A 96,527-nucleotide genomic window follows, 5' to 3' on the forward strand; every position below is an offset into this window, starting at 1 on the left:
GCGCCAGCGCCGCGCCCGGCGCCGCCCTTGCGCCCCACGCCGGCCCCGCATGTGCGCGAGGCGGGCGCGCCTGCGCTGTCCTGGCCGGTATCGGGCGCGGTGCTGAGCCGCTTCGGCACGCCGGTTCCATCGGGGTCGGTCGCTTCCGGCCAGCGCAACCGGGGCATCGATCTGGCCGCCTACGCCGGGCTGACGGTGCGCGCCGCCGGTGCCGGCACCGTCATCTTCGCCGGCAACGAGCCCGAACGCTTCGGTCAGTTGATCGTCATCGATCACGGGCAGGGCTGGGCCACCGCCTATGCCTATCTCGGCCAGGTGCGGGTGAAGGAGGGCGATGTGGTGAAGGCGCGGCAAGCGATCGCCAGCGTCGGCAAGAGTGGCGAGGCGAAGCGGCCGACGCTGCACTTCGAGCTGCGCCGCGACAACGATCCGCGCGATCCGGTCGTGTACCTGCCAGTCCGGTTGTGAGGCCGGTCGGGCACCAGGCACTGCGCCGGCTGATCCGGGTTCCGGTGTGGGCCGATATCGCGTTGCGGCTATCGGCCGCCTTCGCGCTGCTGGCGCTGGTGGTGCTGATCCACTGGATCGACCGCGAAGGGCTGGCCGACAACCACGACGGGCACGTCAGTTTCCTCGACGTGGTCTATTTCACCATGATTTCCATCACCACGACCGGATTCGGTGACATTGCGCCGGTCAGCGATCGGGCACGACTGATCGAAACGGTGATCGTCACGCCGATCCGCCTGGCGGTGATCTTCATCTTCGTGGGCACAGCCTACAACTTCATCATCAAGCGCAGCTGGGAGAGGTGGCGCATGGCGCAGATCCAGAATGCCCTGTCGGGTCACGTCGTGGTGCTGGGCTTTGGCATATCGGGTTCCGAGGCGGTCGCCGAACTGATCGCGCGCGGAACCGATCCCGCGACGATCGTGGTGGTCGACGGGGCGGAAGGGCGGCTGGCGGAAGCAGAACGCATGGGGTGCAACGTGCTGCCCGGCGATGCCACCCGCGACACCACGCTGATCGACGTGCGCATCGCCAGAGCCAGCGCGATCCTGATTTCCGCCGGGCGCGACGATACCTCGATCCTCATCACGCTGACGGCGCGCCACCTGGCGCCGGGCGTGCCGATCAGCACCGTGGTTCGCGCCGCCGACAACGAAGTGCTGGCGCAGCAGGCGGGTGCCACCAACGTCATCAATCCGGTGCGCTTTACCGGGCAACTGCTCGCCGGCACCGCGCACGGGCAGCACACGGCCGGCTACCTCTCCGATCTCGCGTCGATTTCCGGGCGCGTCCACCTTGTCGAGCGGCCGGTGCGCGATGAGGAAGTGGGCCAGCCGCTGACTCGCCTGGCATCCGGTGGGCAGGGCTTGCGCATTTATCGCGGGGGCAAGGCCTATGGCTTCTGGGAAGCGGAAAGCAGGCAACTGGCGCCCGGCGACATGATCGTGGAAATCGTGCCGACCGCGCCGACCGATGGCGCCGCCGGCGGGGCTGCGGCCTGACGGTCGCCGGCGATCAGCGGATCACGAAGAACACAAGCCCCATCGCCAGGTAGGCGACCATCCAGAATCCGGCGTCGATGAGCGCGAGGCGGGTGGAAATCCGCTGCTGGGTATAGCTGATCCACAGCGACGGGATCACGAAGGCACCGGCAAGGCCGCCCGACATCATGAAATAGAGCCAGGGCTTCACCGCCAGCGTTTCGGGGCCGACGCGCGCGAACATGTGCCCCATCATCGATGCCGTCACCAGCAGCAGCGCGGCCGTGATCGCCAGCGTGCGCGCGGGTGCGGTGCGGGTGCCGAGGCCGCCAGGGCCGACCTCCTCCAGCTTGGCGCGGCCGAACAGCGGCCCATACCACACTGCGGTCACCGTCAGCGCGGCGAGCATAGCGAGAAACACCGCCAGCCAGTTCACCGGACCCATTCTGCTCTTTCCTCGCTTCCCGCCTCGCGAGACGGTAGCGAGATGACGTCACATTGGCAATTCGCGGGCGCTGCGATGATGGCTGATGACGCCGAATGATGATGCCGCATGATGACGGGCGGCGCGAATCCGCGTAAGGCGCGGTCGCCATGACATCCCAGGATTCCCCGCTCACGCTTCCCGAACCGCCGCGCGTCGGCATGGTCAGCCTTGGCTGCCCCAAGGCGCTGGTCGATTCCGAACGCATTCTCACGCGCCTGCGCGCCGATGGCTATGCCATGAGCGCGGACTATGCCGGGGCCGACGTGGTGCTGGTCAATACGTGCGGCTTCCTCGATTCGGCCAAGGAAGAAAGCCTGGCCGCGATCGGTGAGGCGATCGCCGAGAACGGCCGCGTGATCGTGACCGGGTGCATGGGCAACGAGGCGGAGCTGATCCGGGCGAAGTTCCCCGACGTGCTGGCGGTGACCGGCGCGCACCAGTACGAGGCGGTGGTGGAAGCGGTGCACGAAGCCGCGCCGCCCAGCATGGGGCCGTATTTCGACCTGATCCCGCAGGCGCTGGACGACCAGGGCGGGATCAAGCTGACCCCGCGGCATTACAGCTATCTCAAGATTTCCGAAGGCTGCAACCACGCCTGCGCGTTCTGCATCATCCCGTCGCTGCGCGGCAAGCTGGCCAGCCGGCGCATCGATGCCGTGCTGCGCGAGGCGGAGAAGCTGGTGGCGGCGGGGACCAAGGAACTGCTGGTCATCAGCCAGGATACCTCGGCCTACGGCGTGGACGTGCGGCACGAGGAGCGCGCGTGGAAGGGGCATCCCGTGCGCACCCACATGACCGACCTGGCGCGCGAGCTGGGCCAGCTGCGCACGCCGCAGGGCGAGGTACCGTGGGTGCGGCTGCACTACGTGTACCCCTATCCCCACGTCGACGCGGTGATTCCGCTGATGGCCGAAGGGCTGGTGACGCCCTATCTCGACATTCCGTTCCAGCATGCCGCGCCCAGTGTGCTCAAGGCGATGAAGCGCCCCGCCAACGAAGCGAAGGTGCTCGAGCGCATCAGGGCATGGCGTGACATCGCGCCCGATCTTGCCATCCGGTCGAGCTTCGTGGTCGGCTTCCCCGGCGAGACCGAGGCGGACTTCCAGTACCTGCTCGACTGGCTGGACGAGGCGCAGCTCGACCGCGTGGGCGGCTTCCGCTTCGAACCGGTGGACGGCGCCAGCGCCAACCACCTGCCCGATCCGGTGCCGGAGGAGGTCAAGGAAGAGCGCTACGCCCGGCTGATGGAAAAGACCGAGGCGATCAGCGCGGCCAGGCTCGCCGCCAAGGTCGGCCGCACGATCCAGGTGATCGTGGACGAGGTGGGCGAGCCGGACGAGGACGGCGATCTGGGCGCGACCGCGCGCAGCCAGGCGGATGCCCCGGAAATCGACGGCGCGGTCTATCTGCGCAACGTGCCCGCCACGCTGAAGCCGGGGGATTTCGCGCAGGTGCGGATCGAGGATGCCGACGCGCACGACCTCTATGGTGTGATCGCCTGAAGCGATCTCCCGCTCCTACTGGTTCGGGTCCGCCACCTTGAACGGATCGGTCGGCGCGGGCTGCGTGGGCAGCGGGCTGCGCGGCAGTTCCTTGTCGCTGTTGGCCGCCTGCCACAGCATCCCTGCCAGGATCACCGAGGCTTGCCGCATGTCGTCCGCGCGCATGTGGTCCAGCGTGTCGATGCTGGAATGGTGGACGCGGCTGTCGTAATCGAGCGGGTCCTGGATGAACTGATAGCCGGGCAGGCCGATCGACTGGAGATAGACGTGGTCGGTTCCGCCGGTCTTCTCCGCGACAACGCGGCCCGCGCCCATCGCCTTGAACGGGGCCAGCCAGTCGCCCAGGATCGCGCCTGCGCCCAGGTTGCCTTCGGCATAGATGCCGCGGAACCGGCCCGATCCGTTGTCCATGTTGAAGTAGGCTTTCAGCGCCGTGTATTCGGCCTTCGGCGTGATCGGGAAGGCATTGCGCCACGCCACGTAGGATTCAATGCCCGTCAGCGCGGGATCGACCGGGCGCGAGGCAAGGTGCTGTTCGATATAGGCGCGCGAGCCGAGCAGGCCCTGCTCCTCTCCGCTCCACAGCGCGAAGCGGATCGTGCGCTTCGGCCGGACGCCCAGCTTGGCGATCAGCCGCGCGGCCTCGATCACCGCCACGCTGCCGGCACCGTTGTCGTTGGCGCCATCGCCCGCGATCCAGCTGTCGAAATGCGCGCCGGCCATGACATAGCCCGCCTTGGGATCGGTGCCGGGGATTTCGGCGATGACGTTCTCCGCCATCAGGTTCTTGTCGTCGAAGCGCGCCTCGATGTTCAGTTCGATCTCGGGCGCGGCGCCGGTCTTCGCCAGGCGGACGAGGCGGCGGTAATCCTCCTGCGCCAGTTCCATCGCCGGCACGGCCAGCGTCTTGCCGGGCACGAAGTCATAGCCTTCGCCATGGACCAGCTTGCCATCGCGATAGCTCATGCGCACCAGCGCGAGCGCGCCTTCGGCCTTGAGGAATTCGGTCAGCTTGCGCAGGAAGCTGCGGTTGCGGATCTGCAGCGCGGCGGCTTCGGGATCGAAGCGCGGCTGGTCGAACTTGTCGAATTCGCCGATCTCGGCATCGCTGTAGCGCTTGAACACCGGGTCCTTGGATTCGCTGGTCGCGCCCGGAAGCGAGACGAGCACGATGCGGCCGGCGAGCTTGCCCTTCCATTCGGCGAAGTTCTCTTCCCGGCTCATCGGCGCGACGATCACCGGCGCGCGCACCGCGCCCGTGGTCGCCGGCGACCATGCCACCGGAATCGCGGTGAGCGCGAGCGGGCGGGGCGAGACCATCGCGGCGGACCAGCCGTCGGCGTTCCAGCCCAGCCCGAAGTTGAACGGTTCGGCGTGGATGTTGGCCAGGCCATAGCCGCGCAGCACGTCCATCGCCCAGCGTTCGGCCTTGCGGTGGTTTTCCGAATTGGTGAGGCGCGGGCCGATGCCGTCCATCAGCTGGCTGGCGGTGGTCATCACCGCGCTGCGGTTCATGCCTTCATCGATGATCCGCGCGACGGCGGCGTCCTCGGCCGGCCCGGCCAGCGCGGGCGCGGGCAGCAGCGGCGCGAGCAGGACAGAGAGCGCGGCGGCGGCGCGAAGGGCACCACGAAAGGCAGGACGGCTGGACATGGAAAAGGTTCTCCCCGGAAGGGTTCGGGCCGGAATGGACAAGGCTGCATCCTGCCATCGCCGCGCGCTTTGCCAAGGGGCAATGCCCGGAAATCCCACGCCCTTTTTGGCCACTTCCCGCGCGCGATCGCGTCGTCAGCGCCGCGCGGGGCGCAGGTCTTCCGGAAGATCGCGGCCTGCGCGATCGTAGGCGGCGCGCAGATCGGCGTCGGCGTCCATGAGTTCGCGTGCGCGGGGCAAGGTCCTGGCCGGATCGGGTACGAGGTCCGTGTCTTCTGGCTGGAGCAGTGTCAGCACGTCGGTCCGCATCTTCGGATCGGTGAGGCCGTCCTTCAGAAACTGCCGCGCGGCCGTCTCGTCCCCAAGGCATTGGGCCGCCCGCACCGACGCTGTCACCGCATCCCGCCAGTGGGCATAGACCGCCTCGCGCAGCAGGCGCTGGTCCTGGCCGGGCTGGGCGTGGTGCGTCGCGCAGAGGCGCAACGCCGACGCGGAAAGCCGGGCATAGGGGGAACCCTGCTCGTTGGCGACCTCGGTTGCGAGCGCGGCGGCCAGCATCGCCCGGTCCCACGCCCCGTGGCGCACCAGCCGTCCGGCGTTGTTGATGACGAAATTGACCATCCAGCCGCGCTCGCGCCACGGCAGGGCGGTGAGCCGGTCGAACAGGGCGTCCGCTTCGGCCGTGCGGCCCAGCGCGTCGAGCGCGCGCACCTCGGCATTGATGATCCAGCCGTCGTACTCGCCCGCCTTGCGCAGTCCCTTGTCGGTATGATCGATCCGCTGCGCCGCCGCGATCGCCTCGTCGAACCGTCCGGCATCGACCAGCGCATCCACCAGGCGCGACAGCACCAGGCGGTCCTCTGGCGCCTTGGAGAGATCGGCGGTGGCGGTCTCCACGCCCTGCAGCAGCATCGTTTGAGCATGGGGGCCGACGCGGCGAGCGAGCATGGGCCAGCCGCTTTCGTAGTCACGATCCACCAGCATATCGAGCGTGGGCTCGGCGTCGCGCAGTTGACCCACCAGCATCTCCGCCACGGCGGTATCGCCCGCCGCCAGCGCCGGGCGCAGAGCCTCGGCCGCCACGGAGCCGCGCATCTCGGGGGTGAGAGACGGAAACGCCGGCGACCGGGCAAGCGCCAGCACCGCGCGATCCTGGTTGCCGATGGCGGCCGTGCGCAGGCCGACGAAGATGGCGGGCCGCTGCAGGCCGGCGAACTCCGCCGCGTTGCCGCGCGCCGCGACATGGCCAAGGTGCTCGGCATAGGCATCGCCGTTGCCCGCGCGCAGGGCGGCCTGCATGGCGAGGAAATCGACCAGCACGCGCAGTTCGTCCCCGTCGCGGCCGAAACCCAACCCTTCGGCCTCCTCCCCCTCGCGCAGCGCATCGGGATAGCGGTCCTGGAACAGCGCGCAGTTGGAACGGAGCAGCGCGGCAATGGCCATCAGCCGCTGCGCCGGGCGCCGCCGCGCCATCTCGTCGGTATAGGGCACGGCCTCGCAGACGGCGGGCTTGCCCAGCTTGACCACTTCCTTGCCGAACCGGTCGAACAGTGCGGCATCGTCCATCGCCGCGATCTTTTCCGCCGGGGTCGCCGCGCGGGCGGGGGTGGCAAGCGGGGCAAGGGGCAGGGCCGTGGCCGCCAGCCCCGCGCCTGCCATCAGTGCGCGAAAACCTGCGCGAACCGCCATATGCTCCGTGCCCCTGTTGCCGCGCGCCAAACCCCGCACCGACGCAGAGTGTCGCGCGGGAAGCCCGCTGTCAAAGCCCGAACGGGCCTATGCTCAGAACAGCCCGCCGTTCAGAACAGGCGGGTGAGCAGGTAGAACGCGGCGCCCACGGCGGCGCTGGCGGGAATGGTGATGAACCACGCCACGACCACGCGCGTCGCCACGCCCCAGCGCACCGCGCTGGCGCGGCGGGCCGCGCCGGTGCCGACGACGGAGCCGGTGATGGCGTGCGTGGTCGAGACCGGAATGCCCATGGCACTGGCGCCGAACACCACGATCGAGCCGGCGGTGGAGGCGCAGAAGCCGGTGTGATGATTGAGCTGGGTCAGTTTGCTGCCCATCGTCTGGATGATCTTCCAGCCGCCCGAGAGCGTGCCCAGCGAAATCGCGGCGTAGCAGGCGATCACGACCCATTCGGGCACGTGGAATTCGCCTTTCAGCGTGCCCGTGGAATAGAGCAGCACCGCGATGATCCCCATCGTCTTCTGCGCGTCGTTGCCGCCGTGGCTGATCGAATAGGCCGCGCTGCTGACCAGGTGGAGCGACTTGAACACGCGCTCCGCCCGGCGCGGCTGGTATCCGCGGAACAGCCAGCTGGTGATCAGCACCATCAGCATGGCCAGCGCGAAGCCGATCATCGGCGACAGGAAGATCGCGACGATCGTCTTGCTGGTGCCCGAGCTTTCCACTGCGCCGAACCCGCCGTGCATGATGCCCGCGCCCAGCAGGCCGCCGATCAGCGCGTGGCTGGACGAGGAGGGAATGCCCTTCACCCAGGTCAGCACGTTCCAGAACATCGCGCCGATCAGCGCGCCGAACACCACCGCCGGCGTCACCACGTCCTTGTCGATGATGCCCTTGCCCACCGTTTCGGCGACGTGCAGGCCCACCATCCAGTAGGCCACGAAATTGCCGACGGCGGCGAACAGCACCGCCTGTACCGGCGAAAGCAGCCGCGTGGAAACCACCGTGGCGATGGAGTTGGCCGCGTCATGCAACCCGTTGAGGAAATCGAAGGCCAGCGCCAGCGCGATGAGGCCGACCAGCAGCGGAAAGGCGATTTCGTGCATGGTGCGCGTTCCCGGCCGGCCGATCAGGCGTGGTCGATGACGAGGGCGTCGATCTCGTTCGCGACATCCTCGAACGCGTCGGCGATCTTTTCGAGGTGCTTGTAGATTTCGCGCGAGACGATGAAGGCGACCAGATCGCCATCGCCGCGCCGGGTGATGAAGTTGGCCTTCAGCCCCGCCTGGTGAACAAGGTCCACTGCGCCTTCCAGCTTGACGATGCGCTCCGTCAACTGGTGCAGGCGCGCACCGTTGCGTTCCACGTCGCGCAGCAGGGGCATCGCTTCCGCGATGAGGTCGCAGGCTTCGACGATCTTGTCGGCCATGGCCTGCATTTCCGGCTCGAACTTCGCGACTTCGTAAAGCTCGATGGCCGATGCGGCGGCCTGCATTTCGTCGATCGTATCGTCCATGGCGGCGATCAGCGAGGTGATCGCGCCGCGATCGAACGGCGTCAGGAACGTGCGGCGCACGGTGTAGAGCACTTCGCGGATGATATCGTCCGCCTCGTGCTCGCGCTTGCGGATCGTGGCGATGTATTCCGCCGCATTGCCTTCCGAACGGGTCAGGCGCGAGAGCGCCTCGGCGGCGGCCACGAGCGTTGCGGCGTGGCGTTCGAACATGTCGAAGAAATCGCCGGACTTGGGCAGGAGGCGCTGGAACCAGCCGAACATCGCTATCGCTTCCGTAAAAAGTTCTGTCCCTGGAGCGAATCGCGGTCTGCGCGCGGTGCTCGTCGGGCGCACTAGGAGAGTTGCCCGCCTCTCTCAATATGAACGTGCCATATTGTCCACCGGCGCGGCGGCGCGCGATCCAGCAACGTTTCCTTACACAAAGGCAAAATGGGGGCAAAAATGGCTGCCTATCCCAACGTTTCCGGCGTGAAGCGGCCCCACACCAGACAGAGTGGCAGCGAGCGGCGGACGCAGGCGGAACGTTCCCAAGACAAGTCCAGGGAGGACGTTCCAATGTTCTATCGTGTCGCGGCGGCGGTTGCCGCGCTTGCTTTCTCGGTCCCCGCGCTGGCCCAGGAAGCCCCCAAGCCCATTACCGTTTCCGGGTCTGCCGCCATCGTTTCGGACTATCGCTTCCGTGGCGTGTCGCAGAGTGACCGCGCGCTGGCCGTGCAGGCCGGTCTGACCGTGTCGCACGAAAGCGGCCTCTATGTCGGCACCTGGGCTTCCAACCTTTCGGGCTGGGGCACCTTCGGCGGTTCCAACACCGAACTGGACATCTACGGCGGCTACAAGATGCCGATCGGTGGCGTCACGGTGGACGTGGGCCTGACCTGGTACATGTATCCGGGCGGCGCGGACAAGACCGACTTCGCCGAGCCTTACGTCAAGCTTTCGGGCACCGTCGGCCCGGTCAGCCTGCTGGCGGGCGTTGCCTATGCGCCCAAGCAGGAATCGCTGGGCCGCTGGTATCTGAGCGGGGCGTCCTACGCCACCGGCGTGCCCGATGCGCCGGGCGCCAAGTCGGACAACCTCTATGTCTGGACCGACGCCAGCGCGGCGATCCCCAACACCCCGGTCATGCTGAAGGCGCATGTCGGCTATTCGGACGGCAACGCCGGCCTTGGCCCCAACGGCACCTCGGTCGCGCCCACGGGCAAGTATGCCGACTGGATGCTGGGCGCCGATGTGGCGGTCGGCCCGGTGGTGCTGGGCGTGGCCTATGTCGATACCGACATCAGCAACAAGGAAGCGCTCTACCTCCAGCCGAACTTCTCGCAGACCAAGAACGGCTCCTCGATCGCCGGCGCGGCGGTGGTGGTTTCGGGCACCGTTGCCTTCTGATCGCCTGACGATCGGCCTTTTTCCGCATGCATGAGCCTGCCGCCTGCCCCCTCATCGGGGCGGGCGGCCTTTTTTATGGTACGCCAGCACATGCGGCGCATGGGAAGCCCACCCCGCTGCGACTAACGCCGCCTGCGGCTGCGCAAGTCTCGCTCCCCTCCCGCTTGCGGGAGGGGCTGGAGGTGGGACCACCCTCTCGGTAGCAGCGCGCTGATCGTCTTTCCCTGATCGATATTTTCAGAATAGTGAAAAAGAATGCATCATTCTGAAAATCACAGCCAGCCGATCCGCTTGAAACGATACCATAGCCCGCCGCAGACGGAGAGGATCACGCTCCACACCAGGAAATAGCCGAAGCGCCATTTCAGCTCGGGGATATATTCGAAGTTCATGCCATAGATGCCGGCAATCGCGGTGGGCACCGCCAGGATCGCGGCCCAGGCGGCGAGCTGGCGGGTCATCTCGCCCTGGCGGTGCTGTTCCAGCAGGCTGGCGGTCTCGACGATCGCTGCCAGCGTTTCCTTGACGCCGCGCACCCGCGTCAGCGCACGGTGCACATGGTCCAGCACATCGCGGAACCAGATGCGCGCCGCCGGATCGATCGTCGGCAGGTCCGCCTCGACCAGCCGCGCGCACATTTCCTGCATCGGCCCGATCACCCGTTCGAACCGGCGCAACTGGCGGCGCAGGCGGAAAATGCGGCGGATCGTGGCCGGCCCGGGGAAGGTTTCGATCGCCGCCTCCTCCATGTCCTGCGCCACGTCTTCCAGCCCATCGGTGATCGGCTGGTAGCCATCGACGATGAAATCGAGAATGGCGTGCAGCACGTAGTCCGGCCCTTCGGCGAGCCGTTCGGCGCTGGCCTCCAGTTCCTGGCGCAGCGTCAGGTGCGCACGCGTGCTGCCGAAGCGCACCGAGATGATGAAGTCGGCCCCCAGGAAGAACGCGGTCTGGCCATAGGAGATGATCTCGCCATCGTGCAGGCTGGCCGTGCGCGCCACTGCGAACAGCTGCTTTCCGTAGGCCTCCACCTTGGGCAGCTGGCGCGGATTGAGCGCATCTTCCACCGCCAGCGGATGCAGCCCGTATTGCCGGCGCACCCGCTCCATCTCCTCCACGGTCGGTTCGCACAGGCCGATCCAGTCGAACGTCTGGGGCGGCAGCGGCGCGCGCGGTACGCCATCGAGCACGATGTCGACTTCGTGGGCCTGGCCCTGGCTGTAGCGGCGGGACGCAATGATCGGCATGGGCCTGCTTGTGGCAAAGCCCGCAGTCGCGCGCAATCGCCCCTGGCTGGTCCATCGCGGCGGGCCGAGTCGGCAAGCCGCTGAAGGCGCGAATCGGGCTGGCAATTCGCGGGGATTGCGATAGGTTCGGTTGCAATCAGAAACTGGAGGGGTTTGGAATCATGGGTGCAGCCGCGTTGAAGCCGGAAGGGCAGACGGAAAGACCGGCGACCAGCGCGACGCCGGACGTCGACGTGGCGATCGTCGGTGCCGGCCTTTCGGGCATCGGCATGGCCGCGCACATGCAGATGATGTGCCCCGGCAGCAGCTATGTCATCCTCGAGCGGCGCGAACAGATCGGCGGCACCTGGGATCTGTTCCGCTACCCCGGCATCCGTTCGGACAGCGACATGCACACGCTGGGCTTCATCTTCGAACCGTGGAAGCACGAGAAATCGATCGCGGACGGCCCGGCCATTCTCGAATATCTGAACCGCATCGCCGACGAGCGCGGCATCCGCCCGCATATCCGCTTCGGCACCAAGGTGCTGTCCGCCGACTGGGACAGCGCGCGGGCGCTGTGGACGGTGAAGACCGAGGACGAGGCGGGCACCCGCCGGAGCGTGACCGCGCGGCTGCTGTACCTGGGTTCGGGCTATTACGATTACGACACTCCGCATGATGCGCAGTTCGCCGGCCGCGAGGATTTCAGGGGCACGATCATCCATCCGCAGTTCTGGCCGAGCCATCTGGACTATGCGGGCAAGCGCGTGGTGGTGATCGGTTCGGGCGCGACGGCGGTGACGATCGTGCCGTCGATGACGCACAAGGCCGCGCACGTCACCATGCTCCAGCGCACGCCGACGTGGTACGCGATCCGCCCTGCGCGCGATGCCCTGGCCAACGCGTTGCGCCGCATCCTGCCGGAAAAGGTCGCCTATGCGATCACCCGCTTCAAGAACGTGCGGCTGCAGAACCTGGTGTTCAAGCGCGCCCGCAGCCAGCCGGAAAAGGTCAAGGACTACCTGACCAAGAAGATCAAGGCGGCGCTCGGCGACAAGTACGATGCCAAGACCTTCACCCCGCCCTACGATCCGTGGGACCAGCGCCTGTGCCTGGTGCCCGATGCCGACATGTTCGAGGCGATCAAGGCGGGCAAGGCCGATATCGTGACCGATCACATCGACCGCTTCGACGCCACCGGCATCCAGCTCAAGTCCGGCCGCCATCTCGATGCCGACGTGATCATCACGGCCACCGGCCTGCGCCTGACCATGGGCGGCAAGATCGCGCTGAGCCTCGATGGCGTGCCGATGAACTTCGCCGACCACTTCTACTACAAGGGCTGCATGTTCTCGAACGTGCCCAACCTGGTGGCGGTGTTCGGCTATCTCAACGCCTCGTGGACGCTGCGCGCGGACCTCATTTCCGATTACGCCTGCCGTTTGCTCAACACGATGAAGGCAAAGGGTGCGCACGTGGCGACGCCGGTGCTGGCGGCCGATCACGGGCTGGTCGAGGACAACGTGTTCGATTTCTCGTCGGGCTATCTCCAGCGCGCGCTGACTATCATGCCCAAGAGCGCGGCCGCGCTGCCCTGGCGGCTCAACCAGGATTACGTTTACGACAAGGCGTGGATGAAGGCCTCGCCGATCGAGGACGGCATCCTGGCGCTCGGCCGCGCGCAGCCGGCGGCGCAGGCGCAGCCCCAGCTCGAAGCGGCCGAATAGCGATCGTCCGCTCCGGACCCGCGCGGCCTTTGGGGCATCGCGGCCGGGGCACGCTTGCACTGGCGCGGGTTTGCGGTATCGGTTCTTCCCGATGACCAACGAAACCCGCATCTGGACCGCCGCGCTGATCGTGATCGGCGACGAAATCCTGTCTGGCCGCACGCAGGACAAGAACATCGCGCAGATCGCCACCTGGCTGGGCGTGCAGGGCATTCGCCTGCGCGAAGTGCGCGTGGTGCCCGATGTGATGGATGCTATCGTGGAGGCGGTGAACACGCTGCGCGCGCGCAACGACTATCTGTTCACCACCGGCGGCATCGGCCCCACGCACGACGACATCACCGTGGACGCGGTGGCGCAGGCGCTGGGCGTGGACGTGGAAATCCACCCCGATGCGCGCAAGGTGCTGGAGGATTACTACGCCACGCGCGGCGGGCTGAACGAGGGCCGGCTGCGCATGGCGCGCGTGCCGGCGGGGGCGAACCTGATCGAGAACCGCATGTCGGGCGCGCCGGGCATCCGCATCGGCAACGTGTTCCTGATGGCCGGGGTGCCGCACATCACCGCGCAGATGCTCGACGGGCTGACGGGCACGCTGGAAGGCGGGCTGCCGCTGCAATCGGCAACGATCGGCTGCTGGGTTCCCGAAAGCGAGATTGCCGAGCTTCTCAGCAAGACCGAGAGAGCGTTCGACGGGTGCCAGATCGGCAGCTATCCGTTCTTCCGCGAAGGCCGGGTGGGCGCGAACTTCGTGATCCGGTCGACCGATACCGCGCAGCTCGAAGCCTGCGCGGCGGCGCTGATCGCCGGGCTGGAAGCGACCGGGCGGGAAGCGGTGGCAGGCGGCATTTGACCGTTCGCCGCGCGGGCGCCGTGGCCGTGCTGGCGGCGGCGTCGATGGCGGGATGCTCCCCCACGCTGCACCGTTTCGAAGCCACGCTGGCCGCGCACGACAGCGCGACGCAGGCGCTGGGCGAATGGTGCGCGGCGCGCGGTATCGCGCAACCGGCGACGATCCGCGCCATGGCGGACCGGGATGCGCGCGATGCGCCATCGCCCGCCGTGCGCAAGGCGCTGGGGGTGACGGCGGACGAGCCGGTCGCCTATCGCCATGTCCGCCTGGCCTGTGGTGGAACCGTGCTGTCCGATGCGCGCAACTGGTACGTGCCGGCGCGGCTGACGCCCGCGATGAACCGCACGCTGGAGACGACCGACATGCCGTTCGGCAAAGTCGTCATGCCGCTCGGGTTCCGGCGCGAACGGCTGGAGGCGCGGCGTGGGCGGGCGGCGGAATGCCCTGCCGGTACGGTCCTGTCGCACCGCGCGGTCTTGCGTCTGGGTGGGGGAACCGCGATCAGCCTGGTCGTGGAATGCTACACCCGCGCCAATCTGGCGCCGGTCAGAACAGCGCGCTGAGGTTGAACGAGACGTAGCGCGTGGTCCGCCCCGGCGGCGCGTTGGGCGCGTCGGTCAGAAAGCGGCCCTTGGCCAGCAGCACGCCATCCAGTTCCAGCCGCAGATGGCGCGGCAGCAGCCAGTAGCGCAGCCGCGCGTCGAACTGGTGCCCGGCGAAGGAGCCCGACCGGCCGCTGGCATCGCGCACGCCAGTGGTGGCGAAACTGTCGCGCGAGTCGGCCAGCCACATCGGATGATAGGTCGCCAGCAGGTCCAGCCGCCGGTCGGACGCGGTTTCCAGCCGGATTCCGGGCGTCATGATATTGGCGCGCGTGACCGCGTTGTAGATGCCCGAAGGCGCGAAATCGCCGCGCCGCATACCGAACAGCGTATCGAAACGGCCATAGCGGCCACCACTGCCCGCGCCGCTGGCATAGTCGAACTCGATCGACAGGCGCGGGCGCCACGGGCCGGCGAACGTGTAACCCGCATCGGCATGGAAGAACGTGGCGCGCACCGGCAATTCGGGCGCGGTGGCGGCCAGCGAGGTGCGGGTGTGCCCCCACTGGACCATCACCTCCGCCTCGCCATCGGCATGGCCGGGGCGCGGATCGGCGATCACGCGCGCGCTCGCCGTGCTCAGCGACCGGTCGCGGGTAGGACGGCCGGGGGCGTCGCGTTCGCCGAAATGGAAGAAGCCCAGCTCAGCCGTGACCGGGACCGCCGCGCCCGCGCGCGAGACGGAGCGGCTGACGATCCCGCCCCACAGCACCGCGTCGAAGCTTTCGCGATCCAGCTCCACCTTGCCGCTGCGTAGCGATGCCGCATCGTCGGGCAGGCGCATCGCCGGCAGGGCATAGATCAGCGTGGCCTGCAAGCCGCGCCGCCCGGCGATGTCCACGCGCACGCCGGTATTGCTGTTGACCGTGTTGCGGTATTCGTCGGCCGCGATCAGCCGGCGCGATCCCAGCGCCAGGGTGAAGCGCCCGCCCTGCACCGAAACCTTGGTGCCCGGCCCCAGTACAGGCCCCAGATCATAGCCGACGAAGGCCTGCACCGGTTCCAGCGTGTTCACTTCGCTGGTGGTCACGGGGGTGCCCGGATCGGCGTTCCACACGCGGCTGTCGTGGATTTCGGCGACCACGCGAAACGGCCCGCTGCGATATTGCGCCAGCACCTGCGTGCGCAGGTTGACCAGCGTATCTCTGCTGTCGAAGCCGGGGCGCGCCTGTCCGTCGATCGCCTCCACGCGCAAGCGCACGTTGCCGGTTACGCGCAGGCCGTCATCCGCTTCCGCCGCGCGTGCCGTCACGGACGCCGTCATCGCGATAGCCATGGAGGCGGTGGACGCTCGCCGCCACAGCGGCCTGGTCCTTCCGGACAGTGTGATCCCCAACGCGCGGCCCCTTCCGCATCGCGCGATTCGCGATAGCGCGCGTTAGAGCGGGGGCGGTCAGCCGGTCAATCTGCCGAAAGATCAATCGTCCCGGGCGAACGGATCTTCCCCGGCGCCGGCGCCGGTCCAGACGCCCGCCTGCGCCTCGACATAGGCTTCCAGTTCGCGCCAGTGCCGGTCCCAGCCGGGGCCGCGCCGGGCAGGGGGCACTTCGGCCTCCACCATGGCGCGGGCGCGCCGCACGGGATTGCCGGCCGGGTCGGAAGGCGGATTGCTGCGAAGCGGATCGTCGGCCATGCGCGCGTCCTGCACCAGCGTCGCCGGCAAGGATAGCGCGCTTGCGAAAAAAGCCGTGGCATCGTTTGCCAAAGTAACGCGCAGGCGGCCCACCCCGCTGCGACTAACGCCGCCTGCGGCGACGCAAGTCTCGCTCCCCTCCCGCTTGCGGGAGGGGTTGGGGGTGGGCAGCGCGCCATCGGTGGCGGATACTATGATCGCCACGAAAAAGGGCCGGGGAGACATGCCCCCCGGCCCTTTTTCGCGATTGGTCAGGATCGGCCGGAAATCAGCCGCCGTGCACCTGCGCGACGTCGATCTTGAGGCCCGGGCCCATCGACGAGGACAGGCCGACCTTGCGGACGTACTTGCCCTTGGCGCCAGCCGGCTTCGCCTTGACGATCGCATCGACGAACGCGTCGAAGTTGGCGCGCAGCGCTTCGTTCGAGAACGAGAGCTTGCCGATGCCGCCATGGATGATGCCGGCCTTTTCGACGCGGAATTCGATCTGGCCGCCCTTGGCAGCCTTGACCGCTTCGGCAACGTTCGGCGTGACGGTGCCGAGCTTCGGGTTCGGCATCAGGCCCTTGGGGCCGAGCACCTTGCCGAGGCGGCCGACGATGCCCATCATGTCGGGCGTGGCGATGACGCGACCGTAGTCGAGGTTGCCGGCCTGCATGTCTTCGAGCAGGTCTTCCGCACCCACCTTGTCGGCGCCGGCGGCGAGAGCGGCTTCGGCCTTGTCGCCACGGGCGAACACGGCGACCTTCACGTCCTTGCCGGTGCCCGAGGGCAGCGTGACCATGCCACGAACCATCTGGTCGGCGTGGCGCGGATCGACGCCGAGGTTCAGCGCGACTTCGAGCGTCTGGTCGAACTTGGCGCTCTGGAGGTCCTTGAGAAGCTGGATCGCTTCGTCAACGCCATAGAGCTTCTGGTTGTCGCCCAGCTTTTCCGTGAGCGACTTCTGCTTCTTGGTCAGGTTCACCATGGGATCAGCCCTCCACAACCTGCAGGCCCATCGCGCGCGCGGAGCCTTCGATGATCTTCGTCGCCGCGTCGATGTCGTTCGCGTTCAGGTCCTGCATCTTGGCCTGGGCGATTTCGGCGAGCTGCGAGCGCTTGATCGTGCCGGCCGATTCCTTGCCCGGCGTCTTCGAGCCGGACTTGAGACCGATGGCCTTCTTGATCAGGTAGGTTGCCGGCGGCGTCTTGGTGACGAACGTGAACGAGCGATCCGCATAGACCGTAATGATGGTCGGAAGCGGCATGCCCTTTTCCAGTTCCTGCGTGGCAGCGTTGAACTGCTTGCAGAATTCCATGATGTTCACGCCGCGCTGGCCCAGGGCCGGGCCGATCGGCGGTGCAGGCTTGGCATCGCCGGCGGCGACCTGCAGCTTGATGTAACCTTCGATTTTCTTGGCCATTGCTGGCCTCCTTTCTTCCTGTCGGAGACCGGAAGTTCCGGCTCCTCAGAGTGAGCGGTCAGACGAGGGCGAACCCTCTTCCGCACGGATTTCCGGTTGCCCGGAAGCGCGCGCACCTAGCGCAAATGGCGCGAAATGCAAGGGGATTCGGGGTGGGGACGCGGCATGCCGCGCTTCACGGCAGCGCGTTGGCGGCCCCCAGCACCGTCGCCATGGCAGCCGCCGCGCCGCGCACGCTGGCGTCTTCGGCCACGTCGATCCATTCGCTCGGCGCGTGCGCACCGCCGCCATCACCGCCCGCGCCAATGGCGATGGCCGGAATCCCGAGGTTCATCGGCACGTTGGCATCGGTCGACAGGGGCTCGAAGTGCGGCGCGAACCCCGCCGCACGCGCCGCCGTCGCCGCGATCACCGCAAGCGGCGCGGTTTCGGGCGTGGTGCCGGCGGGGCGATTGCCGATCGGCTTGAAGGTCACGGCGATCCGGCCGCCGTCGGTCGATCGGGCGCGGTTCTCCTCGTCCACCGCCGCCGTGGCGATGGCATGGAGCGCAGTATCGATGCGGTCGATTTCCGCCGGCGATTCGGAGCGGATGTCGACATCGAGGAAGACTTGCGCCGGGATCGTGTTGACCGAGGTGCCGCCACCCACCACGCTGGCGGAATAGGTGGTGCGCGGCTGCGCGGGCACGGGAATGCCGTAAAGCCCGGTCACGGTGCGCGCCAGCGCCGCCAGCGGGTTGACGATGCCGAACTTGTCGAAGCTGTGCCCGCCCGGTCCGTCGAACACCAGGCGCCAGCGCCGCGATCCCACTCCGCGCGTGGTGATCCAGCCCGCGCCCGCGCCATCGATGGTGATGAACCCGGCCGCCTGTTTCGCGCGCGGGTCCTGCGCGAAGAAATGGCGCATCCCGCGCAGATCGCCCGGCCCTTCCTCGCCCACGTTGGCGATGAACACGATATCGCGTTCGGTGCGGATGCCGGCCTTGTCCATGGCGCGGACCATCGCCAGCATCACCGCCAGGCCCAGAGTATCGTCGCCGATGCCGGGCGCCATCAGGCGGGTGCCTTCGCGGCGGACTTTCACGTCGGTGCCGGCCGGGAACACGGTATCGAGATGCGCGGCCACGATCAGCGGCGCAAGCGCGGGCGTCGTGCCCCGGCGCGTGGCGATGACGTTGCCGATGCCGTCGATTGCCGCATCGGGCAGGCCGCCCGCGCGCATCATTGCGGCCATGGCGTGGCCGCGCACCTCCTCGCCGAACGGTGGCGCGGGAATTTCGGTCAGGGTGACGATATCGTCGACCAGCCGGGCATGATCCGCGCGCAACGCCTCCCGCGCGGCGGCGAACCGGGGCGAGGCCAGCAGGCGTTCAAGTTCTCTGGCCAGTTCCCCGGGCGCTTTGGCGGCGGAAGCGGGAACGGGGGCAGGCGGGCGTGGCGCGGCGCTTTCCGCGACCGGCGCGGATGCTGCCGCCAGCGCGAGGATCAGGGTGGTCAGCAACGGACTCTCCGGTCAGCGGCCAGCGCGCGGCGAAAGCGCGCCGGTCCGGCCTGCCGGCGCGTCCGTGGAATTACTTGACCAGTTCGACTTCCTCGAACGCCAGTTCGACCGGCGTGGCGCGGCCGAAGATCGACACGGCGACCTTCACGCGCTGCTTTTCGAAATCGAGTTCTTCCACCGTGCCGTTGAACGAGGCGAACGGGCCGGCGTTGACCTTGACCGAATCGCCGATCTCGTAATCGACCGCCACGTTCTTGCGCGGTTCGGCGGCGGCCTGTTCGCGCGCGCCGAAGTAGCGGGCGGCTTCCTTGTCGGAAATCGGCTGCGGCTTGTTGTTGGTGCCGAGGAAACCGGTGACCTTGGGCGTGTTCTTGACGAGGTGGTAGATGTCGTCGTTCATCGCCAGCTTGGCCAGCACGTAGCCGGGCATGAACTTACGTTCGACCTGCACCTTCTTGCCGCGCTTCACCTCGGTCACGGTTTCGGTCGGCACTTCCACCGCCTCGACCAGTTGCGACAGGCCGATCCGTTCCGCTTCGGCGAGGATCGAATCGCGCACCTTGTTTTCGAAACCGGAATAGGCGTGGATGATGTACCAGCGAGCCATGGAAAATCCTTGAAGTCTTGTCAGGTGCCGAAGGGAGGCGGCAGGCTTCAGGCCTGCGAGAGCAGCCAGCGCACGACGAAGCCGAACAGGCTGTCGATGCCGAGGAAGAACACCGCCAGGATCAGCATCATGATGCCGACGAAGATCGCGGTGGTGGTGGTTTCCTGCCGCGTCGGCCAGACCACCTTGCGCGCTTCCGCGCGTACCTGGTTGATGAATTCGCCGGGGCTGGTCTTCGCCATGATCCTTGCCGCTTTCGCTACCTGATGAAATCCTGTCTTCCGCCTAGGGGACATCGCCGCCCCGGACAGGTCCGGGAGGGGCAGGCGATGTTTCCGATGTCGGAAGATGGCCGATATCTAGGCGCAAGCCGGCGGATTGGCAAGAGCGGCGAGAGCGGTGACGGATCGCGACGATTCGCGGAGCGGCGGGCGGCGGTTGCCGGCGGCGCGATTGCGTCCGTTCCGGACTCTTCGCCGCCGTGCCGCGGGACCGGTCGGGAACGGGTCGCGCGCGTCGCCCAAGCGGACGCACAAACCTGAAAGGAAACGAAAACCTCTCTACGCCGGGGCGGAGAGGATGGCAGGAGTGGCAGGATTCGAACCCGCGGCCCTCGGTTTTGGAGACCGATGCTCTACCAACTGAGCTACACTCCTGTGCTCGGAAAAGCGCCCTTAGTGGGTTGACGGCGCGAGTGCAACCGACTCAAAGACATTTCGACGACGATGACGCCGCCCGACGAACCGATCATCCCGCCCGAGCTGTTGCTCAAGGCCTATCGCGCGGGAATTTTCCCGATGGCGGACAGTCGCGACGATCCCGAGGTGTTTTGGGTGGAGCCGCGGATGCGGGCGATCCTGCCGCTCGACGGGTTCCACCTGTCCCGCTCGCTGGCGCGCACGCTGCGGCGCGGGCGGTTCACGGTGACGTGCAACGCCGCGTTCGATTCGGTGATCGACGCCTGCGCCGCGCCGCGCCCGGATGCGGAGGAAAGCTGGATCAGCCGGCGCATCCGCGAAAGCTACCGCAAGCTGCACGCGGTCGGACACGCCCATTCGATCGAGACCTGGGCCGACGGACGGCTGGTTGGCGGGCTCTATGGCGTGGGCTTCGCCCGCGTGTTCTGCGGCGAAAGCATGTTCAGCCGGATGAACGACGCGTCCAAGGTGGCGCTGGCCTGGCTGGTGGCGGCCCTGCGGCGATCGGGCGCGGAATTGCTCGATTGCCAGTTCACCACGCCGCACCTGGCCTCGCTGGGCGCGGTCGAAATTCCGCAGGAACGATACCTCGACATGCTGCGCCACGCTCAGCGGCCTCAATCGTCGGTGCTGGCGCCAGACGGTTTCGGAGTGGCCGGCTTCGGGGTGGCGGGCTTGGGGGCGGCAGGCTTGGGAGCGGCCGGCGTTGCGGCCGAGGATGGTGCCGTGGCCGGCGCCGGCGCGGTGCTCGGCTTGCCCGCAGGTTTCGCCGCGCTGCTGGCGGAGGCGGGATCGTCTTCCTCGCCGGGGAACTTCATCGCGCAGTCCTTGACCCACACGTCATAGGCCGGGTGCTCGACGACGTTGAGCGAGGGCGAGTTCTTGAACAGCCAGCCCGAAAAGATCTTGTGCCACGCCAGCTTTTCCTGGGTGGTCGCGCGCTCTTCCACGAACAGCTGGACGAAGGCACCGGTTTCCTGCGGGTCTTCCCACGGCGCGGTGCGCTCGCAGGTGGCCAGCTTGACGATCGCGTTGCCGATGCGGCGCGATTCGCCCGTCTTCATCACCAGCACCTGCGTGATGTTGTTGCGTTTGTTGAGGAAGCCCAGCGTGGCCACGCGGTCCTTGACCGGCGTGCCGTATTCGCTTTCGACCACGCCGCCCGATCCAGCCGCCGCCGGCGCGCCGGTTTCGGTCGCTTCGGGCGGGGGCGCGGCTTCGGGCTGGCGCTGGCACCCGCCAAGACCCGCCAGCGCCGCGCAGGCGGCAAGCGGAAGCAGCGGCCGGGAAAGACGGTTCATCGGGGCCGGACGGCGCTTATTCCGGAGACCAGGCTTCGTAGTCGCCGGTCGCGGGCGCGCGCTTGCCGCCGCGTTCCAGCGCGCCCTGCGGCCGATAGGCCAGCGCGGTGCCGGTGGCGTTGGGCGTGTAGTCCGCTTCCCAGATGCGCGGCGGCGGCAGATTGCTTTCGGGCACGCCGTCGAAGCCGCCGTGGAGCCAGCCATGCCATTCGGCGGGCACGCGGCTGGCATCGTTGGCGCCATCGTAGATCACCCAGCGGCGTTCCTCGCCCGCGCGCGGATGGCCGGCGGGATAGGGCTTGCGCGAGCGATAGTACTTGTTGCCCTGCGCGTCGGTGCCCACCAGCTCGCCCTTCAGCGAACTGTCGAGCAGGGTGCCGATGGTGGCGCCGTCCCACCAGGTGAAGATCTTGCCGAGAAAGCTCATGGTGCCGTCATCTTTCGCGAGGGTGGGGGCCGCTTAGCCCCTGAGGGGGGGATTCCGCAAGCCGGGATAGGCCCCTTTTCACGGCTTGCCCCCACGGCAAATGGTCGAAACGGCCATCGTCGGAACCGGGCGGCGGCCTGACCCTACCACTCCACCTTGTCGCCCGGTTTGATTCCCAGTTCCGCCGCGCGGCCGCCGTTCAGTTCGAGCACGCCCGCGGCGATGCCGTCCGAGGGCAGCGAGGTCAGGTCATAAGGCACCGCATTGGCGGCGATATTCAGAATGCGCCGGTCCGGGCCGATGAAGATGATGTCGAGCGGGATGACCGTGTTCTTCATCCAGAACGCGGCGTCGCGCGGCGGGTCCATCGGGAAGATCATGCCTTCGTCCGCGCCCATCGCGGTGCGGAACATCAGGCCCTGCGCCTGTTCCTCACTGGTGCGGGCCACTTCGACGCGGAAGGTGTGCGGTCCTTTGGCCCCGTTGACCGTGAGCGTGACGACCGGCAGGCCGGAAACCGGATGCGTCGCCGGCGCCGAAGCGGCGGGCCGCGCGGCGCTTTTTCCGCCCGTATCCGCCGCAACGGGGGAGCAGCCGATCACGGCCACGGTGCACGCCAGTGCGGCGGTCTTAATCCAGAATTTCATCGACCCATTCTTCCGCTGCCTCGATGCTAGGCTCATCGACCAGTCGGCGCGCGTATGCAAGGGGGTGCCCGGCGCGCAGCAGCGCGGCGACCTGCCGTTCGCGCCGGGCCGGATCGATCTTCGGTCCGTCCGTTCCCCGATCCTCGCCCCACGGGCCGAAGCGCCGCTTGCGCGCCATGACCAGCGCGGCGTGGCGGCGATCGCGCTCCGATCCGCGCGCCTCCGCGCGCACGTCCTCGGCAATGCCCGCGTGCCCCAGCGCCTGGTCGATCCGCCGCGCGCCATAGCCGCGCCGCAGCAGGCCCTGCGCCTTCGCCCGCGCATAGCCGGCATCGTCGACATAGCCCGCGCGCACGAACCGCGCGACCAGCCCGTCCACGTCGGGCGGAGCGGCGCCATCCCAGCCGCGTTCGCGCAGCTTGCGCGCCAGATAGGCGGCGAGCTTGCCCGCGCTGGTGGCGAAGCGCGCGACATAGGCGAGCGCCATCTCCTCCATCCGCGCCGGATCGAGCGGTTTGGGCGGCCGTTTGCGCCGGTCTGGAACACCTTGCGGATTCATCGCGCCACATTCGTGCCACAGTCAGGATTAAATGAGAACGTCCGCACCCGTACCCCGCGCAGGGGAACCGGGACACAGTCATGGGCCGTTCACCTGCCGGAGCAGAAACGCCCGGCAGGAAAAAGACAGAGAAACCGGGGTATCGCATGACCGTTACGGACGCCGTTGTGGAGAAGGCGGCTCTCGTTCCCACGCCGAACGACGATGCATTGCCGCGCCGCTATTCCGATTTCGACACCTTCTGCGATGCGCTGGACTATGTCGCGCAGGGCGAGAAGGGCCTCAATTTCCACGATCCGCGTGGCACGCTGACCCGCCCCTACCCTTACGCCGAACTGCGCGCCGACGCGCTGGCGGCGGCCGGCCGGCTGCTGGCCATGGGCGTGAAACCGGGCGACCGGATCGCGCTGGTCGCCGAAACCGGCCCCGATTTCGCGGCGCTGTTCTGCGGCACGATCTATGCCGGCGCCTGGCCGGTGCCGCTGCCGCTGCCGACCAGCTTCGGCGGCAAGGACAGCTATATCGACCAGCTCGCGGTCCAGCTCGCCAGCTCGGACCCGCTGATGCTGCTGTTCCCGGGCGAAATCGCGGCCATGGCCGGCGAGGCCGCCGCGCGGCAGGGCTGCAAGGGCCTGTCGTGGGACGAATTCCACGCCGGCCCGGTTTCGGACCAGCCGCTGCCGCCGGCCGATCCCGACGCGATCTGCTATCTCCAGTATTCGAGCGGCTCGACGCGTTTCCCGCACGGCGTGGCGGTGACGCACCGCGCGCTGCTGGCGAACCTGGCCGGCCACGCGCACGGCATGGGCATCACCACGCCCGACCGCTGCATCTCGTGGCTGCCGTGGTATCACGACATGGGGCTGGTCGGCTGCTTCCTGTCGCCGATCGCCAACCAGGTTTCGGTGGACTACCTCAAGACCGAGGACTTCGCGCGGCGCCCGCTCGCCTGGCTCGATCTCATCAGCCGCAATCCGGGCACCACGCTCTCCTATTCGCCCACCTTCGGCTATGACATCTGCGCCCGCCGCATTTCCAGCCAGAGCCACGTGTCCGAACGCTTTGACCTGTCGCGCTGGCGCGTGGCGGGCAACGGCGCGGACATGATCCGGCCCGACGTGATGCAGAACTTCGTCAACGCCTTCGCCGAGGCCGGGTTCAAGGCCAGCGCCTTCCTGCCCAGCTATGGCCTCGCCGAAGCGACGCTGGCGGTGACGATCATGCCGCCGGGCGAAGGCATCCGCGTGGAACTGGTCGAGGAAGAGCGCCTGTCCGGCTGCCCGCGCGACCTGTCGCGCCCCGCGCGCTACCGCGCCATCGTCAACTGCGGCGTGCCGGTGAAGGGCATGGACCTCGCGATTCGCGGCGAAAACGGCGGCGCGCTGGCCCACCATCACATCGGCAAGGTGTGGTGCCGCGGCTCGTCGGTGATGCACAGCTATTTCCGCGATCCCGAATCGACCGATGCCTGCCTGGTCGATGGCTGGCTCGATACCGGTGACATGGGCTACCTCAATGCCGAGGGCTACCTGTTCATCGTCGGCCGCGCCAAGGACATGATCATCATCAACGGCAAGAACCACTGGCCGCAGGACATCGAATGGGCGGTGGAACAGCTGCCGGGCTTCCACCAGGGCGATATCGCCGCCTTCTCGGTGGAAACCGAGAACGGTGAGGAAGCGCCGGCGGTGCTGGTCCACTGCCGCGTCTCCGACCCGGTGGAGCGGGTGAAGCTGCGCGACCAGATCCGCGAGAAGGTCCGCTCGATCACCGGCATGAACTGCGTGGTGGAACTCGTCCCCCCGCGCACCCTGCCGCGCACCAGCTCTGGCAAGCTCAGCCGCGCCAAGGCCAAGAAGCTCTATCTGGCGGGCGAGATCGAACCCTACCGGCTGGCGGCCTGAGGGCTGGAAGCGAGGGGTTCCCACCCCCGACCCCTCCCGCAAGCGGGAGGGGAGCGAGGCTTGCGCCGCCGCAGGCGGTGTTAGCCGCAGCGGGGTGGGCTTTCCGCGCTCCGGGTCTGCAAGCGATACGTTCCTATTCTTCCACCCCCGCGAACCCAGGTAAATACGCCGCCTCGTGCGAGTGCACCGCGTCCAGCGCCTTGGCCAGCGCGCGGGGGTAGTGGCGGGCGATCTGCCTGGTCGACACGCGGCTGCGCAGGAAATCGGCCCAGAGGAATTCGGCATAGGGCGTGGGCGACTTGGCGTAGCCGCCGGCGCGGCGGACTTCGCCGGCCAGCGAGCGGTAAGGGTCGTCGGCCAGATCGTCGAGCCGCTTGGGCAGGGCCTTCAGCGGCTGCCGCTGTCCCTTGGCGTCATAGGGATGCAGCCAGTTGCGGTTGTCGAGGAAGGTCAGGAACCGGTCGCGCGGGAGGTGATCGAGCTTGGCGACGACGCTGACCAGCACGTGCTCCACCCCTTCGCGCAGCAGCGCCAGCGCCAGGTGGTGGTGATCGATCAGCCACGGCACCTGCTTCGGCCCGATTACCACCGGGATCATGTGCCGGCCCAGGTATTCGCCGCCCGCTTCCGCCACCTGCTGCCGCCAGGCGTGCTGCTTGCGCTCGACCTCGATGAAGCCGACCGTCATCTGCGTGGGCCGCAGCCGCCGCAGTTCGACCGGATGGAGCAGCGGTTCTATCCTCTGGGCCATCGCCATCGTCATTGCTCCCGCATTGCTTGCGCCACCGCGTCGGCGACGCTGAACGTACCCGTGGCGGCCACGCCGTCCAGCCCGCTGGCCGTCAGCACGGCGCGGGCGCGATCGTGCAGCCGGGCGAGGATCACGCGGCGGCCCGCCTTGCCCTCGGCGCCCACGAATTCACCCAGCGCCTCGACCGCGGTGCTGTCGAGGTCGGCGCTCTGTTCCAGGCTGAGCACGACGGTATGGGGGCCGTCGCGCGCCGCCATCCGCGCCACTTCCGCCAGCGCACCTTCGGCGTTGGCGAAGAACAGCGGCGCGTTGGGGCGGTAGATGCCCACGCCGGGCAGGCCGCGCGCATCGGCGTGCTGGCGCATGTCGACGAAATCGTGCCCGTCGCCCACGCGCCCCAGCGCGCTGATGCGCGGGCGCGCATACGTGTGGAGCAGCGCGGCGACCGAGAGCGCCACCGCCGCCAGCATCCCGTTGAGCACGCCCAGCGTCAGCACGCCCAGCGCCGCACCCACCGCGATCCACTGGTCGCGGTCCAGCCGGAACAGGCGCACGAGCGGCCCTGGCGACAGCGCGTGGGCCAGCGCGGCGATCACTACGGCCGCCAGCACCGGTTCGGGAATCGCCGCGATCAGGCCGGTGGCGAACAGCGCCAGCAGCAGCACCGCCAGCGCCGCCGTCAGCGCGGTGAGGCGCGAGTGCGCGCCCGCCGCCTCGCTCGCCGCGCCGGCGGAAAAGCCCGCGCCCACGGGCATCCCGCGCACCAGCGCCGAGGCCATGTTGGCCACCCCCAGCGCGACGAGTTCGCGGTTTGATTCGATCGCATCGCCGTGGCGCAGGGCCATGGTGCGGATCGTGCCCCAGCTTTCGGCGAAGAGGATCAGCGCGATCGGCACCGCCAGCTGCGCCATCCGCGCCCAGTCGCCCGGCGCCAGCACGGGCACGTCGAAGGCGGGCGCGCTCAGCCGGATCGTGCCCGCCAGCGCGACGCCGTGCGCCGAGAGGTCCAGCCCCACGCTGGCGAGAATGCCCGCCGCCAGCACCGCCAGCGTCACCGGCACGCGCGGCCAGCGCGCCCGCACCAGGACCAGCAGCGTCAGCGCGGCCAGGCCGATCAAGGCGCTGGCGGGATTGGCCCGGCGCAGCCCGCCCGCGATCTCCGCCGCCATGGCCGCGATGTTGCCCGCCGCGATACCGGCGATGCCCAGCAGCTTGGGCAATTGCCGGATGACGATGGTGATGGCGAGGCCGAAGGCGAAGCCGCGCAGCACCGCGCGCGAGACGAAGGCGGACAGGCTGCCCAGCCGGAACAGCGCCGCGCCCAGGAAGATCAGCCCGGTCATGCCCACCAGCACCGTCGCCAGCACCGCGCGCGTGGCGGCATCGCCTGGCAGGCTGGCCAGCGCGGCGGCCAGGATCGCGGCGGACGAGGACGTGGGCGAAACCACGGCGAAGCGGCTGCGCCCGACCAGCGCATAGGCGAACCCGCCGGCGATTCCGGCGGCCAGCGCCCGCGCCGGGTCCAGCCCGGCGATGCCGGCATAGGCCACGCCTTCGGGAATCATCAGCCCCGCCACGGCCAGCCCGGCGACAAGGTCTTTCGGATCGAAGCTGATCGCTGTTCCCTCCTTGGCCGCCGGTGCGCTTCATCGCTACGCCCGTTCGGGCGCAAGGTCGATACGGCTTCGCAGCCGGTGAGGCTGTGTTATTTGCATAATACAGCTTGCGTGACGGAACGGCTTTCCCCATCTATCGTGGCATAACCGCCCTCAACGAGCGAAACGACCATGGCCACGACACCCACCGAAACCATCAGCCCGATCACCCTGACCCCGCCCGATCCGGTGCCGGTCGTCGCGCCCGCGCAGGCGGCGGGCCTGGTGCCCGTGTCCGACGAGAACCGCGGCAAGCTGGAAGCCAAGGTCGATGCCTTCGTCGCCGATCTGGTCGCGCAGGACGCGGCCAGCCCCGAATTCGGCAAGCGGGTGGATCAGCTTACCAACATGGGCCGCAAGGAAATCGTGGCGGCCGCGGGCATGTCGAACCGCTTTCTCGACCGGCCGATTCGGGCGATGGACAAGGACAGCGGCGTCGGCGCCGATCTCGCCCAGTTGCGCCGGACGGTGGAGGACCTCGATCCCGGCCGGCAGGGCAATCTCTCCTCGCCGCGCAAGTTCCTCGGCATCATCCCGTTCGGCAACAAGCTGAAGAACTACTTCGACGGCTACACCTCGGCGCAGGGGCACATCAAGTCGATCCTCGACCGGCTCGCCTCGGGCAAGGACGAGCTGCTGATGGACAATGCCGCGATCGACGTGGAGCGGCAGAAGCTGTGGGAAGCCATGGGCAACCTGGAGCAGATGATCCACATCTCGAAGACACTGGACCAGAAGCTGGAGGACGCCGCCAACGACCTCGACGCGACCGATCCGGCCAAGGCCAAGGCGATCCGCGAATCCGCGCTGTTCTATACCCGCCAGCGCACGCAGGACCTGCTGACGCAGATGGCGGTGACGGTGCAGGGCTATCTCGCGCTCGATCTGGTCAAGAAGAACAACGTCGAACTGGTCAAGGGCGTCGATCGCGCCAGCACCACCACGGTCGCCGCGCTGCGCACCGCCGTTACCGTGGCGCAGGCGATGACCAACCAGCGGCTGGTGCTGCAGCAGATCACCGCGCTGAACACGACGACCGCCAACATCATCGATTCCACCGGCAAGCTGCTGCGCGAACAGACCGGCAAGATTCACGAGATGGCCGCTTCCAGCACGATCCCGCTGGAAACGCTGCAGCGTGCGTTCCAGAACATCTACGACACGATGGACACCATCGACACGTTCAAGCTGAAAGCGCTCGACGCGATGAAGCAGACGGTGACGACACTTTCGGGCGAGGTCGAGAAATCCAAGGGCTATATCGCGCGGGCCGAAGGCGCTTCGCAGGCCAAGCTCGCCGGCCCCGAAACCTCGCCGCTGCTGAGCCTTGAAGGCTGATGGACCGGACGATGGCCGGCGAATCGCATGACAGTCAGCGCATTCTGACCGAAGCACGGGCTTCGCTGGTCCGCCAGCAGGCCGGCGGGCGGCGCGTGGGCGGGCGCTCGATCGGGCAGCGTTCGGCCGAGATGAAGCGCCAGCATGTCGCGCGCAAGGCGGCGCGCATGGCCATGGCGGTGGGCGTGATCCTGGTCGCGGCGATGGGCGTGGGCCTGGCCATCGACGGGATCGGCGTGACCGGCCTGATGCTGATGGTGCTGACGATCGCGGCGGCGCTGTTCTTCTTCGGCCGCTATCCGCGCCTGAAAGTGCCCGATCTGGCCGCGCTGAACACCGGCAACGTCCGTTCGATGGTGGGGCGCACCGAACTGTGGCTGGAAGCGCAGCGCCCGGCCCTGCCCGCGCCGGCCGTGCTGCTTGTCGACCAGATCGGCGTGCAGCTGGACGGGCTGGGGGTGCAACTGGAAGGGATCGACCCGGCCGAACCCGCCGTCGCCGAAGTGCGCAAGCTGGTGGGCGAACACCTGCCGGGCATGGTCGAAAGCTATCGCCGCATTCCCGCGCACCTGAAGCGGGAGGAACGCGGCGGGCGCAACGCCGATCAGCAGCTGGCCGATGGTCTGGGCAAGATCAGCCGCGAGATCGACGAGATCACGCGCAAGCTGGCCGCCGGCGACATCGACGATCTGGCCGTGCGGGGACGCTACCTTGACTACCGCTATGGCGAAGGGCTGGGAGAGGCCGATGCGGCGCCCCAATTGGCCGCGCCTGTTACCCCCGCCGCCCCGCCGGAGAACACCTGATGCGCGTCGCCATTCCCCATTCGCTCGGCAAGGACGAAGTGCGGCGCCGGATGCAGGAAAAGGCCGGCAAGGCTTCGGCCAAGGCCAGCGATCTGCTGGGCAGCCTGGCCTCTGTCGACATGGCCTGGCGCGACGAGGACCATCTGGCGATGGACGTCTCGGCCATGGGCTTCACCGTCCCCTGCGCGGTCACGCTGGAAGAGGCGGAACTGGTGATCGACGTGACCATGCCCGATGGCCTCGGCTTCGCGCGGCGGATGATCGAGGGTGTGATCCGCGAAAAGGGCGAGAAGCTGCTGGCGTAGAAAGACCGCGATCAGGCCGCGTCATCGCCGCTCACAGATCGCGGCGTTCCAGTTCCAGCAGTTCCTGCGGCAGCCGCAGCGTCTGCGCCACCAGCCGGGTTTCGAGCAGCAGGTAGATCAGCGCCACCATCAGCAGGGCGATGGCAAGGAAGAACGTGACGCTGGTAACGTGGCGCAGCTCGAACCCGTTGATATCGCCGATGAACAGCGTGCCGACGGTGACCCCGATGGCCAGCCCCGAGCAGACCAGCAGCAGCAGGGCGTGGCCGATCAGCTGGATGCGCCGGTCGACATAGCGCAGTTCCACCACGACGCGATCGTGCTCCGCCCCGTGCGTTTCGGCGTGCAGCTTCTGCAGCGCGCGCGAACGGTCGACGATCCGGCCCAGCCGCGTGGTCAGGATGTTCATGATGTTGCCGATCGCCACCAGCACGAAGACCGGGGCGAGCGCGAGCTGGATGGTCTGGGCGATCATGGACCCAGTTTCGCGGCAAGCGCGCCGCGCCGCAAGGGGTGGGGATACGAATTACCGGGCCCCCGCCCCGCCCGGCGCCGGGATAATCCGGGGATCAGGGCGCGAAGAAGCGCTGCTCCCAGCCGTAGACCGATTCCAGCGGATCGCCATTCTGGTCCAGCGCCGGGCGGAACCGGAAGCGGTCGATGGCAAGGCGGCAGGTGATGCCATCCGCCTCGGGATCGCCGCTGCGCTTGCGCACCGTGCAGCCTTTCACCCGGCCATCGGTTCCGACGACCAGCGCGACGATCACGCTGGTGCCCAGCCGGCTGGCGCGCGAGGCGGCGGGGTAATCGCGCGTGGAGGTGATGTCACCGGCGATCTTGACCGCCTTCTGCGCCACAAAGCGCCCGCCCGCGCCGTCGCCGTTGCCACCGCTGCCCGTGCCGCCGCCCGCCGTTCCCCCGCCGGTGCCAGCGCCCGCCGCGGTGGCGCCGGAGCGGGTATCGTTGCCCGTCGACGCGGCCGGCGCGGCCGGCGGCGCCGTGTTGGGGATTCTGGCGGGGGCGGCCACGATCTCGCGCGGTTTCGCCTTGCGGCCCGATGCCCCTTCCGCCCCTTCGGGCTCGGTGGTCGTGGCGGTCGCCGATGGTGGCGGGTTGTCGAGAGGAACGTCGTAAGCGGCCACGACAGATTCGAGCCCCGCCTCGCGCAGCACGGCGGGAAGGCCGCCGAACGCCCGCACCACCGCCCAGATCGCCACCGCGTGCAGCACGGCCACGCCCAGAGCCACGCCCAGCCGCGCCCGGCCATCCAGCCCCGGTGCCGTGTCGAAACGGGCCGGAGCGGAAGGGGCCGAGGCCGTCGGCGGGGTTGCGGGCGGACTCATGTTAATGCTGTGGACCCTCATATGTTAGTCACCCAATGGGATTGTATCCGTTTTCATCGCAATGCAGTATCCCTCCGGAACGGGGACGCGGCGACGACCGCCAGGGGAACAGACATGCGCGTGCTGGTGGTCGAAGATGAGCCGTTGCTCGCCATGATGCTGGAAGAAAGCCTGATCGATCTGGGGCATCAGGTGGTCGGGCCGGCCGCCAGCGCCGAACACGCGCTGAGGCTGCTGACGAACAACCCGGTGGAGGCGGCGCTGCTGGACTTCTCGCTGGGCAGCGACGGCAATTCGGTTCCCGTCGCGCTGCAGTTGCGCGACGCCGGCATTCCGTTCTGCTATCTCAGCGGCCATGCCACGCTGGATGCCGGCACGGGAGCGCCCGATGCGCCGCTGCTGTCCAAGCCGGTTTCGATGGCGGCTCTGGAAGACGCGCTGGCGCGCATGGCCTGAAGAGGCGGCCGGCCAGGATGTGGCCGGTCAGGATTCGAGCAGGCTGTCTCCGCGCGCAAGGCTGTACAGCCGCAGCCCGTGCGACGCGGCGCGCTCCGCCGCCATGGTCGATGCGGCCGAGACGGTGACCAGCAGCGGAACATTGGCGATCACCGCCTTCTGCACCAGTTCATAGCTGCACCGCGCGGTCAGCACGACGAAGCCCGTGGCGGGGGATAGCCCCTGGCGCGCCAGCGCGCCGATCAGCTTGTCGAAGGCGTTGTGGCGGCCGACATCCTCGCGCGCGGCCAGGATCGTGCCATCGGGCGCGCAGAACGCGGCGGCGTGGGCGGCGCGCGTCGCCTGGCCCAGCGGCTGATGGTCCGGCAGCGCGGCCAGCGCGGCGAACAGCGCCGTGTCCGCCACGTCGAGCCGGGCCGTAACCTGCGGCAGCGGGCGCAGCACCTGTTCCAGGCTTTCGATCCCGCACAGGCCGCAACTGCCCTCGGCCAGCCGCAGCCGTGCGCGATCGATCAGCGGCGCGGCGCGGGACGGCGCGATCTGCACGCGCAGCATCCAGCCGCCACCGTCGATGGCGTGCGCGTCCGCCGACTCGAACTCGTCCGGCGCAGTGATGAGCTGTTCGGACAGGCAGAAGCCCAGCGCATAGTCTTCCAGATCGGTGGGCGTGGCCATCATCACCGCATAGCCGATGCCGTTGATCTCGATCGCGACCGGCGCTTCCACCGCCAGCGCGCGCTCGATGGCGCGCGGGGGCCGGCCATCGGCGAAATGTTCGCGAAACGGAAACGCGCGCGCGCCGTCCGGGCTGGACATCAGGACGCGGCGGCGGCGCCGTACTGCCCGGCCAGCCGGGCGAGGGCTTCGCGGGCGACCGGGTCCAGCCCCGCGCCATCAAGGGCGAAGGCCATGTGCTTCATGCGCGGCGTCCAGAAATCCTGGATGTGCTGCGCCACCGTGCCGACGGGATCGGGATCGAGCGCGAGGTTGCGGGCGATCTGGTTGACCATGTAGGCGAGCTTTTCCGGCGTGTGGCTGCTCATTCGGCAGCCTCCATCGCGCCGCCCTCGATCCGGCGCGAGCGGCGGGTCAGTTCCTCGTAGCCCTCCTGCCAGTCGGTGGGGCCGTTGCTGGGGGTGACCTGCACCGCCGTCACCTTGTATTCGGGGCAGTTGGTGGCCCAGTCGGAATAGTCGGTGGTGACGACGTTGGCCTGCGTCGCCGGGTGGTGGAACGTGGTATAGACGACGCCGGGCGCGACGCGGTCGGTTACCGTCACGCGCAGGGTGGTCTCGCCCGCGCGGCTGGCGAGGCGGACCCAGTCGCCCGACTTGACGCCCCGGTTCTCGGCGTCGGTCGGGTGCATTTCCAAGAGGTCCTCGGGATGCCAGGCGACGTTGGCGGTGCGCCGCGTCTGCGCGCCGACGTTGTAGTGCGAGAGGATGCGGCCGGTGGTCAGCAGCAGCGGAAAGCGCGGGCCGGTGCGTTCGTCGGTGGGCACGTAGTCGGTCACCACGAACTTGCCCTTGCCGCGCACGAAGCCATCGACGTGCATGATCGGCGATCCATCGGGCGCGGCGGCGTTGACCGGCCATTGCAGCGATCCCTCGGCATCGAGCCGGGCATAGTTGACGCCGGAGAACGTCGGCGTCAGCCGCGCGATCTCGTCCATGATCTCGGACGGGTGGGTGTAGTTCCAGTCCAGCCCGATCGCGCGCGCCAGTTCCTGCGTGACCTGCCAGTCCTCGTATCCGTTAAGGGGTTCCATCACCTTGCGCACCGGCTGGATGCGGCGTTCGGCGTTGGTGAAGGTGCCGTTCTTTTCGAGGAAGCTCGATCCCGGCAGGAACACGTGGGCGTAGTTGGCGGTCTCGTTGAGGAACAGGTCGTGGACGATCACGCATTCCATCGCGGCGAGGCCGGCCGAAACGTGCTTCGTGTCCGGGTCCGACTGGAGGATGTCCTCGCCCTGGATATAGAGCGCCTTGAACACGCCGTCGGTGGCGGCATCGAGCATGTTGGGGATGCGCAGGCCCGGTTCGGGATCGATCTTCACGCCCCATTCGGCCTCGAACAGCGCGCGTGCGCCGGCATCGGAGACATGGCGATAGCCGGGCAGTTCGTGCGGGAAGCTGCCCATGTCGCAGGCGCCCTGCACGTTGTTCTGCCCGCGCAGGGGGTTCACGCCCACGCCGCGCCGGCCGATGTTGCCCGTCGCCATGGCGAGGTTGGCGATGGCCATGACGGTGGACGAACCCTGCGAATGCTCGGTCACGCCCAGGCCGTAATAAATGGCCCCGTTGCCGCCCGTGGCGAAGAGCCGCGCCGCGCCGCGCAAGGCGTCGGCGGGAACGCCGGTGACGGGTTCGAGGAATTCGGGGCTGTGCCGCGCGTCGGACACGAAATCGGCCCAGTGGCGGTATTCGTCCCAGTCGCAGCGTTCGCGCACGAAGGCTTCGTCGGCGAGGCCTTCGGTGACGATCACGTGGGCCAGCGCGGTCAGCACCGCCACGTTGGTGCCGGGGCGCAGCGGCAGGTGGTAGTCCGCCGCGACATGGGGGCTGCGCACCAGATCGGTGCGGCGCGGATCGATCACGATCAGCTTCGCCCCCTGGCGCAGCCGCTTTTTCATGCGGCTGCCGAACACGGGGTGCCCGTCGGTGGGGTTGGCGCCGATCACCAGGATGACGTCCGAATCCTCGACCGAATCGAAGTCCTGCGTGCCGGCCGAGGTGCCGAACGTGGTCTTCAGGCCATAGCCGGTGGGCGAATGGCAGACGCGCGCGCAGGTATCGACGTTGTTGTTGCCGAACCCGGCGCGGATCAGCTTCTGGACGAGGAACGTCTCCTCGTTGGTGCAGCGGCTGGAAGTGATGCCGCCCAGCGCCTGCCGGCCGTACTTTTCCGAAATTCGCTTCAGTTCGCGCGCGGTGTGGCCCAGCGCCTCTTCCCAGCTCACTTCCCGCCAGGGTTCGTCGATGCTGGAGCGGATCATCGGCTTGAGGATGCGGTCCTGGTGCTGGGCATAGCCCCAGGCGAAGCGGCCCTTGACGCAGGAGTGGCCGCGGTTGGCCTTGCCGTCCTTCCACGGCACCATGCGCACGAGCTGTTCGCCGCGCATCTCGGCGCGGAAGGTGCAGCCCACCCCGCAATAGGCGCAGGTGGTGACGACGGCGCGTTCGGGCTTGCCGATCTCCTTCACCGCCTTTTCCTGCAAGGTAGCGGTGGGGCAGGCCTGGACGCAGGCCCCGCACGAGACGCATTCGGACGAAAGGAAGCTGTCCGAGGCGAGGCCGGCCGAGACTTTCGAGCCGAAGCCGCGCCCGTCGATGGTCAGCGCGAACGTGCCCTGCACTTCCTCGCACGCGCGCACGCAGCGTGAACAGACGATGCACTTCGACGGATCGAAATCGAAATAGGGGTTGGACGTATCGGCCGGCTGGTCGAGGTGGTTCTCGCCCGCATAGCCATAGCGCACGTCGCGCAGGCCGACTTGCGCGGCGGTATCCTGCAACTCGCAATCGTTGTTGGCGCTGCAGGTCAGGCAATCGAGCGGGTGGTCGGAAATATAGAGTTCCATCACCCCCTTGCGCAGCTTCTGCAGGCGCGGCGTCTGGGTGTGGACCGTCATCCCCTCGGCCACGGGCGTGGTGCAGGAGGCGGGCGTGCCGCGCATCCCGTCGATCTCGATCAGGCACATCCGGCACGAACCGAACTGCTTGACGTTGTCGGTGGCGCAGAGCTTGGGGATCGCGCCGCCGGTCAGCGCCGCCGCGCGCATCACGGTGGTGCCGGCAGGAACCGTGACCGCGCGCCCGTCTATGGTGCAGGTGACCTGCGTGTCGGAACGGACTTCCGGGGTGCCGAAATCGGCCTGACGCTCATAACCCATGGGATCGCCTCTCCGCGGACTCGAGATCCGCCGGTGTATTGATATTAGCAGGAAGGACAGGGAGTTGCACGGCCCGCGCGCCGATCCGCCCGGCAAAGGCGCGCATCGAATGCGTGCCGGTGCCCGCCAGCATCGCGTCGAGCGGCAAGCGGGCGCTGACCGGCCACAGCCCGATCACCGGCTGGTCCGCGCAATAGGCGGGCGAAGGGGCGAGATCGGCGGCCACGGTGCCGGCCAGCCCCGCCGCATCGACCGGGCAGGTCAGCACCGCGTCGTAGCCGGCCTCGGCCGCGTGGTGCAGCGCCGCCGCGATGCCGCCGAGCGGCCCCATGCCGGGGCGCGGGCGGTCGGGCAGGGTCGGCACCGGGGCATCCTCGCGCCCCACCACCACCACCGCGTCGCACTGCGCCTGCAGGGCTTCCACCGCGCGGGCCAGCAGGGTGCGGCCATCGAGTTCGGCCAGCGCCTTGTCGCTGCCGAAGCGCGAGGACTGCCCGCCGGCCAGGACGGCGCCCAGGATCATGGCGTGCGAGACCGGGGTTGGCGCGCATGCTTCGACAAGCTCAGCATGAACGGAGCTGGGAATGAAATTATACCCCAAACCCGCTCGCCCTGAGCCTGTCGAAGGGCGCGCGCGACGTCGCTGCTCATTCCGCCGCGTCCGCCGAAGCCACCGCCCCAAAATCCGCTCCAAAGTCTTCCGGCCAGTGCCGTAGCGCGGACAGCACGGGATAGGGCGTGAACCCGCCCAGCGCGCAGAGCGAGCCGAACTTCATCGTTTCGCACAGGTCTTCGAGCAGGGTGATCTCCTCGGCCAGCGTGCGGGCGCCCTTACGCGCGTTGTGCGTCTGGGGCAGCCGCTCCACCGCGTCGGCGGTGCGCGGGGCGCGGGCGCGGATGCGGTCGATCAGTTCCACCCCGCGCGTGCTGCCGATGCGGCAGGGCGTGCACTTGCCGCAGCTTTCCGCCGCGCAAAACTGCATGGCGAAGCGGGCCTGCGCGCTCATGTCCGCCGTGTCGTCGAACACGGTGAGGCCGGCGTGGCCGATCAGCCCGTCGGCGGCGGCGAAGCTTTCGTAATCGAACGGCAGGTGGAAATCCGACGGCGGGTGATAGGCGCCCAGCGGGCCGCCCACCTGCACCGCGCGCACCGGCCGGCCGCTGGCGGTGCCGCCGCCGACAGCGTGGACCAGTTCGCCCAGGGTGATGCCGAAGCCCACTTCGAACAGGCCGCCGTGCTTCACATTGCCGGCCAGCTGGATCGGCATCGTGCCTTTGGAGCGACCGAAGCCGACCGCCGCATAGGCCGTGCCGCCGTGCGCCAGGATCCATGGCACCGCCGCCAGCGTCAGCACGTTGTTGACCACGGTGGGCTTGCCGAACAGCCCTTCCAGCGCGGGCAGCGGCGGCTTGGCGCGCACTTCGCCGCGCTTGCCTTCCAGGCTGTTGAGCAGCGAGGTCTCCTCGCCGCAGACATAGGCGCCGGCGCCGGTGCGCACTTCCAGCACGAAGGGCGCGATGATGTGCGCGCAGGCGCGCACCGCCGCTTCCATCTTGGCGATGGCGTGCGGATATTCGCTGCGGATATAGACGTAGCCCCGGGTCGCGCCGACGGCATAGGCGGCGATCGCCATGCCCTCGATCAGCATGAAGGGATCGCCTTCCATCACCATGCGGTCGGCAAAGGTCGCGCTGTCGCCCTCGTCGGCATTGCAGACCACGTACTTCTGCGCCGCCTTCGCCTTGGCCACGGTGGTCCACTTGATCCCCGCCGGAAACCCCGCGCCGCCGCGTCCGCGCAGGCCCGATGCGGTGACTTCGGTGATCGTCGCCTCGGCGCCGATGTCGTGCGCCTTGCGCAGGCCCGCCCAGCCGCCGCTGGCGGCGTAGTCGCCCAGGTTCAGCGGCCGGGTCTTGCCGGCGCGCGCGAAGGTGAAGCGCTGCTGGCGGGCGATGAAGGGATGGTCGGCGATCGGTCCGATGCCCAGCGGGCTGGTGCCTGTGAGCACGGCCGGCACGTCGTCCACCGTCAACGGGCCGAAGCCTTCCCCGTCGATCTCGGCGAGCGGTTCCAGCCAGTGCATCCCCCAGCTCGACACCCGTTCGACGGTGCAGCCGGCCTTCGCGAACGCGGCGGCGACTTCGTCGGCCCCGCAGGCCAGCGCCAGCGCGTCATCGGAAATGCGGACCGTAACTGTCATGCCAGCGACTCCACCAGCGCGGCGAGCTTCGCGCCATCGAGCCGCGCGTGGACCTTGTCGCCCACCATCGCGTTCGGCCCCACGCTGCACAGGCCCAGGCAATAGACCGTTTCGACCTTCACGCGGTTCTGCTCGGGCAGCGCCGCCGCCAGCGCTTCCACACCGCGCGCCTGGCAGGCCTCGGCCCGGCACAGCTTCAGCACCGGCCGCGCATCCGCCTCGGCATGGAAATCATGATAGAAGCTCACCACCCCGTGCACTTCGGCGCGGCTCAGGTTCAGCGCCGCCGCAATCGCGCGCTCCGCTTCTTCCGGAACGTGCCCGAACGCTGCCTGCACATCGTGCAGGATCGGGAGCAACGCCCCCTCACGCCCCGCGTGCGCCGCGATGATCTCTGCGAACCTCTCCATACGTCGTACCCTAATGCGCGGCGTTATTGTATGCAACACATACAAATGGGGGCAAGCGTGTCGCTCGCTGGCGGTCGCCTTAGCGCGATTTTCGCCATTTTGCACAGCCGATCGGAACGATACGATCTTCGAGCCATTTCGAAATGGTAACCGGTCTGCGGCATTGCGATAGCCGTCAAGCCGGTCCATGCGGACCTGCCGCAAGTCCTTCTTTCCAGTATCAGGGCACGATGAACCAGCCAGCATCCCCTTCCGTCCAGGATCTCATGACGCAATCGGGCGTCGCCTTCGGCACCAGCGGCGCGCGCGGGCTGGTCTCCGCGATGACCGACCGGGTCTGCTACGGCTATACCCAGGGCTTCCTGCTCTATCTGGCCGGGCTGGGCGAATTCGCGCCCGGCACGCAAGTGGCGCTGGCGGGCGACCTGCGCCCCAGCACGCCGCGCATCCTGGCCGCCTGCGCCGAAGCGGTGCGCGATCTGGGGGCGGAGCCGGTGTTCTGCGGCTATGTGCCCACGCCCGCGCTGGCGCTCCACGCCTTTGCCGAGGGCATCCCCTCGCTGATGGTGACGGGCAGCCACATCCCGGCCGACCGCAACGGCATCAAGTTCTACCGCCCCGCCGGCGAAGTGCTGAAGGACGACGAGGCCGGGATGAAGGAGCAGGCGGTGACGCTGCCCGATGGCAAGTTCACCGATGACGGGATGCTCGCCGTGCCCGCGCCGCTGCCGGAGCCGGTCGATGTCGAGACCGCCTATCTCGCGCGTTATCGCGATTTCTTCGGCGCCGACGCGCTCGCCGGCCTGCGCATCGGGGTCTATCAGCATTCCGCCGTGGGGCGCGATATCGTGACCCGGATCGTCGAGGCGCTGGGCGCGGAGGCCGTGCCGCTGGGCCGCGCCGACAGCTTCATCCCGGTCGATACCGAGGCCGTGCGCCCCGAGGATATCGCGCTGGCGAAGGCCTGGGCCGCCGAACAGCCGCTCGACGCGATCGTGTCCACCGATGGCGATTCGGACCGGCCGTTGCTGGCCGACCATACCGGCACCTGGCTGCGTGGAGACGTGCTGGGCGTGCTCTGCGCGCGGGCGCTGGGGGCGGACCGCGTGGTCACCCCGGTCAGCAGCAACACCGTGCTGGAACGGTCGGGCAGCTTCGCCCACACGCTGCGCACGCGCATCGGTTCGCCCTATGTGATCGCGGCGATGAACCAGGCGCGCGCGGACGGCGGCACACGCGTCTGCGGGTACGAGGCGAACGGCGGCTTCCTGCTGGGCGATGCCATCGCGAACGACGGCGCGACGCTGACCGCGCTGCCCACGCGCGATGCGGTGCTGCCGATGCTGGCGGTGATCCACGCGGCGCGGCCGGGCAAGCTGACCGACCTGCTTGCCACCCTGCCGCCGCGCGTGACCTATTCGGACCGGTTGCAGGACTTCCCGGTCGAACACAGCAAGGCGCTGATCGCCATGCTGACCGCGGGCGACGATGCCGCGCAGAAGGCGCGGGCCGAAGCCCTGTTCGCTCCCATCGCCGGCCCGATCGCCACGATCGACCGGACCGACGGGTTCCGCATGACCTTTACCGGCGGCGCGGTGATCCACCTGCGCCCTTCGGGCAACGCGCCGGAACTGCGCTGCTATACCGAGGCCGACAGCGAGGCCGAGGCCACGGCGCTCAACCGCGCCGCGCTCGCGCTCCTGCTCGAACGGCGACCCTGGGAGACGACAGGAGCGCCGGCACGCGCCTGAAAATCCGCGCGCTTTCCACGCTGGACAACGCCCCGCTTTTTTTGAGGGCACCCCGGCCGCTTTTGGGTTAAGGGCGCGGGAATCAATCGCGTAAGGGAACCGCAGTATGCAGGACACCGCCATTCGCCCCGCAACCCGGCCGGCACCGCGCACCGACTGGACGCGCGAGGAGATCGCGGCGCTGTTCGACCTGCCGTTCACCGACCTGCTGTTCCGCGCGGCGGAAGCGCACCGGGCGCACCACCGGGCGGACGAGGTGCAGCTCTGCACGCTGCTGTCGATCAAGACCGGCGGCTGCCCCGAGGACTGCGGCTACTGCTCGCAATCGGCCTCGGCCGAAAGCGGCGTGAAGGCGACCAAGCTGATGGACGTGCAGGCCGTGCTGCAATCGGCGGCGCAGGCCAAGGATGCGGGATCGCAGCGCTTCTGCATGGGCGCGGCCTGGCGCAACCCCAAGGACCGCGACATGCCGGCGATCATCGAGATGATCAAGGGCGTGCGCCAGATGGGCATGGAAACCTGCATGACGCTGGGGATGCTCACCCCGGCGCAGACCGCGCAGCTGGCGGACGCCGGCCTCGATTACTACAACCACAACATCGATACCTCGCCCGAACGGTACGAGGAGATCACCACCACCCGCACTTTCGCCGACCGTATCGACACGCTGGCGAACGTGCGCAACGCCGGGATCAACGTCTGTTCGGGTGGTATCGTGGGCATGGGCGAGACGCGGGCCGACCGCGTGGGCTTCATCCACGCGCTGGCCACGCTGCCCGCGCATCCGGAAAGCGTGCCGGTGAACGCGCTGGTGCCGATCAAGGGCACCGTGCTGGGCGACATGCTGGCCGATACGCCGCTGGCCAAGATCGACGACATCGAGTTCGTGCGCACCGTGGCGGTGGCGCGGATCACCATGCCGCTGAGCATGGTGCGCCTGTCCGCCGGGCGCGAAAGCATGTCGGACGCGACGCAGGCGCTGTGCTTCCTGGCCGGGGCCAATTCGATCTTCACCGGTGACCGCCTGCTGACCGCGGCCAACGCCGGCGACGATGCCGACGCGGCGCTGTTCGCGCGGCTGGGCCTGAAGCCGATGGAAGGCGAGGAACCGGCCCGCGCCGCGAAAGCCGAACGCACCTGCGCCGGAGCCTGCGCCGCCTGAACCGGAGCGCGGGATGGAGAGGGAAGCCAGGATCGATGCGGAGGGCGGCGGCACGCTGAGCGCGGCGTCGCTGTGGCGCGTGCATTCGGCGGACCTTGCCGCGCTGGGCGAACGCGCCCGGCTGCGCGCGCTGGCGCCGCGCCGGGGCGTGGACTTCGCCTCGAACGATTACCTCGGCATGGCCCGCGCGCCGCGCCTGGCGCAGGCGGTGGAACGCGCCGTCGCGCGCGGGGTGCCGCTGGGATCGGGCGGATCGCGCCTGCTGCGCGGCAACGATCCCGAGCACGAGGCGCTGGAGGCCGAGGCCGCCGCCTTCTTCGGCAGCGAAGCCGCGCTGTTCTTCTCCGCCGGCTATGCCGCCAACGCCGCGCTGCTGTCCACGCTGCCCCAGCGCGGCGATCTGATCGTCCATGACGAACTGGTCCACGCCTCGATGCACGAAGGCCTGCGGCTGACGCGCGCGACGGCCGTGGCGGCGGCGCACAACGATCCGCAGGCGTTCGACGACGCGGCGCGCGAATGGCGCGCGCGAGGCCACACCGGGCGCATCTGGCTCGCCTTCGAAACGCTCTATTCGATGGACGGCGATATCGCCCCGGTCGATGCCTTCGCCGCGGTGGCGCGGCGGCACGAGGCGATCATGTTCATTGACGAGGCCCACGCCACCGGCGTGTTCGGCCCCGACGGGCGCGGCCTTGCCGCCCATCTCGAAGGCCGGCCCGATACGATCGTGCTGCGCACCTGCGGTAAGGCGATGGGGTGCGAGGGCGCACTGGTGCTGGGGCCGCGGATCGTGCGCGAGTTCCTGGTCAACCGGGGCCGCGCCTTCATCTTCTCCACCGCGCCATCGCCGCTGGTCTGCGCCGCCGTGCGCGAGGCGATCCGGATGCTGGCGGACGAACCGCGCCGGCGCGACGACCTGACCGCGCTGGTCCGCCACGCCGAGCGCGCGCTGGCGCCGTTCGGCGTGGAACCCACCGGATCGCAGATCCTGCCGCTGATCCTGCACGAGGATGCGCGGACCATGCGCGTGGCGGAAGCCTTGCAGCAGGCCGGGTTCGACGTGCGCGGCATCCGCCCGCCCACCGTGCCGCAGGGCACCAGCCGCCTGCGCATCTCGCTGACGCTCAACGTTACCTGCGCGGACATCGACGCGCTCGCGCAGACACTAGGACGCGTGCTGGCATGACCCGCATCGTCGTCACCGGCACTGATACCGGCATCGGCAAGACGGTGTTTTCCGCCGCGCTCGCCGGGGCGCTGGGCGCGCATTACTGGAAGCCGGTGCAGTCCGGCCTGGAGGATGGCGCCGACCGCGATCACGTCGCCCGGCTGGGCGGGTTGCCCGCCGACCGGGTGCTGCCCGAAGCCTATCGCCTGACCACGCCCTGTTCCCCCCACCGCGCGGCCGAGATCGACGGGGTGGTGATCGATCCCGCGCGGCTGGCGGTGCCCGCCGTGGACCCGCTGGTGATCGAGGGCGCGGGCGGCGCGCTGGTGCCGGTCACGCGCGGCACGACTTATGCCGATGTGTTTGCGTGGTGGAACCTGCCGACGGTGATCGTCGCGCGGACCGAACTGGGCACGATCAACCACAGCCTGATGACGATCGAGGTGCTGCGCGGGCGGGGCGTGCCGGTGCTGGGCGTGGCCTTCGTGGGCGATGGCAACGAGGACAGCGAGGCGACGATCGCGGCGATGGGGCAAGTGCGGCGGCTGGGGCGGCTGCCGCGCCTGGCCGAACTGACGGCGCAGACGGTGGCCGCCGCCTTCGCCACGCATTTCCGCATCGAGGACTTCCGGTGAGCGAATCGCCCGTCTGGCATCCGTTCTGGCAGCACGGGCTGGGCCAACCAGTCACCCGCGTCACCCGCGCGGAAGGCGCGGCGCTTTATACCGCCGAGGGCCGCCGCGTGATCGACGCGGTATCGAGCTGGTGGGTGACCACGCACGGCCACTGCCACCCGCGCATCGTCGAGGCGATCCGCGATCAGGCGGGGCAGATCGACCAGCTGATCTTCGCCGGCTGGACGCACGATCCGGCCGAAGACGTGGCGCGGGGCCTCACCGAAATCCTGCCGCCCGAACTGACCCGCGTGTTCTTTTCCGACAGCGGCTCCACCTCGGTCGAAGTCGCGCTGAAGATGGCGCTGGGCTTCTGGGCGCACAGTGGCGAACCGCGCCACCGCATCCTGGTGATGGAGCACAGCTACCACGGCGACACCATCGGCGCGATGTCGGTGGGGGAGCGCGGGGTCTATAACGCGCCTTACGATCCGCTGCTGTTCGACGTGGGCCGCATTCCGTTCCCGGTGGGCGACGGGGCGAACACGGTCGAAGCGCTGGAAGCCGCCTGCCGCGAAAGGCCGGCCGCCTTCATCGTCGAACCGCTGGTGCTCGGCGCCGGGGGCATGATGATGTACGGCGCGGGCGTGCTGGCGGCGATGGCCGAGGTCTGCCGCCGCCATGGCGTGCTGTTCATCGCCGACGAGGTGATGACCGGCTGGGGCCGCACCGGCACGCTGCTGGCCTGCGAACAGGCGGGCGTGGTGCCCGACATCCTGTGCCTGGCCAAGGGGCTGACCGGCGGATCGATGCCGCTGGCGGTGACGCTGGCGCGCGAGCCGATCTTCCAGGCGCACTGGTCCACCGACCGCGCGAAGACGTTCTACCATTCGTCGAGCTACACCGCGAACCCGATCGCTTGCGCCGCCGCGCGCGCCAACCTGGCGATCTGGCGCGAGGAGCCGGTGCTGGAGCGCATCGCCACGCTGGGCGCGCGCCAGCAGGCGGGGCTGGACCGGCTGGCCGCGCTGCCCGGCATTCGCAACCCGCGCCGCTGCGGCACGATCATCGCGCTGGACGTGGAAGACCCCGCCGGCGGCTATCTTTCCGCACTGGCGCCGCGCCTGATGGCGCTGTTCCGCGAAGCCGGCGTGCTGCTGCGCCCGCTGGGCAACACCATTTACGTGATGCCGCCCTACTGCATTTCCGCCGAAGACCTGACGCTGGTCCACGATGCGATCGCCGACGCGGTGGCGGTGGTGCTGCGGGGCTGAGCGGTTCCGCGCCGCCGAGCGCGGCCAGCCCACCCCGCTGCGACTAAGCCGGCCTGTGGGCCGGCAAGTCTCGCTCCCCTCCCGCTCGCGGGAGGGGCTGGGGGTGGGCATTCCACGCGCCCCAAGCGCCGCCGCCAAGAAGGCCATTGCATTGTGCGCCGCACGCGGCACTCTGGCGGTACGAGCCACGGGGCCACAGGGGAAAGCCATGACCGACGATCTTGCAGGCACCGTTTCGCGCCGGATGCTGATGCGCGGCGCGCTGGGCGCGGCGGCCGCGCTGCCGCTTTCGGCGCACCTGTCCCCCGCGCGGGCGCAACCGGCGATGCCGCTGCCGCCACAGGACCCGGCGGGGATGATCGCCTCGCTGACCGACGGCGTGTTCATCAACGCCAACGAGAACCCGCTCGGCCCCGGCGAAAGCGCGTTGCGGGCGCTGGCCGGGCTGGAAAAGCTGGGCGGGCGCTATGGCTTTCCGCTGTCCGCGCGGCTGGCCACGCTGTTCGCCGCGCAGAACGGGCTCAAGGCTGAGAATATTGCCATCCACCCCGGATCGTTCGCGCCGCTGCGCAACGCGATGCTGGCCTTTTCCAGCAAAGACCGGCCGATCGCCTATGCCGAGCCGACCTTTTCGGACGGTTTCTACGGCGCCAATGGCCAGCCGGTGACGCGCGCCGTCACCGTGCCGCTGGCCGGCGATTTCGCGCTCGATGTGCGCGCGCTGCTGGCCGCCGCGCCCGATGCGGGTCTGTTCTACATCTGCAATCCCAACAACCCCACCGGCCTCGTCACTCCGCGCGCGGACATCGAATGGCTGCTGGCCAACAAGCCCGCCGGATCGCTGCTGCTGATCGACGAGGCCTATATCCATTACAGCGAAAGCGCCCAGTCGTGCCTCGATCTGGTGGCCAAGGGCGCGGACGTGCTGGTGCTGCGCACGTTCTCCAAGATCTACGGCCTCGCCGGGCTGCGCCTGGGCCTCGTCGCCGCGCGGCGCGATCTGCTCGACCGGCTGATGGACTATGGCGTGAACATCCCGCCGATGCCGGCCGTGATCGCGGCGGAAGCGAGCCTGCTCGATCCCGCGCTGGTCCCCGCGCGCAAGGCCTATACCGCCGCCGTGCGCAACGACGTGTTCGCCTGGCTGAAGGAACGCGGCATCCGCACCCTGCCGTCGGAAACCAGCTTCGCCATGCTCCACGTCGGCCGGCCGGGCGAGGAGGTGCAGGCGGCGCTGGCGCGCGAGCGCGTGTTCACCTCGGGATCGCGCAAGCACATGCCCGACTGGATGCGGATCAGCTTCGGCACGCCGGCGGAAATGGCCGCGTTCAAGACGGCCTTTGCGAAGGTGATGGGGCTGAAGGCGTAGGGTGAGCGGATGGGGTTTGGCGGTTGCGGAGGTGCCCGCTGCGGGCCTTGCGTGTACAAACCCTCGCTCGTCCTGAGCCTGTCGAGGGACGTGCGATACGGTTGGACCTTGAAGCGGTTGGCCACGTGAAGGCCGGCATTCGCGCTAGTTCAAGTGCAGGCCGAAATCACTTTCCGAACGGCCGAATTGCTAGCTCGGGCTTTCATGAATGTGCCTGTTTCCATCGTAAAGACGTTAACCGCCTGCGGCTCAGCGGTGCCAAGATTGGCCGACAACAATTGCAACTGAGACGGAGAAAGGCGCTCAGAAATCAACGTGTCGACTACTCCTGTTTCCGTGAGCGTCATCGGCACCACCAATTCGTGCGCGATGTCTCCGATGACAATCGTTGCCTCGTCTGTATTGTCTTTCTGGAAGACCCATCGCGGTCCCGGCAGCCGAGAGCGAAGGACAAGGCGAAGCTGGCGATCGGAGCCGCAACTCAACCCCAACGCGCTTATCTTCCAAGGCGCGAAGCGGGATGCCAACTCGATGTACGAAATCGTCCCGAGAGGGGGTGACCAATCCGTCAGGACTACTCGGGGATCTCCCGTCAACGGCAACGCGCAAACTGCCCCGAATAGAGAGATTGCAATCAGCCAGGCCTTTTTCATCAGACCGAGCGTAACCCTAGCAATCTCTGGCCGCAATGCCGAAGCCGGACGATATGATACCCCGCGTCCTTCGACAGGCTTAGGGCGAACGGATGGGGAGTGGTGGCCTATTGCGCAGGAGCTGGCGCCACCGCCGGCAACGGCACGCGCCGCACGGTGAGGATCTTCACCGGCTTTTCCAGCATCTGCCCGCGCATCGCGCCTTCGCCCAGCGTTTGCGAAAGCGGCGCATCCCAGATCTTGCGCACCACGTCCATGCCCGAAACGACGTTGCCGAACGCGGCATAGCCCGCCTGCGCTTCGGGGTTGGCGGAGGCGGGATCGGCGTCCAGCCCGGCGATGTCGGACAGCATGATCGAGAAATCGCCCGTCGCCGTGCCCGGCGCGCCGCGCGCCATGGAGATCGCCCCGGCCTTGTGCAGGATGCCGGTGACGTTCGTCGGCTCGTGCGCGATCGGCTTCAGCACGCGCTTGGGATCGCCGCGCACGCCGGCCTGGATCAGCCCGTTGGGCTGTTCGCCCCAGGCAAGGTGCATCGCGCGGTAGAACACCACGCCATCGAACCGCTTCTGATCGACATAGCGCAGGAAATTGGCGGTGGTGACGGGCGCGTGCTTGCCATCCAGATCGAGCACGATCGCGCCGAGTTCGGTGTTGATCGCCACGCGCACCGTATCGGCCAGCGGGATTTCCGCCGGCGGGCGGGTCGGGCGCGCGGGCGCCCTGGCGCGGTGCGGCGTGGCGGCGGTGAGCGCGAGGAACACGGGCAGGGCGGCAAGCACGAATCGGCGGTTCATGAACCGAACCTAACGCCATGGCGGGCAGCGACGCCAGTCTCCCCGTTGCCTGCACCGCCCGTCTGGCGCTAGGGTGGACGCATGGTGCCAGACGCGATGATAGAGAACAGTGCGACCGCCGCGGTGCTGACCGATCCACGCCAGCCGGACAACCCGATCGTTTCCTGCAACGCGGCGTTCATCCGCCTGACGGGCTATGCGCGCGAGGAGATCATCGGCCGCAATTGCCGGTTCCTGCGCGGCGCGGGAACGGAAGTGGAGCTGACCGACACGCTGCGCGCGGCGGTCGTCGCCCGCCAGCCCGCGCTCGTGGAAATCCGCAACTACCGCAAGGACGGCACGCCGTTCCGCAACGCCGTGATGATCGCGCCGATCTTCAACGCGGATGGCGAGGTCGAATACTTCCTCGGCTCGCAGATGGAAGTGCCGGACGATGGCGCGAAAGCCGCTCCGCGCGAGGTTGCCCTCACCGCCGCGCGCCAGCGGATCGACGCGCTGACCGATCGCCAGCGCGAAATCCTGCTGGAAATGGCGCGGGGCAAGCTCAACAAGCAGATCGCGTGGGACCTTGGCCTGTCGGAACGCACGATCAAGATGCACCGCGCGGCGATGTTCCGCGCGCTGGGCGTGAAGACCAGCGCCGACGCCATCCGCGTGGCGGTGGAGGCGGGGTACTAGGCGGCGCCCGCGTCGCCTGGAGCGGGAGCACATCGCCCTCCCTCGTCATTGCGAGGGGCACCGCCCCGAAGCAATCCAGAGCGGCTAGCGGGGCACTGGATTGCTTCGCTGCGCTCGCAATGACGAAAGCGGGCTAAACGGAAGTCCGGCTGCCCGCTTGGCCCGCGTCCTTCTCCGCCGCGGCGGCGAGGCGCGGGGCGATCATCGCGCAGGCGATCAGCTGGAACTGGTGGAACAGCATCACCGGCAGCAGCACGATGCCGACTTGCGCCGGCGCGAACAGCACGCCGGCCATCGGCACGCCGCTGGCCAGGCTTTTCTTGGAGCCGCAGAACAGCAGCACCGCCGCATCCGCGCGTGAGAGCTTCATCGCGCGGCCGAGCAGCGTGGTGAGCAGCAGCGCGATCCCCAGCAGCACGACGCACAGTATCGACAGCACCACGAGGCTTTCCGGCGAGACGCGCTGCCACAGCCCTTCGACCACCGCCGCGCCGAACGCCGAATAGACCACCAGCAGGATGGAGCCGCGATCGACCCGGCCCACCAGCGCCTTGTGCCGGGCAACGAAGGCGCCGACCCACGGGCGCAGCAGGTGCCCGACCACGAAGGGCAGCAGCAGTTGCAACAGGATCGTTTCGACCGACTGCCACGAAATGCCGCCGGTGGTCCCCCCCATCAGCAGCGCGACCAGCGCCGGGGTGGCGAAGATGCCCACGAAGTTCGAAAACGAGGCGGCGCAGACCGCCGCCGCCACGTTGCCGCGCGCGATCGCGGTGAAGGCGATCGAGGACTGCACCGTGGAGGGCAGCAGCGTCAGGAACAGGAGGCCCGTGGCAAAGGCGGGCGGCACGAAGGGCAGCTTGCCGAAGGCCAGCCCCAGCGCGGGAAACAGCGCGAACGTTACCCCCAGCGTGGCGAGGTGCAGCTTCCAGTTGCGCATCCCGTCCCAGATCGCCTCGCGCGAGAGCTTGGCCCCGTGGAGGAAGAACAGCAGGACGATGCCGGCATCGGCCGCCCTTTCCGCGACCGTGGCCCACTGCCCCCGCGCCGGCAGCACGCTGGCGAGAAGCACGGTGCCAAGAAGCGCGAGGATGAACGGTTCGACAAGGGCGGCGAGCTTGCGGATCATGGCGGCCAGATGCGCGCGGGCGCGGTCCCTGTCCAGTCCCAACCGGCGGCCAGTCCGTGCCTGCTTGCTGTCACGCCCGTTTCAAACTTCGCGCCTAGCGCGGCATTCCGGCATAGCATGCGAATCGGGACTGGAGACAAGGCATGAAAATCAACCGTCGTTCCGCGCTGGGCATGTTTGGGTCCGGCGCGATTCTGCCCGCGTTCGCCGCCGAAGCCGCCGCGCCGAAAGCGGCGTTCCTGCACGGTGTGGCCAGCGGCGATCCCACGACCTCAGGCGCGATCCTGTGGACGCGCGTCACGCCGGACGATGCCGGCACCGGAGCGTCCATCCCGGTGCGCTGGCACGTGGCGGCGAGCGAGGGCGGCACGCCGGTGGAAAGCGGCGCGGCCGACGCGCGCGGGGCGCGCGATTTCACGGTGAAGGTGGAGCCGGCCACGCTGCAGGCGGGCACCGATTACTGGTACTGGTTCGAACTGGCCGATGGCACCCGCTCGCCCACCGGCCGCTTCCGCACACTGCCCCGGGGCGCGACGGCGGACGTGGTCTTCGCGGTGGTGACTTGCCAACTCTATCCCGGCGGGTTCTTCAACGCCTATGACGCGCTGGCCCGGCGCGACCGGCTCGACGCGGTGATCCACCTGGGCGATTACATCTACGAATACGGCGCGGACGGCTACGGCGCGGCGATCGGGCGGAAAATCGGCCGGATCGTGGAGCCGGCGCACGAAGTGGTGACGCTGGCCGACTACCGCGCGCGCCACGCCTTCTACAAGCGCGATCCGATGCTGCAGGCCGCCCACGCCCGCGCCGCGTTCATCTGCGTGTGGGACGATCACGAAACCGCGAACGACAGCTGGATCGGCGGCGCGGAAAACCACCAGCCGGCCACCGAGGGCGACTGGGGCAAGCGCAAGGCGGCGGCGATGCAGGCCTATTTCGAATGGCTGCCGATCCGCGATCCCCGGCCGGGCCAGCCGTGGGAAGCGATCAACCGCAGCTTCGCCTTCGGCGATCTGGCCACGCTGCTGATGGTGGAAACGCGGCTGCTGGCGCGCAGTCATCAGGCGGAACATAAGGACGGGGTGCCGGCCGCCGAGGACATCGCCGCCGTGCTGGCAGAGCGCAACCGCCCGGACCGCGAGATGCTGGGCGAACCGCAGCGCGCCTGGGTGGAGCGCGAACTGGCCGGGTCGGTCAAGGCGGGCACGCCCTGGCAGGTGATCGGCAACCAGGTGAACATGGGCCGGATCAACGGCCCCGATCTGGACAAGCAGTTCGGGCCGGACAAGGCGGCGGCGATGCTGGCGGCGATGTCGCCCCGCGCGCGGCGGCGGGCGGAAGCCGCGCAGGCCGGCTACCGCGCCGGGGTGCCGTTCAACCTCGATGCGTGGGACGGCTATCCGGCGGCGCGCGAGCGGCTCTATGCCAGCTTCCGCCGCGCCGGCAGCGAACCGCTGGTGCTGGCGGGCGACAGCCACGCCTTCTGGGCCACCAATCTGGCGGACGACGCCGGCACCGCGGTGGCCGTGGAATTCGGCACCTCGTCGATCACCAGCCCCTCGATCGGCGACGAGATGCCGGCGGTGCCGCTGGGCGAGATGCTGCGCGAAGCCAGCCCCGAAGTGGTGTTCTGCGACCAGCGTGCCAAGGGCTATGTCCTGCTGACGCTGACGCCCGCGCAGGCCGTGGCCGATTACCTGGCCGTCTCCACCGTGCTGGAGCCGCGCTATACCGAAAGCCGGCTGGCGCGCTTCACCGTGGCGGCCGGGGCGAAAGGGCGCAAGCTGGCGGCGGGATAGAGGCGGACGGCATCCGCATCGTCATTGCGAGCGTAAGCGAAGCAATCCAGTGCCCCGCGTGCCGCTTTGGCCCGCATACCGCTCTGGATTGCCGCGGGGCTTCGCCCCTCGCAATGACGAAAGGCGGGAGAGCTAAAGCCGGGCCGGGCCGTTCAGGCCAGCCGCGTGTCGATCGCGATGCCGCCCTTCAGCGTGAGCGTGACGGGGGTGCGTTCGGCCACATCGGCCAGGCGCGCCTGCTGGTCCGCGTCCAGCCCGGCGATGGTCAGGACGCGTTCGATCCGGCGATCGTCCTTGCCGCCGGTGAGGCGCAGCGCCACGTCGAGCGATTCGAGTGGCCACTGCTTGCGATCGGCGTACATGCGCAGCGTGATCGCGGTGCAGGCGCCGAGCCCCGCCAGGATCAGATCATAGGGTGCGGGGCCGGCGTTGGCGCCGCCGAGCGCGGGCGGTTCGTCGGCCACGATGCGGTGGCCGTCGACCTCGATCTCGGTGCGGTAGCGGTCCTTGCCGATATGGGCGGTGCCGTGAACCATCGGGATTCTCCTGAAAACGGGCGGGCGGTCAGGCCGGCAGGGGGATGAATTCGCTTTCGCCGGGAACGCGGGCGAAGCGGCCGGCCTTCCAGTCTTCCTTGGCCTGCTCGATCCGTTCGGCCGAGGACGAGACGAAGTTCCAGAAGATGTTGCGCTTTTCGGGCAGCGGTTCGCCGCCCAGCAGCATGATGCGGGTCTGCCCCCGGGCGCGCAGGATCACTTCGGCACCGGGCTTGAACACCACCAGTTCGTCCTTGGCGAAAGTGCCGGTCTGGCCGACCACTTCCACTTCGCCGCCGACCACGTAGATCGCGCGCTCGATGTGTTCGGCCTTCACCTGATAGCGCGCGCCATCGGCCAGGGCGATATCGGCATAGACCATGTCGGAGAAGGTCTTCACCGGCGAGACCAGCCCGTCCGACGTGCCGGCGATCAGCGTCAGGCGCGTGCCGGCGTCCTCGATCACCGGAATCTCCGTGGCCTTGTGGTGGACGAAGGCGGGATCGACTTCCTCGGCCTGGGTGGGCAGCGCCACCCAGGTCTGCAGGCCGAACAGCGCGTTGGCGTGGCTGCGCTGCTCCTGCGCGGTGCGTTCGGAATGGACGATGCCGCTGCCGGCGGTCATCCAGTTGACCTCGCCGGGGCGGATCGGCTGGACCGAGCCCAGCGAATCCCGGTGCAGGATCTCGCCTTCGAGCAGGTAGGTGATCGTGGCGAGGCCGATGTGCGGGTGCGGGCGCACGTCCAGCCCTTCGCCGGTGTCGAACGTGGCCGGCCCCATCTCGTCGAAGAAGATGAACGGGCCGACCATGCGGCGGTGCGCCGAAGGCAGCGCGCGGCGAACCTGGAAGCCGTCTCCCAGATCGCGGACGGGCGGAAGGATGACGAGATCGACGCCGTCGACGGTGGAAGTGCGGGTGGTCATGGCGGGATTCCTTGGTTTGGAGAGAGATCAGGCGCCGAGCAGCGCCATCGCTTCGATCTGGGCGGGTGAATAGCCCTGCGCGGCGAGCGCCGGGATATGCTGGTGGGCCAGGGCGCGGGTGCGGTGGCTTTCGCACAGGAAATCGCGCACCGGGCGCAGGTGGGCGGGAATGGTGTCGGCCGCGGCGCGCGGACGCGGCTTGACGACGTGGCCGGTGATCGCGCCAACTGCACGGCCCACGCGGTCGCGCAGCGATCCGGCGAGCGGGGGCTGGCCGCAGGGGCAATCGGCCACGGCGTTGAGCGCGGCCTTCACATCCTGCCATTCGGCCGGGCTGAGGCGCGGGGTGGCGGTGTCGAGCAGGGCTTTGAGCATGGCGTCGTCTCCATCGTGCGATGTGGTCACTATGCCGCAAAGCCCGAGTCGGAATGATCCGGATAATGTGGGCCAAAGTGTTCGAGATTATCGAAAGGTGGTGCGGGGCCTTCCTTACCGGACCTTAATTTGACGGTCACTTTGCAGTCGATAGCCCGCATCTATTGCTGGAAAATCGCGGATTGTATCGGCATGGCGCCCCGCTCCGGCGGAGCGCGTCATGCGGGGCACCCGCGGGCCGCTTCGGGCCGGAAGCAGGGGACCATATGAATTTCGAGGACAGCGCAATTCTGGCGCGCGGCGCGGCGGACGAGACCGGCCGCCTGCTGCACGCCTTTCTGGCGGATACCGTCGCGCGCGTGCCGGGGCAGATGGCGCTGGACATCCCGCCGGGCCGCGACCGCGCCGTGCGCGCGACGATGACCTATGCCGAACTGGCGGACGCTTCGGACCGGCTGGCGCGTCACCTTGCGCCGATGATCGCCGGGGAAGCGATCGTCGCGCTGCTGCTGCCGCGCACCGCGCCACTGCTCTATGTCGCGCAACTGGCGGTGCTGAAGGCCGGGGCGGCGTTCACCTGCCTGGACCCGTCGTTCCCCGAGGAGCGGATGCGCGAAATCCTGGAGGATGCGGAGCCCGTGGCCGTGCTGGCCGACGCCGTGGGCTTGGCGCGGCTGGCGCCGCTGGTGGCCGATCCCGCGCGGCTGTTCGACGCGGACGCGCTGCTGGCGCGCGACCCCCCGGCGGGCGATCTGCCGGAGGGCTTCGCCGCCGACCGGCTGGCCTATGTGATCTACACCTCGGGCACCACGGGCCGCCCCAAGGGGGTGATGATCGAGCATCGCAACATCGCCAGCCTCGTCGCGTCCGACATCGCCGAATTCGGCCTGACCACGGCGGACCGCGTGGTGCAGGGATCGTCCTCCGCCTACGATTCCTCGCTGGAGGAGACCTGGCTCGCCTTCGCCACCGGCGCCACGCTGCTGGTGATGGACGATGCGGCGGCGCGGCTGGGGCCGGACATCGTCGGCTGGCTGCGCGATGAGCGCGCCACCGTGTTCTGCCCGCCGCCGACGCTGCTGCGTTCCAGCGGCTGCGCCGATCCCGAACGCGCGCTGCCCGACCTCAAGCTGCTTTACGTGGGTGGCGAGGCGCTGCCGCGCGACATCGCCGACCTGTGGCAGAAGGGCCGGCGGCTGGTTAACGGCTATGGCCCTACCGAATGCGCGGTGACCTGCCTGCGCGGCGATATCGTGCCGGGCAAGCCGATCACCATCGGCGCGCCGGTGCCGGGAATGCAGGCCTGGGTGCTGGATGAAGCGCTGGATGAAGTGGCCGAGGGAATGCGCGGGGAACTGTGCATGGGCGGCGCGGGCGTGGCGCGCGGATACCGCAACCGGCCGGACCTGACCGCCGAGAAGTTCTGCGATCATCCGGTGCTGGGCCGCATCTATCGCACCGGTGACCTCGTGCACCGCGAGGCGGACGGGAATTTCTATTACCACGGGCGGATCGACGCGCAGGTCAAGCTGCGCGGATACCGCGTGGAACTGGGCGAGATCGAGGCGCGGCTGGCCGAACTGCCGGGCGTGCGCGCCGCCGGCTGCCGGATGCAGGACCATCGCGGCGTGCCCGAACTCGTCGCCTTCGTGGTGGCCGACGATCCGCGCCAGCCGCTCGACCTCGACGCGCTGCGCGGCGATCTGCTCGCCACCCTGCCGCGCTACATGGTCCCGCGCGAGATTGCGCTGATCGACGACCTGCCGACGACGGTGGGCGGCAAGCTCAACCGTGCGGCGCTGCCGCTGATCGACATCGCCGCGCCCGCCACCGGCGCCGCCACGGGCAGCGGGCGCCGGGCGGAACCCGCCAGCGAGATGGAGCGCCTGCTCGCCGCCGGGATGGCCGACATCCTCAAGCGCGGCGACGGCGTTTCGGTGGAGGACGATTTCTTCGAGGATCTGGGCGGCGATTCGCTGAGCGCGGCGCTGCTGGTGACGCTGCTGCGCGACGATCCGCGCACCGACTGGATCACCGTGTCCGACATCTACGAGGCGCGGACGGTGCGCGCGCTGGCGCTGCTGGCCGACCGGGCGATGCCGGCGGCGGACGCGGCCGACGAGGCGCCGCTGGTGCGCGAAGGCGTGGCGCGGCCGCGGCTGGCGCAAGCGGTGCAGACCGGCTGGCTGCTGGGCGAACTGGCGGCGGGCGGCTGGCTGACGTGGTTCGCGGCGTTCCAGGTCATCCCCCGCCTGTTCGGGCACATGAGCATGACCGCCTTCGTCCTGCTTGCCCCGCTGGCGGCGGTGGGCGCGCTGGCGCTCTATGTGCCGGCGGCGATCCTGTTCGCGGTGCTGGTCAAGCGGCTGGCGGTCGGGCGCTATCGCGCGGTGCGCGCACCGGTGTGGAGCACGCTCTACCTGCGCCACTGGGTGGTGTTCCAGGCGGTGCGGCTGATTCCCTGGCCGCTGATCCAGGGCACGGTGGTGCAACAGGCGGCGCTGCGCGCGCTGGGCGCGCGGATCGGCCGCAACGTCCACATCGCGCGCGGGGTGGACCTGCGGCGCGGCGGGTGGGACCTGCTGACGATCGGCGACAACGTCTCCTTGGGGCAGGACGCGCACATCGGCCTGTCCGAACTCGACCGGGGCGACATCGTGTTCGGCGCGGTGACGATCGGCGAAGGCGCCACGCTGGGCGTGCGCGCGGGCGTGGAGGGCGATTGCCACGTGGGCGCGGGCAGCGTGCTGACGGCGCTGTCGATCCTCAACGCCGGGGGCACGATCCCGCCGGGCGAACTGTGGGGCGGCGTGCCGGCGAGCCGCGTCGGCCCCGCGCCCGAAGCGCCGGCACCGGCCCAGGGCACGGCGCTTTCGCCCGCACTGCACAGCGCGCTGCTGCTGGCAGCGGAAGGGCTGGCGGCGCTGGTCGCGGCGCTGCCCGCCGAACTGCTGTCGCTGGCGGTGATGCGCCGGGCCGGCGTGACCTATGACGCGATGTGGGCGTGGATGGCGCATCCCGCGCCGCTTTCGCGCACCGGGCTGGTGCTGATCGGCCTGACCGTGGCGGCGGTGCCGCTGACGCTGGTGTGGAGCGCGCTGATGCTGCGCGCGATGGGCCGCGTGAAGCCGGGCACGATCGGGCGGTTCAGCCCCGCCTATGTGCGGGTGTGGATCAAGACCGGGATGCTCCACGCCGCCGGCGAATGGCTGAGCGGCACGGTATTCTGGTCCAAGTGGCTGCGCCTGGCCGGAATGCGCGTGGGCGCCAGCTGCGAGATCAGCACGATCATCGACGTGGTGCCCGAACTGGTGGAAATCGGCGCGGAGACGTTCTTCGCCGATGGCATTTACCTCGGCGGCGCGGACGTGCGCGCGGGCACGGTCACGCTCGGCACGGTGGAGCTGGGGCGCAACACGTTCCTGGGCAACCACGCGGTGATCCCGGCGAACACGCGCCTGCCCGACGACATCCTGATCGGCATCGCCACCGTGGCGCGGCCCGACCTTATCGCCGCCGGCCAATCGCGCTTTGGCCACCCCTGCTTCGACCTGCCCCGGCGCGAGGTGGTGGACATGGACCGCAGCCTCACCCACGATCCCTCGCCCGTGCGCTACTGGAACCGCGTGTTCTGGGAAGTGGCGCGCTTCGCCCTGCCGGTGCTGCCGCTGCTGCTCTCCGCGCTGTGGTACGCGATGGTGGCGCGCGGCCGGGGCGTGACGGGCGATGCCGCCTTCGCGCTGCTGGTGCTGCCGGGGGCCATGCTCGCGCCGATCATGGCGCTGCTGGCGGCGGTGTGGGCGCTGAAGTGGACGCTGATCGGGCGGGTGAAGCCGGGCCAGCACGCGCTGTGGTCGTGCTGGTGCAGCCGGTGGGACTATGTCTATGTCGCCTGGGCCAAGTATGCCAACCTGATCCTGCAGCGGCTGGAAGGCACGTTCCTGCTGCTCGGCTTCCTGCGCGCGATGGGCCTCACCATCGGCAAGCGCGCGGTGCTGGGGCCGCAGTTCGCGCAAGTGGTGGACCCGGACATGATCCACATCGGCGATGGCGCGACGGTGACCGCGATGTTCCAGGCGCACACCTTCGAGGACCGCGTGCTGAAGGTGGACAAGGTGTTCATCGGCAAGGGCGCGACGATCGGCGCGGGCACGGTGCCGCTCTATGGCGCGGACGTGGGCGATGGCGCGCGCGTGGGCGGGCACAGCGTGATCATGAAGCAGGAACGCCTGCTGCCGGGCCTGCGCTATCAGGGCGTGCCGACGCGGGTGATGGGGCGCGAGCGGGGCTGAACCGCAGATAAGCGCCCGCATCCGGCGGCGAACCCGGACTCTGGCCTGAAAGGACGATACGGAAACGCGCGACCGGTGCGGCACCCGGAAGGTGCGCGGGAAGGGCGTGTCGAAGGCTGCGGTCGCGAACGGCCGGTGGGGCAGCAGGCCCGGTCCGGCTCGGCCATGAGGGAAGGGGCTTCGGCAGGGGCGGCGGCTCGCAGGTACGGCCCCGTGCCGGCAGCGGTTGAATCACCGCGCCACATCCACGCTTCCCGTCCGGTGCTGGTGTGCCTGGGCCAGGGACTTGGCAAACGCCCCGCCTTGAACCCGCGCCCCACACCGGTCGCGCCGGGCCGGAACGCGCGTGGCGCCAGGCCCGAAGGAGCGTGGGCAAGGCCGGCCAAGCCCTGCTCCCGATCCGTGGGGAGGGCGGGCAGGCTCACCCCCGGCCCCTCCCGCAGGCGGGAGGGGAGGATAAATGCCAAATCGGTCGTATCTTCTTCTCCCCTCCCGCTTGCGGGAGGGGTTGGGGGTGGGTCATTTTCCACCGATGGCCTTCCAGCCGCGCGATACTTCAAGGGCGCGTGAACTGCGCCATGCGGCTTCTCCCGCCGAACGGCTGCTCTGGCGCTACCTTTCGCGGGCGCAGACGGGTGCGAAGTTCAGCCGGCAAATGCCGGTCGGGCCGTTCTTCGCCGATTTCCTGTGCCGGGAGATGCGGCTGGTGGTGGAACTCGACGGCTTCAGCCACGAGGCGCGGCTGGAGCAAGACGCCGCGCGGGACCGCTGGTTCGCGGCGAATGGCTATCGCGTGCTGCGCTTTACCAATGCCGCGGTGCTGGGGAATATCGAGGGCGTGGTTACGGCCATTCGCAGCGCGGTGATGGAGGGGAGGGAGCAGACCCACCCCTGACCCCTCCCGCAAGCGGGAGGGGGATGTCCTTGCGCTGCTTACTCCGCCGCGATTCCGGCCGCCTTGAACATGTCTTCCTCGCTTTCGAGGCTCACGTCGGCGTTGGCGGCCGACTTGGCCTTGCGGCGGGCGTCGAAGCTGGACCAGACGTCGTTCCAGTTGCCGCGCGTGGCGGCCTTGGAATATTCGGTGGCGCGCGCTTCGAAGAAGTTGGCGTGCTCCACGCCATTGAGCAGCGGGGCGAGCCAGGGCAGCGGGTGATCGTCGATCATGTAGATCGGCTGGAAGCCGAGCTGACCCAGGCGCCAGTCCGCGATGTAGCGGATGTACTTCTTGATTTCCTTGGCGCTCATGCCCGGCACCGGGCCTTGTTCGAAGGCCAGGTCGATGAAGGCGTCTTCCAGCCGCACCGTCTTCTGGCAGCAATCGATGATGTCTTCCTTCACCGCCTTGGTCAGGCAGCCGCGTTCGGCAACGAAGGCGTGGAACAGGCGGGTGATGCCTTCGCAGTGCAGGCTTTCGTCGCGCACCGACCAGCTGACGATCTGGCCCATGCCCTTCATCTTGTTGAAGCGCGGGAAGTTCATCAGCATGGCGAAGCTGGCGAACAGCTGCAGCCCTTCGGTGAAACCGCCGAACATGGCGAGCGTGCGCGCGATGTCCTCGTCCGTCTCCACGCCGAAGGTCGAGAGGTAATCGTGCTTGGCCTTCATTTCCTCGTATTCGAGGAACATGCCGTATTCGGTCTCGGGCATCCCGATGGTGTCGAGCAGGTGCGAATAGGCGGCGATGTGGATCGTCTCCATGTTGGAGAACGCGGCCAGCATCATCTTGACCTCGGTGGGCTTGAACACGCGGCCGTACTTTTCGTGGTAGCAATCCTGCACTTCCACGTCGGCCTGGGTGAAGAAGCGGAAGATCTGCGTGAGCAGGTTGCGCTCGTGATCGCTGATCTTCTGCGCCCAATCGCGGCAGTCCTCGCCCAGCGGCACTTCTTCCGGCAGCCAGTGGACCTGCTGCTGGCGCTTCCAGTATTCGTAGGCCCACGGATACTCGAAGGGCTTGTAGGTCTTGCGGGCTTCAAGAAGCGGCATGGGCGTGAGTCCTGTCAGTGAGTCTGCGAGAGATAGGCACGATAAGGCGCGCGCGGAAGCGAAGTCGCCGCGCGCGCCGGGTAGGAAGGGCGGTTATCCCCCGTCCGAAGCGTTACGGCCAGAACCAGCCGGGCTTGAGGCCGCGCTGCTTCCGGTTGCGCCACATCTGGAGGTACATCCACAGGCCCGAGATGCTGAAGAACAGCAGCGCGCAGCCGGTCAGCAGCGAGATCGCGGTGCCGAGCGGCCCGAACGTCTCGCCCGAGTGCAGGTGATGGAACATGCCCACCCAGGCGCGCATCCCGCCCTTGGGCGCCTTGGGCTTGCACGTCATCGTTTCGGGGCAGTGGAAGCCGGCGGGCGCGGCCATTTGCGCGGAGGCTGGCGGCGCTTCGCCCGCCGGCCACAGAGCGGTGACGTGGCTGGCGATGCCCGTCACCGCCATCCACAGCATGAAAATCCCGAAGAACACCGTGGTCCAGCGGTGCCACTTGCGCATTGCCCGATACTCCCGAATGCAAACGATCCGGGGCCTCCAGACACGCCGCCGCGCCTGCGGGCAAGCCGCAAAATGTCGCGGAATGTAAGGAGGATGGCGCGGTCATCGATCCGGTGCTGGCGGGAGGAGAAACGGGGCCGCCCGGCACGGCCGGACCCATGCGCCCCGCCGCGCCCCGAGGGGCGGGAAGCGTGGCGATGGCAGGTCCGGTGCCCATGGCGGCGGTTTCCTGAAATGCGGGGTGCCGGCTGGGGAAAGTCCGTTACCGGCAGGCCCCTATTGGCAGGCCTTTATTGGCAGGCGAGGCATTCCTCGTAGTCGGTCTGGTCGCCAGCGCTGAGTTCGATCTTCGGCGCTTCGGCGGTGTTGTCCGCCTCCACCCCGCCGGCGAACCCGGCGCGCTGCACCGACTTCGAGCGCAGGTAGTAGAGCGACTTGATGCCCTTCTCCCACGCCTGGAAGTGGAGCATCATCAGGTCCCACTTGTCGACGTCCGCCGGGATATAGAGGTTGAGCGACTGCGCCTGATCGATGAACGGGGTGCGGTCCGCCGCGAATTCGAGCAGCCAGCGCTGGTCGATCTCGAAGCTGGTCTTGTACACCGCCTTTTCCTCGGGGCTGAGGAAATCGAGGTGCTGGACCGATCCGCCGTTCTCGAGGATCGAATTCCACACGTTGGCGGAATCCTTGCTCTTCTGCTGGAGCAGCGCCTTGAGATAGGGGTTTTCGACCACGAACGAGCCGGACAGGGTCTTGTGCGTGTAGATGTTGGCCGGGATCGGCTCGATGCAGGCGGAGGTGCCGCCGCAGATGATCGAGATCGACGCGGTGGGCGCGATCGCCATCTTGCACGAAAAGCGCTGCATCACGCCCATGTCCGCCGCATCGGGGCAGGGGCCGCGTTCCTGCGCGAGCAGCAGGCTGGCCTCGTCCGCCTTGGCGGCGATGTGGCGGAACATCTTGAGGTTCCACGCCTTGGCCATCGCGGATTCGAAGGCGATGCCCTTCTGCTGCAGGAACGAGTGGAAGCCCATCACGCCCATGCCGACCGAACGTTCGCGCATCGCCGAATACTTGGCGCGGGCCATTTCGGTGGGGGCGCGGTCGATATAGTCCTGCAGCACGTTGTCGAGGAAACGCAGCACGTCTTCGACGAAGTGCTTGTCGCCGTGCCACTGGTCCCAGGTTTCGAGGTTGAGCGAGGACAGGCAGCAGACGGCGGTGCGATCGTTGCCGAGGTGATCGCGGCCGGTCGGCAGCGTGATTTCCGAACAGAGGTTCGAGGTCGAGACCTTGAGGCCGAGATCGCGGTGATGCTTGGGCATCATGCGGTTCACGGTGTCGGAGAACACCAGATAGGGCTCGCCCGTGGCGAGGCGCACCTCGACCAGCTTCTGGAACAGGCTGCGCGCGTCCACCTTGCCGCGCACCGAACCGTCCTTGGGGCTGCGCAGCGGGAATTCGGCGCCATCGCGCACGGCTTCCATGAAGTCGTCGGTCAGCAGCACGCCGTGGTGCAGGTTCAGCGCCTTGCGGTTGAAATCGCCGCTGGTCTTGCGGATTTCGAGGAACTCCTCGATTTCCGGGTGCGAGACGTCGAGATAGGCGGCGGCCGACCCGCGCCGCAGCGAGCCTTGCGAGATCGCGAGCGTGAGGCTGTCCATCACCCGCACGAACGGAATGATGCCGCTGGTCTTGCCGTTCAGGCCCACACTTTCGCCGATGCCGCGCACCTGGCCCCAGTAGGTGCCGATGCCGCCGCCCCGGCTGGCCAGCCAGACGTTCTCGTTCCAGGTGGCGACGATGCCTTCCAGGCTGTCGTCCACCGAATTGAGGTAGCACGAGATCGGCAACCCGCGCCCGGTGCCCCCGTTCGAGAGGACCGGCGTGGCGGGCATGAACCACAGCTTCGAGATGTAGTCGTAGAGCCGCTGGGCGTGCGCCTCGTCATCGGCATAGGCATCGGCCACGCGGGCGAACAGGTCCTGGTACTTTTCGCCGGGCAGCAGGTAGCGGTCGTCGAGCGTGTCCTTGCCGAACGCGGTGAGCAGCGCATCGCGCGATTCATCGGTGACGATGCCGAAGCGGCGGGCGCGGACGGTGCGCGAGTTTTCCTTCTCGGGCGCGGGAACGCTGGCGGCCGCGGCCGCCGCCACGGCGGCGACCAGCGCCTCGGTCCCGGAATCCTGCGTATTCAAACTCATCGCCGTTCTGCCTTCTGCCGGCGACGCGCCTTCGAGAGTCGCGCCATCAAGGCCCAATTCGTCCTGCGCCGCCACGGAGCCGTCCCCAGTCCTGAAATCCACGTCTAACCCCCGGTTTCACCACCGCCCGACCGAAACCCGGCCGGCCGTCCAAATCTGCTGGCCGGACACCCGCCGGCCTGTTCCGGCCGGTCCGAATGTTCCGCTTCCGTTCGAATCGGGAGCAAGACCCCAATCCTACCACAAGATGGCCCGCGCGGGTCATGAAATCGGGTCTCGCGCCCCTTGCGCAGGCACGGAAGCGGGCGCCGGCACGAAGCCGGCAGCCGCCACGCGCCCAAGGGCGCGCTTCCGTTCTCAACAAGGTCTAGAGGCCCCCACACGGTCCGACCACTATCCATAGTGCCTCAACGGGATTCAGACACAAGAGGGTAAACCATCAGTTGACGATTCGGTTCGTCGTAATCCCGATTCGCTTCGTCGCAGCGAAAGCCATTGTGCAGTGCAGCGACGCGCGGGGAAAACGGCACTTCAAGACCAAATCGTGACGGGTCCAAAAATTTTCGCTCCGAACCACCATCCTGTGGACAATCGCGCCGGATCGGGCACACCCCGCGAAGCAGGAAAAAAGCTGTGGAAGGCGGAGGCGAAAAGCGTGTTCAACCTGATCTCGATCGTGATCACCGGCTTCTTCGTGGGGCTGCTGGCGGAAATCCTCTATCCCGGCCCGGTGGACCTGGGGTTCGTGAAGACGGTGCTGCTGGGAATCGGCGGATCGATCGTGGCCGGGGTGTTCGCCAGCTGGCGTTCGGGCAGCACGTTCGGCGAAGGGGTGAATCGCGCCGGCTGCCTCGCCTCGGTGCTGGGCGCGCTGCTGCTGATCTGGCTGGGGCGGCACTGGTAGGGCGGAGTCAGCCCACCCCCAACCCCTCCCGCAAGCGGGAGGGGAGCGCGACTGCCAAAAAAAAGACGGTTATGTCGCTTGCAAACTCTTGCCCTACGCTCGCAATGACGATGGTGAGTTTGCAAAAAACATAAACGCCAAAAAAAGAGGCCACGGCGCTCGGGGGGGAGGCACCGTGGCCTGGACGGCCCGGTCGTCGACGTGAGGCGCCGCGGGGGCGCGGGACGGGCCTTCGGGTATCGGGCGAAGCCCCGGGGCGGTCCGCGTGCAATCCGCGCCCGGAGACCGTTTTCGCCGGTTCCGTCGGGGCACTATTGCCGCTGTCCGCGCTTGCGCAAAGCGGGGAACGGCCCGTTCCGGACTGTCCCGCCGCGCGCGCCTGATTCCGCTAGAGAAAGTTGTTGGGCCAGATCATCGTGCGCCACATGTGCGCGGTGGGGCTGGCGTCGAAGCCGAGTCCTTCCTCCGGCTCGCGGAAATGGCGGCCGATCACGTCGGTCAGTTCGTCGGGATCGACCGGCGGGAAATCGTCGAAGAAATAGGTGTCGTAAAGCGTGACCTGCCGCGCGGTGCCGTACCATTTGTGGCCGCGCGCATAGTCGGCATCGCGCTGGAGGTATTCGGGCATCGCGTAATCCGGGCCGAAGAACCGATCGTAGCTTTCGGGGTAGGTATAGCCCACGCTTTCGTCCGACACGTAGCGCAGCGCCTGATGATATTTCACGGCGAAAGCCACTTCCTCGCTGACATAGGGCGCGACGAGCTGCGCGCTCCAGTAGCCGTGATCGGCGCGGATCAGGCAGCCGTTGGAAATGTCGTGCAGCAGGCAGGCGATCACGACCTTTTCGTCCTGCCCGTCGTCCAGCGCGCGCTTGGCGCTGACCAGCAGGTGCCGCACGGTGATGTCGCCAAAGCGGCAGCGGAAGAAATCGAGCAGGCGCGGGCGTTCGGGCATCCGTGGCAGCGCGGGGTTGTCGCCCATCATGAACACCGTCTTCGGGTTGAGCCGCTTGAGCAGCTCGGCCTCGTTGTCGACGAAGTCGGTGCCTTTCCAGCCCACCGGCGAGGGATAGATCATCCGTTCGCGCCCTTCCTGCGGCCAGGGGCGGGGATCGGTGAAATCGGCATCGGCCATCGCGGCAATCTCCTGCTGGCACTGGGGGGCACGGTTCCTCTATGCTGGCCTCTATGCTGGTTCGCCATCCATGGCGATGCCGAAGGACACGCGATGCTGACGATCATCCCCCAGGTTCTGCCCCGTGACGAGGCGCTGGCGCTGGGCCGGACGCTCGCCGCGGCCGACTGGGTGGACGGCAGCGTGACCAGCGGCCCGGCGGCGGCACGGGTCAAGCGCAACCGCCAGTTGCCCGAGGATGGCGAGGCCGCCCGAACCGCGCGCCAGCGCGTGCAGCAGGCGCTGTCGGCCTCCGCGCTGTTCCTGTCGGCGGCCTTGCCCAAGGCGATCTACCCGCCGCTGTTCAACCGCTATGGCCCCGGCGAGCAGTATGGCGACCATGTCGACAACGCGCTGCGGATCGATCCCGCCACCGGCGCGCGGCTGCGCACCGATCTTTCGGCGACGCTGTTCCTGTCCGAGGACTACGACGGCGGCGAGCTGGCCATCGCCGGCGATTTCGGCCGCATGGCCTACAAGCTCGCCGCCGGCGACATGGTGCTCTACCCGGCGACCAGCCTGCACCGGGTGAACGAAGTGACGCGCGGCGAGCGCCTCTGCGCCTTCTTCTGGGTGGAATCGCTGGTGCGCGATGGTGCCGCGCGCGAGGCGCTGTTCGATCTCGACCAGACCATCCAGGCGCTCAACGCGCGCCAGAGTGCGAGTGGGGGCGGGGGTGGCGGCGATCCGCAGGCGCTGCGGCTGACCAGGGTCTATCACAACCTGGTGCGCCGCTGGGCGGGGTAGAAAGTCCTGAAATCGTTGGGACATGGATGGAGGCAAACGCGTCTCCCCTCCCCTTCAGGGGAGGGGCCGGGGGTGGGGTCTTTCCTCCCGTTCAACGTTTCGCGTAAGGCGAGACCCCACCCCAACCCCTCCCCTGAAGGGGAGGGGCTTCTCTCGCCTCCATCAACATCGGAACGGCTCTACAGCCCCGCCTTGATCAGCCAGTCGTGGAACAGCCGCACGGGCCGCGATTGCAGCGCGCGGGGGCGGCAGACGAACCAGTAGCTGTAGGGGCTGTCCACCTCGATATTGTAGAGCTGGGCGAGGCGCGGATCGTGCGACCGGTTGTAGTGGTCGTCGTGCATGATCGCGATGCCAAGGCCCTGCGCCGCGGCTTCGAGGATCAGCTGGCCCGAATCGAAGTGATCCACCGCCGCCGGCTCCAGCCGTTCGAGATGGAGCGCGCGCTTCCACGCCTCGAAGCTGGCGGGCAGATCGTTGTGGACCAGGAAGGTCTGCTTCGAAAGCTTGGCGATGTCGGGCCGTTCGCCCAGCTCCGCCGCCAGTTCCTTCGAGGTGATGGCGTGGACGCGGTTGTGATCGAGCCGCACCGAATGGAGCGTGCCGTCCGGCCCCTCGCTCAGCACGATGGCCGCGTCGATGGTATCGCCCAGCTTGGTTTCGGCGGCGTGCGAGCTGTCGATGTCGATATGCAGCTGCGGGTGCAGTTTGCGCAACTCGCCCAGGCGCGGGAACAGGCGCTGGCTGCCGAACAGCGGCAGCACGCCGAGCCGCAACCGCATGACCTTGCCGGTATCGACCAGCCGGTCGATGCGGTCGGTCATCTCGTCCATCAGCGGGGCGACCGCGTCGTAGAGATGCTGGCCTTCCTCGGTCAGCTTGAGCATCTGGTGCTTGCGTTCGAACAGCGCCTTGCCGACGAAATCCTCCAGCGCGCCCAGCCGGCGCGAGAGGGCCGACGGGCTGAGCGCCAGTTCGGCGGCGGCGGTCTTGGCCGAGCCGGCGCGCACGACGCGAATGAACGCTTCGAGCGAACGCAGCGGAGGCAGGCGGCGGATCATCGGTATCTTCGTTCCCGGACTTCAGTTGCGTTGCATTCCGTGCGGGCCGGACGCGATCCGCATCCTCCCACAGTGCCATTCCCGTCAGAGCGGAGCAATCCGCCGGGTGGCGTATTCCCTTCCGGACAGGTGCCGGCCCGTGCCGGACCCGATCCGACCTAGTCCTCTTCCCCGTCCTCTTGCGTGCGCGGCGCGTGGAGCCGCAGGCGCGTGAGGCGGCGCTCGTCTCCGCCGGTCACCTCGATCCGCCAGCCGCTGCCGTGTTCCAGCACGCGCCCGACGGGCGGGACTTCCCCGGCGAGGACGACCGCGAGGCCGCCCAGCGTATCGACGTCTTCTTCCACTTCGGCAAGCCGGGGATCGACGATTTCCGCTACGTCATCCAGTTCCGCGCGGGCATCGGCGTCCCAGGTATCGGGATCGAGCCGCTTGAGCAGTTCCTCCGGCGCATCGTCGTGCTCGTCCTCGATCTCGCCGACGATTTCTTCGACCAGATCCTCGATCGTGATGATGCCGTCGGTGCCGGAATATTCGTCGATCACCACGGCCAGGTGCGTGCGGCTGGCGCGCATGTCGGCCAGCACGTCGAGCGCGCCGCGCGCCTGCGGCACGAACAGCGGCTGGCGCATCAGGCCGGCCCAGTCCTTGGGCGCGGGCTTGCCGGAAAGGGCGATGCCGGCGACGATGCCGAACACGTCCTTCACGTGGACCATGCCCACGATCTCGTCGAGCGAATCGCCATAGACCGGCAGGCGGCTGTGGCCGTGTTCGGCGAAGGCGCCGACCAGCTCCTCGAACGTGGCAGAGGCGGGCACGGCGATGATCTGGCCGCGCGGAATGGCGACGTCATCGGCATCGTGTTCGCTGAAATGGAGCAGGTTCTTCAGCATCTGGCGTTCGAGCGCCACCAGATCGCCGTCCGAACCGCCGGGCGAGCCATGTTCGCCCTCGTGCTCCTCGATCGCTTCCTCGATCTGCGCACGCAGCGACTGGTCCTGGTCCGGCCCCTTGAAGAAAGCCCTGATCGCGCGCCACAGCGCGCCGTTACTGTCCCCTTCGCCCGAGCGACTGTCGCCGCCGGACCCGTTGCCCTCGGGCACTGGTCTGCACTCCCCTGTTACGCGAACCGTTCGCTGTCAGCGGTCCGCATATGGGTCCGCGATACCCAGCATGGCAAGCGCCTTCCGTTCCAGATTCTCCATTTCCTCCGCCTCGCCCTCGCCCAGCTCGTGATCGTGGCCCGCCAGATGGAGCAGGCCGTGGATGACGAGGTGGGTGGCGTGGTGCTCCACCGGCACGCCCTTTTCCGCCGCTTCGCGCCGGCACACGCCATGCGCCAGGATCAGATCGCCCAGCATTTCGGGCGCGTCGGCGCTGGCCGCCAGCACTTCGGCGCGGGCGAGCATCGGGAACGACAGGACGTTGGTGGGCTTGTCCTTGGCGCGCCATTGCTTGTTGAGCGCATGGACCTCGTCGTCGTCCGCCAGGACCAGGCTGACGATCAGGTTGTCGCGCGCGAGCTCCGGCGCGGCGCGCGCCGCGGCCTCGGCCGCGCGGTTGGCCAGCGCTTCCCAGTCGGTGTCCTGCCCCCAGACCGGATCGATATCGATTTCGAGCGTGGGGGCGCTCACGCGTCCTTCCCTTCGTAGGCCTCGACGATGCGGCCCACGATCGGATGGCGGACCACGTCGGCGCTGCTGAAGCGGACCACGCCGATGCCGTCCACGCCTTCCAGCCGCTGCACCGCGTCCGCCAGCCCGCTGGCGTTGGTGCCGCCGGGCAGGTCGACCTGCTTCGGATCGCCGCAGATCACCATGCGGCTGTTCTGGCCGAAGCGGGTGAGGAACATCTTCATCTGCGCCGGCGTGGTATTCTGCGCCTCGTCCAGGATGACGAAGGCATCGGCCAGCGTGCGGCCGCGCATGAAGGCGATCGGCGCGATCTCGATCTCGCCCGAGGCCATGCGGCGTTCGACCTGTTCGGGCGGCATGCAGTCGTAGAGCGCGTCGTAGAGCGGGCGGAGATAGGGATCGACCTTCTCCTTCATGTCGCCGGGCAGGAAGCCCAGCCGCTCGCCCGCCTCGACCGCCGGGCGCGACAGGATCAGCCGCTGGACGCTGCCCGAAATGAGCTGCGCCACCGCCTGCGCCACCGCGAGGTAGGTCTTGCCGGTGCCCGCCGGGCCGAGCGCGAAGATCACATCGTCGCGCACCAGCGCCTTCATGTATTCGATCTGGGTGACCGAGCGCGGCGCGATGGTTTTCTTGCGGGTGCGGATCAGGATCGGCGGCGGCGCGCCGGGCGTGCCGGTGATGATCCCGTCCAGCGTCGGCTCGTTGCTCATCGCGATCAGCGCCTCGACCGCGCCGGCGTCCATGTCCTGCCCGGTGAGCAGGCGCTGGTGCATCGCCTTCAGCACATCGCGCGCGCGGGCCACCGCATCTTCCGGCCCTTCGATCAGCACGCGGTTGCCGCGCGCCGAAATATAGACGCCGAGCCGATTTTCGATCTGGACGAGATTGGTGTCGAACTGGCCGAACAGGGCGCCAAGCACGGTCTGTTCGTCGAATTCGACTTCCACCCGGGCGCGCCTGTTGTGGTCGGGCCGGCTGGCTTCGGGGCGATGCTGCGCCTCATCATGGGCACGATGCAGTTTGCGGGCCATGCGCTCCTTTCATGCGGGCCGCGTCTGCGGCCGTGGATTCAAGATAGATCGCCCGGGGCGCGGCGCAAGCGGGACGGGGCGCTATCACACGGCTTTTGTCGGGGAAAACCGGGCGCTCGTCGCAGGGTGCTGAAACAAAGGGATTCCTTTCGCGTTGCTGACAGCAGGGTTCCGCACCGGTTCACCCGAATCGGACAATAAGCGGTGCAGATGTCCGGCCCCGGTCCTTCGCGGAAATCCCGGCCGGACCATCCGTTGAAGGAGACGAACGATGCGCAAGATCATGATGGCCGCGCTGGCCGCCAGCGCCCTGGCTTCCGCCGTGGCCCCCACCGCCGCCAGCGCGCAGAGCGCGCGCGAACTGCATCACGATCGCCGCGAAATGCAGCGCGACCGCGCCGAGATCCGCCACGACATGCGCCGGGGCGATCACCGCGAGGCGCGCGAGGATCGCCGCGAATATCGCGAAGACCGCCGCGAATACCGCGAGGACTGGCGCGATTATCGCCGCGCCCATGGCGACGTCTATCGCCGGGGCGGGTACTACGGTCCGCGCGGCTATGCCTATCGCCCGGTCCGTCCCGGCTACCGCTTCGCCGCGCCCTATTACGCGCAGCGCTACTGGATCAACGACCCCTGGGCCTATCGCCTTACCCCGCCGCGCTACGGCTACCAGCGCTGGGTGCGTTACGGTAACGACGTGGTGCTGATCGACACGCGCAGCGGCGTAACGTTACAGGTGATCGGCAGCTTCTTCCTGTAAGAAAAACAGTGGTTTACGGGGGTTTGTCCTGTAGAGGGCGGCCCCCGGATGTCCTGTATTTTCCCGGGCGCTAGCCCGCGAACGCGGCGGTTGTCCGCAACCTCAGGTCTAGAGTAGGCTCTCCGGAAACGCCCCGTTAGCGGAAGTAGTCCAGTAGCCACAACGCTACGCCGCAGACCGTCAAAAATGCGCCCTTGATACGCCATCTGCTGTCAGTGGGAGGCAAGGGATAGGCATCGATTGATCTTCCCTCTTCGAAATATCGTTCGGGAGCCCCTGCCGCGAGTTCCTGCTTTCTTGATCTGATTTTAGCTTCGGCAGCCAAGCGCTTCTTTCGAGGGAAGATGAGCATCTGTATCCCGGAGAACAGGCAAAAGCCGCCGACAATCAGAAATTGCAAATGCACAGCTTCCTCCGCCTCTGAAGAGTAGCTTAGCACGCGGCTTTCGATCTGCGAAACCCGCTCGTCCTGAGCCGGTCGAAGGACGCGCGCGGTGCTGGCCTCGCACGGAAAGCCACTCCAAGATCTGACCAAATCGCGCGTCCTTCGACAGGCTCAGGACGAACGGGTATGGGTTTGGCGCTCCCCTTTACCCTACCGGCTGCCCCGCCAGCGAGTTCGGCCCCGCCTCCACCAGATCGACCTCCACCAGATCGCCGATCGCGGCATCGCCGGTGAAGTGGACCGACTGGAGCCAGGGCGACTTGCCCAGCCATTGCCCCGGATGCTTGCCCCGGCGTTCGACCAGCACCGTGCAGCGCCGGCCGACGCTGGCCCGGTTGAACGCGAGTTGATCGCGGTTGAGCGCGGCCTGGAGGCGCTGGAGCCTCTCGTCCATTACCTCGGCCGGGACATGATCCTCCATCGTCGCGGCGGGCGTGCCGGGGCGGGGGGAATACTTGAAGCTGAACGCCTGAGCATAGCCGACGGCATCGACGATGCGCAGCGTGTCTTCGAACTCGGCGTCGGTCTCGCCGGGGAAACCGACGATGAAATCGCCCGAGAGCGCGATGTCCGGCCGCGCCGCGCGCACGCGTTCGAGCAGGCGCAGGTAGCTTTCGGCGGTATGGCTGCGATTCATTGCCTTCAGCACGCGGTCGTTGCCCGATTGCACGGGCAGGTGCAGGAACGGCATCAGCTTGGCGTTGGTGCCGTGCGCTGCGATCAGCGCCTCGTCCATGTCGGCCGGGTGGCTGGTGGTGTAGCGGATGCGCGCCAGATCGGGGATCGCGGCGAGTTCGGCGGCAAGGCCGGCCAGCCCCGTGGCGCGGCCTTTCGCGTCCTCGCCCGCCCAGGCGTTGACGTTCTGGCCCAGCAGCGTGATTTCGCGCGCGCCGCCTTCGACCAGCAGCTTCGCTTCTTCGACCAGATCGGCGAAGGGCCGGCTGATTTCCGCGCCGCGCGTATAGGGCACCACGCAATAGGTGCAGAACTTGTCGCAGCCTTCCTGCACGGTCAGGAACGCGCTGGGGCCGGAGCGGCGGCGGCGCGGCAGCGCGGCGAACTTGGCTTCGGCCGGCATGTCGGTTTCGGTGGCGCGCTTGCCGGCGGCGGCTTCGGCGACCATTTCGGGCAGGCGGTGGTAGGCCTGCGGGCCGACCACGACCCGGACCGAGGGCGCGCGCGCCATGATCTCCTCGCCCTCCGCCTGGGCGACGCAGCCGGCCACCGCGATCAGCGGCGAGGAACCGTCCTCGCGCCGCAGGCGGCCGATGTCCGAATAGACCTTTTCGGTAGCCTTTTCGCGGATGTGGCAGGTGTTGAGCACGACGAGATCGGCATCGTCGCGCGCGTCGGCGGGCGTCATGCCCTGCGCCGCGAGCAGTTCGGCCATGCGTTCGCCGTCATAGACGTTCATCTGGCAGCCGAAGCTCTTGACGTGGAAGGTCCGGGGGGAGGTGGGGGAAGCCATGGCGCCGGCCGATACGGGAATTTCGGGCTTTTGGAAACCGTGCCGCGTCTATTCAGTGGGCCATGGCCGCGGCGATGGCTGTGGCGATGCGCGCGCGTGCCTGCGCCGCGATGGTCTTGCGCGAGGCGGTTTCGGCTTCGGTCAGCACCGGCAGGAAATGCAGCGTGACCGGGATCGGCTGCCGCCGCGCGAGAATCTTCAGGAAATTGTCGACGCCATGTTCGTCGCCCACCCAGGCGATCGCGGCGGCTTCGGGGCCGTAATCGATCCACACCGGCTGGACCACGATGCCCGGCGGCACCGGATCGATCGCGGAGAGCAGCGAGGACTTGAACGGCAGCATCCCGGTGCCGTCGCTGGTGGTGCCTTCGGGAAAGATCGCCAGCGCGCCGGTATCGCTCAGCGCCGCCCGCACATGCGCGACCTGCGCCTGCACGCTGGTGCGGTCATGCCGGGCGACGAAGACCGTATCGTTCATCTCGCACAGCCACTTGAGCAGCCCGTGCCCGGCCAGCCCGCTGTGCGCCACGAAGGCGGTGCCGGTGGCGCCCGACAGCACCGGGATGTCGAGCCAGCTGACGTGGTTGGCGACGAGGAACGCGCCGCGCCGCGCCGGCGTTCCCGCCAGCCGCCGCCGCACCCCGGCGATCCGCGCGATTCCGCCCAGGAACCGGCGCGGCCAGGGATTGTCGCGCCGCCGCGCGATGCGCCAGGCATAGTAGAGCGGCACGCAGGCGAGCAGCAGCGCCACCATGGCGAGCAGGCGCGCGAGGATGCGCAGACGGCCGCCCAGCGGAATGCCCGCCGGGTGCGGCAGTTCAAGCGTCGCGTTCAAGCCGCACGCCGTAGAGCTCCATGCGGTGATCGACCAGGCGATAGCCCAGCTTTTCGGCGATCTGCCGCTGGAGCGCTTCGAGTTCGGGATCGACGAATTCGATGACCTTGCCGGTCTCCACGTCGATCAGGTGATCGTGGTGCGCTTCGGGCGTGGCCTCGTAGCGCGCGCGGCCGTCGCCGAAATCGTGCCGGTCGAGAATGCCGGCCTCCTCGAACAGCCGCACGGTGCGATAGACCGTGGCGATCGAGATGCGGGAATCGATGGCGGCGGCGCGTTCGTGCAGTTTTTCGACGTCGGGGTGATCCTCGCTTTCCGACAGGACGCGCGCGATCACGCGCCGCTGGTCGGTGATGCGCAGGCCCCGTTCCGCGCAGAGAGCTTCGATGTCGATCGGTTGGTGCACGTGTTACCCGGATAAGAATGCAATTGGCCCGCCGATCATAGACCGGCGGGCCAATTCTTCAACCTGCGAAGACGCGGCGGGTTCAGGACGCCGCGGCGGCCTTGGCGCGGCCACGCTTGGGCGCGGCAGGGGCCGGCGTGGCGGGCTTGCGGCCCAGGCCGATCTTCTTGGCCAGTTCGCGGCGCTTTTCGGCATAGGCCGGCGCGACCATGGGATAGTCGGCGGGCAGGTTCCAGCGCGCGCGGTACTGTTCCGGCGTCATGTTGTAGCGCGTGGCGAGGTGGCGCTTGAGCATTTTCAGCTTCTTGCCGTCTTCCAGGCAGACGATGTGATCGTTCTTGACCGACGCGCGGATCGAAACCGCCGGCTCGGGCGCGGGTTCGGGAGCGGGTTCGCCGGGGTTCAGGCCCGCGAGCGCCGAATAGACGTTCGAGATCAGCGTGGGCAGATCGCCAACCGAGACACTGTTGTTGCTGACGTGCGCGGCAACAATGTCCGATGTGAGCGTGATCAGCGTTTCACGCATGTCGTTTTCGATTTCACTCATTTCTATGTCGACCTTCTGAGTTTTCTGGTTTTGCGTATTTTGATATGGTTGTCCCAGGGACCATATAGGATCAATTCCTATAGAACCATTCGTTTTCAAGACAACGCATTGTTACATGAAAGGCCGCAATATGAATGATTTTTCATGCCGGCCGTATTGCCTCAGTCCAATACGAGTTCCTGACTGATCGCATCGAGCCGTTCGCCGCCCGGCGTCCGGTAATAGGCGCGCCGGATGCCCACCGGGGTAAATCCATGCGCGGTGTAGAGATGCATCGCGGGATTGCCATGCCGCATCTCGAGAAAGACGCGTTTGATCCCGTTCGCGCGTGCTTCGTCGATGAACCGCGACAAAAGGCGGTGGCCAAGTCCCCGTCGGCGGTATTCGGGAGCGATCGCGAAAAGCAGAAGTTCTTCTTCGTCCAGAATACTGCGGCCGAGGAAGAAGCCGGCGGTTTCGTCACCCGGTTCGACGGCGGAACCGCCGTCGGCTGCGATCAGGCCGTAGCGGCAGCGGCCGAGCAGCAGCGCGTCGGCCACCTGCCGGCGGTTCCAGGCTTCGCCGTATTCGGGCGGAAACGCCCGCTCCATGACGCTGATGATCCGGTCGAGATCGTCTTCGGGCGCGATCATCGCGGTTGGGGCAGCTTCGCGTCGGGCGCGCGGCCATAGCGGGGGGCGGGATCGGCGGCGATCGCCTGTTCGGGGAGCAGCGCGAAGGCGCGCGCATCCGGCCGCAGCACCAGGGCGAGAGGCGCCGCGCCGGTTTCCCCACGCCGCGCCGCCACCGCTTCGGCCTGGCTGCCCGCGACCAGCGGCGCGGCCGAGCGGGCCACGGCGTCCTCGGGCGCGAGCGAGAGCACCGGTTCGGTCGGCCGGCCGGCCGCGTCGAAGGACTGGAAGAACCATTCGCCGTGCCCGCCGGTCATCACCACATCGATGGCGGCCTGCGGATGATCGCGCCGCGCCATGGCGGCGACCAGCGCCAGGCTTTCGAAGCCTTCGATCCGCGCGCCCCACGCCAGCGCCAGCGCGCGCGCGGCGGCAAGACCGACGCGGATTCCGGTGAAGCTGCCGGGGCCGCAATCCACCGCGATCGCATCGGCGCGGCCCTTCCCGGGCAGCGCGGCGATCATCGGCACCAGCCGTTCGGCGTGGCCGCGCCCCAGCGCGAGGCATTCGCCCGCGATCAGGTCATCCCCGTCGAACAGCGCGACCGAGCAATCTTCCGTCGCGCTGTCGATGACGAGACGTCTCATAGGGTTGGTCCGCCGGTCAGGCGCCGGTCAGGCGATCGTGTTGAACGTCCCGAAATCCGGGCGCGGGCTGCGCTCGAAGATCGTGGCGGGATCGCCATAGCCCAGCGTGGAGATGAAGTTGGACTTCACGCGCGGCGTATCGGCGAAGAACGCGGCGTCGACGGCGGCGTTGTCGAAGCCCGACATCGGCCCGGTATCCAGGCCCAGCGCGCGCGCGGCAAGGATGAAATAGCCGCCCTGCAGCGTGGAATTGCGCATCGCCGAAATCTGGCGCAGCGGCTCGTTGCCGTCGAACCAGCTTTTCGCGTCGGTGTGGGGGAACAGCCAGGGCAACTGTTCATGGAAATCGAGGTCCATGCCGATGATCACGGTGGCCGGGGCCTGCCGGATCTTGTCGGGATTGGCGCCGCCGGCCAGCGCCGCGAGCTTTTCCTTGGCTTCCGGCGTGACGCACCAGACCAGCCGCGCGGGCATCTGGTTGGCCGAGGTCGGCCCCATCTTCATCAGGTCCCAGATCGCGTGAAGCTGCGCTTCGGTCACCGGCTTGTCGAGATACCCGTTATAGGTGCGCGCGGTACGGAAAAGCTGATCGAGCGCGGCATCGGCAAGCGGCTGGGACATGAGAACTCCTGGGCGTTGTTCGGGCAGTGGCGGGGTCCAGCCCTGGGGCCGGCAGCCCCCGAAATCAGGCGGCGCGGACTTCGCTGACTTCGGGCACGTAGTGCTTCAGCAGGCTTTCGATGCCGTGCTTGAGCGTGGCCGTGGACGACGGACAGCCCGAGCACGCGCCCTGCATCTGCAAAAAGACCACGCCTTCGCGGAAACCGCGATAGACGATGTCGCCCCCGTCGTTCGCCACCGCCGGGCGGATGCGGGTTTCGATCAGTTCGCGGATCTGCGCCACGACATCGGCGTCGGCCGGATCGTCACCCATGTCCGCTTCCGCCTCCTCGCCGGGAACGACGATGCCGGCGGCGGTGCCGGGCGCGAACAGCGGGGCCTGGCTGACGAAGTGATCGAGCAGCACCGAAAGCACCTGCGGCTTGGCATCCGACCACTGCGATCCCGGCGCGATCGTGACCGAGACGAAATCGCGGCCGAAGAACACGCCGGTCACATCGCCCAGCGTGAACAGCGCCTCGGCCAGCGGCGAAGCGGCGGCTTCCTCTTCGGAGAGGAATTCGCGCGTGCCCGATGGCATGACCTGCTCGCCGGGCAGGAACTTCAGCGTGGCCGGGTTAGGCGTGGTTTCGGTTTCGATGAACATACTTGTGCATGTAGGCGCGCGGCGGAGGGGGTCAAGCCCCGGGCGTGAGGCCGGTGTCCGGTTGGCGGCGAGGTTCCGGCCCTGCGTTCAGGCCGTGACGTTGACGAACTGTCCCGGCGCGACCGTGGCCACGCCGCTGTAGGCCGCGCTGATCGACGACCCTTGCGAGGCCTGAAGCTCGTAATGGATGGACTTCATGCGATCATGCTGCGCCGGATCGGCCGACAGAACGTTGCGATCGGCCTTCTTCGGATCGTTGACGCCGAACGGCCCCGCCGTGGGATTCGCGGGGTCGACGTTCTTCTGGGCCAGCGCCACTTCCGAACAATTGCGGCAGGAAAAGCCATTGACCCAGACCGGAGAACTATAATCGCTGCTGATCGTCATCCGGTCGACTCGCTCCTGCCTTCGCTGTGGGCCTCATGGTTTTCCCATGACGTGGTTAAGCCTTTCTGGCGGGCCATGGTTAAGCAGGTCTTAATCCCGATCCCGATGGTCGATATGCGACAAATCGCGACTGTTCGACGCCAGCCCGTGCCCTTATAGCGACGGCATGAGCACCTTCTCCCGCGCGCCGCGCCCCTCCGCCATTCCTGCTATCGCCGGCCGCGCTTCCGCTGCGCTGGCGGCCCTTGCCCTTGCCGTCGCGCCGGGATTCGCGATGGCGGCGGCCCCCGCCGCGCCGGCGGCCGCGGGGCAGATCATCCCGCTGCCGCTGAACCCCGTGATCCCGGCCAGCCAGCGCGCCTGCGCGCTGAAGACGGCGTCGGGCCTCGGCTATACCGTGCTCAAGCCCGCCGACGGCGCGAAGCCGACCAAGGACGATTTCGTGCTGGTCAACTACATCGGCTACATCGCCGCTACCGGCGCGGTGTTCGATCAGGGGATGCAGGCCGCGTTCCCCGTGGGTGGCGTGATCCCGGGCTTTTCGGAAGGGCTGCAGCTGCTGCCGCAGGGCGCGATCTACCGCCTGTGCGTGCCGTCGGCGCAAGGCTACGGTACGCAGGGCGCGGGCGACATCCCGGCGAACGCCGATCTGGTGTTCCAGGTGGAACTGGTGGACCACAAGTCCGCCGCCGAAGTGGAAGCCATGCGCAAGGCGGCGCAGGCCCAGCAGGGCGCGCCGGGCGCCGCCGCCGCGCCGCAGCCCTGACCGATCGCGCCGGAAACGGGGCCGGTCCTATTCACTGGCCCTTCATCCACGCGCTTCCTATAGAGGCGGGATGACGTCCTTCTCCCGGCGCGCCCGCCATCTCTGCTTGATCCTTCCCGTCCTGCTGCTGACAGGCACCGTCGCCGAGGCGAGGGCCCCGGCCCGCCGCGCGGCCACAGCGGCGAAGCCCGCGCCGAAAGCACCGGTGCCGTGGCTCTATCGCGGCAGCGACGTGCCGCAGGACAAGGAATGGATCTTCGGCGAACTGCCCAACGGGCTGCGCTATGCCGTGCGTCGCAACGGGGTGCCGCCGGGGCAGGTTTCGATCCGCGTGCTGGTCGATGCCGGCTCGCTTTACGAGACCGACAGCCAGCGCGGTTTCGCGCACCTGATCGAGCACCTGACCTTCCGCGATTCGAAGTACCTGAAGTCGGGCGAGGCGGTGCCGACCTGGCAGCGGCTGGGCGCGACGTTCGGCAGCGACACCAATGCCGAGACCACCGCGACGCAGACGGTGTACAAGCTCGACATTCCCGATGCCACGCCGCCCAAGCTGGACGAAACGTTCCGCCTGCTGTCGGGCATGATCACCGCGCCGATCTTCACGCCGCAGGGGGTCAAGACCGAAGTGCCGATCGTGCTCGCCGAAATGCGCGAACGGTCCGGCGCGCAGGCCCGCGCGCTGGACGGCACGCGCGAGCTTTTCTTCAAGGGGCAGCTGCTGGCGGCGCGGTCCCCCATCGGCACGGTGGAGACGCTGCAGGCGGCGACGTCGGAAAGCGTCAAGGCGTTCCACGACAAGTGGTACCGGCCCGACAACGCGGTGATCGTGGTGGCCGGCGATGCCGATCCCCAGGCGCTGATCGCGGAGATCACCCAGTGGTTCGGTCCGTGGCAGGGTACCGGCCCCAAGCCGGCGCAGCCCGATTTCGGCAAGCCGGCGGCGCCCGCCGGGGCCGATCCGAAGAACCCGGTGGGCGATGCGCGCGTGCTGGTGGAGCCGGACCTGCCGCGCATCTTCAACTACGCCATCCTGCGCCCGTGGGTGAAGGTAAACGACACCATCCCCTATAACCAGGGCCTGATGGTCGACCGGCTGGCGATGGCGCTGATCAACCGCCGGCTGGAGGCGAAGGCGCGCGCGGGCGGCAGTTTCCTGGCGGCCTCGGTCGAACAGCAGGACATCTCCCGCTCCACCGACGCCACGATCGTCAACGTCACCCCGCTGGGTGACGACTGGAAGGCGGCGGTGCGCGACGTGCGCGCGGTGATCGCCGATGCGCTGACCACGCCGCCGAGCAAGGAAGAGATCGCGCGCGAGGTCGCCGAGTTCGACGTGGCGTTCAAGGTGCCGGTGGAAACGCAGGAAACGCTCGCCGGATCGAAGCTCGCCGACGATATCGTCAACGCCGTCGACATCCGCGAGACGGTGGCATCGCCCGAAACGGTCTACAACGTGTTCAAGAGCAGCATTCCGCTGTTCACGCCGGCCGCCGTGCTCCAGCACACGCGCACGCTGTTCACCGGCACGGTGGTGCGGCCGGTGCTGATCACGCCATCGGCCAGCGATGCGACCGCCGCCGACTTGCGCACCGCGCTGCTGGCGCCGGTCGATGCCGCCAAGGGCAGCCGCCTGGCCGCCTCCACCATCAAGTTCGCCGACCTGCCGCCGATCGGCACGCCGGGCACGGTGGCTTCGGCGCAGAAGACCGGGATTCTCGAGATCGAGCAGCTCGAACTCTCGAACGGGGTCAAGGTGCTGCTGTGGCCCAACGATGCCGAACCGGGCCGGATCATCATGAAAGTGCGCTTCGGCGGCGGCTATGCCGCGATCGATCCGAAGGACGCGGTCTATGGTCCGCTGGCCGAGGCGGCGCTGATGGACAGCGGCTTCGGCAACCTGAGCCGCGAGGACCTGGACCGGCTGGCGACGGGCCGCAAGCTGAGCCTGAACTTCGATATCGACGATACCGATTTCACGATGACAGCCGATACGCGCCCGGCGGACATGGCCGACCAGCTCTACCTGATGGCGGGCAAGCTGGCCACGCCGCGCTGGGACGCGAACCCGGTGCTGCGCGCCCGCGCAGCGGCACGGTTGCAGTATGAAAGCTATGCCGCTTCGCCCCAGTCGGTGCTGACGCGCGATGCCAACTGGCTGCTCAAGAACCGCGATCCGCGCTATGCCGTGCCGACCCCCGCCGAGCTTGACAAGGCGACGCCCGAGGGCTTCCGCCAGGTGTGGGAACCGCTGCTGAAGCAGGGGCCGATCGAGATCGACATGTTCGGCGATTTCAAGCGCGAGGACGCGATCGCCGCGCTGGAAAAGACCTTCGGCGCGCTGCCGAAGCGCGATCCGGCGCCCGCGTCCACGCTGGCCCCGCACATCCCCGCGCACAACGAGGAACCGCTGGTGCTGACGCACCGCGGCGATGCCAACACCGCCGCCGCGCTGGTCGCCTGGCCGACCGGCGGCGGGCGCGCCGGCGTCCACGAATCGCGCCAGCTCGAACTCCTGGCGCAGATCATCAACAACCGCCTGTTCGACGAGATGCGCGAGAAGATCGGGGCGAGCTATGCGCCGCAGGTGGCCTCGACCTGGCCGCTGGACCTGCCCACCGGTGGGTACCTGGCCGCCACGGTGCAGCTGCGCCCGCAGGACCTGCCCGCGTTCTTCGCCGCCGCCGACAAGATCGCCGCCGATCTGGCCGCGACGCCGCCCGCCGCCGACGAGATCGCGCGCGTGACCGAGCCGCTCAAGCAGCTGATCACGCGGGCCAGCACGGGCAACGGCTTCTACATGTTCCAGCTGGAAGGCGGGGCGACCGAGCCGCAGAAGTTCGCCGACTTGCGCTCGATCCTGTCCGATTACAGCCAGACCACGCCCGAACGGATGCAGGCCATGGCCGCGCGCTATCTGCGCAAGGACCAGAGCTGGCGGCTGGAAGTGGTGCCGGAAAAGAAGGGCCAATAGCGCGCGTCCGCAACGGTGCGGAAAGCGATCACGGTGATCGCAACGGTTCCTTTGCAATTGTCCACAGGGAGGCGTATGGCCCCGCCCCTTGAAAGGAAGGAAACGTGGCAAGCAACTGGACTGCGGATTCATGGCGGGGACAAGAAGCGCGGCACATGCCGGCTTATCCCGATGCCGAAAAGCTGGGCGAGGTCGAGACGACCCTGACGAGCTTTCCGCCGCTGGTCTTTGCGGGCGAAGCACGCGCGCTGAAGGCCGAGCTGGCGAAAGTGGGCGCGGGCAAGGGTTTCCTGCTCCAGGGCGGGGACTGCGCCGAAAGCTTTGCCGAGTTCCATCCGAACACGATTCGCGACACGTTCCGCGTGCTGCTGCAGATGGCGGTGGTGCTGACCTTCGCCAGCAAGCAGCCGGTGGTAAAGGTCGGCCGCATGGCCGGGCAGTTCGCCAAGCCGCGCTCCTCGCCGGTGGAAGCGCAGGGCGGCGTGGAACTGCCGAGCTACCTCGGCGACAACATCAACGGCATTGATTTCACGCCCGAATCGCGGATTCCCGATCCCGACCGGATGCTGCGCGCCTATAGCCAGTCGGCGGCGACGCTGAACCTGCTGCGTGCCTTCGCCGGCGGCGGCTATGCCAACCTGCGCCAGGTCCACCAGTGGACGCTCGATTTCGTCGGCCGCAGCCCGTGGGCGGCGAAGTTCACCGAAATGGCCGACAAGATCGGCGAGGCGCTGGACTTCATGCAGGCCTGCGGCGTCGATCCGTCGAGCGTGCCGCAGCTGCAGGGCACCAGCTTCTACACCAGCCACGAAGCGCTGCTGCTGCAGTACGAACAGGCGATGACGCGGCAGGATTCGCTGACCGGCGACTGGTATGACACCAGCGCGCACATGCTGTGGATCGGCGATCGCACGCGGTTCGACGGCTCCGCGCATGTCGAGTTCCTGCGCGGCGTGGGCAACCCGATCGGCATGAAGTGCGGGCCGAGCCTGGCGCCCGACGCGCTGCTGCGCCTGCTCGACACGCTGAATCCGGCGCGCGAGGCGGGCCGGATCACGCTGATCAGCCGCTTCGGGCACGACAAGGTCGAGGCCGGCCTGCCGGCGCTGGTGCGCGCGGTGAAGCGCGAAGGGCATCCCGTGGTGTGGAGCTGCGATCCGATGCACGGCAACGTGATCAAGGCGGACAACGGCTACAAGACCCGTCCGTTCGACCGTATCCTCTCGGAAGTGAAGGGCTTTTTCGCCGTCCACCGCGCCGAAGGCACCCATGCCGGCGGCATTCACATCGAGATGACCGGCAAGGACGTGACCGAATGCACCGGCGGCGCGATCGCGATCACGCAGGAAGGGCTGGCGGACCGCTATCACACGCATTGCGATCCGCGCCTCAACGCCGGGCAATCGCTGGAACTGGCGTTCCTGCTGGCGGAAATGCTCAACCTGGAACTGGCGGGCAGCAAGGCCGAGGCGGCCTGACCGCCGGGTTCGCGGCATGACGCTGACGCCGGACAGACTGGACCGCTTCGCCCGCCACATCGTTCTGCCCGATGTGGGCGGGGCGGGGCAGGCGAAGCTGGTCCGTTCGCACGTGGTGCTGGTGGGGCTGGGCGGAATCGGCTCGCCCGCGCTGCAATACCTGGCGGGCGCGGGGATCGGGCGCTTCACGCTGATCGACGACGACGCGATCGAGGCATCGAACCTCCAGCGCCAGACGATCTTCACCCCCGCCGCGATCGGGCGGCCGAAAGCGGACGTGGCCGGCGAATGGCTCCAAGCCTTTGATCCGGCAATCAATTTCGACGTGCGCGTGGCGCGGATCGACCGGGGCAACGCGGCGGAACTGATCGCCGGAGCGGACCTCGTGCTCGATGGCTGCGACAACTTTGCCACGCGGCTGGCGGTGTCGGACGCCTGCGTGGCGGCTGGCATTCCGCTGACCAGCGCCGCGCTCGGCCGCTTCCAGGGACAGGTGGCGAACTTCGCCGGCCATCGCGCAGGGCATTCCTGCTACCGCTGCTTCGTGGGCGATGCCTTCGATGCCGAGGACTGCGATTCCTGCGCCGATCTGGGCGTGCTGGGCGCGATGGTGGGCATGATCGGCGCGTTCGGGGCGATGCACGCCCTGCGCGCGCTGCTGGAAGGCGTGGCCTCGCTTGGCGATCCGCAGTGGGGCCAGTTGCACGTGTTCGACGGCCTCAAGCCCTCGCTGCGCGCGATGCGCATCGCGAAAGACCCCGAATGCCGGGGGTGTGGCGGCGTTTAACAGGGTTCGCGCAGAGATCGCGGAGGGCGCGGAGAAGCAGGGCCGAAGGCCAGGTTCAATGCAGGTCGGCTGCGCCGACGCGCTTTCCTCCGCGTCCTCCGCGATCTCTGCGCGAATTAAAACAGTCAGCCCAGCAGTTCGCCCACCCAGGCCGGGACCAGTTCGGTCGCGGGGCCAAGGCGGCTTTCGTCGAACCAGCCGGACCCCTGCGAGCGTTCGAGATTGAGCTCCAGCGTGGCCGCGCCCAGATCGCGCGCGTTGCGGACGAAGCCGGCGGCGGGATAGACCGCGCCCGAAGTCCCGATCGAGACGAACAGGTCCGCCGCGCGCAGCGCGTCGTAAATCTCTTCCATGCGATAGGGCATCTCGCCGAACCACACGATGTCCGGCCGCAGCGCCGGGGTGCCGCACACCGGGCAGGGCGGGCGGTCGATCAGCGGCCCGGTCCAGCGCGAACGCGCGTCGCAGGCGGTGCACCAGGCGTTGAGATGCTCGCCGTGCATGTGGAGCACTCTTCTTGCGCCCCCGCGCTCATGCAGGTCATCCACATTTTGCGTCACGATCAACAGGTTGCCCCGCCATTCCCGGTCCAGCCGCGCGAGCGCGGCGTGGGCGGCATTGGGCTCGCGCGTCTGGATCGCCGCGCGGCGCATGTCGTAGAAGCGCAGCACCAGATCGGGATCGCGCGCGAAGGCTTCGGGCGTGGCAACGTCCTCCACCCGGTGGTTCTCCCACAACCCGCCCGCTCCGCGAAACGTATCGATGCCGCTTTCCGCACTGATGCCCGCACCGGTGAGGATCACGATGTTCTGGATGGCTGCCATAGCGTGAGCTAACCCAGCATTTCCTGTCTCTCGTCCTCCGTGCAAAGGGCAAGTGCTCCAAGTGTGTGCTGCCCTTTGGCATGAGCGATTGTAGCGATTAAACTGCGCACCAGCTTATCCTCCGATGCTTCCGCCAGATCACGCAGGGCCAACGGCAGGACTGATGTCCAAGCAATTGAATACGCTGAAGCCAAAGCCACGGGAGGCATCTCACCTTTCAGAGCTCGCACCTCTTCGATGGTGGCAACGAGCCCATATATGTTCCAATCGGGATGATCCAACGACTCCAACAGATTTACCAAATCAGGGACGGCAGCGAACGATGCCGAGCCCAATTCACCCTGGTGATGAAGGCGCTCCCACAACAGACTGATGACGTTGCTATCCCCCTGCTTCCAGCGTGCGATCAATGGGCGCGGGTCGAAGGGACTGCCATAGGCATCGAGTAGAACGCTCATTTCGTATCTTTGCGCTTTGCCGCGCTCAGATCAACGACAGCTTTGACAGGCTGCCCGTAAGCGCATGATCAGGCTCTAAAGCTCAAATTCATCGGCTCGACCTTTTTATCTACAACTCTGCATAGCGTGTCGACGCGGTGGTTCTCCCACAGCCGGTCGAGGCCAAGAATGGGAGCAATTATGCCCCCTGAATCCAAGATGTAGGCAAAAAATCGATCCGCTTGGATCGTTTATGCGATGAATTGCCGTGATTCGATAAGTGCGATGAAAAGCGTTATAAATCGGCTTGGTTAACAAACCGTCTGCAAGGTTGCCGTCTGTGCAGCGACCCTCGCGGGGCGATGGCTCCGAATAAATATAAGCGATTGATATAATGTATTTTATGTTGGAGGTCAGATTATCTCCGGGTTTCGCAGGCTCGCCGTGCAGATGCCCGCGCCGGGGCGGACGACGATATTGCGCAGTGCGCGCATCGCGCCCATGAAGCTCCGCGCAAACGGGGTGAGCCATGGCCAGAATCGGAATTATCGGCAGTGAAGGACGCATGGGGCAGGCGCTGCGCGCGGCGGTTGCGGCGGCGGGGCATGATCTGGCGGGCGGAATCGACCGGGGCGGCGATGTGCTGGCGCTGGCGCGGGCGAGCGACGTGCTGGTCGATTTCTCGGCTCCGGCGGCGCTCGAAGGCAATCTCGATGCGGCGGTGTCGGCGGGCGTGCCGATCGTGATCGGCACCACGGGGCTGGAGGAACGCCACCATTTCCTGTGCGATGCGGCGGCGGATGCGGTGGCCGTGCTCCAGACCGGCAACACCTCGCTGGGGGTGACGCTGCTCGCCCATCTGGTGCGCGAGGCGGCGAGCCGGCTGGGCGAGGACTGGGACATCGAGATCGTCGAGACGCACCACCGCATGAAAGTGGACGCGCCTTCGGGCACCGCGCTGCTGCTGGGCGAGGCGGCGGCGAAGGGCCGCGCCGTGTCGCTGGCCGAGGAAGCGGTGCGCGGGCGCGATGGCATCACCGGGGCGCGGAAAGCGGGCACGATCGGCTTCGCTTCGCTGCGCGGCGGCACCGTGGCGGGCGACCACACCGTGCATTTCCTGGCCGACAACGAGCGTGTTTCGCTGTCGCATCTCGCGGAAAACAGGGCGATTTTTGCCCGGGGCGCGGTGCACGCGGCGGAATGGCTGATCGGCCGCGCGGCCGGGCGCTACACCATGCCGGAGGTGCTGGGGCTTTGAAGAAGGACGCGATCTTCGAGTTCTTCCGGCGGCTGGCGGAAACCAACCCCGATCCGCAGACCGAGCTGGAGTTCGGCAATACCTATCAGCTGCTGGTGGCGGTGGTGCTTTCGGCGCAGGCGACCGACGTGGGCGTCAACAAGGCCACGCGCGCGCTGTTTCGCGACGTGAAGACGCCGCAGGCGATGATCGATCTGGGCGAAGAAGGGCTGAAGCAGCACGTCAAGACGATCGGCCTGTTCAACGCCAAGGCCAGGAATGTGATCGCGCTGTCCGAAATCCTGGTGCGCGATTACGGCGGCGAGGTTCCGGCCGACCGCGACAAGCTGACCGAACTGCCCGGCGTGGGCCGCAAGACCGCCAATGTCGTGATGAACTGCGCGTTCGGCGCGGAGACGTTCGCCGTCGACACGCATATCTTCCGCGTGGGCAACCGCACCGGGTTGGCGAAGGGCAAGACGCCGCTGGCGGTGGAGAAGCAGCTCGAAAAGAAGGTGCCGCAGCCGTTCCGCGTAGGCGCGCACCACTGGCTGATCCTGCACGGCCGCTATATCTGCAAGGCGCGCACGCCCGAATGCTGGCGCTGCCCGGTGATTGACCTTTGCGCCTACAAGGCGAAAACTCCGGCCAAGGGCGTGAAGCCCGACTCCGCGAAAGCGCCCGCCGCGCGCACGAAAACGCGGGCAAGCAAGGAGAGCACGCCATGAAGCGCACGGGATTTGCCGCCGGCCTGATACTGGCCGCCGCTGCCGCCACCGCGATCGGTGGTTCGATGGGGATGGCCGCCAGTACCCCAAACACCCGCACTACCTCAACCGACGGACACCGGCGCGACGTGCCCGCCGCCACGCCCACCGGCCCGGCGGTCAGTTGCATTCCGCTGGTCGGGATTCGCGAAAGCCAGGTGCGCGACGACTGGACGATCGATTTCCGCACGGCGGGCAACAAGTGGTACCGCAACACGCTGCCCTATCGCTGCAGTTCGCTGGGCTTCGAGCGGGCGTTCAGCTACGCGACCTCGCTGTCGCAGCTGTGCAACACCGACATCATCACCGTGATCGCCACGGGCGGTGGTGGCGGCCCGCGCGGATCGTGCGGGCTGGGCAGTTTCCAGCCGGTGGATCTGGCTAAGAAGTTGAAAAAGTAGGGTTTTTCTGGCGACGGGGCGGGGGCGAGGCCTGGCGCCAGACCCTTCCTGTAACGTCACCTCAGGCGCTTCGTTACGTTACGTTTTGCGCGGTTTGGGGTCTCATTTCGGGGAGTCCGGGTGCTTTGGCGTTGCGCCCCGTCCTTACTGATCGGGCCTACTGATCCGGATCGAGATTGAGCCCCTTCCGGCCATGTTCGGGCGTGCCGTGCGGGGGCATCGGCGGTTCGGCATCGGGATCGAGCGGGGGCTGCAACATGCCTTCCCACTTGGTGATGACCGACGTCGCCACCGCGTTGCCGACGACGTTGGTGGCGGTGCGGCCCATGTCGAGGAACGTATCCACGCCGAGCAGCAGCGCCACGCCCTCCACCGGCAGGCCGAACTGCGTCAGCGTGGCCGCGATCACGACGAGGCTGGCGCGCGGCACGCCGGCGATGCCCTTCGAGGTGACCATCAGCGTGAGCAGCATGGCGATCTGCTGCCCGGCGGAGAGCGGGATGTTGTAAGCCTGCGCGATGAACATCGTGGCGAAGCTGGTGTACATCATCGACCCGTCGAGGTTGAAGCTGTAGCCCAGCGGCAGCACGAAGCCCGATATACGGCGCGGCACGCCGAAGCGGTCGAGCTGTTCGAACAGCTTGGGCAGCGCGCTTTCCGAACTGGCGGTGGAGAAGGCGAGCAGCACCGGCTGGCGGATGTAGCGCGCGAGCAGCAGCGCGCGTTTGCCCAGGAACGCGGTGCCCATCGCGAACAGCAGCGTCCACAGCAGCAGCAGGCCGAAATAGAATTCGCTGACGAACACGCCGTAGGTAATGATAATGCCAAGGCCCTTGGTGGCGATCACGGCGGCGAGCGCACCGAACACCGCAAGCGGGGCAAGGCGCATCACGTAGTCGGTGATCGTGAGCATGACTTGCGCCAGCGCATCGCACCCTTCGACGATCATCGTGCCCTTCTTGCCCAGCGCCGACAGCGCGACGCCGAAGAACAACGAGAATACAAGCACTTGCAGCACATCGTTGCGGGCCATCGCGTCGATGATGCTGGTGGGGAACACGGCCAGGATGAAGTGGCGCAGCGTGAAGTCCGCCGTCGCCAGATCCTTGACCGGCCCCGCCGCCTCGAACGCGAGGCCGACGCCGGGCTGGAACAGGTTGACCAGCACCAGCCCCAGCCCGATCGAGATGAGGCTGGCGGTGATGAACCAGCCCAGCGCCCGCCCGCCGATCCGCCCGAGCGCGGCGCTATCGCCCATGCCGGCGATGCCGCTGACCAGCGTGGCGAAGACCAGCGGCGCGATGATCATCTTGATAAGGTGGAGGAAAATCTCCGGCAGCAGCTTCAGCAGATCGGCATAGAAGACGAGCGAGGGATCGCTGGCGGGGTAGGCGCGGTTGAGCGCATAGCCGACGAGGATGCCGGCGATCATGCCGATCACGATGTAGAGGGTAAGGCGCTTGGCCAAGGGACGATCGCTCCCGCTGAAATGTCGCTGCAGTTGTTGCGGCTGAGACTAACGGCCGTATCCGCCCCCCGCAACGCCATCGGCGGGTGTTCATCCACGACAAAGGTGCATAGGTTGCTCCGCGAAAATCAGGAAAGAGGGATGGGATGCAGCATATCAGGGTGGAACGGCGCGGACGGGTGACGCGGATCGAACTGGCGCGGCCGGAAGTGCTGAACGCCATCAATGCGGCGATGCACGAAGAACTGGAGCAGGCGTTCAACGCCTTCGCCGCCGATCCGGAACAGTGGATCTGCGTGGTAACGGGCGCGGGCCGGGCCTTCTGCGCCGGCACCGATCTGAAATCCGTGGTGGCGGAGGGGCGCAAGCCCTATCCGGCGCACGGCTATGCCGGCCTGATCCAGCGGTTCGATTGCGACAAGCCGATCATCGCGGCGGTGAACGGCCTGGCGCTGGGCGGCGGGTTCGAACTGGCGCTGGCCTGCGACATCATCATCGCGGTAGAAAGCGCGGGATTCGGCCTGCCCGAACCGCTGGTGGGCGCGGTGGCGCTGGGCGGTGGCGTGCACCGCCTTGCCCGCCAGATCGGCCTGAAGCAGGCGATGGGCATGATCCTCGCCTCGCGCCGGGTCGACGCGCGCGAGGGCGAGCGGCTGGGCTTCGTGACCGAGGTGGTGCCCGATGGGGACCTGGACGCGGCGGTGGAGCGCTGGACGGCGGCGATCCTGAAAGGCGCGCCGCTTTCCGTCCGCGCGTCCAAGCAGGCGGTGATGCGCGGGCTGGACGAACCCGATCTGGCTTCCGCGCTCGCCAACCAGGCGCGCTATCCCGCGTTCGGGACGTGGTTCAACAGCGCCGATGCCGCCGAAGGGCCGCGCGCCTTCGCCGAAAAGCGCGCGCCGGAATGGCAGGGGCGGTAGGCTTCCTGTGTCCGTCTCGTAACGGATTGCACCGCCGTTATCCCGGACGTGATCCGGGATCCCGATTTTCCCGCTATTCCAGTTGGATACCGGGTCAAGCCCGGGATAACGGGGAGGGGTGAAGCGGGTCTCTGCCGCCTCAGCGCCCGGTCTGCGCGCGGTGCAGCAGCTTCTGGTCGGCCAGCACCAGCGCCATCATCGCTTCCACCACCGGCACGCCGCGAATGCCCACGCACGGATCGTGGCGGCCCTTGGTGAACAGCTCGGTCGCCTCGCCCTCGCGCGTGATCGTGGGCATCGGCGTGAGAATCGACGATGTGGGCTTGAACGCCACGCGCACCACCACCGGCTGGCCGGTGGAAATGCCGCCGGCCACGCCGCCAGCATGGTTGGCGAGGAACGCTGGGCCGTCGTTGCCCTCGTCCGGCCGCTTGGGGCGCATCGGATCGGCGTTGCCTTCGCCGGTGTTGCGCGCGGCGGCGAAGCCATCACCGATTTCCACGCCCTTCACCGCGTTGATTCCCATCATCGCGTGGGCAAGTTCGGCATCGAGCTTGGCATAGAGCGGCGCACCCCAGCCGGCGGGGACGCCGGTGGCCACGCATTCGACCACCGCGCCCAGCGAGGAGCCGGCCTTGCGCGCCTCGTCCACCCGCTTTTCCCAGCGCGCGGCGGCTTCGGCATCGGGGCAGAAGAACGGATTCCGGCCGATTTCCGCCGCATCGAACCGGGCGGGATCGATCGCGTCGCCGCCGATTTCGCTGACCCAGCCGGTGATCGCCACGCCGTCCAGCACTTTGCGCGCCACCGCGCCCGCCGCCACGCGCGCGGCGGTTTCGCGCGCGGAGGACCGCCCGCCGCCGCGATAATCGCGAAAACCGTACTTGGCATCATAGGCATAGTCGGCATGGCCGGGGCGATAGGCCTTGGCCACGTCGCCATAGTCCTTCGAACGCTGGTCCACGTTCTCGATCATCAGGCTGATCGGGGTGCCGGTGGTGCGCCGCACGCCGTCGGCCGTCTCGAACACGCCCGAAAGGATGCGGACCTGATCGGGTTCCTGCCGCTGCGTGGTGAAGCGCGACTGGCCGGGGCGGCGCGCGTCGAGGAACGGCTGGATGTCCGTTTCGGTCAGCGGGATGCCGGGCGGGCACCCGTCGACGACCGCGCCAAGCGCGGGGCCATGGCTTTCCCCCCAGGTGGTGAAGCGGAAGACGTGTCCGAAGCTGTTCAGGCTCATGGGCTGCGGCTTTGTCGGGATTCGCCGGAAATGTCCATGCCGGCATGCTTGTCTGCGATATTCATCGCCGCACTTTGCGGCTATCGCAGAATTTGCGCCCATTTTGGTAACATTCTGTTAGAAAGCGCGCATGTTCATCGTCGTTTTCCGCAACCGCAAGCGCGCCGACATCGATGCCGATGCCTATTCCGTCGATGCCGCGCGCATGGAGCGCCTGGCGCGCACGCAGCCCGGCTTCGTCTCGTTCAAGAGCTACCACGCCGACGATGGCGAGGTGCTGGCGCTGTCCGAATGGGAAAGCGAGGAGGCCGCGCTGGGCTGGCGGCGGCAGGTGGCGCACATCGAGGTGCAGGGGCGTTCGCGCGATGCCTACTACCAGAATTACACGCTTTATGCCGGCAACCCCACGCGGACGCGCCGCTTCTGCCGGGACGGGGCATAGCGCCGCATCCGTAATCGCGCTGTTTGCCGCCCGTGCCGATCGACGCTAAGGGACTGGAAAGTCTGACGCAAAGGATCGGCGCGTGGCCCTGACCGTTTACGGCATTCCCAACGGGGTGCAGGCTGTTTCAGACGTAGCAAGAACGCAAATTCGAACGACATGAGCGTGGACGCGTTTTTCGCAAAGGTGCCTTTTCGCGCCAAGTTACTGGGTTGGGGCATCCTGCTGGGGCCACTTCTCGTGCTGGTCTTGTTGGCTCGCGTTTTTCTGCGACCGGAACCGATGCCGTCCGAACGGGTGTATGGATGCTACATCGCGGACAACGCGCCATGGCTTGAAGTGGAGCCCGGCAGAATTCGTGTGGGTGACGCAGAAAGGCACGCATTTGCCTATGTGCTCGAACCCGCAAAGGAAGGGTATCGACTTTCAGTTTCACCTGCCATGGCACTGAACCCGCAGCCAAATGGCAGGTATGAATTTCGGAATGAGCGAGGCATCGGCTATTTTTGGCCGCTCTTGCCTAAATCGTCTGACCTGCCTCGCGATCTGCGTAGCCCAAAAGACTTTGGCGGACGGTTCTCTATCACTGCTCGCGATAGTCGTGATGTTTTGTATGTGCGCTCCTCACGAGCGGAAGCGTGTGAATAGGAAATTCCATGACACTAACCCTCTACGGCATTCCCAACTGCGATACCGTGAAGAAGGCGCGTAGCTGGCTGGAAACCAGAGGCATCGCTTATACCTTCCACGACTACAAGAAGCAGGGCGCGGACCCGGCGCGGATCGCGGGCTGGGTGGCGCAGGCGGGGCTGGACAAGGTGCTCAACAAGGCGGGCACCACCTTCCGCAAGCTGGACGACGCGGCCAAGGCCGATCTCGACGCGGGCAAGGCGGTGGCGCTGATGGCGGAGCATACCTCCACCATCAAGCGGCCGATCGTGGAATATCCCGGCGGGCTGCTGGTGGGGTTCAAGGACGCCGAATGGGCGGCGGCGCTGGGCTGAGCGGCGCGCGCCGGTGAACCCCGTCGAGGCCCTGGCCGCCGTTCTGGGCCTGATCAACATCGCCCTGCTGGTGCGGCGGTCGGTGTGGAACTTCCCCGCCGCCATGGCGATGGTGACGGCCACGGCCTTCGTGCTGTTCCGCGCGCGGCTCTATGGCGAAACCGGGCTGCAGGCGTTCTTTTTCGTGGTCAACGGCTGGGGCTGGTGGCTGTGGAGCCGGGCGAAAGACGGCGAGGAAGCTGGCGTGCCGGTGGGCTGGATGAGCGCCCGGCAGCGAATCGCGTGGGCCGGGGTGACGGCGGCGCTCAGCCTCTCGCTGGGCTGGGCGATGCACCGCTTCACCAATGCCGCGCTGCCCTTTGCGGATTCGGCGGTGACGGGGGCGAGCATCGCCGCGCAGTTCCTGCTGTCGTTTCGCCGGATCGAGAACTGGGTGCTGTGGATCGCGATCGACGTGGTTTCGATCGCGCTCTATCTGGCGCGGGGGTTGCCGCTGCTGGCGGCGCTGTACGGCGCGTTTCTGGTGATGTCGGCGGTGGGCCTGCGCGCGTGGATCGGCGCGGCGCGGCGGCCGGCGGGGAATGAGGTGTTTGCGTGATCCAGGTCTGCTTTCATGGCGCCGAAAGCACCGGAAAATCGGTGCTGGCCGACCGGTTGCGCAAGCGGTTCGGCTGGCCGTGGGTGCCCGAATACGGGCGTTCGTTCTGCGAGACCATGGGGCTGGAGCTGACCATGGACGACCTGCTGGAAATCGCCGAGGGGCATGACCGCGCGGTGCGCGGCGCCGGGCTGCTCCAGCCGAAAGTGCTGGTGCTGGATACCGATCCGCTGATGACGGCGGCCTGGGCGCAGATGCTGTTCGACGACGTGCCCGAGGCGCTGCTGGCCTATCCCAAGGCGGATCTGTACCTGCTGTTCGAGCCGGACGTGCCGTGGGTGGCCGACGGCACGCGCTTTTTCGGCACCGAAGAGAAGCGCGCGCGCTTCGCCGCGATCGCCGAGGACATGCTGGTGCGCACGGGCGTGACCTATCGCCGGATCGCGGGCGACTGGCCGTTCCGCGAGGCGCAGGCGGTGGCGGCGATCGAGGAAGCGTTGCGCCGCGCCGGGTCGAAGCCGCCGGTGCGATAAAGAGTGGCGCGCGGCCCTGTTGGCCGCGCGCGATTCGTGTTATCTACATTCTTGTGAATAACGCGAATCCCCATCTCTATCCCATCAATGTCGATCCGGCGGACATCGACTTCATGGGCCATGTCAACAACGCCAGCTACCTGAAATGGGTGCAGGAGGCGGTGATCGACCACTGGCAGGCGCTGGCCCCGGCGGAAGCGGTGGCGCGGCACCTGTGGGTCGCGCTCAAGCACGAAATCACCTATCGCCGGCCAACTTTTCTGGACGATACGGTGATCGCGCATGTCGTGCTGGAAAAGGTGCAGGGCGCCAAGGCCTTCTACGAAACCGTGATCAAGCGCGGCGAGGACGTGCTGGCCGAAGTTCGTTCCAGCTGGTGCTGCGTGGACGCGGTGACGCACCGCCCCGCCCGGCTGGCGCGCGATCTGGTGGAAAAGTTCCTGCCTTCGGGCGAGTGACGCGGCGCCCCGAAATACGGTAAAACCGATTGTTAACCATATGCGGTTACCATGCCGCTTATGACTACTGCAATCATCGCGCTGCTGCTGACGCCAGCCTTCCTCGCGAAGGCGCTCGTAGCGTTGTCCATGCTGGCCGTGGCCTTGTTCGGCATCCTGAAATGGAAAGCCCGCGCAAGGCGCTCGCGCATCAGCGAGGGCACCTTGCTGCATCTGGCGTTCCTTCGTGGAACGCTGGGGGCGTCGCTCTGGAGCAGCCTGTTTCGCCACAAGACCCATACGGAACTGCTCCCGCGCGTCTTGCACGTCAACCCGTTCCCGCCCGTCACGGCTCTTGCCGGCTGGAAGGTCTGGGCTCTCTCCAAACCGCTGCCGCCCTGAGCGCCTAGCGCAGTTTCACAATACCCAGGCCATCGTTCTTGGCCCGAATTTTCACCGATTCCTCACTGCGGGTGAGCGCCTTGGCAATAGCCTTCAGCGCCATGCCCTTCTTTGCGAGTGTGTGTAGCTTATGTATTTCATCAGCAGTCCAGGGTTGTTTGTGCCGTTCAAAGCGTTCGGCCATGGAATCAGCCCTTTCTTGCCGTGACTATGTAATTGAGTGCGAGATTATCCGACAGGTGCAAACCCTTGGTCGGACTGTAAGCGATACCGATTGGATTACCCATGACCAGGCCTGCTTCGGAGAGCAGGTCATGCAATTCCACCGGGGTGACGAAATCGTCCCAGTGGTGCGTACCGCGGGGCACCATGCCCAGCGTTTCCGCCCCTTCCACCAGCAGCAGGCGTGCAGCTGCCGTGCGGTTGGGGGTGGACAGGACCATCAGCCCGTCTTCGCCCAGCGCTGCCGCTAGCGCCGCGACGAAGGCAGGTTTGTCGGCCACGTGCTCGATCACCTCCATGGCGGTGACGAGGTCGAAACCGGCAAGGTCCAGTGCGCCGATCTCTCCCAGGCGATAGGTGATGGCCAAGCCACCGCCCGCCGCATGGGTCTGCGCCGCCGCGACGTTCTCTGCCGCCGCGTCGACGCCAGTAACCGCCGCGCCCATCCGGGCAAGCGGTTCGCACAGCAGACCGGCGCCGCAGCCTACATCCAGCGCGCGCCGGCCTGCCAGTGGCTTAAGCGAGCGGGGATTGGTACCGAAATGCGAATCGATGGCGTTTCGGATGAAGCCCAGCCGCACCGGGTTGAGACGGTGCAGCATGGCCGAGGAGCCCTTCGGGTTCCACCAGTCCTGCGCGAGCTTGCCGAAATGCGCCGCCTCCTCCGGGCGAATGGTGGGCGCGAGTGCCGAGGGTGTTGCATTGCTCATGACGCATCCCTAACAGGACGCCCGCCGCACGGCGAGGGGCTGTGCGGGCAAGATTGTTGCGCAGTGCGTTGCGCCCACAGGCAGGAGTACCCCCTTGGCCCGGATCGTGATGAAATTCGGCGGCACATCAATGGCCGGCACCGAGCGCATCCGCCGTGTCGCGCGGATCGTGCAGCGCCAGCAGGCGGCCGGGCACGAAGTGGCGGTGGTGGTTTCGGCGATGGCCGGAGAGACCGACCGGCTCGTCAATTTCTGCCGCGAAGCCAATCCCCTGTATGATCCTGCCGAATACGACGTCGTCGTCGCCAGCGGCGAACAGGTGACGTCGGGGCTGCTCGCGATGCATCTCCAGGCGCTGGGCTGCAAGGCGCGTTCGTGGCTGGGCTGGCAATTGCCCGTCCGCACCGACGACGCCCATGCCAAGGCCCGCATCGAGACGATCGATTCCGAAGCTCTGCTGGCCTCGATGGCCGCGGGCGAAATCGCCGTTATTCCCGGTTTTCAGGGACTTACCGCGGACAACCGCGTGACCACGCTGGGCCGTGGCGGTTCCGACACCTCGGCGGTGGCCGTGGCAGCGGCGGTGAAAGCCGACCGCTGCGACATCTATACCGACGTCGACGGCGTCTATACCACCGACCCCCGCATCGTCGCCAAGGCGCGCAAGCTCAAGAACGTGACGTTCGAGGAAATGCTCGAGCTGGCCTCGGTCGGCTCGAAGGTCCTGCAGACCCGCTCGGTCAGCCTTGCCATGAAGGAAGGCGTGCGGGTGCAGGTGTTGTCATCCTTCATCGACGACGACGCGCCGCCGGCGGACAGCATCCCCGGCACGATGATCGTCAGCGAGGATGAACTGATCGGGGAACTGGAAGGATTGGAAATGGAACGTCAGTTGATCACCGGCATCGCCGCCGACAAGAACGACGCCAAGGTCACCCTGACGCGCATTGCCGACCGGCCGGGCGCGGTGGCGACCATTTTCGGCCCGTTGGCCGAAGCCAACATCAACGTCGACATGATCATCCAGAACGTCGCCAAGGACAAGGGCGAGACCGACGTGACCTTCACCGTGCCGCAGGCGGACCTGGCGCGCACGCAGGCGCTGCTGGAAGAGCAGAAGGACACGATCGGCTATTACCGGATCATCGCCGACAGCAAGGTCGCCAAGATCAGCGTCGTGGGCGTGGGCATGCGCAGCCACGCGGGCGTGGCCGGCACGATGTTCAAGGCGCTGGCCGATCGCGGGATCAACATCCAGGCGATTTCCACCAGCGAAATCAAGGTTTCCGTGCTGATCGACGAGGACGAGACCGAACTCGCGGTGCGCGTGCTCCACACCGCCTATGGGCTGGACGCCGCGTAAAGGACTGTTTCTGAAAGCGAAACCCCGCCTCCGGATAGGGGGGATAAACCGGAGGCGGGGCGCGACCCGACTGGCTCTGGGGGAGGGGATGGTGCCAGTCCGGAACGGGGAAGCGGCTTCGCTTCGTGTTGAAACCGGTATAGGCCCCGCCCTCTGATTGGTAAAACGGGATAAAGCGGTCACAGTCATCGCTTGCGCCGATCATTGTCCGCTATCGCACCCTGCTCTTGCCGCCCCGCTCTTGTCGGCGCACGCCGCGCGGCCTAAGGGGCTGCCGCTCTGGCACGGACGATGGGAACCCTGATGACGGCACCTGTGAAGACTTCAGCGCTGATGGCGCGCGGCGCGGCGTTCCTCGGCACCGAACACGCCATCCTGTGCGGCGCGATGAGCTGGGTTTCCGAACGCAATCTGGTGGCCGCGATCAGCAACGCCGGCGGCTTCGGCGTGATCGCCTGCGGCGCGATGACGCCCGAATTGCTCGATGCCGAAATCGCGGGGACGAAGGCGCTCACCGCCCGCCCGTTCGGCGTGAACCTCATCACCATGCACCCGCAACTGTTCGACCTGATCGCGGTCTGCGCGCGGCATGGCGTGGGCCACGTGGTGCTGGCGGGCGGCATTCCGCCCAAGGGCAGCGTGGAAGCGATCAAGGATTTCGGCGCGAAAGTGCTGGTTTTCGCGCCCACGCTGGCGCTGGCGAAGAAGCTGCTGCGCTCGGGCGCGGACGCGCTGGTGATCGAAGGCAGCGAGGCCGGCGGCCATATCGGCCCGGTTTCCACCAGTGTGCTGGCGCAGGAATTCCTGCCGGCGCTGGCGGAGGACCACGTGGTGTTCGTGGCCGGCGGCATCGGCCGGGGCGAGATGATCGCCTCCTACCTCGAAATGGGCGCCAGCGGCGTGCAGCTGGGCACGCGCTTTGCCTGCGCCAGCGAATCCATCGCCCATCCCGCGTTCAAGCAGGCTTTCTTCCGCGCCAACGCGCGCGATGCGATCGCCTCGGTCCAGGTCGATCCGCGCCTGCCGGTGATCCCGGTGCGCGCGCTGAAGAACAAGGGCACCGAGGAATTCACCGCCAAGCAGGTGGAAGTGGCGCGGCTGCTGGACCAGGGCACGGTGGACATGGCGGCGGCGCAGCTCGAAATCGAGCATTTCTGGGCCGGCGCGCTGCGCCGCGCGGTGATCGACGGCGATGTGGAGCGCGGATCGATCATGGCCGGGCAATCGGTGGGCATGGTGACGAAGGAGGAACCCGTCACCGCGATCATCGCGCAATTGCTGGCGGAAAGCGAAGCCGCGCTGAACGCGCGCGGCTGAAGCCGGAAAAACCGTCCTGAAATCGTCCCCTAAGTCGTCCCCTAATTCGTCATTGCGAGGGGCGAAGCCCCGCGGCAATCCAGAGCGCTGGATTGCTTCGCTTGCGCTCGCAATGACGAAATGCCCCGGTCCCGGTACGCCCTGCGCTAACCGCTGAAGGCAACGACCCCGCCGGTCGATCCGAAGCCGCCTTCGCCGCGCGCGGTTTCGTCCAGTTCGTCCACTTCCAGCCAGCTGGCCTGCGTGACCGGGGCGAGCACCAGCTGCGCCACGCGATCGCCGCGCCGGATGGCGAAGGGTTCGGCGCCCAGGTTGATCATGATGACCTTCAATTCGCCGCGATAATCCGAATCGATCGTGCCGGGCGTGTTGGGCACCGTGACGCCGTGCTTGAGCGCGAGGCCCGAACGCGGACGGACCTGGATCTCGAACCCTTGCGGAATCGCCACGGCGAGGCCGGTGGCGACCGCGTGGCGCGCGCCGGGGGCCAGGGTCACGTCCTCGGCCGAAACCACGTCCATGCCCGCCGCGCCGGCGGTGGCATAGGCGGGCAGCGGCAGGTCCCCGGCGCCGGGGAGGCGCTTGACGCGGACGGGAACGGCGGCGGTTTCAGGCGAGTGCATCGGCAATCCTTTCGACCAGCGCGGAGGCGACCTGGTCCTTGGGCATTTCGGGCAGGCTTTCGACCCCTGCGGCGGTGACGATGTGGACCGCGTTCAACGCGCCGCCCATCACGTCGCCCGACACGTCGTTGGCGACGATCCAGTCGGCACCCTTGCGCGCCAGCTTGGCCTGCGCGTGGGCGATCACGGTCTCGGTTTCCGCCGCGAAGCCTACCACCAGCGGCGGGCGCGCGGGCGAACGGCAGAGCGTGGCGAGAATATCGGGATTTTCGGCAAGGCGCAGCGGCGGAATTTCGCCCGAGCCGTCCTTCTTGAGCTTCTGCGGCGCTTCGTCCGCCGCGCGCCAGTCGGCCACGGCGGCGACCATCACGGCGGCGTCGGCGGGCAGCGCGGCCTCGACCGCGGCGGCCATCGCGCGCGCGGTTTCCACGTCCACGCGGTCCACGCCCGGCG

The 96,527-nt window shown here is 67.9% G+C and carries 101 protein-coding genes, 1 tRNA gene and 1 pseudogene; 43 read left to right on the forward strand and 60 right to left on the reverse strand.

The window, feature by feature from the left end; all coding sequences use genetic code 11:
* Together EH199_RS12620 and EH199_RS12625 are read left to right on the forward strand one after the other, a co-directional pair.
* Nucleotides 1–468, forward strand: a 468-nt coding sequence (locus tag EH199_RS12620; RefSeq protein ID WP_148092152.1) for a murein hydrolase activator EnvC, incomplete at its 5' end; no start/stop codon positions are given.
* Nucleotides 465–1,511: a TrkA family potassium uptake protein gene (locus EH199_RS12625; protein WP_124809654.1), complete on the forward strand. Its 1,047-nt coding sequence runs from the start codon at nucleotides 465–467 to the stop codon at nucleotides 1,509–1,511. The genes EH199_RS12620 and EH199_RS12625, both read left to right, overlap by 4 nt.
* 13 nt (nucleotides 1,512–1,524) lie before the next feature.
* On the opposite strand, the gene EH199_RS12630 is transcribed toward EH199_RS12625, so the two are convergent.
* Complete coding sequence (locus tag EH199_RS12630) at nucleotides 1,525–1,935, reverse strand: DUF1761 domain-containing protein (protein WP_190287258.1); 411 nt, start codon at nucleotides 1,933–1,935, stop codon at nucleotides 1,525–1,527.
* Nucleotides 1,936–2,084: 149 nt separating this feature from the next.
* Between EH199_RS12630 and rimO the strand changes: the two genes are divergently transcribed.
* Nucleotides 2,085–3,479: a 30S ribosomal protein S12 methylthiotransferase RimO gene (gene rimO / locus EH199_RS12635; protein WP_124809655.1), complete on the forward strand. Its 1,395-nt coding sequence runs from the start codon at nucleotides 2,085–2,087 to the stop codon at nucleotides 3,477–3,479.
* Nucleotides 3,480–3,494: 15 nt separating this feature from the next.
* Here the strand turns inward: rimO and EH199_RS12640 are convergent, their stop codons facing one another.
* The 4 genes from EH199_RS12640 to EH199_RS12655 all read right to left on the reverse strand — a co-directional run bounded on the left by EH199_RS12640 (nucleotide 3,495) and on the right by EH199_RS12655 (nucleotide 8,601).
* Nucleotides 3,495–5,132: a M20/M25/M40 family metallo-hydrolase gene (locus tag EH199_RS12640; RefSeq protein ID WP_124809656.1), complete on the reverse strand. Its 1,638-nt coding sequence runs from the start codon at nucleotides 5,130–5,132 to the stop codon at nucleotides 3,495–3,497.
* Between the two features lie 135 nt (nucleotides 5,133–5,267).
* On the reverse strand, nucleotides 5,268–6,821 hold the full coding sequence (locus EH199_RS12645; RefSeq protein WP_124809657.1) for a hypothetical protein: 1,554 nt from the start codon (nucleotides 6,819–6,821) through the stop codon (nucleotides 5,268–5,270).
* A gap of 110 nt (nucleotides 6,822–6,931) precedes the next feature.
* Nucleotides 6,932–7,930: an inorganic phosphate transporter gene (locus EH199_RS12650; RefSeq protein WP_124809658.1), complete on the reverse strand. Its 999-nt coding sequence runs from the start codon at nucleotides 7,928–7,930 to the stop codon at nucleotides 6,932–6,934.
* Nucleotides 7,931–7,953: 23 nt separating this feature from the next.
* Complete coding sequence (locus EH199_RS12655) at nucleotides 7,954–8,601, reverse strand: DUF47 domain-containing protein (RefSeq protein WP_124809659.1); 648 nt, start codon at nucleotides 8,599–8,601, stop codon at nucleotides 7,954–7,956.
* A gap of 294 nt (nucleotides 8,602–8,895) precedes the next feature.
* On the opposite strand from EH199_RS12655, the gene EH199_RS12660 reads away from it, so the two are divergent.
* Nucleotides 8,896–9,726 (forward strand): TorF family putative porin, encoded by an 831-nt coding sequence (locus EH199_RS12660; protein WP_124809660.1) that lies wholly within the window; start codon nucleotides 8,896–8,898, stop codon nucleotides 9,724–9,726.
* Between the two features lie 272 nt (nucleotides 9,727–9,998).
* Here the strand turns inward: EH199_RS12660 and EH199_RS12665 are convergent, their stop codons facing one another.
* Nucleotides 9,999–10,973: a magnesium and cobalt transport protein CorA gene (locus EH199_RS12665; RefSeq protein ID WP_124809661.1), complete on the reverse strand. Its 975-nt coding sequence runs from the start codon at nucleotides 10,971–10,973 to the stop codon at nucleotides 9,999–10,001.
* A gap of 161 nt (nucleotides 10,974–11,134) precedes the next feature.
* Here EH199_RS12665 and EH199_RS12670 point away from each other — a divergent pair, with 161 nt between their 5' ends.
* The 3 genes from EH199_RS12670 to EH199_RS12680 all read left to right on the forward strand — a co-directional run bounded on the left by EH199_RS12670 (nucleotide 11,135) and on the right by EH199_RS12680 (nucleotide 14,098).
* Nucleotides 11,135–12,682 (forward strand): NAD(P)/FAD-dependent oxidoreductase, encoded by a 1,548-nt coding sequence (locus EH199_RS12670; RefSeq protein WP_124809662.1) that lies wholly within the window; start codon nucleotides 11,135–11,137, stop codon nucleotides 12,680–12,682.
* Between the two features lie 91 nt (nucleotides 12,683–12,773).
* Complete coding sequence (locus EH199_RS12675; RefSeq protein ID WP_124809663.1) at nucleotides 12,774–13,535, forward strand: molybdopterin-binding protein; 762 nt, start codon at nucleotides 12,774–12,776, stop codon at nucleotides 13,533–13,535.
* On the forward strand, nucleotides 13,532–14,098 hold the full coding sequence (locus EH199_RS12680) for a hypothetical protein (RefSeq protein WP_124809664.1): 567 nt from the start codon (nucleotides 13,532–13,534) through the stop codon (nucleotides 14,096–14,098). The genes EH199_RS12675 and EH199_RS12680 overlap by 4 nt, the downstream gene beginning before the upstream one ends.
* Here EH199_RS12680 and EH199_RS12685 read toward each other — a convergent pair.
* From EH199_RS12685 to EH199_RS12720, 8 genes are all read right to left on the reverse strand, one after another.
* The gene (locus tag EH199_RS12685) at nucleotides 14,082–15,401 is read right to left on the reverse strand and encodes an alginate export family protein (RefSeq protein ID WP_223806644.1); all 1,320 of its coding nucleotides are present in this window, start codon (nucleotides 15,399–15,401) and stop codon (nucleotides 14,082–14,084) included. The genes EH199_RS12680 and EH199_RS12685 overlap by 17 nt on opposite strands.
* A 153-nt stretch (nucleotides 15,402–15,554) precedes the next feature.
* Nucleotides 15,555–15,995, reverse strand: a complete 441-nt coding sequence (locus EH199_RS24685; protein WP_223806645.1) for a hypothetical protein — start codon at nucleotides 15,993–15,995, stop codon at nucleotides 15,555–15,557.
* Nucleotides 15,996–16,038: 43 nt separating this feature from the next.
* Nucleotides 16,039–16,740: a 50S ribosomal protein L1 gene (gene rplA, locus EH199_RS12695; RefSeq protein ID WP_124809666.1), complete on the reverse strand. Its 702-nt coding sequence runs from the start codon at nucleotides 16,738–16,740 to the stop codon at nucleotides 16,039–16,041.
* A 4-nt stretch (nucleotides 16,741–16,744) separates the two neighbouring features.
* A complete protein-coding gene (gene rplK, locus EH199_RS12700; protein WP_124809667.1) occupies nucleotides 16,745–17,176 on the reverse strand; it encodes a 50S ribosomal protein L11 in 432 nt (143 codons plus the stop codon).
* Nucleotides 17,177–17,351: 175 nt separating this feature from the next.
* Nucleotides 17,352–18,677: a M20/M25/M40 family metallo-hydrolase gene (locus tag EH199_RS12705; RefSeq protein WP_223806646.1), complete on the reverse strand. Its 1,326-nt coding sequence runs from the start codon at nucleotides 18,675–18,677 to the stop codon at nucleotides 17,352–17,354.
* Between the two features lie 70 nt (nucleotides 18,678–18,747).
* Entirely contained in the window at nucleotides 18,748–19,284 is a 537-nt protein-coding gene (gene nusG / locus EH199_RS12710; protein WP_124809668.1) for a transcription termination/antitermination protein NusG, read from the reverse strand.
* A gap of 47 nt (nucleotides 19,285–19,331) precedes the next feature.
* Nucleotides 19,332–19,526 carry a preprotein translocase subunit SecE gene (gene secE, locus EH199_RS12715; RefSeq protein ID WP_124809669.1) on the reverse strand — a complete coding sequence of 65 codons (195 nt, stop codon included), beginning with the start codon at nucleotides 19,524–19,526 and terminating at the stop codon, nucleotides 19,332–19,334.
* Nucleotides 19,527–19,864: 338 nt separating this feature from the next.
* Nucleotides 19,865–19,940: transfer RNA gene (locus EH199_RS12720), tRNA-Trp, on the reverse strand.
* 69 nt (nucleotides 19,941–20,009) lie between these two features.
* On the opposite strand from EH199_RS12720, the gene aat reads away from it, so the two are divergent.
* Complete coding sequence (gene aat, locus EH199_RS12725; RefSeq protein WP_190287259.1) at nucleotides 20,010–20,828, forward strand: leucyl/phenylalanyl-tRNA--protein transferase; 819 nt, start codon at nucleotides 20,010–20,012, stop codon at nucleotides 20,826–20,828.
* 35 nt (nucleotides 20,829–20,863) lie between these two features.
* Here the strand turns inward: aat and EH199_RS25070 are convergent.
* The 4 genes and pseudogenes from EH199_RS25070 to EH199_RS12745 all read right to left on the reverse strand — a co-directional run.
* Nucleotides 20,864–21,283 (reverse strand): annotated as a pseudogene (locus EH199_RS25070) (DUF2155 domain-containing protein); the annotation flags it as partial.
* Between the two features lie 16 nt (nucleotides 21,284–21,299).
* A complete protein-coding gene (locus tag EH199_RS12735) occupies nucleotides 21,300–21,710 on the reverse strand; it encodes an NADH:ubiquinone oxidoreductase subunit NDUFA12 (RefSeq protein ID WP_124809670.1) in 411 nt (136 codons plus the stop codon).
* A 143-nt stretch (nucleotides 21,711–21,853) separates the two neighbouring features.
* A complete protein-coding gene (locus tag EH199_RS12740; RefSeq protein WP_124809671.1) occupies nucleotides 21,854–22,357 on the reverse strand; it encodes a DUF192 domain-containing protein in 504 nt (167 codons plus the stop codon).
* Nucleotides 22,341–22,916, reverse strand: coding sequence for a regulatory protein RecX (locus EH199_RS12745; RefSeq protein ID WP_124809672.1), 576 nt, complete (start codon nucleotides 22,914–22,916; stop codon nucleotides 22,341–22,343). Before EH199_RS12745 ends, EH199_RS12740 begins: the two co-directional genes overlap by 17 nt.
* Before the next feature lie 146 nt (nucleotides 22,917–23,062).
* On the opposite strand from EH199_RS12745, the gene EH199_RS12750 reads away from it, so the two are divergent.
* Nucleotides 23,063–24,820 carry a fatty acyl-AMP ligase gene (locus tag EH199_RS12750; RefSeq protein WP_124809673.1) on the forward strand — a complete coding sequence of 586 codons (1,758 nt, stop codon included), beginning with the start codon at nucleotides 23,063–23,065 and terminating at the stop codon, nucleotides 24,818–24,820.
* Nucleotides 24,821–24,953: 133 nt separating this feature from the next.
* Here EH199_RS12750 and EH199_RS12755 read toward each other — a convergent pair whose 3' ends face one another.
* Entirely contained in the window at nucleotides 24,954–25,577 is a 624-nt protein-coding gene (locus EH199_RS12755; RefSeq protein WP_223806647.1) for a ParB-like protein, read from the reverse strand.
* Nucleotides 25,578–25,579: 2 nt separating this feature from the next.
* On the reverse strand, nucleotides 25,580–27,187 hold the full coding sequence (locus EH199_RS12760; protein WP_223806654.1) for a SulP family inorganic anion transporter: 1,608 nt from the start codon (nucleotides 27,185–27,187) through the stop codon (nucleotides 25,580–25,582).
* 171 nt (nucleotides 27,188–27,358) lie between these two features.
* Between EH199_RS12760 and EH199_RS12765 the strand changes: the two genes are divergently transcribed.
* The 3 genes from EH199_RS12765 to EH199_RS12775 are packed head-to-tail and all read left to right on the forward strand — an operon-like array spanning nucleotide 27,359 to nucleotide 29,675.
* Nucleotides 27,359–28,564, forward strand: a complete 1,206-nt coding sequence (locus EH199_RS12765) for a toxic anion resistance protein (protein ID WP_124809675.1) — start codon at nucleotides 27,359–27,361, stop codon at nucleotides 28,562–28,564.
* Nucleotides 28,565–28,575: 11 nt separating this feature from the next.
* The gene (locus EH199_RS12770; RefSeq protein WP_124809676.1) at nucleotides 28,576–29,370 is read left to right on the forward strand and encodes a hypothetical protein; all 795 of its coding nucleotides are present in this window, start codon (nucleotides 28,576–28,578) and stop codon (nucleotides 29,368–29,370) included.
* Complete coding sequence (locus EH199_RS12775) at nucleotides 29,370–29,675, forward strand: polyhydroxyalkanoic acid system family protein (protein ID WP_124809677.1); 306 nt, start codon at nucleotides 29,370–29,372, stop codon at nucleotides 29,673–29,675. Before EH199_RS12770 ends, EH199_RS12775 begins: the two co-directional genes overlap by 1 nt.
* Before the next feature lie 31 nt (nucleotides 29,676–29,706).
* Here EH199_RS12775 and EH199_RS12780 read toward each other — a convergent pair whose 3' ends face one another.
* Nucleotides 29,707–30,150, reverse strand: coding sequence for a DUF2721 domain-containing protein (locus EH199_RS12780; RefSeq protein ID WP_124809678.1), 444 nt, complete (start codon nucleotides 30,148–30,150; stop codon nucleotides 29,707–29,709).
* A 94-nt stretch (nucleotides 30,151–30,244) separates the two neighbouring features.
* Entirely contained in the window at nucleotides 30,245–31,018 is a 774-nt protein-coding gene (locus tag EH199_RS12785; protein ID WP_223806648.1) for a TonB family protein, read from the reverse strand.
* 114 nt (nucleotides 31,019–31,132) lie between these two features.
* Between EH199_RS12785 and EH199_RS12790 the strand changes: the two genes are divergently transcribed.
* Nucleotides 31,133–31,474: a response regulator gene (locus EH199_RS12790; RefSeq protein WP_158453931.1), complete on the forward strand. Its 342-nt coding sequence runs from the start codon at nucleotides 31,133–31,135 to the stop codon at nucleotides 31,472–31,474.
* Between the two features lie 27 nt (nucleotides 31,475–31,501).
* On the opposite strand, the gene fdhD is transcribed toward EH199_RS12790, so the two are convergent.
* The 6 genes from fdhD to EH199_RS12820 all read right to left on the reverse strand — a co-directional run bounded on the left by fdhD (nucleotide 31,502) and on the right by EH199_RS12820 (nucleotide 37,977).
* Nucleotides 31,502–32,290, reverse strand: a complete 789-nt coding sequence (gene fdhD, locus EH199_RS12795; RefSeq protein ID WP_124809680.1) for a formate dehydrogenase accessory sulfurtransferase FdhD — start codon at nucleotides 32,288–32,290, stop codon at nucleotides 31,502–31,504.
* Nucleotides 32,290–32,517 (reverse strand): formate dehydrogenase subunit delta, encoded by a 228-nt coding sequence (locus tag EH199_RS12800; protein WP_223806649.1) that lies wholly within the window; start codon nucleotides 32,515–32,517, stop codon nucleotides 32,290–32,292. The genes fdhD and EH199_RS12800 overlap by 1 nt, the downstream gene beginning before the upstream one ends.
* Complete coding sequence (fdhF, locus tag EH199_RS12805; protein ID WP_124809681.1) at nucleotides 32,514–35,366, reverse strand: formate dehydrogenase subunit alpha; 2,853 nt, start codon at nucleotides 35,364–35,366, stop codon at nucleotides 32,514–32,516. Before fdhF ends, EH199_RS12800 begins: the two co-directional genes overlap by 4 nt.
* Complete coding sequence (locus EH199_RS12810) at nucleotides 35,356–35,889, reverse strand: molybdenum cofactor guanylyltransferase (protein ID WP_124809682.1); 534 nt, start codon at nucleotides 35,887–35,889, stop codon at nucleotides 35,356–35,358. The genes fdhF and EH199_RS12810 overlap by 11 nt, the downstream gene beginning before the upstream one ends.
* A 124-nt stretch (nucleotides 35,890–36,013) precedes the next feature.
* A complete protein-coding gene (locus EH199_RS12815) occupies nucleotides 36,014–37,567 on the reverse strand; it encodes an NADH-ubiquinone oxidoreductase-F iron-sulfur binding region domain-containing protein (RefSeq protein WP_124809683.1) in 1,554 nt (517 codons plus the stop codon).
* A complete protein-coding gene (locus EH199_RS12820) occupies nucleotides 37,564–37,977 on the reverse strand; it encodes an NAD(P)H-dependent oxidoreductase subunit E (RefSeq protein ID WP_124809684.1) in 414 nt (137 codons plus the stop codon). Before EH199_RS12820 ends, EH199_RS12815 begins: the two co-directional genes overlap by 4 nt.
* A 266-nt stretch (nucleotides 37,978–38,243) precedes the next feature.
* Here EH199_RS12820 and EH199_RS12825 point away from each other — a divergent pair, with 266 nt between their 5' ends.
* The 6 genes from EH199_RS12825 to EH199_RS12850 all read left to right on the forward strand — a co-directional run bounded on the left by EH199_RS12825 (nucleotide 38,244) and on the right by EH199_RS12850 (nucleotide 45,318).
* Complete coding sequence (locus EH199_RS12825) at nucleotides 38,244–39,728, forward strand: phosphomannomutase (RefSeq protein WP_124809685.1); 1,485 nt, start codon at nucleotides 38,244–38,246, stop codon at nucleotides 39,726–39,728.
* 106 nt (nucleotides 39,729–39,834) lie between these two features.
* Nucleotides 39,835–40,890 (forward strand): biotin synthase BioB, encoded by a 1,056-nt coding sequence (bioB, locus tag EH199_RS12830; RefSeq protein WP_124809686.1) that lies wholly within the window; start codon nucleotides 39,835–39,837, stop codon nucleotides 40,888–40,890.
* Nucleotides 40,891–40,903: 13 nt separating this feature from the next.
* Entirely contained in the window at nucleotides 40,904–42,079 is a 1,176-nt protein-coding gene (locus EH199_RS12835; RefSeq protein WP_124809687.1) for an 8-amino-7-oxononanoate synthase, read from the forward strand.
* A complete protein-coding gene (gene bioD / locus EH199_RS12840) occupies nucleotides 42,076–42,696 on the forward strand; it encodes a dethiobiotin synthase (protein WP_124809688.1) in 621 nt (206 codons plus the stop codon). Before EH199_RS12835 ends, bioD begins: the two co-directional genes overlap by 4 nt.
* Complete coding sequence (locus EH199_RS12845) at nucleotides 42,693–43,949, forward strand: adenosylmethionine--8-amino-7-oxononanoate transaminase (RefSeq protein WP_124809689.1); 1,257 nt, start codon at nucleotides 42,693–42,695, stop codon at nucleotides 43,947–43,949. The genes bioD and EH199_RS12845 overlap by 4 nt, the downstream gene beginning before the upstream one ends.
* Nucleotides 43,950–44,157: 208 nt before the next feature.
* The gene (locus EH199_RS12850) at nucleotides 44,158–45,318 is read left to right on the forward strand and encodes an aminotransferase class I/II-fold pyridoxal phosphate-dependent enzyme (protein ID WP_124809690.1); all 1,161 of its coding nucleotides are present in this window, start codon (nucleotides 44,158–44,160) and stop codon (nucleotides 45,316–45,318) included.
* Nucleotides 45,319–45,467: 149 nt separating this feature from the next.
* On the opposite strand, the gene EH199_RS12855 is transcribed toward EH199_RS12850, so the two are convergent.
* Complete coding sequence (locus EH199_RS12855; RefSeq protein ID WP_124809691.1) at nucleotides 45,468–45,971, reverse strand: hypothetical protein; 504 nt, start codon at nucleotides 45,969–45,971, stop codon at nucleotides 45,468–45,470.
* Nucleotides 45,972–46,078: 107 nt separating this feature from the next.
* Nucleotides 46,079–46,768, reverse strand: coding sequence for a peptidylprolyl isomerase (locus EH199_RS12860; RefSeq protein ID WP_124809692.1), 690 nt, complete (start codon nucleotides 46,766–46,768; stop codon nucleotides 46,079–46,081).
* Nucleotides 46,769–46,864: 96 nt separating this feature from the next.
* On the opposite strand from EH199_RS12860, the gene EH199_RS12865 reads away from it, so the two are divergent.
* Entirely contained in the window at nucleotides 46,865–47,446 is a 582-nt protein-coding gene (locus EH199_RS12865; RefSeq protein ID WP_190287260.1) for a PAS domain-containing protein, read from the forward strand.
* A gap of 133 nt (nucleotides 47,447–47,579) precedes the next feature.
* Here the strand turns inward: EH199_RS12865 and EH199_RS12870 are convergent, their stop codons facing one another.
* A complete protein-coding gene (locus EH199_RS12870) occupies nucleotides 47,580–48,575 on the reverse strand; it encodes a bile acid:sodium symporter family protein (RefSeq protein ID WP_124809747.1) in 996 nt (331 codons plus the stop codon).
* A gap of 143 nt (nucleotides 48,576–48,718) precedes the next feature.
* Between EH199_RS12870 and EH199_RS12875 the strand changes: the two genes are divergently transcribed.
* Nucleotides 48,719–50,377 carry an alkaline phosphatase gene (locus tag EH199_RS12875; protein ID WP_124809694.1) on the forward strand — a complete coding sequence of 553 codons (1,659 nt, stop codon included), beginning with the start codon at nucleotides 48,719–48,721 and terminating at the stop codon, nucleotides 50,375–50,377.
* Between the two features lie 152 nt (nucleotides 50,378–50,529).
* On the opposite strand, the gene EH199_RS12880 is transcribed toward EH199_RS12875, so the two are convergent.
* Genes EH199_RS12880 through EH199_RS12890 form a run of 3 tightly spaced genes read right to left on the reverse strand, consistent with a single transcriptional unit; the run spans nucleotide 50,530 to nucleotide 52,213 of the window.
* Nucleotides 50,530–50,913 (reverse strand): OsmC family protein, encoded by a 384-nt coding sequence (locus EH199_RS12880; RefSeq protein ID WP_124809695.1) that lies wholly within the window; start codon nucleotides 50,911–50,913, stop codon nucleotides 50,530–50,532.
* A gap of 28 nt (nucleotides 50,914–50,941) precedes the next feature.
* Nucleotides 50,942–51,838: a pirin family protein gene (locus EH199_RS12885; RefSeq protein WP_124809696.1), complete on the reverse strand. Its 897-nt coding sequence runs from the start codon at nucleotides 51,836–51,838 to the stop codon at nucleotides 50,942–50,944.
* A 27-nt stretch (nucleotides 51,839–51,865) separates the two neighbouring features.
* Nucleotides 51,866–52,213, reverse strand: coding sequence for a hypothetical protein (locus EH199_RS12890; RefSeq protein ID WP_223806650.1), 348 nt, complete (start codon nucleotides 52,211–52,213; stop codon nucleotides 51,866–51,868).
* A 266-nt stretch (nucleotides 52,214–52,479) separates the two neighbouring features.
* Between EH199_RS12890 and EH199_RS12895 the strand changes: the two genes are divergently transcribed.
* Together EH199_RS12895 and EH199_RS12900 are read left to right on the forward strand one after the other, a co-directional pair.
* A complete protein-coding gene (locus EH199_RS12895) occupies nucleotides 52,480–56,505 on the forward strand; it encodes a non-ribosomal peptide synthetase (RefSeq protein WP_124809697.1) in 4,026 nt (1,341 codons plus the stop codon).
* A gap of 514 nt (nucleotides 56,506–57,019) precedes the next feature.
* Nucleotides 57,020–57,400 carry an endonuclease domain-containing protein gene (locus tag EH199_RS12900; protein ID WP_223806651.1) on the forward strand — a complete coding sequence of 127 codons (381 nt, stop codon included), beginning with the start codon at nucleotides 57,020–57,022 and terminating at the stop codon, nucleotides 57,398–57,400.
* A gap of 38 nt (nucleotides 57,401–57,438) precedes the next feature.
* Here EH199_RS12900 and EH199_RS12905 read toward each other — a convergent pair whose 3' ends face one another.
* The 3 genes from EH199_RS12905 to EH199_RS12915 form a co-directional block, all read right to left on the reverse strand.
* Nucleotides 57,439–58,494 (reverse strand): ribonucleotide-diphosphate reductase subunit beta, encoded by a 1,056-nt coding sequence (locus tag EH199_RS12905; RefSeq protein WP_124809698.1) that lies wholly within the window; start codon nucleotides 58,492–58,494, stop codon nucleotides 57,439–57,441.
* Between the two features lie 112 nt (nucleotides 58,495–58,606).
* Nucleotides 58,607–59,077 (reverse strand): PepSY domain-containing protein, encoded by a 471-nt coding sequence (locus EH199_RS12910; protein ID WP_124809699.1) that lies wholly within the window; start codon nucleotides 59,075–59,077, stop codon nucleotides 58,607–58,609.
* A 206-nt stretch (nucleotides 59,078–59,283) separates the two neighbouring features.
* Nucleotides 59,284–61,299 (reverse strand): ribonucleoside-diphosphate reductase subunit alpha, encoded by a 2,016-nt coding sequence (locus tag EH199_RS12915; protein ID WP_124809700.1) that lies wholly within the window; start codon nucleotides 61,297–61,299, stop codon nucleotides 59,284–59,286.
* A gap of 442 nt (nucleotides 61,300–61,741) precedes the next feature.
* On the opposite strand from EH199_RS12915, the gene EH199_RS12920 reads away from it, so the two are divergent.
* A complete protein-coding gene (locus tag EH199_RS12920; protein WP_223806653.1) occupies nucleotides 61,742–62,101 on the forward strand; it encodes a GlsB/YeaQ/YmgE family stress response membrane protein in 360 nt (119 codons plus the stop codon).
* A 388-nt stretch (nucleotides 62,102–62,489) separates the two neighbouring features.
* Here EH199_RS12920 and EH199_RS12925 read toward each other — a convergent pair whose 3' ends face one another.
* A complete protein-coding gene (locus EH199_RS12925) occupies nucleotides 62,490–63,236 on the reverse strand; it encodes a hypothetical protein (RefSeq protein ID WP_124809701.1) in 747 nt (248 codons plus the stop codon).
* 93 nt (nucleotides 63,237–63,329) lie between these two features.
* Here EH199_RS12925 and EH199_RS12930 point away from each other — a divergent pair, with 93 nt between their 5' ends.
* Nucleotides 63,330–64,022, forward strand: coding sequence for a Fe2+-dependent dioxygenase (locus EH199_RS12930; protein WP_124809702.1), 693 nt, complete (start codon nucleotides 63,330–63,332; stop codon nucleotides 64,020–64,022).
* A gap of 179 nt (nucleotides 64,023–64,201) precedes the next feature.
* Here EH199_RS12930 and EH199_RS12935 read toward each other — a convergent pair whose 3' ends face one another.
* From EH199_RS12935 to EH199_RS12950, 4 genes are all read right to left on the reverse strand, one after another.
* Nucleotides 64,202–65,083, reverse strand: a complete 882-nt coding sequence (locus EH199_RS12935; protein WP_124809703.1) for a LysR substrate-binding domain-containing protein — start codon at nucleotides 65,081–65,083, stop codon at nucleotides 64,202–64,204.
* 158 nt (nucleotides 65,084–65,241) lie between these two features.
* The gene (locus tag EH199_RS12940; protein ID WP_124809704.1) at nucleotides 65,242–66,183 is read right to left on the reverse strand and encodes a hemolysin family protein; all 942 of its coding nucleotides are present in this window, start codon (nucleotides 66,181–66,183) and stop codon (nucleotides 65,242–65,244) included.
* Nucleotides 66,184–66,219: 36 nt separating this feature from the next.
* A complete protein-coding gene (gene ybeY / locus EH199_RS12945; RefSeq protein WP_124809705.1) occupies nucleotides 66,220–66,714 on the reverse strand; it encodes an rRNA maturation RNase YbeY in 495 nt (164 codons plus the stop codon).
* Nucleotides 66,711–67,748 (reverse strand): PhoH family protein, encoded by a 1,038-nt coding sequence (locus EH199_RS12950; RefSeq protein WP_124809706.1) that lies wholly within the window; start codon nucleotides 67,746–67,748, stop codon nucleotides 66,711–66,713. The genes ybeY and EH199_RS12950 overlap by 4 nt, the downstream gene beginning before the upstream one ends.
* A 271-nt stretch (nucleotides 67,749–68,019) precedes the next feature.
* Here EH199_RS12950 and EH199_RS12955 point away from each other — a divergent pair, with 271 nt between their 5' ends.
* The gene (locus EH199_RS12955; protein WP_124809707.1) at nucleotides 68,020–68,511 is read left to right on the forward strand and encodes an RcnB family protein; all 492 of its coding nucleotides are present in this window, start codon (nucleotides 68,020–68,022) and stop codon (nucleotides 68,509–68,511) included.
* A 136-nt stretch (nucleotides 68,512–68,647) separates the two neighbouring features.
* Here the strand turns inward: EH199_RS12955 and EH199_RS12960 are convergent, their stop codons facing one another.
* The 10 genes from EH199_RS12960 to EH199_RS13005 all read right to left on the reverse strand — a co-directional run bounded on the left by EH199_RS12960 (nucleotide 68,648) and on the right by EH199_RS13005 (nucleotide 75,124).
* Nucleotides 68,648–69,046 (reverse strand): hypothetical protein, encoded by a 399-nt coding sequence (locus tag EH199_RS12960; protein ID WP_190287261.1) that lies wholly within the window; start codon nucleotides 69,044–69,046, stop codon nucleotides 68,648–68,650.
* A 55-nt stretch (nucleotides 69,047–69,101) separates the two neighbouring features.
* Entirely contained in the window at nucleotides 69,102–70,424 is a 1,323-nt protein-coding gene (miaB, locus tag EH199_RS12965) for a tRNA (N6-isopentenyl adenosine(37)-C2)-methylthiotransferase MiaB (RefSeq protein WP_124809709.1), read from the reverse strand.
* A gap of 52 nt (nucleotides 70,425–70,476) precedes the next feature.
* Nucleotides 70,477–71,259 (reverse strand): lysophospholipid acyltransferase family protein, encoded by a 783-nt coding sequence (locus EH199_RS12970; protein ID WP_370449688.1) that lies wholly within the window; start codon nucleotides 71,257–71,259, stop codon nucleotides 70,477–70,479.
* Nucleotides 71,243–71,665 carry a Fur family transcriptional regulator gene (locus EH199_RS12975; RefSeq protein WP_124809710.1) on the reverse strand — a complete coding sequence of 141 codons (423 nt, stop codon included), beginning with the start codon at nucleotides 71,663–71,665 and terminating at the stop codon, nucleotides 71,243–71,245. Before EH199_RS12975 ends, EH199_RS12970 begins: the two co-directional genes overlap by 17 nt.
* A gap of 82 nt (nucleotides 71,666–71,747) precedes the next feature.
* Nucleotides 71,748–72,212 (reverse strand): MucR family transcriptional regulator, encoded by a 465-nt coding sequence (locus EH199_RS12980; RefSeq protein WP_124809711.1) that lies wholly within the window; start codon nucleotides 72,210–72,212, stop codon nucleotides 71,748–71,750.
* A gap of 161 nt (nucleotides 72,213–72,373) precedes the next feature.
* Entirely contained in the window at nucleotides 72,374–72,844 is a 471-nt protein-coding gene (locus tag EH199_RS12985) for a GNAT family N-acetyltransferase (RefSeq protein WP_124809712.1), read from the reverse strand.
* Nucleotides 72,841–73,470, reverse strand: coding sequence for a tRNA (adenosine(37)-N6)-threonylcarbamoyltransferase complex dimerization subunit type 1 TsaB (gene tsaB / locus EH199_RS12990; protein ID WP_124809713.1), 630 nt, complete (start codon nucleotides 73,468–73,470; stop codon nucleotides 72,841–72,843). The genes EH199_RS12985 and tsaB overlap by 4 nt, the downstream gene beginning before the upstream one ends.
* A gap of 27 nt (nucleotides 73,471–73,497) precedes the next feature.
* Nucleotides 73,498–74,091: a malonic semialdehyde reductase gene (locus tag EH199_RS12995; RefSeq protein WP_124809714.1), complete on the reverse strand. Its 594-nt coding sequence runs from the start codon at nucleotides 74,089–74,091 to the stop codon at nucleotides 73,498–73,500.
* Nucleotides 74,092–74,155: 64 nt separating this feature from the next.
* Nucleotides 74,156–74,737, reverse strand: coding sequence for a NifU family protein (locus EH199_RS13000; protein ID WP_124809715.1), 582 nt, complete (start codon nucleotides 74,735–74,737; stop codon nucleotides 74,156–74,158).
* Nucleotides 74,738–74,824: 87 nt separating this feature from the next.
* The gene (locus tag EH199_RS13005) at nucleotides 74,825–75,124 is read right to left on the reverse strand and encodes a hypothetical protein (RefSeq protein WP_124809716.1); all 300 of its coding nucleotides are present in this window, start codon (nucleotides 75,122–75,124) and stop codon (nucleotides 74,825–74,827) included.
* Nucleotides 75,125–75,290: 166 nt separating this feature from the next.
* Here EH199_RS13005 and EH199_RS13010 point away from each other — a divergent pair, with 166 nt between their 5' ends.
* The 4 genes from EH199_RS13010 to EH199_RS13025 all read left to right on the forward strand — a co-directional run bounded on the left by EH199_RS13010 (nucleotide 75,291) and on the right by EH199_RS13025 (nucleotide 81,129).
* Entirely contained in the window at nucleotides 75,291–75,890 is a 600-nt protein-coding gene (locus tag EH199_RS13010; RefSeq protein ID WP_124809717.1) for an FKBP-type peptidyl-prolyl cis-trans isomerase, read from the forward strand.
* Nucleotides 75,891–75,960: 70 nt separating this feature from the next.
* Entirely contained in the window at nucleotides 75,961–78,864 is a 2,904-nt protein-coding gene (locus tag EH199_RS13015) for a pitrilysin family protein (RefSeq protein ID WP_124809718.1), read from the forward strand.
* Nucleotides 78,865–78,968: 104 nt separating this feature from the next.
* Nucleotides 78,969–80,342 (forward strand): class II 3-deoxy-7-phosphoheptulonate synthase, encoded by a 1,374-nt coding sequence (locus tag EH199_RS13020; RefSeq protein WP_124809719.1) that lies wholly within the window; start codon nucleotides 78,969–78,971, stop codon nucleotides 80,340–80,342.
* Nucleotides 80,343–80,358: 16 nt separating this feature from the next.
* Nucleotides 80,359–81,129: a HesA/MoeB/ThiF family protein gene (locus EH199_RS13025; RefSeq protein ID WP_190287262.1), complete on the forward strand. Its 771-nt coding sequence runs from the start codon at nucleotides 80,359–80,361 to the stop codon at nucleotides 81,127–81,129.
* A 125-nt stretch (nucleotides 81,130–81,254) separates the two neighbouring features.
* Here the strand turns inward: EH199_RS13025 and EH199_RS13030 are convergent, their stop codons facing one another.
* On the reverse strand, nucleotides 81,255–81,953 hold the full coding sequence (locus tag EH199_RS13030; protein WP_124809720.1) for an NAD-dependent deacylase: 699 nt from the start codon (nucleotides 81,951–81,953) through the stop codon (nucleotides 81,255–81,257).
* Between the two features lie 8 nt (nucleotides 81,954–81,961).
* A complete protein-coding gene (locus EH199_RS13035; protein ID WP_124809721.1) occupies nucleotides 81,962–82,411 on the reverse strand; it encodes a hypothetical protein in 450 nt (149 codons plus the stop codon).
* A 508-nt stretch (nucleotides 82,412–82,919) separates the two neighbouring features.
* Here EH199_RS13035 and dapB point away from each other — a divergent pair.
* Genes dapB through EH199_RS13050 form a run of 3 tightly spaced genes read left to right on the forward strand, consistent with a single transcriptional unit; the run spans nucleotide 82,920 to nucleotide 84,795 of the window.
* Nucleotides 82,920–83,648: a 4-hydroxy-tetrahydrodipicolinate reductase gene (gene dapB, locus EH199_RS13040; protein ID WP_124809722.1), complete on the forward strand. Its 729-nt coding sequence runs from the start codon at nucleotides 82,920–82,922 to the stop codon at nucleotides 83,646–83,648.
* Nucleotides 83,645–84,355 carry an endonuclease III gene (nth, locus tag EH199_RS13045; protein ID WP_124809723.1) on the forward strand — a complete coding sequence of 237 codons (711 nt, stop codon included), beginning with the start codon at nucleotides 83,645–83,647 and terminating at the stop codon, nucleotides 84,353–84,355. Before dapB ends, nth begins: the two co-directional genes overlap by 4 nt.
* Nucleotides 84,352–84,795 carry a hypothetical protein gene (locus EH199_RS13050; protein ID WP_124809724.1) on the forward strand — a complete coding sequence of 148 codons (444 nt, stop codon included), beginning with the start codon at nucleotides 84,352–84,354 and terminating at the stop codon, nucleotides 84,793–84,795. The genes nth and EH199_RS13050 overlap by 4 nt, the downstream gene beginning before the upstream one ends.
* A 157-nt stretch (nucleotides 84,796–84,952) precedes the next feature.
* On the opposite strand, the gene EH199_RS13055 is transcribed toward EH199_RS13050, so the two are convergent.
* Nucleotides 84,953–86,263, reverse strand: a complete 1,311-nt coding sequence (locus EH199_RS13055; RefSeq protein ID WP_124809725.1) for a dicarboxylate/amino acid:cation symporter — start codon at nucleotides 86,261–86,263, stop codon at nucleotides 84,953–84,955.
* Between the two features lie 146 nt (nucleotides 86,264–86,409).
* On the opposite strand from EH199_RS13055, the gene EH199_RS13060 reads away from it, so the two are divergent.
* On the forward strand, nucleotides 86,410–87,183 hold the full coding sequence (locus EH199_RS13060; protein ID WP_124809726.1) for an enoyl-CoA hydratase-related protein: 774 nt from the start codon (nucleotides 86,410–86,412) through the stop codon (nucleotides 87,181–87,183).
* 139 nt (nucleotides 87,184–87,322) lie between these two features.
* Here EH199_RS13060 and aroC read toward each other — a convergent pair whose 3' ends face one another.
* Nucleotides 87,323–88,423, reverse strand: a complete 1,101-nt coding sequence (gene aroC / locus EH199_RS13065) for a chorismate synthase (RefSeq protein ID WP_124809727.1) — start codon at nucleotides 88,421–88,423, stop codon at nucleotides 87,323–87,325.
* 130 nt (nucleotides 88,424–88,553) lie between these two features.
* On the opposite strand from aroC, the gene EH199_RS13070 reads away from it, so the two are divergent.
* The 7 genes from EH199_RS13070 (at nucleotide 88,554) to EH199_RS13100 (ending at nucleotide 91,839) form a co-directional block, all read left to right on the forward strand.
* Nucleotides 88,554–88,865 (forward strand): antibiotic biosynthesis monooxygenase, encoded by a 312-nt coding sequence (locus EH199_RS13070; RefSeq protein ID WP_124809728.1) that lies wholly within the window; start codon nucleotides 88,554–88,556, stop codon nucleotides 88,863–88,865.
* 165 nt (nucleotides 88,866–89,030) lie between these two features.
* Complete coding sequence (locus tag EH199_RS13075; RefSeq protein ID WP_124809729.1) at nucleotides 89,031–89,513, forward strand: hypothetical protein; 483 nt, start codon at nucleotides 89,031–89,033, stop codon at nucleotides 89,511–89,513.
* 8 nt (nucleotides 89,514–89,521) lie between these two features.
* Complete coding sequence (locus EH199_RS13080) at nucleotides 89,522–89,869, forward strand: arsenate reductase (RefSeq protein WP_124809730.1); 348 nt, start codon at nucleotides 89,522–89,524, stop codon at nucleotides 89,867–89,869.
* Nucleotides 89,870–89,882: 13 nt separating this feature from the next.
* Nucleotides 89,883–90,467 carry a nicotinamide riboside transporter PnuC gene (pnuC, locus tag EH199_RS13085; RefSeq protein ID WP_124809731.1) on the forward strand — a complete coding sequence of 195 codons (585 nt, stop codon included), beginning with the start codon at nucleotides 89,883–89,885 and terminating at the stop codon, nucleotides 90,465–90,467.
* The gene (locus EH199_RS13090; RefSeq protein WP_124809732.1) at nucleotides 90,464–91,000 is read left to right on the forward strand and encodes an AAA family ATPase; all 537 of its coding nucleotides are present in this window, start codon (nucleotides 90,464–90,466) and stop codon (nucleotides 90,998–91,000) included. The genes pnuC and EH199_RS13090 overlap by 4 nt, the downstream gene beginning before the upstream one ends.
* 53 nt (nucleotides 91,001–91,053) lie before the next feature.
* Nucleotides 91,054–91,458 (forward strand): thioesterase family protein, encoded by a 405-nt coding sequence (locus EH199_RS13095; protein ID WP_124809733.1) that lies wholly within the window; start codon nucleotides 91,054–91,056, stop codon nucleotides 91,456–91,458.
* A 60-nt stretch (nucleotides 91,459–91,518) separates the two neighbouring features.
* On the forward strand, nucleotides 91,519–91,839 hold the full coding sequence (locus tag EH199_RS13100; protein ID WP_158453933.1) for a DUF1294 domain-containing protein: 321 nt from the start codon (nucleotides 91,519–91,521) through the stop codon (nucleotides 91,837–91,839).
* 4 nt (nucleotides 91,840–91,843) lie between these two features.
* Here EH199_RS13100 and EH199_RS13105 read toward each other — a convergent pair whose 3' ends face one another.
* Nucleotides 91,844–92,023 (reverse strand): hypothetical protein, encoded by a 180-nt coding sequence (locus EH199_RS13105; RefSeq protein WP_124809735.1) that lies wholly within the window; start codon nucleotides 92,021–92,023, stop codon nucleotides 91,844–91,846.
* A gap of 4 nt (nucleotides 92,024–92,027) precedes the next feature.
* Entirely contained in the window at nucleotides 92,028–92,771 is a 744-nt protein-coding gene (gene ubiG, locus EH199_RS13110) for a bifunctional 2-polyprenyl-6-hydroxyphenol methylase/3-demethylubiquinol 3-O-methyltransferase UbiG (RefSeq protein WP_124809736.1), read from the reverse strand.
* A 109-nt stretch (nucleotides 92,772–92,880) separates the two neighbouring features.
* Here ubiG and EH199_RS13115 point away from each other — a divergent pair, with 109 nt between their 5' ends.
* Both EH199_RS13115 and EH199_RS13120 read left to right on the forward strand, forming a co-directional pair.
* Nucleotides 92,881–94,134, forward strand: a complete 1,254-nt coding sequence (locus EH199_RS13115; RefSeq protein WP_190287263.1) for an aspartate kinase — start codon at nucleotides 92,881–92,883, stop codon at nucleotides 94,132–94,134.
* A 303-nt stretch (nucleotides 94,135–94,437) separates the two neighbouring features.
* The gene (locus tag EH199_RS13120) at nucleotides 94,438–95,451 is read left to right on the forward strand and encodes a nitronate monooxygenase family protein (RefSeq protein WP_124809738.1); all 1,014 of its coding nucleotides are present in this window, start codon (nucleotides 94,438–94,440) and stop codon (nucleotides 95,449–95,451) included.
* A 146-nt stretch (nucleotides 95,452–95,597) separates the two neighbouring features.
* Here the strand turns inward: EH199_RS13120 and dut are convergent, their stop codons facing one another.
* Complete coding sequence (gene dut / locus EH199_RS13125) at nucleotides 95,598–96,074, reverse strand: dUTP diphosphatase (protein ID WP_124809739.1); 477 nt, start codon at nucleotides 96,072–96,074, stop codon at nucleotides 95,598–95,600.
* On the reverse strand, nucleotides 96,061–96,527 hold a 467-nt coding region (locus EH199_RS13130; protein WP_305036970.1), incomplete at its 5' end, for a phosphopantothenoylcysteine decarboxylase. The genes dut and EH199_RS13130, both read right to left, overlap by 14 nt.

The organism is Novosphingobium sp. LASN5T, from assembly GCF_003856955.1.
Taxonomy (GTDB): Bacteria; Pseudomonadota; Alphaproteobacteria; order Sphingomonadales; family Sphingomonadaceae; genus Novosphingobium.

Bases quoted from the DNA above. Each gene is read 5' to 3' on its own strand.
- EH199_RS12630 (WP_190287258.1), bottom strand. From the start codon at position 1,935: ATGGGTCCGGTGAACTGGCTGGCGGTGTTTCTCGCTATGCTCGCCGCG.
- rimO (WP_124809655.1), top strand. From the start codon at position 2,085: ATGACATCCCAGGATTCCCCGCTCACGCTTCCCGAACCGCCGCGCGTC.
- EH199_RS12640 (WP_124809656.1), bottom strand. From the start codon at position 5,132: ATGTCCAGCCGTCCTGCCTTTCGTGGTGCCCTTCGCGCCGCCGCCGCG.
- EH199_RS12645 (WP_124809657.1), bottom strand. From the start codon at position 6,821: ATGGCGGTTCGCGCAGGTTTTCGCGCACTGATGGCAGGCGCGGGGCTG.
- EH199_RS12650 (WP_124809658.1), bottom strand. From the start codon at position 7,930: ATGCACGAAATCGCCTTTCCGCTGCTGGTCGGCCTCATCGCGCTGGCG.
- EH199_RS12655 (WP_124809659.1), bottom strand. From the start codon at position 8,601: ATGTTCGGCTGGTTCCAGCGCCTCCTGCCCAAGTCCGGCGATTTCTTC.
- EH199_RS12660 (WP_124809660.1), top strand. From the start codon at position 8,896: ATGTTCTATCGTGTCGCGGCGGCGGTTGCCGCGCTTGCTTTCTCGGTC.
- EH199_RS12665 (WP_124809661.1), bottom strand. From the start codon at position 10,973: ATGCCGATCATTGCGTCCCGCCGCTACAGCCAGGGCCAGGCCCACGAA.
- EH199_RS12670 (WP_124809662.1), top strand. From the start codon at position 11,135: ATGGGTGCAGCCGCGTTGAAGCCGGAAGGGCAGACGGAAAGACCGGCG.
- EH199_RS12675 (WP_124809663.1), top strand. From the start codon at position 12,774: ATGACCAACGAAACCCGCATCTGGACCGCCGCGCTGATCGTGATCGGC.
- EH199_RS12685 (WP_223806644.1), bottom strand. From the start codon at position 15,401: ATGACGGCGTCCGTGACGGCACGCGCGGCGGAAGCGGATGACGGCCTG.
- EH199_RS24685 (WP_223806645.1), bottom strand. From the start codon at position 15,995: ATGTCTCCCCGGCCCTTTTTCGTGGCGATCATAGTATCCGCCACCGAT.
- rplA (WP_124809666.1), bottom strand. From the start codon at position 16,740: ATGGTGAACCTGACCAAGAAGCAGAAGTCGCTCACGGAAAAGCTGGGC.
- rplK (WP_124809667.1), bottom strand. From the start codon at position 17,176: ATGGCCAAGAAAATCGAAGGTTACATCAAGCTGCAGGTCGCCGCCGGC.
- nusG (WP_124809668.1), bottom strand. From the start codon at position 19,284: ATGGCTCGCTGGTACATCATCCACGCCTATTCCGGTTTCGAAAACAAG.
- secE (WP_124809669.1), bottom strand. From the start codon at position 19,526: ATGGCGAAGACCAGCCCCGGCGAATTCATCAACCAGGTACGCGCGGAA.
- aat (WP_190287259.1), top strand. From the start codon at position 20,010: ATGACGCCGCCCGACGAACCGATCATCCCGCCCGAGCTGTTGCTCAAG.
- EH199_RS12735 (WP_124809670.1), bottom strand. From the start codon at position 21,710: ATGAGCTTTCTCGGCAAGATCTTCACCTGGTGGGACGGCGCCACCATC.
- EH199_RS12740 (WP_124809671.1), bottom strand. From the start codon at position 22,357: ATGAAATTCTGGATTAAGACCGCCGCACTGGCGTGCACCGTGGCCGTG.
- EH199_RS12745 (WP_124809672.1), bottom strand. From the start codon at position 22,916: ATGAATCCGCAAGGTGTTCCAGACCGGCGCAAACGGCCGCCCAAACCG.
- EH199_RS12750 (WP_124809673.1), top strand. From the start codon at position 23,063: ATGACCGTTACGGACGCCGTTGTGGAGAAGGCGGCTCTCGTTCCCACG.
- EH199_RS12755 (WP_223806647.1), bottom strand. From the start codon at position 25,577: ATGGCGATGGCCCAGAGGATAGAACCGCTGCTCCATCCGGTCGAACTG.
- EH199_RS12765 (WP_124809675.1), top strand. From the start codon at position 27,359: ATGGCCACGACACCCACCGAAACCATCAGCCCGATCACCCTGACCCCG.
- EH199_RS12770 (WP_124809676.1), top strand. From the start codon at position 28,576: ATGGCCGGCGAATCGCATGACAGTCAGCGCATTCTGACCGAAGCACGG.
- EH199_RS12775 (WP_124809677.1), top strand. From the start codon at position 29,370: ATGCGCGTCGCCATTCCCCATTCGCTCGGCAAGGACGAAGTGCGGCGC.
- EH199_RS12780 (WP_124809678.1), bottom strand. From the start codon at position 30,150: ATGATCGCCCAGACCATCCAGCTCGCGCTCGCCCCGGTCTTCGTGCTG.
- EH199_RS12785 (WP_223806648.1), bottom strand. From the start codon at position 31,018: ATGAGTCCGCCCGCAACCCCGCCGACGGCCTCGGCCCCTTCCGCTCCG.
- EH199_RS12790 (WP_158453931.1), top strand. From the start codon at position 31,133: ATGCGCGTGCTGGTGGTCGAAGATGAGCCGTTGCTCGCCATGATGCTG.
- fdhD (WP_124809680.1), bottom strand. From the start codon at position 32,290: ATGTCCAGCCCGGACGGCGCGCGCGCGTTTCCGTTTCGCGAACATTTC.
- EH199_RS12800 (WP_223806649.1), bottom strand. From the start codon at position 32,517: ATGAGCAGCCACACGCCGGAAAAGCTCGCCTACATGGTCAACCAGATC.
- fdhF (WP_124809681.1), bottom strand. From the start codon at position 35,366: ATGGGTTATGAGCGTCAGGCCGATTTCGGCACCCCGGAAGTCCGTTCC.
- EH199_RS12810 (WP_124809682.1), bottom strand. From the start codon at position 35,889: ATGATCCTGGGCGCCGTCCTGGCCGGCGGGCAGTCCTCGCGCTTCGGC.
- EH199_RS12815 (WP_124809683.1), bottom strand. From the start codon at position 37,567: ATGACAGTTACGGTCCGCATTTCCGATGACGCGCTGGCGCTGGCCTGC.
- EH199_RS12820 (WP_124809684.1), bottom strand. From the start codon at position 37,977: ATGGAGAGGTTCGCAGAGATCATCGCGGCGCACGCGGGGCGTGAGGGG.
- EH199_RS12825 (WP_124809685.1), top strand. From the start codon at position 38,244: ATGACGCAATCGGGCGTCGCCTTCGGCACCAGCGGCGCGCGCGGGCTG.
- bioB (WP_124809686.1), top strand. From the start codon at position 39,835: ATGCAGGACACCGCCATTCGCCCCGCAACCCGGCCGGCACCGCGCACC.
- EH199_RS12835 (WP_124809687.1), top strand. From the start codon at position 40,904: ATGGAGAGGGAAGCCAGGATCGATGCGGAGGGCGGCGGCACGCTGAGC.
- bioD (WP_124809688.1), top strand. From the start codon at position 42,076: ATGACCCGCATCGTCGTCACCGGCACTGATACCGGCATCGGCAAGACG.
- EH199_RS12850 (WP_124809690.1), top strand. From the start codon at position 44,158: ATGACCGACGATCTTGCAGGCACCGTTTCGCGCCGGATGCTGATGCGC.
- EH199_RS12855 (WP_124809691.1), bottom strand. From the start codon at position 45,971: ATGAAAAAGGCCTGGCTGATTGCAATCTCTCTATTCGGGGCAGTTTGC.
- EH199_RS12860 (WP_124809692.1), bottom strand. From the start codon at position 46,768: ATGAACCGCCGATTCGTGCTTGCCGCCCTGCCCGTGTTCCTCGCGCTC.
- EH199_RS12865 (WP_190287260.1), top strand. From the start codon at position 46,865: ATGATAGAGAACAGTGCGACCGCCGCGGTGCTGACCGATCCACGCCAG.
- EH199_RS12870 (WP_124809747.1), bottom strand. From the start codon at position 48,575: ATGATCCGCAAGCTCGCCGCCCTTGTCGAACCGTTCATCCTCGCGCTT.
- EH199_RS12875 (WP_124809694.1), top strand. From the start codon at position 48,719: ATGAAAATCAACCGTCGTTCCGCGCTGGGCATGTTTGGGTCCGGCGCG.
- EH199_RS12880 (WP_124809695.1), bottom strand. From the start codon at position 50,913: ATGGTTCACGGCACCGCCCATATCGGCAAGGACCGCTACCGCACCGAG.
- EH199_RS12885 (WP_124809696.1), bottom strand. From the start codon at position 51,838: ATGACCACCCGCACTTCCACCGTCGACGGCGTCGATCTCGTCATCCTT.
- EH199_RS12890 (WP_223806650.1), bottom strand. From the start codon at position 52,213: ATGCTCAAAGCCCTGCTCGACACCGCCACCCCGCGCCTCAGCCCGGCC.
- EH199_RS12895 (WP_124809697.1), top strand. From the start codon at position 52,480: ATGAATTTCGAGGACAGCGCAATTCTGGCGCGCGGCGCGGCGGACGAG.
- EH199_RS12905 (WP_124809698.1), bottom strand. From the start codon at position 58,494: ATGCCGCTTCTTGAAGCCCGCAAGACCTACAAGCCCTTCGAGTATCCG.
- EH199_RS12925 (WP_124809701.1), bottom strand. From the start codon at position 63,236: ATGGCCGATGCCGATTTCACCGATCCCCGCCCCTGGCCGCAGGAAGGG.
- EH199_RS12930 (WP_124809702.1), top strand. From the start codon at position 63,330: ATGCTGACGATCATCCCCCAGGTTCTGCCCCGTGACGAGGCGCTGGCG.
- EH199_RS12935 (WP_124809703.1), bottom strand. From the start codon at position 65,083: ATGATCCGCCGCCTGCCTCCGCTGCGTTCGCTCGAAGCGTTCATTCGC.
- EH199_RS12950 (WP_124809706.1), bottom strand. From the start codon at position 67,748: ATGGCCCGCAAACTGCATCGTGCCCATGATGAGGCGCAGCATCGCCCC.
- EH199_RS12955 (WP_124809707.1), top strand. From the start codon at position 68,020: ATGCGCAAGATCATGATGGCCGCGCTGGCCGCCAGCGCCCTGGCTTCC.
- miaB (WP_124809709.1), bottom strand. From the start codon at position 70,424: ATGGCTTCCCCCACCTCCCCCCGGACCTTCCACGTCAAGAGCTTCGGC.
- EH199_RS12980 (WP_124809711.1), bottom strand. From the start codon at position 72,212: ATGAGTGAAATCGAAAACGACATGCGTGAAACGCTGATCACGCTCACA.
- EH199_RS12985 (WP_124809712.1), bottom strand. From the start codon at position 72,844: ATGATCGCGCCCGAAGACGATCTCGACCGGATCATCAGCGTCATGGAG.
- tsaB (WP_124809713.1), bottom strand. From the start codon at position 73,470: ATGAGACGTCTCGTCATCGACAGCGCGACGGAAGATTGCTCGGTCGCG.
- EH199_RS12995 (WP_124809714.1), bottom strand. From the start codon at position 74,091: ATGTCCCAGCCGCTTGCCGATGCCGCGCTCGATCAGCTTTTCCGTACC.
- EH199_RS13000 (WP_124809715.1), bottom strand. From the start codon at position 74,737: ATGTTCATCGAAACCGAAACCACGCCTAACCCGGCCACGCTGAAGTTC.
- EH199_RS13005 (WP_124809716.1), bottom strand. From the start codon at position 75,124: ATGACGATCAGCAGCGATTATAGTTCTCCGGTCTGGGTCAATGGCTTT.
- EH199_RS13010 (WP_124809717.1), top strand. From the start codon at position 75,291: ATGAGCACCTTCTCCCGCGCGCCGCGCCCCTCCGCCATTCCTGCTATC.
- EH199_RS13015 (WP_124809718.1), top strand. From the start codon at position 75,961: ATGACGTCCTTCTCCCGGCGCGCCCGCCATCTCTGCTTGATCCTTCCC.
- EH199_RS13025 (WP_190287262.1), top strand. From the start codon at position 80,359: ATGACGCTGACGCCGGACAGACTGGACCGCTTCGCCCGCCACATCGTT.
- EH199_RS13030 (WP_124809720.1), bottom strand. From the start codon at position 81,953: ATGGCAGCCATCCAGAACATCGTGATCCTCACCGGTGCGGGCATCAGT.
- EH199_RS13035 (WP_124809721.1), bottom strand. From the start codon at position 82,411: ATGAGCGTTCTACTCGATGCCTATGGCAGTCCCTTCGACCCGCGCCCA.
- dapB (WP_124809722.1), top strand. From the start codon at position 82,920: ATGGCCAGAATCGGAATTATCGGCAGTGAAGGACGCATGGGGCAGGCG.
- EH199_RS13050 (WP_124809724.1), top strand. From the start codon at position 84,352: ATGAAGCGCACGGGATTTGCCGCCGGCCTGATACTGGCCGCCGCTGCC.
- EH199_RS13060 (WP_124809726.1), top strand. From the start codon at position 86,410: ATGCAGCATATCAGGGTGGAACGGCGCGGACGGGTGACGCGGATCGAA.
- aroC (WP_124809727.1), bottom strand. From the start codon at position 88,423: ATGAGCCTGAACAGCTTCGGACACGTCTTCCGCTTCACCACCTGGGGG.
- EH199_RS13070 (WP_124809728.1), top strand. From the start codon at position 88,554: ATGTTCATCGTCGTTTTCCGCAACCGCAAGCGCGCCGACATCGATGCC.
- EH199_RS13080 (WP_124809730.1), top strand. From the start codon at position 89,522: ATGACACTAACCCTCTACGGCATTCCCAACTGCGATACCGTGAAGAAG.
- EH199_RS13100 (WP_158453933.1), top strand. From the start codon at position 91,519: ATGACTACTGCAATCATCGCGCTGCTGCTGACGCCAGCCTTCCTCGCG.
- EH199_RS13105 (WP_124809735.1), bottom strand. From the start codon at position 92,023: ATGGCCGAACGCTTTGAACGGCACAAACAACCCTGGACTGCTGATGAA.
- ubiG (WP_124809736.1), bottom strand. From the start codon at position 92,771: ATGAGCAATGCAACACCCTCGGCACTCGCGCCCACCATTCGCCCGGAG.
- EH199_RS13115 (WP_190287263.1), top strand. From the start codon at position 92,881: ATGAAATTCGGCGGCACATCAATGGCCGGCACCGAGCGCATCCGCCGT.
- EH199_RS13120 (WP_124809738.1), top strand. From the start codon at position 94,438: ATGACGGCACCTGTGAAGACTTCAGCGCTGATGGCGCGCGGCGCGGCG.
- dut (WP_124809739.1), bottom strand. From the start codon at position 96,074: ATGCACTCGCCTGAAACCGCCGCCGTTCCCGTCCGCGTCAAGCGCCTC.